Genomic DNA, 108,692 nt, shown 5'->3' on the forward strand with positions numbered 1-108,692 from the left:
AGTCTTCTTCCGAGAGCGACGGCGCGCCGAGGGCGACGGGCTTCGGCTCCGGCTTCCGCTTGACCGCTTCGAGCAGCATCTGCGCGACGTCGACGATCTCGACCTTCTCGCTCGCGCTGCCGTCGGCCTGCCGCGCGGTGAGGCCGTCGTTCAGCATCACCTTGCAGAACGGGCAGCCCGTCGCGATCTTCGACGGCGCGGTGCCGAGCGCCTCGTCGACGCGTTCGACGTTGATCCGCTTGCCGATCTTCTCTTCCATCCACATGCGAGCGCCGCCCGCGCCGCAGCACATCGACTTGTCGCCGTGCCGCGGCATCTCACGCAGCTGCGCCCCGGTCGCGCCGACCAGCTCGCGCGGCGCCTCGTACACCTTGTTGTGGCGGCCGAGGTAGCACGGGTCGTGGTAGGTGACGTCCTCGGCGACCGGCGCCACCGGCACCAGCTGCTTCTCGCGGACCAGGCGGTTCAGCAGCTGCGTGTGGTGCACGACGTCGAACTGGCCGCCCAGCTCCGGGTACTCGTTGGCGAGGGTGTTGAAGCAGTGCGCGCAGGTCACGACGACCTTGCGGGCCTTGCGCTCACGGCCCTCGAACACCGAGTTCAGGACCTCGACGTTCTGCTGTGCCAGCATCTGGAAGAGGAACTCGTTGCCGGCGCGGCGAGCCGGGTCACCGGTGCAGGACTCCTCCGAGCCGAGCACCGTGTACTTGACGTCGGCCATGTGCAGCAGCTCCGCGACGGCGCGCGTCGTCTTCTTCGCGCGGTCCTCGAACGCGCCGGCGCAGCCGACCCAGAAGAGGTACTCGGCGTCGCCGAGGTCGCCGTCGAACACCGGCACCTCGAAGTCGAGGTCCTCGGTCCAGGCCAGTCGGTCCTTGGCGTTCTGGCCCCACGGGTTGCCCTTGTTCTCCAGGTTCTTGAACATCCCGTTCAGCTCGCTCGGGAAGTTCGACTCGATCATCACCTGGTAGCGGCGCATGTCGACGATGTGGTCGACGTGCTCGATGTCCACCGGGCACTGCTCGACGCAGGCGCCGCAGCTGGTGCAGGACCACAGGACGTCGGGGTCGATGACGCCGCCGTCGTCCCCGATCAAGGCCTTCTGGGACTCGGCGATCGCGAGGACGTCGATCCCGGCGTACATGTTCTCGCCGGACAGGCCGACCTCGTCGCCCGCCATGTCGCGCTTGCCGCCGGCCAGCAGGTACGGCGCCTTCGCGTAGGCGTGGTCACGCAGCTGCGTGATGACCAGCTTCGGCGACAGCGGCTTGCCGGTGTTCCACGCGGGGCACTGCTCCTGGCAGCGGCCGCACTCGGTGCACGTCGAGAAGTCCAGCCAGCCCTTCCAGCTGAAGTCCTCGACCTTGCCGACGCCGAAGGTGTCCTCGTCCGGGTCGGCTTCCTCGAGGTCGAGGACCTTGCCGCCGCTCATCATGGGCTTGAGCGCGCCGAGGGCGACGCCGCCGTCGGCCTCGCGCTTGAAGTAGATGTTGAAGAACGCGCTGAAGCGGTGCCAGGCGATGCCCATGGTCATCGTGCGCGCGACGACGATCAGCCAGACGGTGGCGCTCATCAGCTTGACGAACGCGAACACCGTGACCAGGTTCGGGCTGGCCGGCAGCAGCTCGCCGACCGGGTTCGAGACGAAGGCGGCCCAGGTCGGCGTCTCGTGCGCGCCCAGCGCGGCCTTCGCGGCGCGGACGCCGAGGATGCCGATGCCCTCGATGAGCACGACGGCCTCGATGAAGTACGCCCACTTGAAGTTGGAGCCCTGGAAGCGGCTCTGGCGGTCGGCGCGGCGCGGGTGGTTGCGCTGGCGGATCGCCATCAGCACCAGGATGCCGACGATCGTGCCCACCCCGAGCAGCTCCATGAGCAGCTGGAACGGCGGGAAGTCGTCGAGGATCGGCCAGCCCCAGGTCGGGACGAAGACCTCGCCGTAGGCCTCGAACAGGGCGAGCGAGCCGAGCAGGAAGCCCCACATGACGAGCCAGTGGGCCGGGCCGACGCTGCGCTTGCGGTTCATCCGCGTGTGCGCGGCGAACTCCTTGACCAACGTCTTCATGCGGGGCATGAAGGGGCCGTTGCGCGTCGAGTCGGGCTGCCCGAGACGGATGACGCGCACGAAGCGCGCGATCGTCGCGGCGAACATTCCCCAGGCGACGACGCCGAGCAGGACCGAGATCCCGCCGAGCGTCAGTTGCAGAGCGCCCATCGTTCGGGTGCCTTTCGTCCGGATCGAGCTGTGGTGGTTCGGGCAGACTAATGCTTCTTACTGATGAGTAACCCGTTGAGTGGGGCTAAGTCCCACCGATGTGGTGTACGTCGCTCTTTGTTTCGGGACGATCGTTCAGGTAGTTTTCACCCTATGGGTGCGTACCTTCTCCTCGCGCTGGCGATCGCCGCCGAGGTGTCCGCGACGGTCTCGCTGAAGCTCTCCGAGGGCTTCTCGAAGCTCGGGCCGTCGATCGTCGTGGTGGCCGGGTACGCCGTCGCGTTCGTCGCGCTGTCGTACGTGCTCAAGATGGGGTTGCCGATCGGCGTCGCGTACGCGATCTGGGCCGCGGCCGGCGTCGCCCTGGTCGCGATCGTCGGCGTCGTGTTCCTCAAGGAGCCGGTCAACGCGGCCATGATCGCCGGGCTGGCGCTGGTCATCGGCGGCGTCGTGCTGATCGAAGTCGGGAGTGCGTCGACGTGAAACTGCAGGTGGACGGCCGCAAGGCACGCGGGGAGAAGCGGCGCGCGGAGATCATCGAGGCGACGCTGCGGGTCATCGAGCGCGACGGCGTCGCGGGCGTCACGCACCGGACGGTCGCGACCGAGGCCGGCGTGCCGACGACGTCCACGACGTACCACTTCTCGTCGCTGGACGACCTGCTGATCGCGACGCTCATCTCGTGCGCCCGCGACATGGCGACCGAGGTCTACTGGATGATCGACCGGGCCCGCTCGCGGGGCTCCCGCGGCGCCGAGGAGGTCGCGGGCCTGCTCGCCGAGGCACTGGGCCCGCGGCGCGGCCGCACGATGGCCGAGTACGAGCTGTACCTGCTGGCGGCGCGGAAGCCGGAGCTGCGCCCGGCCGCCCGCCGCTGGCTCGACGTCCTGACGTCGATGGTCCGCCACGACGACGAAGTGGCGTTCCGGGTGTTCCTCGCGGGCATCGACGGGCTGCTGATCCAGGGCCTGATCGACGACGAGCCACCGTCCGCCGACGAGCTGCGCCCGGTTGTCGACTACCTGCTGAAACCTCGCTGAAACACCCCGGCTCTAGCGTCGGGCGCATGACGACGAAGCAGGAAGCCGCCGAAGCCGTCCTCGCCGCGAAGGTCCGTCTCGGACTCAGCTGGGCCCAGCTCGCCGAAACCCTCGACGCGCCGCTCGCGTGGACGACGTCCGCGCTGCTGGGCCAGCACCCGGTGCCCGCCGAGCTGGCCGCGAAAGCCGCCCAGGTCCTGGAGCTGGACTCCGACGCCGAAGCCGCGTTGCGGCTGCAACCCACGCGCGGCGCCCTCGACGACGTGGTGCCGACCGACCCGACGATCTACCGCTTCTACGAGGTCCTGCAGGTCTACGGGCCGACGATCAAGGAGCTCATCCACGAGCAGTTCGGCGACGGGATCATGAGCGCGATCAACTTCAAGCTCGACGTCTCGCGGCGCGAAGACCCGGGCGGCGAGCGCGTGGTCGTCACCATGGACGGGAAGTTCCTGAAATATCAGTGGGGCTGATCCGGCCGCCTGGGTTAACTTCCGGGGTATGCGGATCTTCGGTGACCACGAACTCGACGACGACCGGGCCCGGCTGGACCTCGACGTGGTGTGGAAGTTCCTCTCCACCGAGGCCTACTGGGGCCGCTGGCGCACGCGCGAGCAGGTCGAAGCGGCCGTCGAGGGTTCGTGGCGAGTCGTCGGCGCCTACCGCGGCACCGAACAGGTCGGCTTCGCACGGGCTTTTTCGGACGGCGTCAGCTCGGCCTACCTCGCCGACGTGTTCGTCGTCGGCTCCGCGCGCGGAGCCGGCCTCGGCAAGGAGCTCGTGCGGGAGATGATCGACAACGGTCCGGGCGCCGGCTTCCGCTGGATGCTGCACACCGCCGACGCGCACGGCCTGTACCGGCAGTTCGGCTTCGGCGAGCACACCAAGGGCCGCTACCTGGAACGCGAGGGCGTGAACACCGAGTCGTTGCGCTGACACCGGCTTCTCAAGACTGTGCCCGGTGTTCCAGCCGGCCGTCGCCCGTGAACCCGAGCCGCCGGTAGAGGGCGAGAGCGGCGGTGTTGCCGTCGGCGACCCGCAGCGTCACCTTGCGCGGGGCCGCCCAGTCGACGACCGCGCGGACCAGCGCCTCGCCGACCCCGCGCCCGCGCGCGGGCGGCGCGACCCACATCGTGCCGAGTTCGACGGTGCCTTCGTCCGGGAAGCCGGTGGCCATTCCCACCGGTCCACCGGCGAAGTCGGCGATCACGTTGTGGGAGCCGCGGAGCCGCTCCCGCCAGCGTTCCTCGGGCGCGTCCAGCCAGTCGTCGAGCGTGGCACTGAACGCGTGCGGAGCGTCGCGAAGGACTTGGAGCCGGAGGTCGCGCCACTCCCGCCAGTCGTCCGGGGAGACGACCCGGACCGGCGGGAGTGGCCTTCCCACGTCAGCCCTTGTTCTCGTAGACCGCGGTGAGCACCGCGCGGGCCAGGGTGTGCCCGAACATGTTGAAGCCCAGGAAGGCGGGAGTCGCGTCCTCCGGCACGTCCAGCTTGTCGACGTCCAGCGCGTGCACCGCGAAGTAGTAGCGGTGCGGGCCGTGCCCGGGCGGCGGCGCCGCGCCGAGGAACTGCTTGACGCCGCCGTCGCCCTTGAGCGCGACCGCGCCTTCCGGCAGGCCCGAGCCGTCGCCCGCGCCCGAGGCCAGCTCCGTCACCGAGGGCGGGACGTTGAACACGGCCCAGTGCCAGAACCCGCTGCCCGTGGGGGCGTCCGGGTCGTAGCAGGTGATCGCGAAGCTCTTCGTCTCCGCGGGGAAGCCTTCCCAGGACAGGTGCGGCGAACGGTCCTCGCCACCGGCGCCGAAGATGCCGGAGAGGTGGGGCGTGGCCAGGGTTTCGCCGTCGGCCACGTCGGTGCTGCGCAGGGTGAAGGACGGCACGTCGGGCAGGGATTCGTACGGGCCGGGTGCTTGCGGCATGGATCCTCCTGATCACGGAACTGGAGTCTGGCGCCAGGTTAGGCCCCCGGCCCCGCCCCCGCGTGTCAGGGACGGATCTCAGGGTCTTTCGGGGGGTTACCCCCATGTGCCCGCCCTTCCCCCGGTCCTAACGTTTTCTCACGCAGAGGGAACAACACTGAGGGGACCAACGACCATGGCACGCCCGCTCCTGGCTCTTGGTGGCATCGTCCTGATCGGCGTCGGCCTGGCGACCGCGTTCGGCTGGGGCTGGGGCTCGGACTTCGAGAACACCCAGACCCTTTCGGAAACGATCCGCAGCGTGAAGCTGGAAGGCGACGCGGGGTCGGTGAAGATCCGCACCGGCACCGGACCGTCGACGGTGCACCAAAAAGTCGACTACCACTGGCGCAGCAAACCGGGTGACACCTTCTACCGCGTCGACGGCGACCAGCTCGTGCTCACCGACTGCGGGACCAACTGCTCGGTCGACTTCGAGGTCGTCGTCCCCGCGGGCGTGCCCGTCACCGGCCGGGTCGACTCCGGGGGGCTCGACATCGCCGGGGTGGCGAGCGTGGACGTCCAGGCCGACTCGGGGCACGCCCGGGTCGAGGATGTGCCCGGCCTGGTGAAACTGCGGATGGATAGCGGCGGGACCGACCTGCGGAACGTCGGCGAGGTCCAGCTGCACAGCGATTCCGGCGGCATCCGGGGCACCGGCGTCCGCGGTCCGGTCGACGTGACGTCGTCGAGCGGCGGCGTCGACTTTTCGCTGGTACAGGCGAACAACGTCACGATCAAGGCCGACAGCGGCAGCATCGACGTGCGGGTGCCGGGCGGGCCGTACCGCGTCGTCGGCGACAGCGACAGCGGGCACCGCAGCGTCGACGTCCCGACCGACGGCTCCGCGCCGAACACGCTCGACCTCACCACCGACAGCGGCAGCGTCACGGTCCGCGCGGCCTGACCTTTTCCTTACCACGGGGGCGTTTTCACCATGGGCAAGATCGAACGGCGCGTGCTGGCGGCCGCGCTGCTGGGGGCCGTCGCGATGTTCGGCGTCGTGGGCTTCACCCGCGGGGAGCAGGCCGCGGCGCCGGCGCTGGGGGTGCCGGTCGCCGCGGATTCCCACTACCGAGTGACTTCCGGGGTCGGCACTCCGGCGGAAGTCGTTGTGCAGCAGGGAAACCCCGATTTCTTCCGCTCCTCCTGGACCGGCCGCCGCTCCTGAACCGACCGGCGACGCGGCCAGGCGTGGTGGGCAGCCGCCTCGGCGCGGGCCTGGTGAGCGGCATCACACCCACTCAGGCCGGGCGATCCCGCGGAACCCGGGAACAAGAACCGGGAACGGCTCGTTAGGCTGGGTACGAAGGTTGAGCGCAGTCGACTCAAGTCCGGCTTGACGAGGTGCGTGAGGACCCGACTAAACTTGCCACGTACCCGCTCAAGGCGGGGACGAACGTGCAGGTCACGTACATAGCAGGCTTACACAGGAGGAAAGCACCATGGCGCGAGCGGTCGGCATCGACCTCGGCACGACCAACTCGGTCGTAGCCGTCCTTGAGGGCGGCGAGCCGACGGTCATCGCCAACTCGGAAGGCTCCCGGACCACCCCCTCGATCGTCGCCTTCGCCAAGAACGGTGAAGTGCTGACCGGTCAGCCGGCCAAGAACCAGGCCGTGACGAACGTCGACCGGACCATCCGGTCCGTGAAGCGGCACATCGGCACCGACTGGAAGACCGAGATCGACGGCAAGAACTACACGTCGCAGGAGATCAGCGCCCGGGTGCTGATGAAGCTCAAGCGTGACGCCGAGGCGTACCTGGGCGAGACCATCACCGACGCGGTGATCACCGTTCCGGCGTACTTCGAGGACGCGCAGCGGCAGGCCACCAAGGAGGCCGGGCAGATCGCCGGCCTGAACGTGCTCCGCATCGTCAACGAGCCGACCGCCGCCGCGCTGGCGTACGGCCTGGACAAGGGCGAGAAGGAGCAGACCATCCTGGTCTTCGACCTCGGTGGTGGCACCTTCGACGTCTCGCTGCTGGAAATCGGCGAGGGCGTCGTCGAGGTCCGCGCGACCTCCGGTGACAACCACCTCGGTGGTGACGACTGGGACGAGCGCATCGTCAAGTGGCTGGTCGACAAGTTCAAGGCCACGAACGGCATCGACCTGACCAAGGACAAGATGGCGCTGCAGCGCATCCGCGAGGCGGCGGAGAAGGCGAAGATCGAGCTGTCCAGCTCGAACTCGGCCGGCATCAACCTGCCCTACATCACCGTCGACGCGGACAAGAACCCGCTGTTCCTCGACGAGCAGCTCTCGCGCGCCGAGTTCCAGAAGATCACCTCGGACCTGCTCGACCGGACCAAGGCGCCGTTCAACAACGTCATCCGGGACGCGGGCATCTCCGTCGGCGACATCGACCACGTCGTGCTCGTCGGTGGGTCCACCCGCATGCCGGCCGTCGCCGAGCTGGTCAAGGAGCTGACCGGCGGCCGCGAGCCGAACAAGGGCGTGAACCCGGACGAGGTCGTCGCGGTCGGCGCGGCGCTGCAGGCCGGTGTGCTGAAGGGCGAGGTCAAGGACGTCCTGCTGCTGGACGTCACGCCGCTGTCGCTCGGCATCGAGACCAAGGGTGGCGTGTTCACCAAGCTCATCGAGCGCAACACCACGATCCCGACCAAGCGCTCGGAGATCTTCTCCACCGCGGACGACAACCAGCCGTCGGTGCAGATCCAGGTGTTCCAGGGTGAGCGCGAGATCGCCGCGCACAACAAGAAGCTCGGCATGTTCGAGCTGACCGGTCTCCCGCCCGCTCCGCGTGGCGTGCCGCAGATCGAGGTCACCTTCGACATCGACGCCAACGGCATCGTGCACGTGACCGCGAAGGACCTGGGCACGAACAAGGAGCAGTCGATGACGATCACCGGTGGCTCCGCGCTGCCGAAGGACGACATCGAGCGGATGGTCAAGGACGCCGAGGCGCACGCCGAGGAGGACAAGACCCGTCGCGAAGAGGCCGAGACGCGCAACCAGGCCGAGACGCTGGTCTACCAGACCGAGAAGTTCCTCAAGGACAACGACGACAAGCTGCCCGAGGACCTCAAGGGCAAGGTCAAGTCGGCGATCGACGAGTCGAACGAGGCCCTGAAGGGCACCGACTCGGCGAAGATCCGCGAGTCGATCGAGAAGCTGAACGCCGCTTCGCAGGAACTGGGCACCGCCCTGTACGCCAACGCGAACGCCGCTCAGCCGGGCGCCGAGGGTGCCGCGGGTGCGGCCGGGGACGCCGGTGCGGCCGGTGGCCAGGCCAAGGCCGATGACGTCGTTGACGCCGAGATCGTCGAAGAGGACGAGAAGAAGTGACCCACAGCTACGACGAATCCGAGAACCAGGGCCGCGGCCCCGAGGAGCCGGTGGTCGTACGCGATCGGCGGCGGGTGGACCCCCAGACCGGGCAGGTCCGCCCGCCCGGTCCGGCCCACGCCGCGCCGGAGCCGGAGGGCACGCCCGTGGAGCACGCGGGCCCCTCGCTCGGCGAGTCCATTGTGGACGAGTCGGTGACGGTCGTCTCCGACGTCGAGAAGGAGCTGGCCGAGCGCACCGCCGACCTGCAGCGCCTGCAGGCCGAGTACGCCAACTACCGCAAGCGCGTCGAGCGCGACCGCGAGGCGGTCGTCCTCGGCGCGAAGGCGACCGTGGTCAACGACCTGCTGCCGCTGCTCGACGACCTCGAGCGGGCCGAGCAGCACGGTGACCTCACCGGCGCGTTCAAGGCCGTCGGCGAAAAGCTGATCAGCGGCCTGCAGCGCGCGGGGCTCGAGTCGTTCGGCGTCGAGGGTGAGGCCTTCGACCCGAGCGTGCACGAGGCCGTGCAGCACAACACCTCGCCGGACGTGGCGGGACCGACGGTCACCGTGGTCATGCGCCGCGGCTACCGCTTCGGGGACCGCGTGCTGCGGGCGGCGCTGGTCGGCGTGACCGACCACGAGCCCGGCGCGGCCCCGGTGGACCCGTCCGTCGGTGGCGAGCTGCCACTCGACGGCGGACTCGATGACCGGCAGCAGTAACGGAAACCCAGTGGAAGGAGGAGACGCCCGATGAGCGCACGGGAATGGATCGGCAAGGACTTCTACCGTGAACTGGGCGTCTCCTCCGACGCCACAGCGGACGAGATCAAGAAGGCCTACCGCAAGCTGGCCAAGGAGAACCACCCGGACGCGAACGCCGGCAACGCGCAGGCGGAGCAGAAGTTCAAGGCGGTCTCCGAGGCCTACGGGGTGCTCTCCGACGCGAGCAAGCGCAAGGAGTACGACGAGGCGCGGCGGCTGTTCGGCGGCGGGGGCGGGTTCAACTTCCCCGGTGGCGGCGGCACCGGCAGCTTCGACATGGGCGACATCTTCGGCCAGGCCGGCGCCGGCGGTCAGCAGGGCGGTTTCGGCGGGCTCGGCGACATCCTCGGCGGGCTGTTCGGCCGCGGCCGGACGACGGCGGGCGCGACGGCCAACCGGCCGCAGCGCGGCGCCGACGTCGAGACGGACGTCCGGATCGACTTCGTCGAAGCGGTCAAGGGCGCGACCCTGCCGCTGCGGCTGTCGAGCCCGGCGACCTGTTCGACGTGCGGCGGCAACGGCGCGAAGCCGGGCACGTCGCCGCGGACCTGCCCGACCTGTTCCGGGTCGGGGCTGGTCAGCCGCAGCCAGGGTGCGTTCGCGTTCTCCGAGCCGTGCCGCGACTGCCGCGGCCGCGGGCAGATCATCGACGACCCGTGCCCCGAGTGCGGCGGCGAAGGCGTCAGCACGCGGACCCGCACGCTGACCGTCCGGATCCCGCCGGGCGTCGACGACGACCAGCGCATCCGGCTGGCCGGTCAGGGCGAGCCGGGCCGGGGTGGCGCGCAGGCGGGCGACCTGTACGTCCGGGTGCACGTGGCCCCGCACGCGCTGTTCGGGCGCAAGGGCCTCGACCTGACGATCACCGTGCCCGTGGACTTCACCGAGCTGGCGCTCGGCACGACGATCACGGTGCCGACGCTCGAGGGCAAGGTCTCGCTCAAGGTGCCGCCGGGCACGGCGAGCGGGCGGGTGCTGCGGGTGCGCGGCAAGGGCATCGCCAAGCGCGACGGTTCGCAAGGTGACCTGCTCGTCACCCTCCAGGCGGCGATTCCCGCCAAACTGGACGACAAGGCGCGCGAGGCACTGGAGGCGTACGCCGAGGCGATGGCCGGGCACGACCCCCGGCCCGAGATCACCGATCTGCTCGAAGGCAGGTGAGCGGGATGTTCGGCGGGATTCCGCAGGAAGGCGACGAAGAGACCCCGGTGTTCGTCATCTCGGTGGCGGCTCAGCTCGCCGGGATGCACGCGCAGACGTTGCGCACCTACGACCGGCAGGGCCTGGTGTCGCCGGGCCGCACCTCCGGTGGCGGGCGGCGCTACTCGATGCGGGACATCGCGCTGCTGCGCGAGGTCCAGCGCCTGTCGCAGGAGGACGGCGTCAACCTGGCCGGCATCAAGCGCATCATCGAGCTGGAGAACCAGGTCGACGCGCTGCGGGCGCGGCTCGCCGAGCTCACCGAAGAACTGGCCGCGGCGTACGCGGCCGGAGAACAGGCCGCGGCGGCGGCCCACGCGTCCTACCGCCGGGACCTGGTCCCGCTCAACCAGCAGACCGCGATGGTGGTCTGGCGGCCCAAGCGCCGCTGACGTTCCGACACGACGAAGGCCTCCCCGGCGAGTTCGGGGAGGCCTTCGTGCGTCAGAGGTCCAGCCGCGGCCAGGCCGCGAGGTCGGCCAGCAGCCGGCGGTCGTGCGTCGCGACGACGACCGCGGCCGGGGTGGCGAGCAGGGCCTCGGTCAGCTCCTCGACGAGCGCCGCCGACAGGTGGTTGGTCGGTTCGTCGAAGACCAGGACGTCCGGGCGCCCGGCCAGCCGCAGGGCCAGGTCGAGCCGCCGCTGCTGGCCCTGGGACAGCCGGCCGACCGGCGTGCGCACGGCTTCCGCGTCGAGCAGGCCCATGCCCGAGAACGGCACCCCGGCTTGCTCGAAGATCCGGCGGGCGGTCAGTTCCCCGGGCCACGCCGGGACTTCCTGGCCGATCAGGGCCACTTTCGCGCCGGGCAGGTGCCGCACCGCACCCGTCGTCGGCGGGAGTTCGCCGGCGAGCGCGGAGAGCAGCGTCGACTTGCCCGCGCCGTTCTCGCCCGTGACGAGCAGGCGGTCGCCGCGGTCGAGCGACAGCGTCACCGGACCCGCGAGGCGGCCGGCGACGCCGACGTCGTGCAGGCGGACCAGTGCCTGCGCGCCGGAGCCGAGATCGGGCCACCGCAACGACAACGGCGGCTCGGGCACGGTCACGCGGTGCGCTTCCAGCGCCGCCCGGTCCCGGTTGAGCGCCTGGACGACGCCCGGTGCGCGGGACTGGCGCTGGTGCCGTCCGGTGCCCTTGTCCGGCCGCCAGCCGGTGCTGAGCCGGTCGCGTGCCCGCGCCACCGCGAGCGTGAGCTGCCGGTGCGTGTCCTGCTGCTCCTCGTACTCCTGCACCCAGCGTTCGCGGTCGCGGCGGCGGCCGTCCTGCCAGGCCTGGTAGCCGCCGGCGTAGCGGCGCGGGCGGCCGTCCTGGCTGGGGTCGAGGTCGAGGAACTCGGTCGCGACGTCGGCGAGCAGCGCGCGGTCGTGGCTGACCAGCGCGACGCCGCCGTCGTGGCCGCGCAGGCGGTCGGTCAGGAACGCCAGGCCGGCGGCGTCGAGGTGGTTGCCGGGCTCGTCGAGCAGCAGGAAGTCGTGCCGCGCGCCGAGCAGGCAGGCCAGGCGCACGCGGTAGCGCTGCCCGACCGAGAGCGTGCTCAGCTCGCGGGCCCGGTCGGTGCACGCGCCGAGGGCTTCGAGGGCGATGTCGACGCGGCGTCCGGCGTCCCACGCATCGAGGCGCGTGGCCGCTTCGAGCGCGACGGCGTAGCGGTCTTCGGCGAAGTCCGAAACGGCCGCGTCGAGGGCCCGCAACGCGTCTTGGGCGGCACGCAGGGCTTCGGCGGTCAGCGTGCCGACGGTCTCGCCGGACCGGAACGGCAGCGCCTGCCGCGCGACGCCGACGGTGCCCGCGCGGTGGAGGGTGCCCTGGTCGGGCGCCCGCAGCCCGGCGAGGACGTGCAGCAGCGTGGTCTTGCCACGCCCGTTCTCGCCGACGATCGCCAGCCGCGACCGGGGTGAGACGGTGACGCTCACGTCGTGCAGCACGCGGCGTGAGCCGAGGGTGACGCCGACGTTTTCCGCGCGCAGGTGGACATGGTCTGTCGCAAGGGAATTCAAGGGATGCTCCGCAGCTCGGAAGGAGCCGGGCAGCACGAAAGGGGCCGCCCGGCGATGACCGGGACGGCGGGCAAGGACGAAGAGGTGCGCCGCCGTCAGCGGCGGGTGCGCAACCTCGCGAAGACCGCGTAGGAGTACATCATGATCGCGAGGCTAGCCGCCGGGAGCGCGGCGGCCAACCGGATTTCGGGCGGCCGCGCTCCCGGCGTCAGGCCTTGAAGTCGAGCAGTTGCCGGACTTCGGCGGTCCGGGATTCGATGACCCGCCGGGCCAGGTCACGCGCCGGGCCGTTGACGCCGCCGCTCGCGCCGTTCTCCGTCCGGGCCAGCTCGACCGCGCCCTGTTGCTGGCCGGTGAGCACGTCCAGGAACTTGCGGGTGAACTCGCGGTCCGATGCCGTCCGAAGGGCGCCGACGACGTCGGGCGCCGTCATCTGCATGCCGCCGTGGCCCGCGTGGGCCTGCGGGTTCAGGTCCATCGTCTCGGGCTGGGACCAGGCGCGCAGCCAGCCCTTCATGTCGTCGATCTCGGTCTGCTGGGTCGACTCGATCGCCGCGGCCAGCACTTTCAGCTCGCCGGGCAACTGCCGGTTCGCGGCCAGCCGGACGATCTCGATGCCCTGCTGGTTCTGCGGGATCAGCATCTGCAGGAACATCACGTCGGCCGCGTTGTAGGCGGGAGGAGCCGCCGTCGCGCTGCAGCCCGTCAGCAGCAGCGCGACGACGGCGAGCAGCACCCTCACAGACGCTGCCACAGCGCCGGGGTGTTCGGCGGTTCCCAGCCCGCGATCGCGGTGTGCGGCTGGATGCAGCGGTAGCTCGCGCCGCCGTAGGTGACGACGTCGCCGACCTGGTACGCCGTGCCGGGCGCCCACGTTCCGCTCTGCGGCGGGGTGGTGGTCGGGGGCGGGGTCGTGGTGGGCGGCGGAGTCGTGGTCGGGGGCGGGGTGGTCGTCGGCGGCGGGGTCGTCCCGCCACCGCCGATCTGGAGGTCGATGCAGCTGTAGAACGCGTTGGCCGTGTCGGAGATGTTCCAGATCGCGAGCACCTTCACCCGGCCCGAGTAGCCGGAAAGGTTCACCGTGTGCTGGACCGTCGCCGGTGGCTGCTGGCCGTTGCCGTTGAACGACGCCACGAGCGTGTTGCCGACGTAGTACTCGTAGCTCTTGGTGGCGTGCCGGGCGGTGAAGACCCAGTTGAACGTCACCGAGGTGCCGACCGACTTGGCCGGCCAGGGCTTCGATTCGTCGGCCAGCTCGGCGAACTGCGCCAGCCCGGCATTGCAGCTGCGCAGGCCCTTGGGACCTTCGACGCTCTGGGGTTCGTAGACGATCTGGCCGCAGTTCGGGACCTTCCCGGCCGCGCAGTTGGCCTGCCGGCTGGGCGGGTCCGAGACGTACCCGTGGGCACTCGCGGTCGTGGCGGGGAGGACGACGACCAGCACCGGGGCGAGCAGAGCGCCGGCTGTGGCCGCGAAGAGCTTGCGTTTCCAGGTCATTTCGGCTCCTCGAGGGGGAACAGCGGTGTTCCAGGGGAGGACGAACGAGCACATCCGGGGAAGATGTGGTCTAGACCATAAGGTGAATCGGGCACAACGGTCAACGAACTACGACCATTCGGCGAAACCGCTCGCCCGCTCGGCTCAGTGCGAAGGTGGGGCGGGTTGCCGCAGGTGTTCACCGAAGAACGTCGTCACCCGGTGCCACGCGTCTTCGGACGCTTCGTGGTGGTAGGTGAAGCCGACGACCTTGAGCAGGAGGTTCAGCGGCGGCGCGACCTCGACCTTGTTCGCGAACCCGTGGCTGGCCCCGTCGTACTCCTTGACGTCGTGCGGGATCTCACGCTCGGTGAGCGCCGTCTCGAGCTTGGCCGCGGCACCGCGCAGCGAGAAGTCCTTCTTGCCGAAGCTGGCGACGATCGGGCAGGCGTCGTCGAGCACCGAGAGGTTCTTCGGCAGCTGCCCGTAGTAGGGCGCGGACGCCTCGAACCCGCGGGACGCCGCGATGAGCGCGAAGCCGCCGCCCATGCAGAAGCCCGCGATGCCGATCCGGCCGGAACAGTCTTCGCGCGCGGCCAGCAGCGAACGGGCCGCCTCGATGTCGTCGAACGTCCGGCCCTGGTTCGCGAACATGTCCGAGAACACGCGACGCACGCAGCGCCGGAAGCCGCCACGCGAGTACATGTCGGGGCTGAGGGCGAGGTAACCCTCGGCGGCGAAGCGGTCCGTGATGTTCTTCGTGTCCTGGCTCAGCCCGAACGCGTCGTGGATGAGCACCACGCCCGGGTGCGGGCCCTCGCCGGCGGGCTCCGCCAGGTAGCCGCCGATCGTGCCGTCCGAAACCGGAATAGTCATCTCCATATCGGCGAAGATAGCGAGATTCCGGCCGGGCCGCCCGGCCCGCTGAGAGTTCCTCAGTCCATGGTGAACGGGTCGTAGGAGATGCGTTCGAGGTCGATGCCGCGGGCCAGGAGCTTCGCGATGGTCGCCTGGATCATCGGCGGCGAACCGGAGACGAGCACGTCGTGGTCCTTCCACGTGCCCCGCTGCGTCACGGCGTGGGCGAGCGTGCCGCGGTCGCCGCCGGCCAGCGCGCCCTCTTCGGTCACCGGGGTGACCGTCAGCCACTTGGCCGTCGCGGCGAACCGGCGCAGGTCGTCCAGCGCGTAGAGGTCGTCGGGTCTTCGGCCGCCGAAGAACAGGTGCACCGGCGGGTTGCGCTTCCAGCGCGCGAGGTCGTCGAGGATGGCCAGCAACGGCGTGACGCCGGTGCCGCCGCCGATCATCAGCAGCTTCCGCTTGGTGGTGGTCGGCCGCACGTTCAGCACGCCCATCGACGGCCCGAGGCGCCAGACGTCGCCCGGTTTCGTGTGGTTGACGATGCTGCCGCTGACCCAGCCACCGGGCACCGCGTGCACGTGGAAGGTGAGCTGGCCGTCGCCGCGGGGCGCGTTCGACGGTGAGAAGTAGCGCCAGAACCGCGGGCGCTGCGGCACCTCCACGCTGACGTACCCGCCCGCGCGGTACGGCAGCAGGCCCTCGGTGCGCACCTTGACCAGGGCGACGTCGCGCGCGAGCTTGCGGTGCTCGAGCACGGTCGCCGCCCACGACGCCGGCCCGGTCTCCGCCTGGGCGGCCTCCCGCATGATCTTCGAGATGAGCCCGTACGCGGTCGTCCAGGCCGATTCGACTTCGTGGGTCCACTTGTCCTTGAGAAACCGTTTCAGCGCGGCCAGCAGCGCGACCCCGACGGCGTCGTAGTGCCGGGACACGACGGCGAACTTCCGGTGGTCGCGCCCGAGCTGCCCGAGGAACGTCACCAGCTCGTCGGGCCGGTCGACCATCTGCACCACGTACACGAGCGCGCGCAGCAGCCGGCTGCGCTGGGTCGCCATGGTCACCGGGAACAGGTCGCGGCAATCCGGGGCCACCACGAACAACGCGCCGTAGAAGTACTGCGCGAGTTCGTCGGCTTTCGGTTCGATCAGGGCAAAGCTTTCACGGATCAGCCGGGCCAGTTCGCGACCTTCCACGGCGGAAACGGGAACGGTCGCCACGGGCGCGGAGATCTTCAGGGAATCGGCACTCATCGGGAACGGTTTTCTCCAGTCGTGCAAAGGCATTTCGCGCCGTGGTCGCGGCGTCGCTGTGGCGGTGCCGCCCCCGAGGGTTCTCGACAGTAGGCGCATTCCCGTGCAGATGCGCGTGATTACGCGCGTTCCCGCCCGAACGGACCAATTTCGCCACGGCGGGTCAACCCCGGCTGGCACAGCGTAAAAATGATCTCCCGCCCGATTCACCCGATGCCGGGTGTCTATTTAGCTGGAACTGCTCACCGGAAAAGCGGATTGCATTTGCCGGGAACGCGAACTAGTCGATCGTGAACGGGTCGTACTGGATCTGGTCCAGCGCGCTGCCCGCGACCAGCATGCGCGACACCGTCGCGCGGATCATCGCCGGCGAGCCGGAGACGAGAACGTCGTGCTGCGGCCAGGCGCCGTACCGCGTGATGGCTTCGGCGAGCGTGCCCTGCTCGAAGCCGGGGACGTCGCCGCCGCGCTCCACCACGGGTGTCACGGTCAGCCAGGGGTTGGTCGACGCGAGCGCGCGCAGTTCTTCGAGGTCGTAGAGGTCTTCGCGGGTGGGTCCGCCGTAGAACAGGTGGGTCTTCGGGTTGTCGCCCCACAGCGCGAGGTGGTCGAGGATCGCGCGCAGCGGCGCGACGCCCGTCCCGCCGGCGATCATCAGCACGCCTCGTGACGCTTCGCGGTCGACCGTCATCCGGCCGAGTGGCGGGCCGAGCCGCCAGACGTCGCCCGGCTGCGTGTGGCTGACTATCGCCCTGGACACCCAGCCGCCGTCGATCGCGCGGACGTGGAACTCGATGCCGCCGTCCTCGCGCGGCGCGTTCGCCGGCGAGAGGTAGCGCCACAGCCGCGGCCGCTGCGGGACTTCGACGCTGACGTACTGCCCCGGGTGGTAGGGCACGGGCTGGTCGGGCACCAGCCGCACCAGGGCGAGGTCCCAGGTCAGCCGCCGGTGCTCGACCACGGTCGCCGACCACGACGGCGGGTTCGTGTCGGACGCGGCCGCGTCCTGCATGGCCCGCGCGGCGATGGTGAACGCCTCGGCCCAGGCCCGTTCGACCTCGGGCGTCCACTCGGGGCCGAGGTGGTTCTTCAGCGACGCCAGCAGCGCCGTGCCGACGGCTTCGTAGTGGCGGGGCACCACGCCGAACTTGCGGTGGTCGCGCCCGAGCTGGCGCAGGAACGGCGCGAGGTCGTCGGGCCGGTCGACCATCTGCACGATGTGCACCAGGGCGCGGACCAGCCGGCCGCGCTGGATCTCCATGTTGATCGGGAAGAAGTCGCGCGTGGTCGGCGCGAGGGTGAACAGCATCCCGTAGAAGAACTGCGAGATCTCCGCGATGTACGGCTCGGACTTGGCCCAGCTGTCCCGGATGAGCCGGACCATCGCGACGACGGCGGCTGGGGCCTCACGCGGGGACGAAGACCGGGGAAGCGGGCTTACTGAGTCGGCTGTCATGGGTTGGTGTTCGCTGGTCGGGGACGGAAAAGCGACGGCACCCGGTCATGCACCGCCGGCCCGGGTGCGGGGACGGCCGCGTGTGATCGGACACCGCCGCTCACAGCCGCCTCCTCGGTCCATCGCCACTGCTGCCACCTCGTTACTCGTCCGCGCCGCGCGCGGTCCGTCCGCAGGGTAGCCGCCGGGCGGCCTTTTGCCCGCATTGTTGCTCCGACCGGGTGTATCGCTTCCGGTGACGGCGTGGGCGACCTCACCAGGACGATCCTTGCTCGCGCAAGCGATGCGCAATAAACTTGTATTACACAAGTAATGGCTGTGCGGGAGGGTCCGATGGGCTTCGACGACACCGACGACGACGTCCGGGTCGAGCTCATGCGCGAGCTGAAGACCGCGTCGCAGCTCCAGCACGCCTGGGTCATGCAGGCCTGGCAGGACCAGCCGGGGTTGCACCCCGCGGCCGCGATGCTGCTGTCGGATCTGGCGAAGAACGGCGAGGCGCGGCCGTCCGAGCTGGCGAAACGCCGGTTCGTCGACCTCTCGGTGGTCAGCAGGCAGATCACGCAGCTGTCCGCCGCGGGCCTGGTCGACCGCCGTCCCGCGCCCGAAGACGGCCGGGCGTCGCTGGTCAGCGTGTCCGAGAAGGGCCGGGCCGAGCTCGCCCGCTGGCGGGCCAACTACCTGGAGTTCATGGAGAAGGCGCTCGGCGGCTGGGACGACGAGCGCGTCACCGACCTCACCGGGCGGCTCGCCGAGATGAACGCCGACCTGCGCCGGGCGCTGGGCACTACCGCCTGGATGGCCGAGCAGGCGAAGTGATCACTCGGCCAGTTGACGCAGTTCCGCTGCGGTAACACTCGTAGTGGCATTTTGCACGTCGGAATGTGTCCGTTCGGGCCTGACTCGACGGCGTTTTCCGGGGCTACCTTCGCTATGTGACGCGTAGCCGGTTCGCGCTGCTGTGCGCGTTGGGAATCGACAACTTCGGCTCAGGTCTCTTCCTCCCGTTGGCGCTGGTCTACGTGACCCAGGTGGTCGGTGTGCCCCTGGCGATGGCCGGCACGGCCGTCACACTCGGCACGGTCGGCGGTCTGGTCGTGCCGCCGCTGGCCGGCCGGCTCGTGGACCGCGTCGGGCCGCGCGCCGTGGTGATCGGCGCCCAGGTGCTGCAGGCTGCCGGCGCGGGCGCCTACCTGCTCGCCGACGGCGCCGGCCCGGTCGTGGTCGCCGCCGTCCTGCTCGCCGCCGGGCAGCAGCTGTTCTACAGCTCCCTCTACGTGCTGATCGCCGACGTCGCCGGCGACGGCCCCAAGGACCGGCCGTTCGCCGAGGCCGGGATGGTGCGGGCCGGCTGCTTCGGGCTCGGCGGTCTGGTCGCGGGCGCGTTGCTGACCTGGCTCGACGCGACGGGCTACCGGATCGCGCTGGTCGTCGACGCCGCGACGTTCTTCGCGGCCGCGTCGATCCTCGCCGTCTTCGTCCGGCCGGCCCGGCCGCGTGAACCGCGCTGCGAACGGTCGGTCAAGGTGCTGCGCGACCGGCCCTACCTCGGCCTGATCCTCTTCAGCGGGCTCTTCGGGCTGTCGCTCGACTTCTTCCTGATCGGCACCCCGGTGTTCGTGCTCGACCGGCTGCACGGCCCCGCCTGGCTGCCCGGCGCGATCCTGGCGCTGCTGACCGTGCTGACGAGCGTCGGCGGCACCCTTGCGCTGCGGCTCACCGCGAACCTGACCCGGATCACGGCGATGCGGGCCGGCTCGGCGTTGTTCGCCGCGTGGTGCCTGGTCAGCCTGGGTGTGCTGCTCGTGCCCGCGGGCTGGCGGGTGGTGTACCTGCTGGTGTCGACGCTGGTGTTCGCCGCCGGCGACCTGGTTTTCGGCCCGCGTTCGGGGGCGCTGGCCGAAGCCGCGGCACCTCCGGTGGCCCGCGGTCGTTACCTGGCTGCGTACCAGTACGCGTTCACCGTGGCGCAGGTGCTCGCGCCGGCGGTCGTAGCGTTGTTCTCGGTCGCCGACTGGTTACCCTGGGTGCTGGTCGGGACGTGCGCCGGCGTCGCCGTGGCCGGGCTCGGGATGCTGGGCTCGCGGTTGCCGGCGAGCGCCGTCGCCCCCGGTCAGAGTTGAGCGGAACAGACTCAAGTTTTCGTGCGTTGTACTTGTCGACTGGCCTTGGTCAGGCCGGTCACCTGGACTTTTGAGTAACCGAGCATGAGGTGAGGGATGGACGCTTTCAACCCGACCACGAAGACCCAGCAGGCGATCTCGTCCGCGGCGCAGGCGGCCACCATGGCCGGCAACCCGCACGTGTCGGCCGCCCATCTGCTGGGCGCCCTGCTGGCGCAGGGTGAGGGGCTGACCGCACCGCTGCTGACCGCGGTCGGGGCCGACCCGGGGGTGGTGCACAAGGAGCTGGAGCCGCTGATCGCGGCGCTGCCGTCCGCGACCGGCGCGACGGTGTCGAGCCCGCAGTTCGACACCTTCGCCGTGAAGTCGCTGACGCGTGCCCAGAAGCTGGCCACCGAGCTGGGCGACGAGTACGTCTCGACCGAGCACCTGCTCGTCGGGCTCGCCACCGAGGGCGGGCAGGTCGCCGACCTGCTCAAGCGCCACGGCGCCACGCCGGACGCGCTGCAGGAGGCGTTCGTCAAGGTCCGCGGCTCCGCCCGGATCACCAGCGAAGACCCGGAGAGCACGTTCAAGGCGCTGGAGAAGTACGGCGTCGACCTCACCGAGCGCGCCCGCAACGGCGAGCTCGACCCGGTCATCGGGCGCGACACCGAGATCCGCCGCGTCGTGCAGGTGCTGTCGCGGCGCACCAAGAACAACCCGGTCCTGATCGGCGAGCCGGGCGTCGGCAAGACGGCCATCGTCGAAGGGCTGGCCCAGCGGATCGTCGCCGGGGACGTGCCGGAGTCGCTGCGCGGCAAGCGCGTCGTCGCCCTCGACCTCGGGTCGATGGTGGCCGGCGCGAAGTTCCGCGGCGAGTTCGAAGAGCGGCTGAAGGCCGTGCTCAAGGAGATCACCGACTCCGCGGGCGAGGTCATCACCTTCATCGACGAGCTGCACACGATCGTCGGCGCCGGCGCGACCGGCGAGGGCGCGATGGACGCGGGCAACATGATCAAGCCGATGCTCGCCCGCGGCGAGCTGCGGATGGTCGGCGCGACCACCCTCGACGAGTACCGCCAGCACATCGAGAAGGACGCCGCCCTGGAGCGGCGCTTCCAGCAGGTGCTCGTCGGCGAGCCGTCGCCGGAGGACACCATCGCGATCCTTCGCGGGCTGAAGGAGCGTTACGAGGTGCACCACGGTGTCCGGATCACGGACGCCGCGCTGGTGGCCGCCGCGACGCTGTCCGACCGCTACATCACCGCGCGCTTCCTGCCGGACAAGGCCATCGACCTGGTCGACGAGGCCGCGTCCAAGCTGCGCATGGAGATCGACTCGCGGCCGGTGGAGATCGACGAGGTCGAGCGGGCCGTCCGCCGGCTCGAGATCGAGGAGATGGCCCTCGCCAAGGAGAGCGACGACGCTTCGAAGGAGCGGCTCAACGCGTTGCGCGCCGAGCTGGCCGAGAAGCGCGAGACGCTGACCGCGCTCACCGCGCGCTGGCAGAACGAGAAGGGCTCGATCGAGCGCGTCCGCGAGCTCCAGGAACAGCTGGAGCAGCTGCGCGGCGAGTCCGAGCGCGCCGAGCGCGACGGCGACCTGGGCAAGGCCGCCGAGCTGCGCTACGGCCGGATCCCGGCGCTGGAGAAGGAGTTCCAGGCCGCGACCGAGGCGAGCGAGGCCAGCCAGCAGAACGTGATGCTGAAGGAAGAGGTCGGCGCGGACGACGTCGCCGACGTGGTCAGCGCGTGGACCGGCATCCCCGCCGGCCGGCTGCTGGAAGGCGAGACCGGCAAGCTGCTCCGGATGGAGGAGGAGCTGGGCCGCCGCGTCATCGGGCAGAAGGAGGCCGTGCAGGTCGTCTCGGACGCGGTGCGCCGCAGCCGGGCCGGCGTCGCCGACCCCGACCGCCCGACCGGCTCGTTCCTGTTCCTCGGCCCGACCGGCGTCGGCAAGACCGAGCTGGCCAAGGCGCTGGCCGAGTTCCTGTTCGACGACGAGCGCGCGATGCAGCGCATCGACATGAGCGAGTACGCCGAGAAGCACTCGGTGGCGCGCCTGGTCGGTGCCCCGCCGGGCTACGTCGGCTACGACCAGGGCGGCCAGCTCACCGAGGCCGTCCGGCGCCGGCCGTACTCGGTGGTGCTGCTCGACGAGGTGGAGAAGGCTCACCCGGACGTCTTCGACGTGCTGCTGCAGGTCCTCGACGACGGGCGGCTGACCGACGGCCAAGGGAGGACGGTGGACTTCCGCAACACCATCCTGATCCTGACGTCGAACCTCGGCTCGCAGGCCATCGCCGACCCGTCGCTCGACGAGCGGCAGCGCAACGACGCGGTGCTTTCGGTGGTCCAGCGGCAGTTCAAGCCGGAGTTCCTCAACCGGCTGGACGACATCGTCGTGTTCCACTCGCTCGGCACCGAGCAGCTGACGTCCATTGTGGACATCCAGGTGGCGCGGCTGGCCGCGCGGCTGGCCCAGCGCCGGCTGCACCTGGAGGTCACCGACGGCGCCCGCGAGTGGCTCGCCCTCAACGGCTTCGACCCGATCTACGGCGCCCGCCCGCTGCGGCGCCTGGTCCAGTCGGCGATCGGCGACAAGCTGGCGAAGGAGCTCCTGTCCGGCGAGATCCGCGACGGCGACACCGTCCGGGTCGACATCCCGGAGCTGGAAGCCGGGGACGCGCTGACCGTCGAGCGCGTCTGAGTTTCACCAGGCCGACCGGCGTCCGTCTGCACAGACGGCGCCGGTTGGCCCGTTTTCGTCCACAGTGGCCGGCCGGACGGCCGATCGCGCCACGTTCTTCGGGTGCCTTGAAGCGCTGACTGAATCCTGTGATTAGGCGATTTGTCGACTCGCGGGGTCGGAAATGGTCCGAACGGGCCCGGCGACACGGGGACCGGCGATCATCTCTTCGGCGTAGCAGGCGATACGCTGACGGCCGTGGGTATTCCGGCGTGGATCTGGTTCGTCATCGCGGCCGTCGCCCTGGTGGCGGGCCTCGGGCTGCTCGCTGCCGACCGGGCGAAGGAGGGGTCGCGCAACCGCGAGCGCATGCGCTGGGCCCAGTTGCGCGGCTGGCAGTTCGTCGAAGAGGACGAACGGCTGCCGCAGCAGTGGTCCGGCGGGGCGATCGGCTACTTCGGCGCGGACGCCGCCGTGAACGTCGTCGCGGGCTCGACCTTCACCTCCGACGGCCGCCGCCCGGTGTTCATCTTCGACATCGAGTCCGAGGGGCAGATCCCCGCGGTCGTCGTCGCCGTGCGCTGCAACAAGAAGCACCGGATCCCCATCGAGATGTGGCTGTCCAGCGTGCCGTTCCAGCGCGCCGACATGCCCGAGATGCTCGGCCCGATCGGCTCGCGCTACGCCTTCGCGGACGACGCCGACGGCGCCCGCGCGGTGATCACCCAGGAGCTCGTCGACGCCGCGGACCAGCTCGGTGGCGACGTCGGCGTGGCCTGGCTGGAGAACGAGTGGGTGCTGGCCAGCGTCGTCCCGACCGCCGGGCCGTCGCGGCTCGAGCGCCTGCTGCGCGACCTCGGGGAGATCGCGGACATCGTCGACCCGTTCGACGAGGACTACGACGCGGGCCGCCACCAGGCGAGCGCCCCGATCCCGACGCCGGGGCAGGCCCCGCCCACCCCGCCCACCGGGACGCCGGTCCAGCAGCCGCCGCCCGCCGAGCCGCCGCGGGACTAGAGGACCGGCTGGTCCAGGACGCTCGCCGTCAGGGCCGGGTGCTGGTCGAGCGTGCCGCGGGCGTGGACGACGTGGTCGACGCCGAGGTCGCCGCTGATCGAGCCCGACGAGAGGCTCTGCGACGTCCTGACCAGGCCGGACGCGGGTCCCAGCTGGCCGCCGGTTTCGTACTGCTGACCGACGTCGAGGACGCCGGAGAAATTGCCGATGAGGTGATGCTCGGACGTCGCGCCGACCGCGCCGAGCTGGCCCAGGTCGACGGCCTGCCCGGACGACCGGCGGGCGGCGACGCCACCGGTCAGGTCGCCGGTGAAGAGGCCCGCGTCGAGCTGCTCGGCGTGCTCGCTCAGGACGTCGCACCCGTTGCCCAGCCAGACGCCCTGGCTCCCGCGCTCGAGCAGGCCCGCGCGGTCGCCGCGCGTGGCGGCGGCTTCGGTGTGGTCGGACACGACCTGGACGTCGCCGAGCCGCTTGGCGACGACGTCGTGCCGCGTCACCGAGAAGGTGCCGTCGTCCTGGTCGAGCGTGGTGGTGTGCCGGTGGTCGAGCGGCAGCGTCAGGTCGGACGGGCTCGCGAGCGCGGTCGCGGGTGCCGCGAGCAGGAGGGCGACGGGCGCCGCGCCGGCGGCGACCATGGGCAGGTAGCCGCTCTTGCGCTTGCTGTGCTTACCCATGATCGGGACGATAACCCGGCGGCAAATCGGCTGCACCCGGAGGCCGTTAGCTGTGGGTATCGTTCACCCACATGACCACCACCAACTTCTCTGCCGGGGGTCCGGGTGGCGGAGCCCCCGGCCCGGGGCGAAGCCCCGGAACTCACACAGCCGTGATCACCGGAGCCACCGCGGGGATCGGCGCGCAGTTCGCGCGCACGCTCGCCGCCGAGAAGTACGACCTGGTGCTCGTCGCCCGGGACACCGCGCGGCTGGAGGCGTACGCCGCCGAGCTGCGGGAACGGCACGGGGTCGCGGTCGAGGTCCTGCCCGCCGACCTGTCCGAAGTGGACGGACGAGCGGCCGTCGAGGAGCGGCTCGCCGACGGCAAGGTCGACCTGCTCGTGAACAACGCCGGCTTCGGGCTGAACGGGGACTTCTGGACCATCCCGCCGGACGCATTGCAGCGCCAGCTCGACGTCAACGTCACCGCCGTGCTGCGGCTGACGCGGGCCGTGCTGCCGGGCATGATCCGGCGCGGGCGCGGCGACATCATCCAGGTCAGCAGCGTCGCGGGCTTCTTCAGCGGCCGCGGCTCGACCTACACGGCCAGCAAGAACTGGGTCACGTCGTTCACCGAAGGCATCGCCGCGTCGCTGCCGAAGGGCGTCCGGATGATGGCGCTGTGCCCCGGGTTCACCGCGACCGAGTTCCACCAGCGGGCCGGCATCGGCAAGCCCGGTCCGAAAATCGCCTGGCTGGGTGTCGAACAGGTGGTCGGCGAAGCGCTCGCGGACCTGCGCCGGGGCAAGGTGATCTCCGTGCCGAGCCTGCAGTACAAGGCCGTCGTCGCGATCGGCGGGCTGCTGCCGCGAGCGGTGCTGCGGCGGATCAGCGGCGGCTTCGGCGGCAAGGGCCGCACGTGAAGTAGGGCTGTCCCCACCGGCAAGACGCACGCGCGCACCAGGGTGGTTCCCCAGCGGGATCCCTAGCGTTTTCCGCATGACGAATGAGGCGGTTCGGCTCGAGGCCGTGCGCAAGGAGTACGGCGGTGTGGTGGCGCTGGACGGGGTTTCGATCTCGTTCCCGCGCGGCGGGTTCACGGCGGTGATGGGCCCGTCCGGTTCGGGCAAGAGCACGTTCCTGCACTGCGCGGCCGGGCTCGACCGGCCGACGTCGGGCCGGGTCGTGCTCGACGGCCAGGACCTCGACGGCAAGAGCGAGACCTACCTGACGAAGCTGCGGCGCGACCGCGTCGGCTTCGTCTTCCAGGCGTTCAACCTGCTCCCGGCGCTGACGGTCGAGCAGAACGTCGTGCTGCCGCTGCAGCTGGCCGGGAAGCGCCCGGACAAGCGGCTGGTCGCGCGGATCCTGGCGCACGTCGGCCTCGACGGGCGCCGCAAGCACCTGCCAGGGCAGCTCTCCGGCGGCCAGCAGCAGCGCGTCGCGATCGCGCGCGCCCTGGTCACCGACCCGGCCGTGCTCTTCGCCGACGAGCCGACCGGCGCGCTCGACACCCGTACCGCCGCCGACGTGCTCGGCCTGCTGCGCGACTCCGTCCGGGCGTCCGGCCAGACGGTGATCATGGTGACGCACGACCCGGTCGCCGCCTCCTACGCCGACCAGGTCGTCTTCCTGGCCGACGGCCGGATCGCCGGCCGCCTGGCCCGGCCGACCGCGGAAGCCGTCGCCGAGCGGATGACCCACCTGGGTGCCTGGGACCGGGTGGCGGCCTGATGTTCTCCCTCGCGATGCGGACGCTGCGCCTGCGCAAGGGCGGCTTCCTGGCGACGTTCGTCGCCGTGTTCTTCGGCGCGCTGATCGTCTCGGCGTGCGGTGGCCTGATGGAGACGGGCATCCGGTCCGAGACGCCGGTGCAGCGGCTGGTCGCGGCGCCGATCGTCGTCGGCGGGCAGCAAACGCTTGCGGTGCCCGAAACCGACCCGGCGGCACTCGACCCCGACGAGAAGCACAAGGACAAGCACAAGAACGCCACCCTGCCCGAGCGCGTGCGGGTCGACGCGGCCCTGGCCGACCGCCTGCACGCGGTTCCCGGCGTCACGAACGTGGTCGGCGAGGTCAGCTTCCCGGCGCAGGCCGGCGGGGCGAGCGCGCTCGGGCACGCGTGGGATTCCGCCGTGCTGACGCCGTACACGTTGACCGGCGAGGCGCCGAAGCCGGGTGAAGTGGTCGTTGACGCCGACATGGGGATCGCCGTCGGGACCACTCTGCCCGTCGCCGCGCACGGCACCATCGGTCAGTACCGCGTCTCGGGGGTTGCGAAGGCGCCTCAGGCCATGCGGGACTCGGCGCTGTTCTTCGCGGCGTCGGACGCGGTAAGGCTCTCGGGGCACCCCGGGCAGTTCGACACCATCGGCGTCTTCGGCGGTGACGTCGCCGCGGTGTCGGCCGTCGTCGGGGACGCGGGGATCGTCACCACCGGCACCGACCGCGGGGCCCTGGAGTTCCCCGAGGTCGGCAAGAGCGGCGAAGACCTGATCGTGCTCTCGGCCGTCTCCGGCGGCCTGTCGGCGATGGTCATGGTGTTCGTCGTCGCGGGCACGCTCACGCTGTCCACGCAGCAACGCCAGCGCGAACTCGCGTTGCTCCGGGCGATCGGCACCACCCCGCGGCAACTGCGGCGGATGGTCCTCGGCGAGGCGCTGGTCGTCGGGCTGCTCGCGGTCGCCGCCGCGGTCGTGCTCGGGCCGGTGCTCGGGAACTGGCTGTTCGGGCAGCTCGCGGCGAACCACGTCGTGCCGGACGTGCTGCGGTTCGAGCAGGGCTGGGTTCCGGCGATCGTCGCCGCGGGTGCGTCGCTGCTGGCGGTCTTCGCGGCGTCCTTCGTCGCCGGACGGCGGGCTTCCCGCGTCCGCCCGACCGAGGCGCTGGCCGAGGCGGCCGTCGAACGCCGCTGGCTGACGCCGATCCGGCTGATCACCGCGCTCCTGTGCTTCGCGGGCGGGACGGCGCTCGCCATCGTCACGGTCGCCGTGATGACCGGCCCGGTCGCGGCCAGCACGGCCGGCCCGGCGGTGATGCTGTGGGCGTTCGGCCTGGCGGCGATCAGCCCCGGCGTCACGAAGGTGATGGCGACGCTGCTGCGCTGGCCGGTGCAGGCCTTCACCGGCGTCAACGGCCGGGTCGCGCTGCTCAACACCCGGGTCGGCGCGGTGCGGGCGGCCGGCGCGGTCACCCCGATCATGCTCGCGGTCGGCATCGCGACCGCCAACATCTACCTGCAGACCACCCAGGAAGCCGTCTCGAACCAGGCGTACACGCAGGACCTGCGCGCGGACGCGGTCGTCGCCGGGCCCGGCGGGCTCGACCCGTCGGTGCTGGGGCGCGTGCGGTCGACGCCGGGGGTCGCCGGTGCCTCGGAGTACGTCACGAGCACGGTGTTCGTCGAGAAGCCGTTCGACTCGAACCAGGACAAGGACGGCTGGCCCGCCCTCGGGGTCAGCGAGCTCTCCGGGACCGCGATCGCGGTGCCGGACACGCTCGGCCGCCACGTCGGCGACACGCTGTCGCTGCGGCTCGGCGACGGCGCGCCGGTCGACGTGCGGGTGGCCGCCGTCGAGCACCAGCGCGCCGGGTTCGAACGGCTCGTCCTGCCCGCGTCGCTGCTCGCACCGCACACGACGGTCGGCCTCGCCCCGCAGGTACTGGTGCGGGCGGCCGAAGGTGTCGACAAGGCGACGCTGACTTCGCGCCTTCGCGAGGCGACCGCGGGGTTGCCGGTGGTCGTCGGCGACCGGGACGCGCTCATCGCGGCGCACGCGAAGGGCAACGAGGTCGGCGCGTGGGTCAACTACCTGCTCGTCGGGATGATCATCGCGTACACGGTGATTTCCGTGGTGAACACGCTGGTGATGGCGACCTCGAAACGGCGTCGCGAGTTCGGGCTGCAGCGGCTGAGCGGGTTCACGCGCGGCCAGGTGCTGCGGATGGCCGGCATCGAAGGCGGGCTGATCGCGGCCATCGCGGTGCTGCTCGGCACGGCGACCGCGGCGGGCGCGATCGTGCCGTTCTGCCTCGTGGTGAGCGGATCGGTGCTGCCGGCCGGGCCGCCGGCGATCTACCTGGTGGTGCTCGCGATCGCCGTCGTGCTCGCGCTCGTCGCGATCCTCGTCCCGGCCTGGGCGGCGACGCGCGGGCGTGCGGTCGACGCCACATCCATCGGGGAGTGAGCACGGCCGTGTGTAAGACTCTCGGCCGTGGCGAACCCCGGGTTGGATCAAGCGGCGAAACTCGAACTGGCCAGGCTGGTCACCGATCTTTCCGTGGTGCACGGAAAAGTGACCCTGGCGTCCGGCAAGGAAGCCGACTACTACATCGACCTCCGGCGCGCGACGCTGCACCACGCGGCCGCGCCGCTGATCGGCAAGCTGCTGCGCCAGCTCACCGCGGACTGGGACTACGTCGCCGCGGGCGGCCTGACGCTCGGCGCCGACCCGGTCGCGCTGGCGATGCTGCACTCGGCCGCGACCGACGGGGTCGTGCTCGACGCGTTCGTCGTCCGGAAGTCCGTCAAGGAACACGGCATGCAGCGCCGCATCGAGGGCATGGAGGTCCGGGGGCAGCGCGTGCTGGCGGTGGAGGACACGTCCACGACCGGCGGCAGCGTCCTCGAAGCGGTCGCCGCCCTGCGTGAAGCGGGCGCGAACGTGATCGGCGTGGTGACGGTGGTCGACCGCGACACCGGGGCGCGGGAAGCCATCGAGAAGGAAGGCCTGGAGTACCGGTACGTCCTGGGCAAGGACGACCTCGGCCTCGACTGATTCGCCCCGGTGACGCAGGTCACCGACAATCACCCCGTGACGTTTTCCGGCTTCCGGTGTCCTCCCTCCGAGGAGGTGCCGTGACGACCACCGCAACACCGCTCGACGACGCGACCCTCGTCGGTCGCGCGCGGGACGGCGATGTCCGGGCGTACGAGCAGCTCGTGCTGCGCTACCAGGGGCAGATGTTCCGGCTCGCGGTGAAGATGCTCGCCCACCGCGGCGACGCCGAGGACGTCGTGCAGGAGGTCTTCCTCAACGCCTGGCGCAAGCTCGACCAGCTCGGCGAGGACGCGGCGTTCGTCGGCTGGCTCTACCGGGCCACCACGAACCGCTGCCTCAACGTCATCCGCGCGCGCAAGCCCCAGGCCGACGTCGACCTGGACACCGCCGAGTCGCCGCGGGCGGACCTCCAGCCGGAGCGGGCCGCCCAGGTGAGCGGGCAGCTCGCGGCGTTGAACGCGGCGCTGGCGCAGCTGACGCCCGAACAGCGGGCGTGCTGGCTGCTGCGTGAGGTGCACGGCCGGTCCTACGAAGAGATCGGCGAAGTCGTCGGCGCGAACGCGACCGCGGTGCGCGGCCGGATCGCGCGGGCACGGGCCCAGCTGGCGGAGGTGATGAAGCCATGGCGATGACGGACTACGAGCTGCCCTGCGAACGCGATGTCGAGCAGGTGTGGGAGCGGCTCGACGCGGTCGGCGCCGGGCTGGCCGACGAGCACGAGCTGACCTGCCCGCACTGCCGGACCGCGCGGGAAAGCCTGCTGGCCCTGCGCGAGGCGACCGCGGAGCTGGTGGCCGAGGAGGAGGTGCCGCCGCCGGACCTGTTCGGCCGGATCATGTCCGCGGTCCGGGCCGAGGTGCGGCGCGGTTCGATGGTGCCGCTGCCGACGCCGGAACCCGGGCTCGTCGAGGTCAGCGAGCAGGCCGTGGCGGCCGTGCTGCGCTACGCGGCGGACACGGTCGACGGCGTCCGGGCGCGGCGCTGCCGGGTGCGGACCGTCGCCGGGGGCGTCGTCGAAGTGGACCTCACCCTCGCGGTGAGTCTGCGGAACGCTACGGGCGGTGAGGCGTTGTCGTTGGTGCGGGAGCGGGTGACCGCGGCGGCCGCGGCCCGGGTGGGCCTGACGCTGGCGAAGCTCGACCTGCTGGTCGACGACCTCTTCGAGGAAGACACGGTTTCGGAAGATGCTGTCGGGGAGTCAGGGGAATGAGCGTTGAGTACGTCATCGCCGATCCGGTGATCGCCAGCGTGGCGGCGAAGGCGGCGATCACCACGCCCGGCGTGGTGCGGCTCGAACCGGGCCTGCGCGGCCTGGTGACGGCGTGGACGCGGGCCGCCCGCCAGCGCTGGAAGGGCTTGGACCCGGCGCCGGCCGACGGCGTCCGGGTCCGCACCGCGGACAGCCGGGTGACGGTCGAGGTCGACCTGGTCACGGCGGCGGCCGACCAGGCCGCCGCCGTCGGCCGGGCGGTGCAGCGGTCGGTCGGCCGGTTCGTGGCCGAGCAGACCGGCCTGGCCGTCGACGAGGTTTCGGTGTCCATTCTGGACATCGAGCCGCGGTGACCGCCGAAGAAGCCGTCGAGAAGATCGTCGGCGCCCTCGAAGCGGTGGACGGCCTCCGGCCGGCGACGCCGGTTTCGCCCGGAACGACGTGGTTGCCGGTGGACTGGGCCGGCCTGGCCGTCGACCTGTCGCCGGAGCTGGTCCGGATCCGGCTGATCGCCACGCGGCTGCCGCTCCCGCCGCTGCTGGACCGCGCGGCCGAGGTCGTGCGGCCGGTGCTGGCGGACACGGAGTGGGCCGACGCCCGGCTGCAGCTGGTCGTCACGGACCTCGACGGTGCGGCGTTCGCGAGACCCACGTCACAGTGACGGTGGCCCGCCGCGGTTGTCCTCAGTGACGAAAGCCCTTGTGGCCCAGGACATCCAGGGAGGAACCGCCATGACCGCGACCGCCGAGAAGAAGACCGAGACCGGCGCCCTCGTCACGAAGCAGGGCACCACGACCATCGCCGACACCGTGGTCCGGAAGATCGCCGGGCTCGCGGCCCGCGAGATCAGCGGCGTCCACGACCTCGGCGGCGGCGCCGCGCGGGCGTTCGGCGCCCTGCGCGACCGCATCCCGGGTGCCTCGGCCAGCACCGGGCAGGGCGTCTCGGTCGAGGTCGGCGAGAAGCAGGCGGCCGTCGACCTGCAGATCCTCGTCGAGTACGGCATCTCGATCGCGGACCTCGCGCGGTCGGTGCGGCGCAACGTGATCACCTCGATCGAGCGGATGACCGGGCTGCAGGTCGTCGAGGTGAACATCAGCGTCGACGACGTCCACCTCCCCGAGGACGAGCCCGCGCCGAGCGACCGCGTGCGGTGATCCCCGGCGTACCGTCGAGGGCATGGACGAGCCGTCGAAGCCCGACGAGCCGGACCGGCCCGGGCTGCCGCCGTGGAAGAAGCCGCCGGAGCAGTACCCCCGTGAGGAGCCGACGAAGTACCCGGCGAAGCGCCCGCCGGAGTTTCCACCAGGCGTAACCCCGCCGTCACCGCCCAGGTGAATGGGTTGCTCCGCTGGGTTAAACATCACACAGCGGGGCACTCAGGAGGGCGATCAGGGCCCCGCAGCGGAGTAAAGTCGCTGGTAGGGGGTTCGGTGAAGGGGGCGTGTGATGGCGAAGTTCCTGGCCGACGTGACTGTCGCGGTGCACATCTTGGCGCTGCTCCTCATCGGCTTCGGCGGCTTTCTCGCCTGGCGCTGGCCGAAGCTGATCTTCGTCCACATGCTGGGGGTCGTCTGGGGCGTGCTGGTCAACGTGGCGCCGGTGCCGTGCCCGTTCACCGCGCTGGAGAACTACTTCCGGCACCAGCAGGGCCTCGGTGACCTGCCCGGCGGCTTCAACGCCTACTACCTGTACGACACGGTGTTCCCGCGGTCGTGGCTGCCGGCGATCGGCGTCGTCGCGATCGCGGTCGTCGTGTACTCCTACGTCGGCGTCTACCACCGCTGGCGCCACCGCGACCACAGTGAGGACGCCCGGACGCACCGGGTGCGCCTGGGCTAGGCGACAATCGTCCGGGTGAGCACTTCTCCCGACGCCGGACCCACCGAGTGGGTGAGCCGCGAAGAGGTCGGCGTCGGCCCGTGGCCGGGTGCCTGGCCGTCGGACGAGCGGTACGACCCGGAGCTGCTGCGCGAAGGCGACCGCCGCAACGTCGTCGACGCGTACCGCTACTGGCGCCGCGAGGCGATCGTGTCCGATGTGGACGCTCGACGGCACCCGTTCCACGTCGCCATCGAGAACTTCCAGCACGACCACAACATCGGCACGGTCGTCCGCACGGCGAACGCGTTCGCGGCGGCGGAGGTGCACATCGTCGGCCGCCGCCGCTGGAACCGCCGCGGCGCGATGGTGACCGACCGCTACCAGCACCTCCGCCACCACGACGACGTCACCGGGCTGGTCTCCTTCGCCGCATCGCAGGGCCTGGCCGTGGTGGCCGTCGACAACACACCGGGGTCCGAGCCCGTCGAGACGGCGACGCTGCCGCGCGAGTGCGTGCTGGTGTTCGGCCAGGAAGGGCCTGGGTTGTCCGAGGCGACGCGCGACGCGGCGGTGCTCACGGTGTCGATCGCCCAGTTCGGGACGACGCGGTCGATCAACGCGGGCGTCGCGGCCGGGATCGTCATGCACGCCTGGATCCGGCAGCACGCCGACCTTTCCCGGGCCTGGTAGCTAGGCCGGCGCGACCTCGACCGGGATCCCGTTCAGCACCGACGTCCCGGACGGCACGTCCAGCAGCGTCTCGTCCGCGACCAGGTTGGAGTTGACGCCCGGGTTGGCGCGCGCCACCCGCGTCCGGGCGCCGTCGACGTCGTGGCCCCAGCCGTGCGGGATGCTGACCACGCCCGGCCGGACCTCGTCGGTCACCTCCACCGGCACTTCCAGCTTCCCGGCGCGCGAGGTCACCGACGCCAGCGCGCCGTTGGTGAGGCCGAGGCGCGTCGCGTCGGCCGGGTGCACCAGGACCGTGCACCGGTTGCCGCCGCGGACCAGCGGTGCCAGGTTGTGCATCCACGAGTTGTTCGAGCTCAGGTGCCGCCGGCCGATCAGCACGAGCCCGTCGTCGACCGGCCGGTCCAGCTCCGCACGCAGCCGCGGGACGTCGGCGACGATCGTCTCCGGCGCCAGCTCGATCCGGCCGGACGCCGTGCACAGCACCTCGGGGATCCGCGGCTTCAGCGGCCCGAAGTCCATCCCGTGCGGCGCGGCTTCGAGGTCGGCGAGCGTGACGTCGTAGGGCCCGGCGCGCAGCATCAGGTCGACGAGCCGCGCGGGGCCGGTGCGGTCGTGGGTGACCTCGAGCCCGGCGCGGCGGGCGACGTCGGCCGCGACGAAGTCGTCGAGCGCCGCGACGTCCGCTTCGGGGCCCTGACCGGTGACGATGCCGGTGAGCCGCAGCATCGTCTCCCACTCCTGCGGCAGCTTCGACGGCAGCGTCGCGGGCGTCCAGTTGGCGACGTTGCGCACCGAAAGCTGGTAGAAGGCCAGGTCGAAGTGCGGGCGTTCGAGCGGGGACGGGCCGGGCAGGATGACGTCGGCCTGGCGGGACGTCTCGTTCAGGTAGACGTCGACCGAGATCATGAAGTCGAGGTTCTTCAGGGCTTCGGCGAGGCGCCCGGCGTTCGGCGTGCTCAGGCAGGGGTTGCCGCTGACCGTGATCAGCGCGCGGACCTGGCCCTCGCCCGGGGTTTCGATCTCGTCGGCGAGCGTCGCGACCGGCAGTTCGCCGACGACCTCGGGGTAGCCGCGCACGCGGCTGCGCCAGCGCCCGACGGCGAACGGCCGCCGGTTGCCGGTCGGCTGGCACGCGGCCAGCGGGAACATCGCGCCGCCGGGCTCGTCGAGGTTGCCGGTGAGCACGTTGAGGACGTCGACCAGCCAGCTCGCGACCGTGCCGAACGTCTGGGTCGTGGTGCCGATCCGGCCGTAGACGACGGCATTCTCGGCCTCGGCCAGCTCGAGTGCCATCCGCCGGATCTCGCCGGCTTCGATCCCGGTGCGCGGGGCGACGGCCTCGGGCGTGAACGGCCGGGCCAGTTCGCGGACCTCGTCGAGGCCGTCGAGGTGTGCTTCGAGGCGCCCGGGTGCGACGCGGTCCTCCGTGAACAGGACGTTGACCAGCGCGAACAGCAGCAGCGCGTCGGTGCCGGGCCGGATGGCGTGGTGCTCGTCGGCGAACGCGGCCGTGCGGGTGCGCCGCGGGTCGACGACGACGATCTTGCCGCCGCGCTCGCGGATCCCGCGCAGCCGGCCGCGGATGTCCGGCGCGGTCATCAGGCTGCCGTTGGAGACGAGCGGGTTCGCGCCGAGGACGAGCAGGTGCCGCGTGCGGTCGAGGTCGGGCACCGGGATGGCGAGCGGGTCGCCGAACATGGTGCCGGACGAGTAGTGCTTCGGCAGCTGGTCGACCGACGTCGCGCTGTAGAAGTTCTTGGTGCCCAAGGCTTTGTAGAGCACGCGGCCGTAGAGCGTCAGGGCGATGTTGTGCACGCCGGGGTTGCCGGCGTAGACCGCGACGGCGTCCCGGCCGTGCTCCTCGAGGATCGGCGGGAGCCGGCGGTCGATCTCGTCGTAGGCCTCCTGCCAGCTGACTTCGACGAACTCGCCGTCGCGCTTGAGCAGCGGCGCGGTCAGCCGGTCGGGGTCGTGGTGCAGAGCCCCGAGTGACGCGCCCTTCGGGCAGATGTAGCCCTTCGAGAAGACGTCCTTCTCGTCACCCTTGACCCGCGTGACCTGCTCGTTCGCGTCGAGCGTCACTTCGAGGCCGCAGGTGGCTTCGCACAGCGGGCAGGTGACGTGAGCTGTCGTCATGGCACCCCAACATACCGAGCGGTATGTCGATGGGCAAGGCACGATTGCGCCATGGACGTCTCGGCCGCCGAACGCGCGGTGACCTCACGGCACCTGCGCCGGGTGTGGGCCCTGCCCGGCACGGTGCTCGGCCGCAGCGGCTGGCCCCCGTCGCCCGGCCAGCGGCTGCACTGGCACTGGAACTACTGGTGGCAGGCCCACCTGCTGGACACGCTGGTCGACGCGCAGCTGCGTGCGCCGACGCCCGCGCGTCTGACGGTGATCCGGTCTTTCGTGCGTTCGGTGTGGCTGCGCAACTTCGGCCGCTGGACGAACGACTACTACGACGACATCGCGTGGCTCGGCCTTGCCCTGCAACGGGTCCAGGCCCTGGGCATCGACGTCGCCCCGGCGATCGCGGCGATCGACACGCAGCTGCTGTCGGGCTGGACACCGGCGGCGGGCGGCGGGATCTGGTGGCGCCGCGGCGACGACTTCAAGAACGCCCCGGCCAACGGCCCGGCGGCGATCTTCCACGCCCGGTCGGGAAACCTCTCCCGGGCCCGGGAGATGACCGACTGGATGTCGTCCACTTTGGTCGATCCCTCGTCGGGCCTGGTGTGGGACGGCATCCGCGCGGGCACGGGCGAGCTGGTCAAGCACATCTACACGTACTGCCAAGGCGTCTACCTCGGCGCGTGCCTCGAACTGTCCTTGATGGACAAAGCGGCGCGCACGGTCCGCGCGGTGTCCGAGCACTGCGCCCCAGGCGGTGTGATCCGCGGCCAAAGCGGCGGAGACGGCGGCCTGTTCGGCGCGATCTTGGCGCGCTACCTGGCTTTGGCGGCGAAGGCGCTGCCGGACCCGGAGGCCACGGTGGCACGGTCGTTGGTGCTCGCCTCCGCCGAGGCCTGCTGGTCGGGCGCGTCGCCAGGCCCGCTGTTCAGCGCATTCTGGGACCGCCCGGCACCTTCGCCGCCCCTGCCGGAGGACGCGCCGGAGCGGGATCTGTCGGTCCAGGTGGGTGGCTGGATGCTCCTGGAAGCCGCCGCGACGCTGTCGTGAGCCGAGGTCAGCACCCGCAGGACGCGCCGTGCACGAACCTCGGCGAAAGCAGCACCGACTCCGCCGGCCGGTCCGGGTCCGAGATCCGGGCCAGCAGCATCTGCACCGCGCGGCGGCCGATGTCCGCTGCCGGCTGGGCGAGCGTGGTCACCGCCGGGCTGACCCGGCGGGCCCAGTCCATGTCGCCGTAGCCGACCACGGCCAGCTCCGAGCCGATGCGGATGCCGCGGCGGTGGGCCTCGTACATGACCCCCACCAGCATCGCCTCGTCCGCCACCACCAGTGCCGTCGGGGACGGCCAGCCGTCCAGGAGCTTGGCCGTCGCGCGGGCCGCGCCGCCCGAGGTCGACAAGCCGCCCTCGACCAGTTCGCGGTTGAAGCGCAGCCCGGCCTGCTCGAGTCCCAGCCGGTAGCCGCGGACGCGCTCGCGGCTGATGTCGAGGCCGTCTTCGCCGGACACGAACCCGATCTTGCGGTGCCGGCGCTCGGTGAGGTGGCGGACCAGCGACGCCACCGCGTGCACGTTCTCCGTGCCCACCTGGTCGACGTCGTTGCGGGCGGCGACCCGGTCGACCAGGACCGTCGGCACGCCCATCCGCACCAGGCCGTTGACCACGGCTTCGTCGCCGACCGACGGCACCAGCAGCACGCCGTCCACGAGGTCCGCCCGCAGGGCGCGCACCACCGCGGCTTCCTCGCTGACGGTGTCCCCGGTTTCGGCCAGCGTGACGTCGCACCCGGCCTGGGCCGCCGCTGCCCTGATCGAGCGCAGCAGCTCACCCGAGTAGGGGTTCGCGTGCGTACCCATCGCGACGCCGATCCGGTAGGTGACCGGGGGGTCCCACAACCGGAGCTCCGGCGAAAGTGCCGTCATAACCAGCCCTCGCAAACGCTCAGCCGAAAGGTATCCGCTGAGCGGCCGCGCCGAGGCGTCAAAACACCAGAATCACTGATGTGAGTGAATCGGCGGGCAGCCGCACGACTCACGGTGACGCAGAGTAGGTGCCAGCCGGACCGTCTCGGCCGCCCGCGACGGGTCGTTGATCCGGGCCAGCAGCAGCCGCACCGCCTGCCGCCCGATCTCCTCGATCGGCTGCGCCATCGTCGTCAGCGGCGGGTCGACCAGGTCCGCCCACTCGACGTCGTCGTAGACCACCACGGGCAGGTCCTGCCCGATCTTCAGGCCACGCCGCCGCGCCTCGTGCAGCACGCCGACCATCATGCTGTCGTTGCCGACGACCAGCGCCGTCGGCGGCTCGGGCAGCGCCAGCAGCGTGCTCACCGCGAGTGCGCCGCCCTCCTGCGAAGAGTTTCCGCAGGCCACGAGGTCGGACGACCACGTCAGCCCGGACCGGCCCAGCCCCAGCCGGTAGCCCAGCACGCGCTCCTCGCTCGTCGACAGGCCGGGCGCGCCGCTGATCATCCCGATCCGGCGGTGCCCGAGCGTCGCGAGGTGCGCGGTGAGCGCCGACGTCGCCTGGATGTTCTCCGTGCCCACCTGGTCGACGTCGCCGCGGGTGGCCAGCCGGTCGATCAGCACCGTCGGCACGTCCAGCGACACGAGCTCGCCGATCACCGGTCCGTCGCCGGGGGCCGGGGTGATGAGCAGGCCGTCGACGCGCCGCGAGCGGAGCGCTCGCACGGTGTCACGCTCGGTGTCCGCCGTGTCGTGGGTGTCGGCCAGCAGGACCGTGTACCCGTGCGCCGACGCCTCCCGCTCGATCGCCTGCATCAGCGTCGCGAAGTACGGGTTGGCGACCAGCGAGATCGCCATCCCGATCGACCGCGTGCCGCCGGTGACGAGCGACCGGGCGATCGCGTCGCCCGTGTAGCCGGTGGTCTCGATCGCCCGCAGCACGGCCGCTTTGGTGTCCTCGGCGACCGCGCGCGTCCCGTTCACCACGTGGGAGACTGTCGTGATCGAGACGCCGGCGAGCTCGGCGATGTCTCGCTGGGTCGGCCGCGAAGATCTCGGCTGGGGCATTCCATCCTTCCCGGCAAGCGTTTGCGCAAACGCTTGCGTCCGGGCATCAGTCTGTCTACCTTCCCGACCATCGGCAAGCTTCGACACACATAAAGGGTGGGAACCCATGAGACAGCGAAGTCTCACCGCGCTCACGCTGGCCGCCGTCCTCGCCGCGACGACCGGGTGCACGGTCGAACGCCACTGGGGCGGGAACACCAACACCGGTGGCAGCGGCAAAGCGAAGGTCGGACTGGTCACCAAGACCGACACCAACCCCTACTTCGTCGAACTGCGCAACGCCGCGAGAGCGGCCGCGCAGGCCAACGGCGCCGACTTCAGCGCGCTCGCCGGCCAGTTCGACGGCGACAACGACGGCCAGGTCCGCGCCATCGAAAACCTCGTGCAGCAGGGCGCGAACACGATCCTCATCACGCCCAGCTCGTCGACCGGCGTGCTCAAGGCCATCAAGGACGCCCGCGACGCCGGGATCCTGGTCATCGCCCTCGACACCGCCACCGAACCGGCCGACGCCGTCGACGCCACCTTCGCCACCGACAACTTCGCGGCCGGCGAGCAGCAGGGCGCGTACGTCAAGGCGGCGCTCAAGGGCGTCCCGGCGAAGCTGCTGATGGTGGACGGGACGGCCGGCAGCTCGGTCGACACCCAGCGCCACGGCGGGTTCCTCAAGGGCATCGGGCTCACCGACAGCTCGCCGGAGATCAAGGGCCACACCGCGGCCAACGGCGACCAGAGCCTCGCCCAGCAGGGCATGGAGAACCTGCTGCAGCGCAGCACGGACATCAACGCCGTCTACTCGATGAACGAGCCGATGGGCCGCGGCGCCTACGCGGCCCTGAACGCGCGCGGGCTCACCAACCAGATCGTGATGGGCTCGATCGACGGCGGCTGCGAGGGCGTCCAGAACGTCAAGAACGGCCAGTTCGCCGCGACCGTCATGCAGTTCCCCAAGAAGATGGCCGAACAGGGCGTGCTCGCCGCCGTGAACTACGCCAAGACCGGCAAGAAGCCGAGCGGCTTCGTGAACACCGGGTCCGCCGTGATCACCGACAAACCCCTGCCCGGCATCGAAAGCCACGATTCGGCGTGGGGCCTGCAGAACTGCTGGGGAGGCCAGAAATGACAACCGCAGTGGCCACCAAGGAACGTGAGTCGCTCGGCGAATTCCTCCTCCGCGCCCCCGCGGTCGGCCCGGCGCTCGCGCTGGTCGTCGCGATCGTGGTGTTCTCCCTCGCCACGGACACGTTCTTCGACCTCGACAACCTGTCCACAGTGGTCCAGCAGTCGCTGGTCGTCGGGACGCTCGCGCTGGGACAGACGCTCGTCATCCTGATCGCGGGCATCGACCTCTCCAACGCGTCGTCGATGGTCGTCGCGACGCTGATCATGGCGAAGCTCGCCGCGGCCGGCACGAACGGCTTCGTCGCGCTGCTCGCCGGGGTCGTGCTGACGATCATCGTCGGCATCTTCATCGGCGGCCTCGCCACGCGGGTCAAGCTGCCCGCGTTCATCATCACGCTCGGCACGTTCACCATGCTGACCGCGGTGTCGAAGCTGATCGCCGGCGGCCAGGCCGTCCCGGTGACCGACGGGCTGCTGCAGTGGCTCGGCACCAAGCGCTACCTCTTCGGCGGCATCCCGATCACCTACGGCATGACGCTGGCGCTGCTGATGTACCTCGGCGTCTGGTACGCGCTGACGAAAACCGCGTGGGGCAAGCACGTCTACGCGGTCGGCAACGCGCCGGAATCCGCGCGGCTGTCCGGCATCAAGGTCAACCGCACGGTGCTGTCGGTGTACATCGTGGCCGGGCTGACCTTCGGCATCGCCGCCTGGCAGGCGCTCGGCCGGACGCCGAACGCCGACCCGAACCAGTTCCAGCTCGGCAACCTCGACTCGATCACCGCCGTCGTCCTCGGCGGGACGAGCCTCTTCGGCGGCCGCGGCTCGGTGCTCGGGACGCTGATGGGCGCGCTGGTCGTGGCCGTGCTGCGGTCGGGCCTCACGCAGATGAACGTCGACGGCAACTACCAGGACCTCGCCACCGGCGCCCTGCTCATCGCCGCCGTCGTGGTGGACCGGATCGCGAGGAGGCAGCAGCAGTCATGACCGAACCGATCCTCCAGGCCCGCGGGCTGGTGAAACGCTACGGCCGGGTGACCGCCATCGACGGCGCCGACTTCGACCTGCTGCCCGGCGAGGTGCTCGCCGTGGTCGGCGACAACGGCGCCGGCAAGTCGTCGCTCATCAAAGCCCTTTCGGGCGCGGTGATCCCCGACGAGGGAGAGATCAAAGTGGACGGCAGGACCGTCCACTTCAAGTCTCCTTTGGACGCTCGCCACTACGGCATCGAGACGGTGTACCAGGACCTCGCCGTCGCGCCCGCGCTCGACATCGCGTCGAACATGTTCCTGGGAAGGGAAAAACGGCTCAAGGGACCGTTCGGGCTGTTCCGCAAGCTCGACACCGGCACCATGCGGTCGGAGGCGCAGCGGATCCTCGACGAACTGGGCATCAACATCAAGTCCATCACCCAGCCCGTCGAGACGCTCTCGGGTGGCCAGCGGCAAGGTGTGGCCGTCGCGCGGGCCGCGGCGTTCGGCACCAAGGCCGTGATCATGGACGAGCCCACGGCCGCCTTGGGGGTCGCCGAGTCCGGCAAGGTGCTCGACCTCATCGGCCGGATCCGCGACCGCGGCCTGCCGGTGGTGCTGATCAGCCACAACATGCCGCACGTCTTCGACATCGCCGACCGCATCCACGTGCACCGCCTCGGCAAGCGCGTCGCGGTCGTCTCGCCGAAGACGCACTCGATGAACCAGGTCGTCGGCCTGCTCACGGGTGCGTTGCGGCTCAACGAAAACGGCGAAGTCGAAGAAGCCGCCGCCGCGACCCACGTGGCCGGCTTGAAATGAAGGTGCTGCTGGCGGGCTTGTGCACCGTGGACGTGATCCAGCGGGTCGACGAGCTTCCGGGGCCGGGCGAGAAGGTGCAGTCGCTGCGGGTGGACGTCGCGGCCGGGGGGCCCGCGACGAACGCCGCGGTGACGGCCGCCGCGCTCGGTGCCGAGGCGACCCTGCTGACCGTCCTCGGCGCACACCCGCTGGCGGCCCTCGCCCGCGCCGACCTCGAGGCGCACGGCGTCCGGCTGATCGACCTCGTGCCTTCGCTCGCGGACCCACCCCCGGTCAGCGCGGTAGCCGTCCGAGACCGCGACGGAGAGCGCACGGTCGTCGCCCGCAACGCCGCGGACCGGCCCTTTCACGAGAAAGTGCCGGTTCCCGAAGCGGACGTGGTGCTGCTCGACGGGCACTACCCGGAACTCGCGCTGGCCGTCGCGCGGGGGACAGCGGCGCCGGTCGTGCTCGACGCCGGGAGCTGGAAGCCCGTGCTCGACGAGCTGCTCCCGCTGGTCGACATCGCCGCGTGTTCCGCGCACTTCCGGGCGCCGGAGCCCGGCCTGCACGAGCGCGGCGTCCCCACCGTCATCACCACCGCGGGCCCCGGGCCGGTGCGGTGGTCCACTGCGGACGGACGCTCGGGTGAGGTGCCTGTCGCCGACGTCGAAGCGCGAGACACACTAGGTGCGGGCGACGTCTGGCACGGCGCGCTCGCCGTGGCCGTGCCGCGCGAACCGACGGTGACGGACCGGATCCGCTTCGCCAACGAGGTGGCCGCCGAACGGGTGCGGCAGGTGGGACCGCGGTCGTGGACGACCGCGATCGCAGGAAGGAACAGGACATGACGGCGTTCGACGACCTGCTGGCCCGGGCCGAGGGCCTGACCGTGCGGGGGCAGCGCAACGTGCTCGGCATCATCGGCGCGCCCGCGTCCGGCAAGACCACGCTGGCCTGGGCGATCGCCAACGCGCTCGGCTCGCGCGCCGCCGTGGTCGGGATGGACGGCTTCCACCTCGCGCAGGTCGAGCTGCGCCGGCTGGAGCGCACCGAGCGCAAGGGCGCCCCGGACACGTTCGACGCGGCCGGCTACTTCCACATGATCAAGCGGCTCGCCGAAGGCCGCGAGACGGTGTACGCGCCGGAGTTCCGCCGCGAGATCGAGGAGCCGATCGCCGGGGCCGTGGCGGTGCCGCCGGAGGTCCAGCTGGTGATCACCGAGGGCAACTACCTGCTGCTGCCCGACGACCCGTGGAGCGGTATCCGGCCGCTGCTCACCGAGGCCTGGTTCCTCGCGCCGGACGAGCCCGAGCGGATCGAACGCCTGGTGTCGCGCCACCGCCGCTACGGCCGTTCGCTGGTCGAGGCCCGCCGCCGCGCGCTCGGCTCGGACCAGCGCAACGCCGACCTCATCTCGCAGACGCGCGACCGCGCGGACCTGGTGCTGGAGAACCTGCCGCTGGCGAACTTCGCGATTTGACCCTCGTCGTCACGGGCGGCAGCCGCGGGATCGGCGCCGCCATCTGCACGCTGGCGGCTCAGCGCGGCCACGACGTCGTCGTGAACTACTCCGGTGATCCCGCGCCCGCGGAGGAGGTCGCTTCGCGGGTGCGTGCGTCGGGGCGCCAGGCGCTGGCGGTCCGCGCGGACGTCTCGGCCGAGGACGACGTCCGCGCGCTGTTCGACGCGGCCGCCGAGCTCGGGCCGGTGAACGCGCTGGTCAACAACGCCGCGATCGTCGGCAACACGCCGGGGCGGCTCGACTCCTACGACGTCGAGGTCGTCCGGCGCACGCTCGACGTGAACGTCACCGGGGTGTTCCTGTGCTGCCGCGAGGCGGTCCGCCGGATGTCGACGCGCTACGGCGGCGAGGGCGGCGCGATCGTCAACATCTCCTCGACGGCCGCGCGCACTGGCTCGGCCGGCGAGTGGGTGCACTACGCGGCGTCGAAGGCCGCCGTCGACACCATGACGTTCGGGCTCGCGCAGGAGGTCGCGGGCGAGGGCGTCCGGGTCAACGCCGTCGCGCCCGGGATGATCCACACCGGCCTGCACGCGGCCGCCGGCCTGCCGGACCGGATGGCGAAGTACGCGCCGCAGATCCCGATGGGCCGTGCCGGGCAGCCGGCCGAGATCGCCGAGGCGGTGTTGTTCCTGCTGTCGCCGGCGTCGTCGTTCACGACGGGCGCGGTGCTCGACGTCGGTGGCGGCCGGTGATCGGACGAGTACTCTCCGATAATCGCGCATGACCTTCGGTCACCGACGTCCGCCTGCTGGGACGCCCGGAGACGGCGAGATCACGATCGGACGGGGAACTTGGTCACCCTCGTTTCGGTGGGCGAACGCTGTGCAACTCTGGGAAGCCGCCACGAGAAAGGACGGCTTCGGAAGCCATGGCGAAACTCATGTCCGTGCACCACCTCGCGCTCACCGTGACCGACGTGGACCGCAGCGTGCCGTGGTACGCACGGGTCCTCGACCTCGAGGAGGTCATCCGGCGCGAAGAGCCGGACACGGGACTGCGCAAGGTCGTGCTCCGGTCCGCCGGGGACGAGTTCTCCGTGGTGCTGGTCCAGCACGCGGACACCGGCAGACGCGGGTTCGACGAGCGCCGCACCGGCCTCGACCACGTCGCCTTCCGGGTGGGCTCGGTCGCCGAGCTGGCCGAATGGGAGTGCCGCCTCGCCGAGTTCGGGGTCTCGTACCTGCCGGCCGCGCCGTCGCGCACCTTCGAAGGCTCGCAGGTGGTCGTGTTCCGCGACCCGGACGGCATCCAGCTGGAGATCTGGGCCGACCCGGAGCTGTGACTCAGGCCCGCGCGTCGTCGCGCTCGTCGACCGGGCGCCGCATTTCCTGGCGGTAGCGCACCACGCCGTAGCCCGTGCCGAAGACGAAGAACGCGATGCTGACCCACAGGGCCGCCGTCTTCAGCCACGGGAGCACGTCCAGCAGGCCCGCACCGTAGTAGCCGAGCAGCACCAGCGTCGGCACCCAGAGCACGCCGCCGAGGGCGGTCGCGGCCATGAAGCGGCGCGGGTCCATCCGGGCGGCGCCGGCGATCAGCGGCGCCAGCGTGCGGATCCACGGGATCCAGCGGGCCGCCACGATCGCGAAGAAGCCCTTGCGGTCCAGGAACCGCTGCGCGCGCTCGAGGTTGTGCCGGTTCAGCACCTTGCCGTCGCGGCGCGCGATGAGCTTGGTGCCGCTGCCCCGGCCGATGTAGTACCCGATCTGGTTGCCGAGCACGGCGACGACCAGCGCGGCGCCCGACAGCAGCCACGCGTTCAGGTCCGAGCCGTGCTGGGCCAGCACCACGCCGGCGCCGAACAGCAGCGAATCACCGGGCAGGAACAGCCCGATGATCAGCGCGCACTCGACCAGCACGAAGCTCAGCACGATCACCCAGACGAGCAGCGGGCCGGCGGTGTCCAGCCAGCTCACGCCGACGCCCGCGGCCTCCATGCTCACGACGTTCACACGGGGAGCCTACGTGGCCCAGGTGAACGCTCCGCGGCGAACGGTCAAAACGAGCTCTCCGGAAGATTCTTCTCTCACCAACGGTGAAGGCCCCCTCACCTGCGGTGAGAGGGCCTTCCCGAAGAGACGGCTCAGAACTGCGGCAGCGATTCGCCTTGGACCGCTTCGATGTCGAGCTCGACCTTCACGGTCGTGCCGACCGCCGCGACGCCGGCGCGGACCATCGCGCTGTAGTTGATCGCGAAGTCGTTCCGGTGCAGCGTCGTCTCGGCGTGGAACGCCGCGCGCACGCCGCCCCACGGGTCCGGGCCCCAGCCGCCGTACGTCAGCTCCAGCTCGATCTCGCGGCGCTCGCCGTGCAGCGTCAGCTCGCCCGCCAGCGTCCACGAGTCCGCGCCGCGCTGGTGCAGCCCGGTGCTGGTGAACGTGATCACCGGGTGCACGTCGACGTCGAGGAAGTCCGCCGAGCGCAGGTGGTCGTCCCGCATCCTGATGCCGGTGTCGATGGTCGCCGCCTTGATCTCGGCGTGCACCGACGAGCGTTCCGCCGGGCGGCCGATCTCGATCCGGCCGGACACGTCCGGGAACCGCGCCTTGATGCTCGCGATGCCCAGGTGCCGCGCGGTCGCGACGACCGACGAATGCATCGGGTCGATCACCCACGGCCCGGCGGGCGGCAGGTCGATCGCCTCGGCGACCGGGGCCAGCACGACGTCGCCGAGCGAACCGGAACCGTCCGAGGCGACCTGCGTCATCTTGGCGACCGGGGTGTACCCGGCCGCCGTGACGACGGCGGTGTAGGTGCCCGCCGGGAGGGCGTCGGTGACGACCTCCCCGCGGACGTCGGCCGCCTGCCGGGCGACCTGCCGCCCGGCAGGGTCGGTGACGGTGAGCACCGCGTGCTCCACCGCCCAGCCCTCGGCCGTGCGGAAGGTCGCGCGCAGCCCGGTCATGACCGGTCGACCAGCTCGTCGAGGGTCTGGTCGTAGCTCAGCTTGACGTCGTGGCCCGCTTCGCCGCCGGTCAGCTCCACCTGGCTGGTCGCCGGCGGGTAACCGCTCGCGACCACCGTGAAGGCGCCCGCGGGCAGGTCGCTGATGACGTACCGGCCTTCGGCGTCGGTCCGGGCGACGGCCGCGACGTTGCCTTCGGCGTCGAGCACGGTGATCCGCGCGTCCGGCACCACCCGGTCGCCCTCGGTCCGCGCGGTGCCGGTCAGCAGCACCGAGCTCGCGAGCTCGACGTCGTGGCGCAGCACGCCGCTGTCCGGCACGGTCAGCGTCACCGCGACGGGCCGGTGGCCCGGGCCGCTCGCGACCAGGGTGTACGCCCCGGCGCCGACCCCGACGAAGGCGTAGGTGCCGTCCGCGGTCGTGATGAACGCGCCGTTCACCTCGCCCCGGCCGTCGGTCAGGGTGACCGTCACGTTCGCCAGCGGGGAGCCGGTCGCGGCCGCCCGCACGGTGCCGGTCAGCTCGCCGGAGCCGGTGAGCGTGACGTCGACCGTCGCCGGGCCGTTGCTGATCACGACGCTGGAGGCCTGCGGCTGGTGGCCGTGGGCCGACACGATCAGGACGTACGCGCCCGGGCCCTGGCTGGGCACCGAGTAGCTGCCGTCGCCCGCCCCGGTGGCCCGCGCGACCTGGCGGCCGCGCTGGTCGATCAGGGTCAGCGCGGCACCCGGCACGTGGCTGCCGTCCTGGCGGCGGACGTGCCCGGTCACCGGCACGCCACCCGCGCCGACCGGGACGTCGAGCCCGGAGTCCGCGACGGAGTTCGTGATCGGCAGCGCACCCGACACGGCCTGGTAGTCACCGTGGCCGTTCGTGCTCAGCGCGTGCTTCCCGCCGCCGACCAGGGCCGGCTCGCGGTCGGCCGGCTTGACCGGCTCGACGATCTCGGTCGGCTCGTCCGCGTGGTCCTCCGCCTCGAGCAGCGCCTCGCCGCCCTCCATGGCCGCCGCGGCCGGGGCCGCGTTGGTCAGCGGGATCTCCTTCATGAACAGCAGCACGATCGTGGCCAGCAGGGCCACCGCGCCCGCGACGTAGAACACCGTCGTGATCGACTCGGTGAAGCCGACCAGCACCGGGGTCTTGATCGCCTCGGGCAGGCTCTGGATGGTGCTGGTGTTGCTCGACAGGTCGCCGATCCCGCCGCCCGCGCCGGCCGGCAGCTTGCCGCCGAACGCCTTGGTGATGTTGGGCAGCAGGGTGTTGAAGAGGATCGTCAGGAAGATCGCGACACCGGCGGTACCACCGATCTGGCGGAAGAACGTCGCCGACGCGGTCGAGACGCCCATGTCGCTGCGCGGGCCCGCGTTCTGCACCGCGATGATCAGCGTCTGCATGCACTGGCCGAGGCCGAGGCCGATGATGGCGGCCGCGACCAGCGGGTGCCACAGCGGCGAGTCGTACTTGACCTGCGCGAAGAAGAACGCGCCGGCGGCGATCAGGATGGTGCCGATGATCGGGAAGATCTTGTAGCGCCCGGTCTTCCCGGTGAGCCGGCCGGAGACGATCGAGCTGGTCATGATGCCCGCCATCAGCGGCAGCATCAGCAACCCGGACTCGGTCGGCGTGTAGCCCTGCACGACCTGCATGAACTGCGGGATCATCGTGATCGCGCCGAACATCGCGACACCGACGATGACACCGCCGATGATCGCCACGGTGAACGTCGAGTTCTTGAACAGCCGCAGCGGGATGAGCGCGGCTTCCTTCATCCACCGCTCGATCGCGATGAAGGCGATGATGCCGACGCCGCCGACGACGTAGCAGAGGATGGCCTTCTGGTCGCCCCAGCCCCACTTCTGGCCCTGCTCGGCGACGATCAGGAACGGCACGACCGCGACGACGAGGGCGAGCGCGCCCCACCAGTCGATCTTGTGGTCGTGGCGCTCGTGCGGCACGTTCAGCACCCGCGCGACGACGAACAGCGCGATGATGCCGATCGGGACGTTGATCAGGAAGACCCAGCGCCAGCCGTGGATGTCGTAGCCGAAGATGCTGCCGGCGTGCTCGATGCCGGCGAAGAAGCCGCCCAGCACCGGGCCGAGGACCGTGGACAGGCCGAACACGGCCAGGATGTAGCCCTGGTACTTGGCCCGCTCCCGCGGCGGCACGATGTCGCCGAGGATCGTCATGGCCAGCGACATCAGGCCGCCGGCGCCGAGGCCCTGCACCGCGCGGAACGCGGCCAGCTCGTACATCGACTGCGAGAAGGCCGAAGCCAGCGAACCGACCACGAAGATCGTGATCGCGGCGAGGTAGAACGGCTTGCGGCCGTAGATGTCGGAGAGCTTGCCGTAGATCGGCGTGACGATCGTCGAGGTGATCAGGTACGCCGTGGTCGCCCACGCCTGCAGGTCGAAGCCGTGCAGGTCGTTGGCGATCTTGACGATCGACGTACCGACGATCGTCTGGTCCAGCGCGGCGAGGAACATGCCGCACATCAGGCCGCTCAGGATCGTGACGATCTGGCGGTGGCTCAGCCGGGGTGGTTGCCCCACCTCGGGCAGAGCGGGTGCTTCGGTGGTGGAACTCATGCGTTGGCCCCCTTGGCCGGTGCACTGGCGGACGGGTGCGCGTCGGCCAGCTGTGGAGAGTGGTTTTCGATACCTGTGTTGAGCCGGCCGAAGAGCCGGTTGAGGGTCTGGATCTCCCCTTCGGTCCAGTCCCCGAGCACTTCGGCCAGCCACTGGTTGCGCTGCTTGCGGTTCTCTTCGAACACCCGCATGCCCTCGGCCGTCGGCGCGAGCAGGCAGGCCCGCCCGTCCTCCGGGTCGGCCTGGCGCTCGACCAGGCCGTGCTGGACGAGCGAGCTCGACTGCCTGCTGATCGTGGAGATCTCGGAGTGGAGCGACTCGGCGAGCCGGCTGGTGCGCTGCGGGCCCTCGTGGATGAGGGTGAAGAGGATCGCGTAGGCCGCCCGCTCGATCCCGTCCGGCCCCTGCTTGGACACCTGGGACTTCGCCTTGTTGATCAGGCGGACCAGACGGACGAGCTCGTGCCCGAGCTGGTCGGCGAGGTCCAGTTCGGCCGTGGGCCGGGTGGCGGAGCTGTTCGGTGCCATTGCTGAGTCCTTCACGCGGGCGAGGCGTTGGTTGGCGGCTGCAACTAGTTGCCTACGGCAAGAATGTGCCTTCACGGACCGTTGTGCAAGCCGTGGACCACCCGATGTGTCACAACACACTTTAGTTGTCCGATGCAAGCAGATTTCCGCGCCCTCGTTCGTCCCTTTTGTCGTCCTCTGCCGTGCTGATCAGCACTTATGGGTGACGCGGATACCCGGTGGAGGGCGGAACAAAGACGGCCACCGCGGGTTGAACCGGGTATGACCGACGACACAGCTCTGAAGGACTTCATCGCCACGCAGCGCCACGGCGTCCTGGCCACGATCCGCCGCGACGGCCGGCCCCAGCTGTCCACCATCACGCACCTCTACGACCCCGCGACCAACACGATCACCGCGTCGATCACCGAAACCCGGGCGAAGACGAAGAACATGCGCCGCGACCCGCGGGTGACGTACCACGTGGGCAGCGAAGACGGCTGGAGCTACGTCGTCGCCGAGGGCCGCGCCGAGCTGACGGCCCCGGCGGCCTCGCAGGACGACGCGACGGTGGAAGCGCTCGTCGACTACTATCGCCGGGCCGCGGGCGAACACCCCGACTGGGACGAGTACCGCGACGCGATGGTCAGCGACCAGCGGGTGCTGCTGCGGGTGCACGTCGACAAGCTGCTGGGCTTGGTCCGGTAGGGCCGTTTTGAAATAGAAGTTCCGCAGTGCGGACTATCCGGGCTTACGATGAGGCCATGGGCAACGAAGCTTTGGTCACCCGGCTGCGCGACCTCCTCGGCAAGAGCGCCGTGCTCACCGACTCCGACGTCACGGCGTCCTACGCGCGCGACATGATGCCGCTGGCGCCGGCCGGCAAGCCCCTCGCCGTCGTGCTGCCGGCGAACGTCGAGGAGGTGCAGGCCGTCGTCAAGGCGTGTGCCGAGGCCAAGGTGCCGATCGTGCCGCGCGGCGCGGGCAGCGGGCTCTCCGGCGCCGCGAACGCCATCGACGGCTGCGTCACGCTGTCGCTGACCAAGCTGAACGAGATCGTCGAGATCGACGCCGGGAACCGGCTCGCCGTGGTGCAGCCCGGCGTCGTCAACCTGGACTTCCGAAACGCCGCCGAGAAGGAAGGCCTGTTCTACCCGCCGGACCCGTCGAGCTACGACTGGTGCACGATCGGCGGCAACCTGTCGACCAACGCCGGCGGCCTGTGCTGCGTGAAGTACGGCGTCACCACCGACTCGGTGCTCGGCCTGGAGGTCGTCCTGGCCGACGGGTCGCTGCTCAAGACCGGCCGCCGCACGGTGAAGGGGGTCGCCGGCTACGACCTCGCCCGGCTGTTCGTCGGCAGCGAGGGCACGCTCGGCGTCATCACGCAGGCGACGGTGCAGCTCAAGCCGCTGCCCCAGGCCCCGGCGACGCTCGTCGCGGGCTTCACGACCACCGAAGCGGCCGGGGAAGCCGTGGCCCGCGTGGTCCGCGAAGGACTCGTGCCGTCGCTGCTGGAGATCATGGACGCGTCCTCGATCAAGGCGTCCGAGGCGTACCTGAAGACGGACCTCGGTGCGGGCTCGGACTGCAAGGCGCTGCTGCTCGGCCAGTCGGACGCGGGTGGCGAGGTCGCCCGCCGCGAGCTGGCGGCGCTGGAGCAGATCTGCGTCGACTGCGGCGCGGACCTCGCGTACACGACCGAAGACCTCGAAGAGGGCCGGATGCTCCTGCAGGCCCGCCGCGTGGTGCTGACGGCCCTGGAGACGTACGGCGTCTGGCTGACCGACGACGTGTGCGTCCCCCGCACGCGCATCGCGGAGCTGATCCACGGGTGCGAGAAGATCAGCGAAGAGGTCGGCCTGCGCATCGCGGTGGTGGGCCACGCCGGCGACGGCAACATGCACCCGACGATCGTCTACCAGCCGGACGACCCGGACGAGTTCGCCCGCGCCCGCCGCGCGTTCGACGAGATCCTCGAGGTGGGCCTGTCCCTCGGCGGCACGGTGACCGGCGAGCACGGCGTCGGCAAGATCAAGCGCGAGTGGCTGGAGCGCGAGATCGGGCCGGTGGGCATGCGCGTGCACCGGCAGATCAAGCAGGCCCTCGACCCGGAGAACCTGTTCAACCCGGGCTCGATGTTCTCGATGACCTAGTCGTGGCGCGTCCGCACGGACCGGTCCGCCGGTCGACGGCCCGGGGGCCGCCCTCAGTCCTTGATGCGCGGGATCCGCTGCGTGACGTCCGGGTCGGCGTTCGCCGCCGTCTTCTTCTCGCGGCGGGACTTCAGGTACTCCAGGCCGATCGGGACCACCGACACCAGCACGATCAGCACGAAGATCGCGTCGACGTTGTTCCGGATGAACGAGATGTTCCCCAGCAGCGAGCCGAGCACCGTGATGCCCGCGGCCCAGAGGATGCCGCCGATGATGGTGTACGTGAAGTAGCGCTTAGGGTCCATGCGGCCGATGCCCGCGATCCACGTGATGAACGTCCGCACGAACGGGACGAACCGGGCCAGCACGACCGCCTTGGGGCCGTGCTTCTCCAGGAACTCGTGGGTCTTGTCGACGTACTCGCGCTTGAAGAACTTCGAGTCCGGCCGGTTGAACAGCTTCGGCCCGGCGAAGTAGCCGATGTAATAGCCGACGACGTTGCCGAGCAGCGCCGCGACCGTCACCAGGACGCAGACCAGCCACAACGGTGCGTCGAGCGTGCCGTTCGCGATGAACAGGCCCGCGGTGAACAGCAAGGAGTCACCGGGCAGCACCGGGAAGACGCTGCTCTCGATGAAGATGATCAGGCACAGCACCGCGAGGACCGGCGTCGTCAGGCCGCTCAGCAGGTGCTGCGGGTCCAGCCATGACGGCAGCAGCGACATCGTGTTGACCGTGCTCTGGGCGAGAATCACCTGGAAAACGGTACAGGGTCACCCTGAGTCGCTGCTGAGACCCGTTCAGACCAGCGTGAGCAGGCCCACCACGGACCCCGCGGCCAGGCCCAGCAGGACCGCCAGCAGCAGGATCCAGTACGCGGGCAGCTGCGCCGACGGCCTCGGTGGCGGCGGCGGGGTGTACGCCGTCGGCGCCTCGGCGACCGGGTCCAGTGCCGCCCGCTCGCGCTCCAGCGAGTCCGCGCTCGCGCCGGACAGCAGCCCGTACGCCGACGGCAGCTCGTTGATCGCGCTGGTCGGGACGGCGTCAGTGGCCTGCTCGGGCTCGCGAGCCGACGCAGGCGACGCCGAAGGGGCGAAGACCGCTTGCGCGCGAAGGGCGTCCGCCAGCAGTTGCTCGGGGTCCTTCGGCTCGCTCATCTCCGCCCGTCTCCTCGTGCTCAGACCTAGGTGCTCAAGGTAGCCGTTCCCACCTCGGCGACCCATTCACCCCGGCGCAGCACCTTCGCGGGCCGCAGGTCCTGGTCGAGGACCACGATGTCGGCCGCGTAGCCCTGGCACAGCATGCCGGTGTGGCCGGCGATGCCGAGCAGCTCGGCGGGTCGTTGCGACGTCGCGTGCACCGCGTCGAGGATGCCGAGTTTCGCACCCCGGATGAGATTGCGGAAGGCGGTGTCCATCGTCAGGGTGCTGCCGGCCAGCGAGCCGTTGTCGGCGAGGGTCGCGACGCCGTCGTGGACGTCGACCTCGAGCCGGCCCAGCGTGTAGCGGCCGTCCGCCGCGTCGGTGGCCGACATCGCGTCCGTGATGAGCACCGTGCGGTTGCGGCCCGCGTGCTTCGCGGCCAGCCGCACGACCGTCGGGTGCAGGTGCACCAGGTCGCAGATGAGCTCGATCGTGATGCGCTCGTCGTCCAGCAGCGCCCCGACCGGGCCCGGCTCGCGGTGGTGCAGCGGCCGCATGCCGTTGAACAGGTGGGTCGCGACCGTCGCGCCCGCGTCGATGGCGGGCAGCAGCTGCTCCTCGACGCCGTCGGTGTGCCCGATGGCGGCGATGACGCCCGATTCGGCGAGCTGCCGGACGGCCTTGACGCCGCCGTGCAGCTCGGGGGCGATGGTGACCATCCGGATCGCGCCCTGGCCGGCCCTCAGGAGCTTGTCGACCGTGCCGGTGTCCGGCTCGAGCAGCGTCTCCGGGTCGTGCGCCCCGCAGCGGGCCTTCGAGATGAACGGCCCCTCCAGGTGGATGCCCGCGACCTCGCCGTCCTGGACGAGTTCACGCAGCGCCGCGACCTGCTCACGCAGGATGTCCACCGGGTCGGACACCAGGCTGGCGAGCATGGTCGTGGTGCCGTGACGGCGGTGCGCTCGCACCGCCGTCAGGAGCTCTTCGGGATCGAGGGAGGTGAACGAAGCACCTCCCCCGCCGTGGCAGTGGGTGTCGATGAACCCGGGCACGACCAGTGCCCCGCCGACGTCCACGTACTCGCCCGACGGCGGGGTCCCGGAACCCACGCCGGCGATCCGCCCGTCGGTGACGGCCACCCAGCCGTCGTCGAGTAGACGGTCCGGGGTTGCGACCCGGCCGCCCATGATCACGAAATCTCCGGCGCCTCTCACGCCCCCCAGCATATATTGGTCTGGACCAAGCATGGTGATACGACTCAGTGATCGGAATGGTCCACCCGGGTCACTGTGGGGCCTGCATGGCCTTCTGGAGTGCCTCGAGAGCCCGGCTGGCGGTCGATTTAACGGTACCCTTGGAAATGCCTGCGGCCTCAGAGATTTCGGCCTCGCTCAGCCCACCGTAGTAACGCAGCACCAGCACTTCGCGCTGGCGGGGCGGCAGCTTGGACAGCGCGCTGACCACGGCCTGGTGCTCGCTGGACAGCATCGCGAGGCTCTCGGCGGACCGCGCGTTGACCGCGTGCGGCGGCACGTACTCCCGCGCGGTCTTGCGGCGGCGCAGCACGCTGCGCGACCCGTTGACCACGGCGGTGCGCAGGTAGCCGACCGCGGCGGCGGCGTCGCGCAGGCGGCCCCAGTTGCGATGCAGGCCGGTGAAGGCCTCCTGGACGACGTCTTCCGCGGTCGCGGGCTCGTCGACCAGCAGGATCGCCAGCCGGACCAGCCGCATGCGGTGCTGGCGGTAGAGGTCTTCGAGGGTCAGCGGCGCGGCTGTCTGAGCCGGTGCCGGACCGTCCATGACCCGCAGGTGGCCGAGGGTCGCCTCGACACTGCGTTCCGCATTGCCCTCGAGCATGAACCCCTGCCTGTTCTCGACCCCGGTTTGCACGGTGTGCCGCGTCAGCAGGTTCACGGTATTCACAGCGCTCACACAGGTACTGACGCACGCCTAGCCTATCGGGTTGGCCCCGCGTCGCCAGAGTTCGGATGCTGGGACACAGGGTAGCGTCGGTCGCGTCCCGCCCGTCCGAGCACGGAGATCCGCATGGCCTGGTACCTCGTCGAAATCACCTACGTCCAGGAGAAGCTCCAGGAGGTGCGGCCGCGCCACCGCGAGTTCCTGGGCAAGCTGGCCGAGGAGGGCCGGGTCGCGGTCGCCGGGCCGCTCGGCGACGGCACCGGCGGCCTCACGCTCTACCAGGCCGACGACGAAGCGCACCTCAAGGAGACGATCGACCGGGACCCGTACTTCCTGGAGGGCGTCATCGCCGAGCGGAGCGTCCGCGAGTTCAAGCCGGTGATCGGCGCCTGGGTCCCCGAGGGGTCATAGGTCGAGCACCGTGGTGCCGCGGTCGACGCAGATCCGCATGGACCCGCCGCCGGCCGTCGGCACCGCGCACGTCCCGCAGAAGCCCTGGCGGCACGAGTACGCCGTACCCGGCCGCGCTTCGCGGAGGACGTCGAGGGCGGTCCGGTCGCCCGGAACCTCGAGCACCCGACCCGACCTGCGCAAAGTCAGCCGGAACGGCTCGCCTGCGACGATCGGCGGCGGTGCGAACCGCTCGAAGTGCACCGCGCCCGAGGTCAGCGCCAGGTCGACGCGGACACCGCTGATCATCGGCGCCGGGCCGCAGCAGTACACCGAGGCGCCCTCCGGCAGGCCGTCGAGCAGTTCGGCGCCCGACGCCGGGATGCCGTACTCGGTGTCCGGGCGGATCCGGACGCGGTCGTCGTCCGGCAGTTCGTCCAGGAACGGCATCGACGCGCGGCTGCGGCCGGCGTAGACCAGCCGCCAGTCCGCGCCGATGGCCTCCGCGCGGTGGACCATCGGCAGGATCGGGGTGATCCCGATGCCACCCGCGATGAACCAGAACGGTCCCGGGCCGACGAAGGGGAACGCCGTCCGCGGCCCGCGCACGGTGACCCGCGTGCCCGCCGTGAGGGCGTGGACCTCGGCCGACGCGACGCCGACCTTCCGCACCGCGATGCGGTAATGGTCCGTTTCGGACGGGTCGCCGCACAGCGAATACTGCCGCACCAGCCCGGACGGCAGCACGAGGTCGAGGTGCGCGCCCGGCCGCCAGCCCGGCAACGCCGACCCGTTCGCGAGGCGCAGGCCGACCACGCCCTCGGCCTCGGGTTCGACGGATTCGACCACCAGCGGCAGGTTCCGGTCCACCGCCCGCACCGGCGGACGGCGTTTCCCGCTGAAGCGCGACAGCCGGCGGTAAACGCCCACGACACCGACCAAAGTGGACATCAGGTGGTCGGTCCGGCCGCTGCCGTCCAGCCGGGCGGGCCGGCCGAGCGTCATCCCGCCGCCCGGGCGGCGGGTGAGCTCGCCAGGTAGGCCACGGCCTGTTCGGTGTTCCCGGTCTCCGCCGGGTGGTAGGACTTCCGGAAGTACGGCCGGATTTCGCGCAGCAGCTGACGTCCGGTCGGCAGCAGCCCCCGCTTCGCCGCCCGGCGGTACCCGCGCAGGGACGCGCGGCCCGGGCGGGTCGGGTCGTTGCGCACCAGGTAGCGCGTGCCGCGGGCGAAGACCCACGCCAGCACCGGCGTCACGGCCGCCATGCTGCGCACCCGGCGCGTGTACCGGCCGTCGAGGTGCACGAACAGGTCGAACGCGACCGACCGGTGCTCGACCTCTTCGGCGCCGTGCCAGCGCAGCAGGTCGAGCATCACCGGGTCGGCGCCGGCGTCCTCCAGCGGCGCGTCGAGCACCCACTGGCCGAGGAACGCCGTGTAGTGCTCGATCGCGGCGATGATGCCGAGCCGTTCGACCAGCCACTCCTCCGCGGCCCGCCCGGTCAGGTCGCGGTCGCCGAGCAGCTTCCGGAACAGCCACTCCATCTGCGCGACGAACGGCCGCACCGGCACGCCGGCGGCTTCGAGGTGCGCCGCGGCACCGTCGTGCGCCTCGGCGTGCACCGCCTCCTGCCCGATGAAGCCGAGGACGTCCTCCTTGAGCCGGTCGTCCCGGATCAGCGGCACCGCCTGCTTGAACACCTCGACGAACCAGCGCTCGCCCTCCGGCAGCGCCAGGTGCAGCACGTTGATGGTGTGCGTGGCCTGCGGCTCGCCGGGGATCCAGTGCATCGGCAGCGCCGCCCAGTCGAACTTCACGTCCCGCGCGTGCAGGACGATCTGCTCGTCCGGGGAAGTCATGACGAGCGCCCGGACAGCTCGTAGTCGGCCGGGTCGACCTTGCGCGTCTCGAGCCAGTAGCGCCAGGTGAAGCCGGGCCAGATCGTCCGGTTGACGCCCTTCGCGTCGAGGTACCAGCTCTTGCAGCCGCCCTGCGTCCAGACGCCCTTGACGAGCTTGTCCTGGATCTCCTGCTGGAACCTGTCCTGCACGCCGGGCCGGACGTCGAGCGCGGCCGCGTCGCGGGAGTCGGCGAGCTTGATCGCGTCGACGACGTACTTCGCCTGCGACTCGATCATGAACACCACGGAGTTGTGGCCCAGCGCGGTGTTCGGCCCGAGCAGGAAGAACAGGTTCGGGAAGCCGGACACGGTGATGCCCTTGTGCGTCCGCATGCCCTCGGCGGCCCACTCCTTGGCCAGGTCACGGCCGTCGACGCCGGTGATGTCGAGGTACTCCAGCGCGTCGGTCACCTTGAAGCCGGTGCCGTAGACGATCGCGTCGACCTCGTGCTCGGCGCCCGCCGCGTCGACGATCGAGTGCGCCTTGACCTCCTTGATGCCGGACGTGTTCACGTCGACGTTCGGCCGGTTCAGCGCCGGGTAGTAGTCGTTGGAGATCAGGACGCGCTTGCAGCCCATCGTGTAGTCCGGCGTGACCTTCTTGCGCAGCACGGGATCCTTGACGCCCTTGGCGATGTGCCGCTTCGCGATCAGCTCACCGGCCTTCATGATCGCCGGGTGGCCGTTGAAGCCGACGGCGCGGACCTCGAGGAACCAGTACAGCGCGTTGCGGTAGAGCCGCTGGGTGCCGGGCACGCGCTTGAACAGCTGCTGCGCCCACGACGGCATCGCGTGGTCGGGTTTCGGCATGATCCACGGCGGCGTCCGCTGGAAGAGCGTCAGCTCGGCGACGTCGGGGGCGATCTTCGGGACGAACTGGATCGCGCTGGCGCCGGTGCCGACCACGGCGATCTTCTTGCCGCGCAGGTCATACTCGTGGTTCCACTGCGCGGAGTGCCAGGTCTGGCCCTTGAACTTCGCGATCCCGGGCAGTTCGGGGACCTGCGGGATGTGCAGGCCCCCGACGCCGGAGACGAGGAACTGCGCGACGAACTCGCGGCCGTCCTTCGTCGTCGCCGTCCAGCGGCGCTCGCCTTCGTCCCAGTGGGCGCCGGTGAGCTCGACGCCGAACCGGATCTTCTCGCGCAGCCGGTACTTGTCCGCGACGCCCTTGAGGTACTCGAAGATCTCCGGCTGCGGCGAGAACGACCGCGACCAGTCCGGGTTCTGCTCGTAGGAGAACGAGTACATGTGCGACTGCACGTCGCACGCGCACCCGGGGTACGAGTTGTCGCGCCAGGTGCCGCCCACCTCGCCGGCCTTCTCCAGGATCACGTAGTCCCGGATGCCGGCCTTTTCGAGCTGGATCGCCTGGCCGAGCCCGGAGAACCCGGTGCCCACGATCACGACCTTGAACCGCTCGGTCATCTGTCGGCCTCCGCTGCGTCGAGTTGGCTGCCCAGATGACGTTACCTCAGGTAACAGTTACTTGGAAGTACTCCCTACTGGTTAGTACGTCCCACCGAGCTTGGTGTGGTCCCAGCTGACGATCTTCGTCGGGTGGAAGATCAGCCCGATGCGTTTCGGGGCCTGACCTGCGATGAAGGCACTCAGCTCATCGGGAACCGGGTCGCCGGGCTTGGCGCCGGCGTAGCGCTGCATGAGCGTGATCCCCATCCGGGTGACTTCCGCCGTGTCCTCGACGAGCTGGACGTCGGCCTCGAGGGAGACGCCGCGCAGCTTTTCGTAGCTGTCGCCGTCCTCGATGAGCACGGTCGCCTCGGGCAGCCGCCGGAGGTTCTTCGCCTTCTGCGACGTGCCGTACGTCCAGGTCGCGACGCCGTCTTCGTGCGGGAAGTACCAGAGCGGCGCGAGGTGCGGCCGGCCGTTCGGGCCGACGCTGGCGACGTTGATGACCTTCTGCTCGGCGAAGTACGCGCGCACTTCGTCCTCGGTCATCCGGATCTGGTCGCGACGGGACATGCTCACCCCTTGGTGGCGGCCCGGCCGCCGTGGCCGGTGACCGCCGACTCGAACGCGCCGCGGGCCTCGATGTCGGCCAGCGCGGCCCTGTCCGCCGAAGGTACCCGGCTGCGCGACCCGATCTCGATGATCGGCGGCAAGAACGCGCGGAGGAGCTTCAGCCCGCCGACCCAGCGCGGCACGTGGATGGTCCGGGCGCGCTTGAGGATGCCCGCTTCGAGGTCGTCGAGGGCGACGTCGAGCGGGTAGGTCTTGCCGATCAGGCCCGGCATCGACGCGCGGAGCTTGCCGAACACCGGGTGCGCGTCGGCGCTCTCGACGAGGTCGGTGCGGATCCACGTCGGGTGCGCGACGCCGACCTTGACGCCCAGGTGGGCGACCTCGGCGCGGAGGCTGTTGGAGAACGCTTCGACGCCCGCCTTCGCGGCGGCGTAGTTCGCCATGCCCGGCGCGTGCGTGATCGCGGCGAGGCTGGAGATGGCCAGCAGGTAGCCCTTGCGCTCGATGACGTGCGGGAGCGTGACGCGGAACGTGCGCCAGACGCCGAGCAGGTCGACTTCGATGACCTTCTCGAACGCGGCCCGGTCGACCGAGCGGACGAAGCCCGCGGTCGCGATGCCGGCGTTGGCGATCACGATGTCGATGCCGCCGAAGTGCTCGACCACGCCGGTCACTGCGTCATTGAGGGCGTCCCAGCTGGTGACGTCGGCTTCCCAGGCTTTCGCGTCGGGCCCGATCCGGTCAGCGACCTTCTGCTGCTCTTCGGCTTCGAGTCCGACGAGGGCGACCTTCGCGCCGCGCGCGGCCAGGCGTTCGGCCAGCCCGGCGCCGATGCCGCGGGCGGCGCCGGTGATCAGCACGACCTTGCCGTCGACCTTCTTGGTGCCGCTCAGCAGCGAAAACGGGTTGGCCACGGTGCCCTCCTAGATGTCACTTGAGGGCACCGTACCCCACCTTACCCGCAGTAAGCTACCCGACAGTAGGGTCACTTTCACGGGAAAGCGCCGCTAGTTCTTCCGGAGTCAGGTCGAGGGTCACCGACGCGATCAGGTCGGTGAGCTGCTCGGGCGTGCGGGCGCTGGCGATCGGGGCCGCGACGGTCGGCTGCTGCCGCAGCCAGGCGAGCGCCACCGTGGCGACGGACGCGCCGCGCGCCTCCGCCACCTCGTCCAGCGCCGCGAGCACGCGCTCGCCGTCGCCGTCCAAATAGGACTCCGCCCGGGTGGCGCGCGGGCTGTCGCTCCCGGCGCCCTTCGTGCGGTACTTCCCGGTGAGAAAGCCCTTGGCCAGCGCGAAGTACGGCAGGGTGGCGAGACCCTCGCGTGCGACGAGCGGGGCGAGGTCACGCTCGTAGTCGCGCTCGACGAGGTTGTAGTGCGGCTGCAGCACGGCGAACCGAGCGAGCCCGTTCCGGTCCGAAACGGACAGGGCTTCGGCGAGCCGTTCGGCGCTGTAGTTGGACGCGCCGAGGTGGCGCACCTTGCCCGCGCGGACCAGCGCGTCGAACGCTTGGAGCGTTTCCTCGAGCGGGGTGCCCGGGTCGTCGCGGTGGGCGTAGTAGAGGTCGATGTGGTCGGTCTTGAGGCGGCGCAGCGAGTCCTCCGCCGCGGCCTGGATGTTCTTCGCGGACAGCCCCGGCCGGCCGTCCCACATGCCGACCTTGGTCGCGACCACGACGTCGTCGCGGTTGCCGCGCGCGGCCAGCCAGTTGCCGAGGATCTCTTCGGAGCCGCCACCACCGCCGTAGAGGTCGGCGGTGTCGACGAAGTTGCCGCCGGCCGCGGTGTAGGCGTCCAGCACGGCGAAGGACTGCGGCTCGTCGGCCGTCCAGCCGAAGACGTTGCCGCCGAGGTTGAGGCCGTAGACGTCGAGATCGGTGTTGCCCAGCTTGGTCATGCCATCGACGTTAGTTTGTCGGTACCGGGAGGAAAATCGCCGTCTCACGCGTTGGAGTGTTCCATGGCTATCGAACTGGGCAAGCTCGGAATCTGGCGGTACCACGCGAACGTCGACGCGAAGTTCGCGACGGAAGCGGAGAAGCTCGGCTACGGCGCGATCTGGCTGGGCGGTTCGCCCGGCGCCGGCGACCTCGACTCCGTCGACGACCTGCTCGCGGCGACGGACTCGCTGGTCATCGCGACCGGCATCGTGAACATCTGGCAGGACGACCCGGCGTCGATCGCGAAGGTGTACGAGCGGATCGCGGGCAAGTACCCGGACCGCTTCCTGCTCGGCGTCGGCGCGGGCCACCGCGAAGCGACAAAGGAGTACAAGAAGCCGTACGCGGCCCTGGTCGACTACCTCGACGGGCTGGACAAGGCGGGCGTCCCCGTCGGCGGGCGGGCGTTGGCGGCGCTCGGGCCGAAGGTGGTGGCGTTGTCGGGCGAGCGCACGGCCGGCGCGCACCCGTACCTGACGACCCCGGAGCACACGCGCGACACCCGCGGGATCCTCGGCGCGGGCAAGCTGCTGGCCCCGGAGCACAAGGTGGTCCTGTCGACGGACGCCGCCGAGGCGCGGGCGATCGGCCGCACCACGGTCAAGTACTACCTCGGGCTGTCGAACTACGTCGCCAACCTGCGGAAACTCGGCTTCACCGACGCCGACCTGGAGGGCGAGGGCAGCGACCGCCTGATCGACGCGCTGGCGTTGCACGGCGACGCGGCAACGGTCGCGCGCGGGCTGTCGGCCCACCTCGACGCGGGCGCGGACCAGGTCGTCGTCCAGGTCCTGAACGAGGACCCGTGGCCCGGCTACCGGGCGCTGGCCGCCGAGCTGCTGTGATCCCCGTCCGGCCGCCGGCTCGCCCGGCGGCCGGACGTCCCCTTCTGAACCGATTCGACGTGCGGAGAAGTTTCCGTGCGGGGACCGGTGTGCGACGGCGGTACACCTCGTACGATGCGGTCGGGACCCATCCCTGCCAAGGAGGAATACCGATGCCCATCGCGACCCCCGAGGTCTACGCGGAGATGCTCGACCGGGCCAAGGCGAACGAGTTCGCGTACCCGGCCATCAACGTGACCTCGTCCGAGACCGTGAACGCCGCCATCCGCGGGTTCGCCGAGGCGGAGAGCGACGGGATCATCCAGTTCTCCACCGGTGGTGCGGAGTTCGCGTCCGGCCAGAAGGTCAAGGACATGGTGACCGGCGCGACCGCGCTCGCGGAGTTCGCCCAGGTCGTGGCCGCGAAGTACGACGTCAACGTCGCGCTGCACACCGACCACTGCCCGAAGGACAAGCTGGACGGCTTCGTCCGCCCGCTGCTGGAGATCTCGACCGAGCGCGTCAAGAACGGCCAGAACCCGCTGTTCCAGTCCCACATGTGGGACGGGTCGGCGATCGACCTCGACGAAAACCTCGAGATCGCGCAGGAGCTGCTCGCCAAGGCCGCGGCCGCGCACATCATCCTCGAGGTCGAGATCGGCGTCGTCGGCGGCGAGGAAGACGGCGTCGCGCACGACATCAACGAGAAGCTCTACACCGCCGAAGGCGACTTCCTGAAGACGATCGACGCGCTGGGCGCGGGCGAGAAGGGCCGCTACCTGCTGGCGGCGACCTTCGGCAACGTCCACGGCGTGTACAAGCCGGGCAACGTGAAGCTGCGCCCGGACGTCCTGAAGGGCGGCCAGGAGGCGGCGGCGAAGAAGCTGGGCCTGCCCGCGGGCTCGAAGCCGTTCGAGCTGGTCTTCCACGGCGGCTCGGGCTCGCTCCCGGAGGAGATCCGCGAGGCGGTGTCGTACGGCGTGGTGAAGATGAACGTCGACACGGACACGCAGTACGCGTTCACCCGCCCGATCGTCGACCACTTCTTCAAGAACTACGACGGCGTCCTGAAGATCGACGGCGAGGTCGGCAACAAGAAGGTCTACGACCCCCGGTCGTACCTGAAGGCCGCGGAGGCCGGCATGGCCCAGCGCGTGGTCGAGGCCTGCCAGGCCCTCGGCTCGGCGGGCACGAAGGTCAAGTAGGACACCACGAAGGGCCGCCACGGTGTTCCGTGGCGGCCCTTCGTCGTGTGCGGGACGTGTCGCCTCGTCGAGGCCCGGTTCAGACCTCGACGACTTCCAGCAGGGACTCCAAGCCCTTGAAGTCGCGGGCATTGCGTGTGTAGAGGGGAAGATTCCGCACCGAGGCGATCGCGGCGATCATCAGGTCCAGCCGTCGTGGCCGGGGCGAGCGGCCCGCGGCGATCGTCAAGGCGACCAGGGTTCCGTATCGCGCCGCGGCTTCTCCGTCGAAGGGCAACGGGGTGAACTCGACGATCGCCGCGCCCAGGTGCTCGTTGCGCACCGCACGCACCGCGGGGTCCGCCGTCGTGACGACGCCCTGGTGGAGTTCCGCCATCGTGACCGCGGTGATCTCCGGAAATTCCGGGAGCGCCTTCGGGTCCAGGGTGTCGAGGTCGATGTAGGTGCAGGTGTCGAGCACCCCGGCTGCGTGCCGCTCAGCCACGCTCGCGTTCCCACGGGTTGTCGTCGTCGCCGATCCGGTCCTCGCCGAACAGCTCGTCGGCTTCCCGTCGCAGCGCCCCCGCGTCCACCTTGGGCAGCCGCTTGTGCCGTTCGACCAGCTCTTCCGCGGTGAACCGCGGCAGGCGCGGCACCGGGCGCAGCTCGGCGATCTCCACGCCGTTGCGAGCGACGTGGAACGTCTCGCCCGCTTCGACCGCGTCCATGACCGCGGCCGAGTTGTTGCGGAACTCCCGCTGGCTGATCACCTTCACGAGTCGAGTGTAGCGCGTCGTGCTACGCGGTTACCCGCCTCGCGGACCACCGGCGCGTAGCCGGACCGGCCGCCGCCCACAGCACGAACACCCCGGCCAGCACCACCAAGGCCGTCCAGTACGCCACGGGCGGGGCCGACTCCGTGTGCGCGTCGCCGAGTACCCACGGCCGGAACTGCGCCTGCAGCCACAGCCCGCCGTAGCCGAACGCCGTCACCAGCAAGGCTCCCGCGCCCGCCTGCAGCACCCCCGTGCCCATCGTGAACGCCAAGTCCACCGCCAGCCCGACGAGCAGCAGGTAGAACGGCACCGTCGACACCGGGAAGCCCAGCCCGAGCAGCAGGGGCCACATCACGGACCGATAAGCGACATAAGCCAGGGCCACCAGGGAAGCCGACCAGCGGCGGCCCAGCGTGTGCCGGGCCAGGGCCAGGATCAGCGCCGAAACCCCGATGCCCCACAGCGGGTACACCCACTCCGGGATCGGCATCGTGAAGTGCAGGATCGCCGCGCGGTCGACCGGGTGGCCGATCTGGTTGGCCGCGAAGGTCAGCAGCGACGGCTCGGCCTCCGGGGCGCCGCGCTCCCAGGCGCGCAGGCCCAGGATGCCGTACTCCTGCTGGCCGTTCGGGAAGAACGTGTTCTCGAGGAAGAACGCCCACAGCGCCAGCAGCACGCCCGTCCGGAAGCGCCCCGGGGGCGACAGCCGGACCCAGCCCAGCAGCACGCCCGCCTGCATGATGCCCGTGCCCAGGTAGAGCATCATGTGGGACGGGCTCCACGCGGTCAGGTCGAGGCCGTTGACGCGGTGGTTGATGACGTCCAGCGGCGCCGCGACCAGGAACGTCAGCAGACCGACCTGCATCAGCCGCAGCGACGTCCGGTCGCAGCCCAGGCCCGTGTAGCTGTGGATCGCCACCAGCACGACGATGATCACCGTGCCGACGGTGTTGATCAGGTGCGGCGGCGCCAGGTCGTCGCGCAGCCACATGAAGTGCCACGACATGTCCCACGACGAGCCGAGCAGCTTGAACGCGAATGCCGCCAGCCACATCCCGTAGCAGAACCGCAGGACCCACTCCGGCGTCGGCTGCCCGGGGGCGCCGCGGTGCCAGTGCCGCGAGAAGAACAGCCGCGTCTTGCCGATCGGGCTGCGCGGGATCACGTCCGCCGGGACGTCGACTGCCTTGGCCATGCCGGACATCATGGCCGGTCATGGTCACGAGCGGGCCAAGACAGTGGCAAAGGACGCGAAAATGGGGTGTCACCCCTAAGGGTGGACGATTTGCCTTCACCGTGCGCGGCTTGGCATGGTGTGCCGCCATGATGCCGAAACGACTTGTGGCCGCTGTCCTGATCGGCGCGCTGGTGCTGGCCGGCGGCGGTGTGCTCGGGGCCCTGTTCCTCTGAAGGCAGAATGGGCGCCATGACGCACAACCTGCTCGGCCCCGAGCCGACGCTGCTGCCCGAGCACACCGCCGCCCAGGCCGCGCTCGACGCCGGGAGCGACCCGGCGACCGTCGCCGCCGAACACCCCGACTACAGCGAGGCGTGGGCCACGCTGGCCGAGAAGGCCCTGGACGCGGGCGAGACCGTCGCCGCCTACGCGTACGCCCGCACCGGCTACCACCGGGGTCTCGACCAGCTGCGCCGCGCCGGCTGGAAGGGCTTCGGCCCGGTGCCGTGGGCGCACCGCCCGAACCGGGGGTTCCTGCGCGCCCTCGCCGTCCTGGGCAAGGCCGCCGGGAAGATCGGCGAAACCGAGGAGTACGACCGCTGCCGCACGTTCCTCGCCGACTCCGACCCCGCCGCCGCGGAAGCCACCGGCCTGAAGTGAAACCCGGCGTCGCGAGTGTTCAGGGCGGATCTAACCCGCCCTGAACACTCACGACAAGCCGCGGCAGACCCTCAGAAGAGGCCGCAGTTGCTGACTGCCGGGAGGCCGGCGAAGCGGCCTTCGATCCAGGCGAACGCCTCCGGGTACGCGCGCACGGCGGTGAGCACGTGCGTGGGCACCAGGGACGTGCTGAACTGCACCTTCACGCCCTTGCCGCACCACGTCCGGCCCAGGTCGCGGTCCTGCGCGTAGGGCACGATGTCGTCGAGTGCGCTGTGGACGATCAGCACCGGCGCCGTCGGCTTGAGCGTCCCGATCTTCTGCTCGGCCACCCGGGACGCGTACGGCTCCTCACCGAGGTACGCGACGAGCGAGCGGCCGTCGGTGGTCAGCGTCGACGACTGCGTGAACGCGTGCGCGGCGATCGCCTCCACCGTGCACTCGGTCCGGACCTGCTCGAACAGCTGCTTGCCCCGTGCGTTGAGCAGGGCCGGGATGTTCAGCTCCGGGTACGCGTAGTTCATGCTCACCAGCGCGAACCCGAGGAAGCCGACCGCGTAGTGGCCGTCGAGGTTCTTCGCCACCGACGCCAGGTCGGCCGGCACCGCGCCGGCGTACGCGCCCTTCAGGTTCAACTCCGGCGCGTAGCTCGGCTGCAGCTCCGCCGCGGCGGCCGACGCGCCACCGCCCTGGGAGTAGCCCGCGATCGCGACCGGGCCGTCGGGCGGCAGACCCGCCTCCGGCAGCCGCTGCGCCGCGCGGATCGCGTCGAGCACGGCGTGGCCCTCCGACGCGCGGTTGACGTACGTGTGGTCTCCCGGCGTGCCGAGTCCTTCGTAGTCGGTCACGACGACGCCGTAGCCCCGCGCCAGGAGCCCGGCGATGAACGGGCCCTCGTACTCGAAGCCCGCGGCAAGCGCTTTCGACGGCGCGCAGTCGTCGCCTTCGCCCTGCGTGCCGACGGCGTAGGAGACGATCGGCCGCACGCCGGTGCCGTGCCAGGCCGAGCGCGGGGTCAGCACCGTGCCGGTGACGGCGATCGGCGAGCCGTGCGTGTCGGTGCTGCGGTACATGATCCGCTGCACGTCCGCGTCGGCCTTGATCAGCTGGACCGGGTCGATGTAGAACGTCGACGCCTCGTGCCGGATGACGTCGCCGTTGCTCCCGGCCGGGAGCGGTGACGGGGGGTCGTAGAAGGACGCCGCGGAGGCGCCGGGAGCCACCAGGGCCAGTACCGAAACCGTGGCGACCGCCGCGGAGAGGGCGCGGCGAGAGAAGATACGCATGCTTGCTCCTCGTTGAGCAGGACTAGTGCGCGGGGAACACCTTTTCAGACAGAGGTGTCGGAAAAAGAATCAGGTGAGGTGGGTCACCATGTCAAGCCCGGCGCCGCGCGGACGTCCGCGCAAGCTCCCGGTCGGGGAGCAGCGCGCCCGCGTGCTGCACGCGACCGCGAAGGTCGTCGCGCAGCACGGGATGCAGGGCGCGACGATCGAGCAGATCGCCCGCGAAGCCGGCGTCTCGCGCCAGGCGGTCTACGAGCAGTTCGGCGACCGCGCGACGCTGTTCGCCGAGGTCGTGGCCGAAACCGAGGAGCAGGCCTTCGCCGCCATCGCGAGCCCGGCCGTGACCGACCTCCAGCCCGGTCTCCGGGCCTGGGCGCGGGCCAACTACGCCAACATGGTCACGTTCGTCGCCGACAGCCCCGAGGCCTACGGCGTACTCCGGGCGGCGGAGCGCGCGGGCGACCCCGCTCTCACCCGGTTGAGGGAGAGACTGGCGGTCGTCTACGCCGACGCCGCCCGCAAGCGGTGGGCCGCGCACGGCATCGATTCGGGCCGCGCCGACCGCGCGCTCGTCACGCTCTTCTTCGCGATGACGGAGTCACTGGTGCAGGCGACTTGGGACGGCGAGCCGCCGGACCAGGAAGCCCTGATCGACCTGCTCACCGAATTCACGGTCGGCGGCGTCGCCCGCCTCCAGACGAAGGCGAGCGACGTCATCGACCGGCTGCGGTGAGGCGCTAAGCCGCGGCCATCAGCGCCGCGGACCCGACCACCCGGTTGCGGCCGCCGTGCTTGGCGGCGTAGACGGCCGCGTCGGCCGAGGCCATCACTTCCTCGATCGACGACCCGTCGAGCGGGTAGGAGGCGACGCCGATCGACGCGGTCTGGCGTTCGATGTCGACAGCCGCGCCTTCGTTGGTCTTCGTGCTGATGACCAGCTCGCTGACCCGCTGCCGGATCCGCTCCGCCGTGACGATGGCGTCCTCCTTGGAGGTCGCGGGCAGCAGGGCGACGAACTCCTCGCCGCCGAACCGGCCGACCAGGTCGTGGGCGCGCGTCTCCTGCTTGACCACGGCGGCGACCGCCTTGAGCACGTCGTCCCCCGCGAGGTGCCCGTAGGTGTCGTTGATCCGCTTGAAGTGGTCGAGGTCGATCATCATGGCGCCGAAGGTGCCGGCTTCCCGCTCGGCGCGCGAGATCTCCCGTTGTGCTCCGTCCTGCCAGGTCGTGGCGTTGAGCAGCTGGGTCTTCTGGTCGGTGGTCGCGAGCTCCTCGAGCCGCTTGATGAGCATGGACCGCTGCAGCACGTACAGCGGCAGGATGACCAGCACCGACAGCAGCGGCTCGTCGGTCAGCACCATCACCAGCAGCCCGCCGACGCACAGGGTGGCCAGCTCCAGCAGGTTGTCGTCCATGTTCCCCAGGCACCCCTCCACCGTGGCGTTCGCCTGGTTGGCCAGGTAGAGGCCGAGGCTGGTGAGGAGGGCGTTGACGACGAAGTAGATGGCCACCGCGAGGCACACGGTCGGCACGCTGATCTGCGGTGAGACGAGCACCGCGAGCCCGGCGGTGCACGCCGACAGGCTGGCGGTCGTGGCGTTGGCCGCGACGCGGTGGGGCTGCCCGGGGCGGGTGCCCGACCAGCTGCGCAGCGCCATGTTGACGTACAGCGACACGCTGAGCAGGGCGACCAGCTGCGCGGGCAGCAGCAGGCCGGCCGGGATGAGCCAGACCGACGTCATGTTGACGTGGGAGGTTTCGTTCAGGCTGCGCCGGGCACGCTCGATGCGGCGGCTGATCTCGTTCTGCGCGACGGCCAGCCCCAGCAGCAGGCCGAACATGCCGAACTGGTCAGGAGTGGCCGGAGTCGTGAAAGCCGCGGCGACCGCCCACGTGACCGCCGCGGTGATGGCGGTCAGGGTGAGCGCGATCCAGCGTGGCGGTCGCCGCCACAGCGCCCAGTCGGCAACACCAAAAATCAGGCCTTGTCCAGATCGTTCCCCCGATGTGACCATTTTTCCCCCAAGCTCTTGCGCTGTAGCGCGGTGACAACCCACTCACGGACAGTTTCAGCCCGTTTGCCTCCTGTCCACAAGGGCTTTCGGTGTGTACCTTTTTCCTGACGCCGGATGAAGGGTGACCAGCGATGCGAACCAGAGACCAGTAGCAGGGCGCACCGCAAGGTCGCGAGGTCTAGTACACCCGCGCGTGGAGCACGTGGTTCAGGCGTGCTCGGCGCGCGGGGCTTCGTCGTTCACGGGTTTGGAACGGTCCGCGTTCAGGGATCGGTACCACGCCAGGGCGAGCGGCGCCGTGAGTATCAATCCGGCAACGCCGAAGATGCCGACGGTCGTCTGCGCCCCCACGAGGTCGGTCAGGACCCCGCCGATGAGCGGGCTGATGCCGAGCATCGTCGTCAAGCCCGTGTTGGACAGCCCCATCGTCTGCGCGCGGTTCTCGTCCGGCACCGCTAGCGTGAGCGACGCCGTCGCCTGCAGCAGCGCGACCGAGCCGAACGCGCCGGACAGGACGAACAGGACGATCGACACCCACGGGTTCGGCTGCGCGAAGCCGACGAGCATCGGCACCGCGCACAGCGCCGACAGCGGGCCGATCAGCTTCGGCCGGGCGGCGGCCGGCACCCACCGCGTGAAGACGAACGTGCCGATCACACTGCCCACCGGGTCGGCCGCGAGCAGGAGCCCGACGAGCTCGGGTCCGCCGCCCGCCGAGGAGACGTACGGCGCGGCGATCCCCTCGTAGACCGGCAACAGGCCCATCAGCCAGGTGAACAGCACGAGGGCCCGCAGCGCGGGGTTGGCGAACGCCACCCGGCTGCCGGTGCCGACCATGGCGAAGAAGGACTTCCGCTTCTCGGCGTTCGCGGCCGGCGGCCGGGCCCGCACCCCGAACCGGACGAAGGCGGCGGAGAGCAGGAACGTGGCCGCGTCGAGCACCAGCGCGAGGTGCGGGTCGAGGGCCAGCAGCAGCGCGCCGCCGCCGGCGAACCCGAGCAGCTGCGCCGACTGCACGGTCATGCTGCGCACGCCCATGCCGACGACGAACCGGTCGCCCTCGAGGATCTGCGGCAGCAGCGCGAGCTGCGCGGCCTTGAACGGCGGGTTCAGCAGCGAGACGGCGGCGACCAGGACGCAGACCGCCCAGAACGGCAGCGCGGGGATGGCGACGAGCAGGATCAGGGCGGCCCGCAGCAGGTCGACCGTGACCATCACCGTGCGGCGCGAGAACCGGTCGGCGAGGCCGGTCAGGAAGATGCCGCCGATCAGCGACGGAGCGAACGTCAGCGCGTAGGTGAGGCCGGTCAGCGTGGCGGACCCGGTGACGGTGAAGACGAGGATGGACAGCGCGACCCGCGCCAGCTGGTCGCCGGCGATCGACAGCAGTTCCCCGAACCACAGCGCCCGGAACTCCGCGATCCCGAACACCTCGCGGAACGTGACGCGATCCCGCGGTGCTGCCATGCGCTATCTCCCGACCTCATCGTGCAGACCGTGACCCCCGGCGACGATACGTCCGGTCGGTCATGAGGCAGTCACGGTACGTGAGTTACCTCAGCCAGTGTCCCGTGACGGTTGGTAAATCTCTAGGTTCTTTCGCCGGTATCCAAGGTGTCACGGACGTGTCCTGAACGGGTCAGACGATAGCCCGCAGTGTCTGACCGGTCGCCCAGGAGTCACTAATGGATCATTCCGTACCCCTTGGCGGAGGACCAGAGGCAAAAGTAGCCACCTCGCGTTCGCGAGGTGGCTACCGGGAGAAGAGCGGGATCAGCCGTCGACGGCGAGGGCGTCCTCCGCGGGGGTCCGGGTGCGCCCGGCGGCCCGCTCGGCGTCGCGCTTGGCCACCTCTTCCCGCACGATCGGGATGACGTAGCGGCCGAAGTCGATCGTGTCGCCGAGCATGTCGTAGCCGCGGGCCGAGAGGATCTCGACGCCGAGGTCGTAGTAGTCCAGCAGGGCCTGCGCGACCGTTTCCGGCGTGCCGACCAGCGCGTTCGAGTTGCCGGCGCCGCCGGTCGCGGCCGCCGTCGGGGTCCACAGCGCGCGGTCGAACCGCTCGCCCTGGGCCGCCAGCGCCAGGAGCCGCTGCGAGCCGGTGTTTTCGGGCTCCGTGAGCTTGTGCCGCCGGGTCAGCGGCTGCCCGCCCTTCGTGCGGTCCTTGATCGCCCCGACGGTCGCGTACGCCTTCTCCCAGGCCAGCTCCTCGGTCGGCGCGATGATCGGCCGGAACGCGACCTGGATCCGCGGCACGTCCGTGCGGCCGGCCGCCGCCGCGGCCGCCTTGACGGACTCGATCTGCTCCGCGGTCTGGGCCAGCGGCTCGCCCCAGAGGCAGAAGATGTCCGCTTCGGCCCCTCCGGCGGCGTACGCGGCGGGCGAAGAGCCGCCGAAGGAGACGTCCGGACGCGGCTTCTGCACCGGCTTGACGTCGCTGACGTAGTCGGCGAAGCGGTAGTACTGGCCTTCGAAGTCGAACGGCTCGTCCGACGTCCAGGCCTTCTTGATGATCTGGATGGCCTCGCGCGTCCGGCCGTAGCGCTCGTCCTTCGTGAGGTAGTCGCCCTCGCGTTGCTGCTCGTGGTCGTTGCCGCCGGTGATGAAGTGCACCGTGAGGCGGCCGTCGGAGATCTGGTCGAGTGTCGCGAACGTCTTCGCCGCGAACGTCGGGTACGAGACGTTCGGGCGGTGCGCGAGCAGGATCTGCAGCTTGTCGAGCTTGGTGGCGACGTAGGCCGCGGCCTGCGCCGGGTCGGGCGAGCCGGAGCCGTAGGCGAACAGCACCCGGTCCCAGCCGAAGTCCTCGTGCGCGCGGGCCAGGCGCAGCGTGTACTCCTTGTCGAACACCCCGCCGGAGCGGGCGTGCGTCTCGGACCCGTCGTGCGTGCCCCCGATGCCCAGGAACTCGACCGGCATTCCGTCCTCCATCCATGCCCCCACCGCCGCCCTCAACGGAGGCGCTGCGCGCCGCTGGCCAAAACCTTCTCTCGCCTCGGTACTCCCAGAACTACGCCCGTGACGCGGGCGCGGCAACGAAGTCCGCAGGGTGGAACTCACCGCCGCCGGCGTTCGATCACCTCGATCGACGCGCGCACCTGGTCGAAGGTCGGCGGGGCGGCGCGGTTGAACACGACGGTCAGGGACCGGCGCGGGATGATGACGAACTCGACGTCGACCCCGGCCGCTTCCGCGGCCGCCTCGACGACGTCCCGCCAGTGCGCCGGGTCGATCCCCCCGGGGTCGGCCCATTCGTGTGCGAAGATCGCCCAGTTGCCCCTGAGCAGGGTGCCGACGACGTCCTGCGCGGTGTGGACGCGGTGCGGCGGGCCGATCTCAGCCGTCACGTCTTCGCAGTGCGAGTGGTGCCGAGAAGGCCCGGGCGCCTAGGTGGACGAAGGTCAAATCCGCTCCTCCCGCCGGTGTGCCGAAGGCATTCGGCGCCGCGCGGTGGACTGTTTGGTTTTATTCCCGGAATTCCGGAGTATGGGACGGACGCCCTGGTCGGGAGCCCCGGCGTAGCTTCGGCCGCATGGCCGAGCGCGCGCCGTTCACCCTCGCTGTCGTGGGCGCCGGACCCCGGGGGGTCGGCGTCCTCGAGCGGCTCGGCGCGAACGCGGACCTGCTGGGCGGCCGCCCGCTCGAGGTGCACCTGATCGACCCGTTCCCGCCGGGGCCCGGCCGGGTGTGGCGCTACGACCAGTCGCCGTTGCTGCGGATGAACTCCATGCCCGAGGACGTCACGATGTTCACCGACGAGTCGGTGAAGATGGCCGGCCCGGTGCGCCGCGGGCCGACACTGCTGGAGTGGGCGCGCCAGGTGCGTGGCGGCGAGCTCGACGCGGAAGTGCCGCCGGACGTCGTCGCCGAGCTGGCCGCGCTGGACAGCTTCGACTTCCCGACCCGGCGGCTGCAGAGCGCCTACCTGACGTGGGTCTACCGGAAGGTCCTCGGCGACCTGCCCGGGGACGTCGGCGTCGTCGAGCACGCGGCGCGCGCGACCGGGGTCGACGAATGCGTGGTGAGCCTGTCCGACGGTTCGTCGGTGCGCGCCGACGCCGTCGTGTTCACCGTCGGGCACCTCGACGCGGAACCGGACGACCGCGAGCGCGAGCTGGCGACGTTCGCCGCGCGGCACGGGCTCGCGCACTACCCGGCCGGGTACACCGCCGACGTCGACTACTCCGGCATCGCGCCGGGCGAAACCGTGCTGGTGCGCGGGTTCGGGCTGGCGTTCGTCGACCTGATGCTGCTGCTGACCGAGGGCCGCGGTGGCCGGTTCGAGGAGCTCGACGGCGGCGGCCTGCGCTACCACCCGAGCGGCGCCGAGCCGGTGCTGCACGTCGGCTCGCGGCGCGGAGTCCCGTACCACGCGAAGATTGGCTACCGGCTGCGCGGGAAACCGTTGCGGCTGCCCAGGTTCTTCGACGCCTACGCCATGGACGAGCTCGACGGCGCGGCCCTCGACTTCCGCGCGGACGTCTGGCCGCTGATCGCCAAGGAGCTGGCCTGGGGCTACTACAGCGAGCTGTTCACCGGCCACCCGGACCGGGTGCGCCTGGACTTCGCCGTGTTCGCCGACGCCTTCGCCGACCTGGCGTGGGACTCGCCGGGCATGCGCGACCTCGTCGCGCGGGCGGTGCCCGCCGACGCCGACCGCCTCGACCTCGACCGCCTGGACCGGCCCCTGCACGGCCGCGAGTTCGGCTCGGCGGAGGAGTTCGGCAAGGAGCTGCGGGAGTACGTCGAGGCCGACCTCGCGCGCCGGGCGGACCAGGGGTTCAGCGCCGACCTGGGCGCGTTCATGGCGTTGCTCTCGGTGTACGGCCAGCTGCCGACTTTGGTCCAAAAAGGACGATTGGACGCGGCGTCACAGGTGTCCGACATGGACGGCTGGTTCCACGGGTTCTTTTCCTACTACGCCAGCGGTCCGCCGCCGCGCCGCCTCGAAGAACTGCTGGCGCTGCACGAAGCCGGCGTGGTTTCCTTCGCCGGTGCGGACATGCGGGTGACGGCGGAGCACGGCGTCTTCGCGGCGTCCAGCGCGAGCTTCCCGGGCACGGTCACGGCACGGACGCTGGTCGAGGCGCGGCTGCCCGGGCCGAGCGTGACCCGCGCGGCCGACGGCTTGCTGCGGCAGCTGCGTGACGCGGGTCAGCTGGCCGAAGAAACGGTGGCCGACCCGGTGTCCGGCGCGCTGCTGCCGTCGGGCCGGATCCACACGCGGGTGTCGGACTCGCGCCTGCTGGACGGCGCGGGCCGCCCGCACCCGCGCCGCTTCGCCGTGGGACCGCACACGAGCGCCCGCTCGGCGGCGGCGTTCACGCGACCGCGGACGAACGCGTTGTCCTTCCGCCAGAACGACGCCGTGGCGCGGGAGATCCTGGCCCTGGTCAACCCGCCCGGCTGACGAGCTCGCGGGGATCCGGATTTCGTCGCCCACCACGGCTTTCGCGGCGCCGACCGCCGGTCAGCCCGTCACGACCGGGGCGATCTGCTGCGTCCACTGCTGCGGCGCCGACGTCCCGCCGGGCAGGGAGTTGAAGTACTCCCAGCCGTCGATCCCGCCGAAGTCGGCGTACTCGCCCTTGAGGCTGCGCACGGTCGACTGGAGGGTCGACATGGCGACGTAACCACTGCAGTTGGCCGGGTTGGTGACGGTCCCGGCGACGACCTTGCTCGCCGGCACGATCCCGCGGCGGATGATGCTGTCGTAGCCGGACGTGCTGGAGAGCGAGCCCCAGCCGCAGTAGAACTGGGTGTTGAACCAGGAGATCTGGCCGCCGCGGTCGCGGTAGAGCGCGTCGTAGTCGAGGCCCGAGAGCCCACCGCCGCCGCTCAGCTCGGTCGCCACCGGGGCGAGCGTGACCAGGAACGAGCTGCCGAAGTCGGCGCGCAGGGCGTCGATGACCTTGGTGAGGGCCGTGTTCGACATGTGCTCCTCGACGTCGAGGTCGATGCCGGAGAGCGAGTACGTCCGGATCAGGTTCCGCAGCAACGGGTAGTAGGTGTCGAACTGCGTTTCGAGCCGCTGGAAGCTGCCCGCGGCGGCCCCGCCGACGAAGGCGAGGACGTGCACGCCCTGGCCGCGCAGCGTGGCGAGGTCCTGCCACATCCTCGTGAACTTGCTCGCGTCCGGCGGATCGTCGTTGAGGTGCACGACGCTGTTGGCGTCGAGGTGAACGGCCCCGACGACGACATCCGTGGCCCCGGCGTCCCGCAGCGGCAGCGGCGAGACGTAGGCGGAGCCGTTGTAGATGGTCTGGTAGTAGACGACAACCCTGCGCCCGGCGGCGGCCGAAGCCGGCACCGCACCCGAAATCATCAGCACCAAGGCCACGAAGGCCACGCCGATCCTCCGCATGGTCCAGACCATACGTCGCGGAGGGTGGTGGGGAAAGCACGCACCGTCGATCCTGTCCGGTTTCTGTCCTAGCCGACGCCCTGCGCGGACCGTCCCGGGATCGCGTCCAGCAGCTCCTTCGTGTACTCCGACTCCGGCGCCTCCAGCACCCGCGCCGCCGGGCCCAGCTCCACCAGCGCGCCGTCGCGCATCACCCCGACCTGGTCCGCCAGCTGCCGGACCACCGCCAAGTCGTGGGAGATGAACAGGTACGACAGTCCCAGCGAGGCTTGCAGGTCCGCCAGCAGCCGCAGGATCTGGGCCTGCACGGAGACGTCCAGCGCCGACACCGGTTCGTCGCACACCACGAGGTCCGGCCGCAGGGCCAGGGCCCGGGCGATCGCCACCCGCTGGCGCTGGCCGCCCGACAGCTCCGCGGGCTTCCGGCGGGCCACCGACGCCGGCAGCGCCACCTGGTCCAGCAGCGACGGGACCCGTGAGCGTGGCAGCCCGAACGCCCGCAGCGGTTCCGCGACGACGTCTTCGATCGAGAACTTCGGGTTCAGCGACGCGTACGGGTTCTGGTAGACGATCTGCATCCGCCGCCGCAGCCGGCGCAGCTCCGGCCCCGCGAGCGACGTGATGTCGGCGCCGTCGAAGGAGACCGAGCCCGCCGACGGCGTTTCCAGCCGCAGGACCATGCGCGCCGTCGTCGACTTGCCTGAGCCGGACTCGCCGACCAGGGCCAGGGTTTGGCCGCGCGGGATGTCGAACGAGACGCCGTCGACCGCGCGGATGCCGCCGTCGAACGTCTTCGCCAGGTCCCGGACCGTGACCAGCGGCTCGGCGGCCGGTGCGGGTGGCCGTGAAGCGCTCGACATGCTCGGCGCCGCCGCGAGGAGCTGCTGGGTGTAGGGGTGCGTCGGCGCGCTGACGACCGACGAGCCCTCCTCGACGACCGAACCCTGTGAAAGCACCACGATCCGCGAAGCGCGATCAGCCGCGACGCCGAGGTCGTGCGTGATCAGCAGGATCGCCGTACCCGACTCGGCGGCCAGGGAAGTCAGGTGGTCGAGGATCCGCCGCTGCACGGTGACGTCGAGGGCCGACGTCGGCTCGTCGGCGATGATCAGTTTCGGCCGTCCGGCCAGCGCCGACGCGATCAGGACCCGCTGCCGGAGGCCGCCCGACAGCTGGTGCGGATACTGCTTCGCGCGCAGTTCCGGCGAGGAGACGCCGGCGCGTTCGAGCAGCTCGATGGCCTGTACGGAGGCGGTGCGCCGGTCCGCCAAGCCGTGGATCCGCAGCACCTCCGCGACCTGGTCGCCAACCCGGTGCACGGGGTTCAGCGACACCGCCGGGTCCTGCGGCACCAGCGCGATCTCGCGCCCGCGCACCGAGCGCCACTGCTTGTCGGACAGCGCCAGCAGGTCCCGGCCGTCGAAGGTGATCGCACCGCCGTCGACGCGGCCGCCGCGCGGGAGCAGGCCGATCGCCGCGTGCGCCGTCGTCGACTTGCCCGAGCCCGACTCGCCGACGACCGCGACGACTTCGCCCGCGCCGACGTCGAACCCGACGTCACGGACGGCCGGGACCCCCTGGTACGACACGGCCAGCTCGGAAATCCGCAGCAGGGTCATCGGTCTCCTCCGTCCAGTGCGCGGGACAGCCGGTTCGCGGCGAGGACCACCGCCGCGACCGTCAGGCCCGGGAACGTCGTCATCCACCAGTCCGTGGCCAGGAAGCTCCGCCCGCCCGCGACGAGCGAGCCCCACTCCGGCGTCGGCGGCGTCGCGCCGAAGCCCAGGAAACTGAGCGCCGACACCTCGAGCACGGCCGTGCCGAGGGTGAGCGTCGCCAGGGCGAGCACCGGGCCCGCCGCGTTCGGCAGGACGTGCCGCAGCAACACCCCCGACCAGCGCACCCCGGACGCCCGCGCGGCCTCGACGAACACGCCGTTTCGCACGCGAAGCACCTCCGCGCGCATGACCCGCGCGAAGGACGCCAGGTTCGCGATGCCGACGGCGATCGCGACGTTCGTCGTGCCGAAGCCCAGCGCCGTGACCAGGGCCAACGACAGCAGGATCGGCGGGATGGCCAGGAAGACGTCGACGACCCGCATGATCACCGTGTCGAGCCAGCCGCCGCGGAACCCGGCCAGCAGGCCGAGCGCCGAGCCCGCGACCAGCGCCACGAGCACGGCGATCGCGGTGGCCCGCAGCGAGAGCGACGCACCGTGGATCACGCGCGCGTAGACGTCCCGGCCGGTCTCGTCGGTGCCGAAGAGGTGGTGCAGCGAAGGGCCTTGGAGCCGCTCCACGGGGACGCCGGTGATCGGGTCGTACCCGGTCAGCAGGCCCGGCACGAAGGCCGCGAGCAGCACGAACGCCAGTACGGCCACCGCCAGCGTCAGTCCGGGCGCCACTTTCCGGTGCAAGCGGCGGTCGAGGTCAACCACGGGCCACCTCCGGCGTCCGGGCGATGCGCGGGTCGAGCAGCGGGTACAGCAGGTCGACGACCAGGTTGAGCACCACGAACACCAGCGCGGCCAGCACGATCACCGCCTGCACCACCGGGACGTCCTGCGCGGTGACGGCGGCCGCGGTGATCCGGCCGACGCCGTCGCGCGAGAACACCGTCTCGGTGATCACCGAACCCGCGACGAGGTTGCCCGCCACCACGCCGGCGACGGTCAGCGTCGGCACGGCCGCGTTCCGCAGCAGGTGTCCGAAGTGGACACGCCAGCGGCTCGCGCCCTTGGCCGCCGCGATCTCCGCGTACGGCTCCTCCTGCTGGGTCGCGAGGCTCTTCGCCAGCACCTGGCCGATGATCGCGCCGGTCGGCAGCGCGAGGGTGATCGCGGGCAGGATGATCGTCGCGAAGCCCTGCGTGCCCAGCGCCGGCAGCAGCCGCAGCCGGAACGAGAAGAACTGGATCAGCAGCAGCCCGACCCAGAACGGCGGCAGCGAGATCGCCAGCGACGGAAGCGACAGCAGGGCCTGCCGCAGCCAGCGGAACCGCGTGAACGTGCCGAGGAACGCCGAGCCGCCGCCGAAGACCACCGCGAACACGAGCGCCAGCCCGGTCACCGCGAGCGTCGGCGGCAACGCCGTGACGACCATGTGCGTCGCGTCGTCGCCGGTCGTGACACTCTTGCCGAAGTCGCCGTGCAACGCCGAGACCAGCCGTTTCCCGTACTGGACGGGCAACGGCGAGTCGAGGCCGTACTCCGCGCGGGCCGCGGCGAGCTGCTCCGGCGTCGCCGACGAACCCGCCTCCCCGCTGGCGAGCTTCGCCGAAACGGCGTCGCCCGGCAGCAGGTAGAGGATCAGGAACGACAGCGTGAACGCCGCCCACAGCACGAACACCGCCTGCCCGACGCGCCGGAGCAGATAGCGCCTCACGACAGCCACGCGTCGAAGAGCTGCAGCCGCGACGACGCCTCGAAGTCGACGGCGTGCGCCTGCGAGCTCAGCGCGACGACCTGCGTCAGCTCGAAGACCGGGATCGCGTAGGCGTGGTCGACGATCAGCTTCTGGACCTCGTCGGCCGACGGCTTGCGCTTGGCTTTGTCCACAGTGGACGACTGGGCGTCGAGCGCGACGTCCAGGGGGTTGCCCGGCGCGAGCTTGCTGCGGTTGCCGGCCTTGGTGGAGAACTGGCCGCGCAGGATGTCGGGGTCGGCGCGCGTGACGTTGTACCAGAGGAAGTCGTAGTTGCCGGACAGCTGGATCTGCGTGGTCTCGGCCGTCGTGTGCTGCTCGATCCGCAGGTCGAAACCGATCTTGCGGAGCTGCTGCTGGACCAGCTCCAGCACGCTGCGGTTCTGGTTGAACACCGGCGAGAACACGACGGACGCGCTGAGCTTCTGGCCGTTCTTGACGCGGATGCCGTCGGGGCCGGGCACCCAGCCGTCGCCGTCCAGGAGCGCGGCCGCGCCCTTCTGGTCGTACGCGAGCTGCTGCGAAAGGTTTTCGTAGAGCGGCGTCGCCGAGCCGAGGATGCTGGTGGCGGGCTGGTAGCTCGCCGTCAGCACGGTGTTCACGACCTCGCTGCGGTCGACGCCCTTGAGCACGGCCTGGCGGACCTTCTCGTCGGCGAGCACACCGCGGGTGGTGTTGGCGTGCAGGTTGAACACGACGCCGGGGTTCGGCCGGATGTTCTCGCTGAAGCCGTTGCCCTTGAACTGCGGCTCGTCGACCGGCTGGATGTCGGTGGCCGCGTCGAGCTGGCCGGAGGCGAGGCTGCCGGTGCGGACGCCGGGCTCGGGCACGATCTTGTAGTCGATCTTGTCGAGGTAGGCCTCGCCCTGGTGCTTGAACAGCGACGAGCCCCACGCGTAGCCCTTGCGCTTGGCCAGGACGATCTCCTGGTTCTGCTTCAGGCTCTCGAAGACGAACGGCCCGGAGCCGATCAGGCCGGTGCCCTGGCAGCGCTGCTCCGGCGTCTTCTCGAACGCGGCCGGCGCGAGCACGCCGAGTGACATCGTCGAGCTGGCCTGCAGGAACTGGGCGCTGGGCGCGGAGAACTCGAGGCGCACGGTCCGCGGGCCGACCACCGTCGACCCCTTGTACGCGGCGAGGTAGCCGTAGCCGAGCTGGGCCTTCGTGCCGAGGGCCTTGATGCCGTCGAAGCTGGTCTTGACGGCGGCGGCGTCGACCGGGCTGCCGTCGGAGAACGTCGCGCCCGGGCGGAGGTGGAAGGTGAACGCCGTCGAATCGGCGCTGATCTCCCACTTTTCGGCCAGCCACGGCTTGATCTCGCCGGTCTTCGGGTCCTGGTCGGTCAGCGAGTCGACGAGCTGGCGCGCGACGTTGATGGACGCGTTCGTAGCGGTCTGCTGCGGGTCGATGCAGTCGGGGGCGGACGAGATGCCCAGGCGCAGCGTGCCGCCGGGTTTCGGCGGGCCGGACGCGACCTGTTCGGTGCCCGCGGCGGCGCACGCGGTCAGCAGGATCGGCAGGGTGAGCAGGGCCGCGGCGTTGCGGGCGCGGGAAAGGGGGGACACCGGACGGCCTCCAGCGGGGAGCGGTTGCGTCTTCGACCAGCGACGCTAGTTCCGCGCTGAAGGCCGTCCCAGCAGGCGAACCGCGGTCCCAAACCGTGGCACCGCGGGGATTCGCCCTTGACAGCGATCAGCAGCGGCCGAGCATGTCCGTCAGAGCGCTCTTCTCGGCGGTGTTGATCGTCAGCTTGAACTTGTACTTCACCGCGACCCACATCTTCGCGTAGGTGCACCAGTAGCTGGTCAGCGGCGGCTTCCACTGGTCGGGCGACTTGTCGCCCTTCTCCTGGTTGACGTTGTCCGTCACGGCGATCAGCTGCGGGTCGGTGAGGTCGTTCGCGTACGCCTGGCGCTGCGCCGTCGTCCACGACGACGCCCCCGTGCGCCACGCGTCGGCGAGCGGGACGACGTGGTCGATGTCCACATCGGACGCGGCGGTCCAGGTCGCGCCGTCGTAGGGGCTCTTCCAGCTGCCGGACGTCGGCGCGCAGTCCGAGCCGGTCTGCACGTTCGTGCCGTCGCGCTTCAGCACCACTTCGCGGGTGTTGCAGCTGTTGCCCTGGTCGATCCAGTGCGGGAACTTGTCCCGGCTGTAGCCGGTCTGCGAACCGTCGGCCTTGACGGTCAGGGCCGCGAGCTCGGTCTTCGCCGTGGCGGCGGACGGGATTCCGGGCGGAGTCGCCTCGGCGACGCTGACCAGCGTCCCGGAGAGCACGGCCGTGGCCGCGAGGATCGTAAAGGAATGACGAACAGCACGCCTGGTTGGCATTTTGCTGCCTCCGTGTCAGGTGCGGGGACGACTAACCCTGATACACGAGAGTGGCGTATGCAACACGTATAGGTGACATGATGCCGCGACTGGGTTAACTCCCAGTGACTTCATTGTCGCGACTGGTCGCCGGAATACCCAAGTTTTCGGACGTGAGCTGGGAATTCGCCGCTGCGCCCCGCCCGTTTCGCGCTGACGACCGCTGAAGGTCTTTCACGTTAAAGTAGGTGTTTCCCTCGAACCGCGGGCCGGGCGGGTCGTGCACCCGCCCGGCCCGCGTCCGCCCAGGTCAGCCGATCCCCAGCACCGACTCGGCCGTCGTCCAGTCGGTGAGCATGGCGTGCTGCGCGGCCGCCAGGGTGGCCTGGTTCGCGCACACGGCCTTCTTCACCGCGTTTTCCACGCTGTCCTTCGAATAGGAGTTCTCGTTCCCCGAGTGCGGTTCCGGCCAAAGATTCTTCGGGTCCTTCGGCGCGCCACCCAGTTCGAGCGGAAGGAAATGGTCTTCTTCGTAGTCGGAAAGGCTCGTGTCCGAATACCCGTAGTCCGCGATTCCCTGGATCTTCAATTTGTTGGTGTAGGAAGTCGACGGCCGGATCGTCGCGGTCCAGCCCGAAACGCAAATGGTCGAGCCGATCGTCGACTGCGTGACGTCCGGGTTCAGCGCGCCGGGCGTGCAGGCCGGGTCCGGCAGCGGCAAGTCGGCCTGTGAGCAGGTCGCCTCCGTCGTCGCGGGGGCCGCGTCGGCCACGCCGACGAGGCCGCCGGACAGCACCGCGGCAAGGGTAAAAGAACAATAAAGAGCACGAATTGTGGGCATTCGACCGCCTCCGTGTCATTGATGGGGACCGAATAACCATCAAGCACGGAAGTGGCACTAGGCAACACTTGTGGGTGACACTCGGTTAACGCCGAGTGACACCCGCGCGGCAGCGCCCTGCCGACATCGCGAAAAAAGGCGTGAAAAAGGGCAATTCGCCGTCGAATTGCCCTGCGGTGCGGTGTATGGGGCTTGTCGTCCGGACCTCAGCGCGGCCGGCGATCTTTCATCCGAAAGTTCCGCGGACCAGGCGGAGGTCCTCGGTGTGCCGGTACCACGTCCACTTGTTCACGGCGCGCTCGTGGACCACGTCGTCGCTCACGGGCCGCGTCGGGATGCAGCCGATCTGGAACGCGCGCGCGTAGAGCGTGCTCGGCCGCTTGAAGATCGTCCCCTTCACGACGCGGACGGCGAGGCCGGGCCCGCCCGGGTCGGGGGTCACCTCGATCGACGACGCCGGCCCGCGCAACGCCACCTGTTCGTCGGCGTAGGCCACGCCGCGGACCAGCCGCAGCTGCCCGCGCCCGACGACCACGCCGCCGACGTCGTCGCGGATCAGCGGCACCGGGTCGACCTCGCCGCGCAGGCCCAGCGCGAGGGCCTGCAACGGCGTCTTCGGCAGCCCCCAGAGCGCGGCGACGGCCGAGTCCGGCGAAGACGGTACGAAACCGACCGACACGCCCGAGAGCGCGTCCTTGCGGAGCAGCCGCTGCACGACCGCCGCGAGGTCCGCGTCCGTGCCCGACACGACCAGGTGATCGTGTTCGCCCAGCAAGGGGTCGATTTCCGCCTTGCCGGGACGGCTCGGGACGCGGATCGATTCGACGTCGTCGACCTCTTCGAAGCCCGCCGCGCCGTCGCCGCAGGCCACCACCAGTCCGCGCACCCGCAGGTCCTCCGTTACAGTCATGCACCGGCATTTCGTCAGCGCCACCGGTGTCCGTCCGGGACACTTAACCTCAGTCGTCGAACACCTGGAGTGTCACATGCCGGCCATCGTGCTCATCGGTGCCCAATGGGGAGACGAAGGCAAGGGCAAGGCCACCGACCTGATGGGTGACCGGGTCCAGTGGGTCGTCCGCTACCAGGGTGGCAACAACGCCGGTCACACGGTCGTCCTGCCGAACGGCGAGAACTTCGCCCTGCACCTCATCCCGTCCGGCATCCTCACCCCCGGCGTGACGAACGTCATCGGCAACGGTGTCGTGGTCGACCCGGGCGTGCTGCTCGACGAGCTCTCCGGCCTCGAAGCGCGGGACGTCGACACGTCCAAGCTGCTGATCTCGGCCGACGCGCACTTGATCATGCCGTACCACGTGGCCATCGACAAAGTGACCGAGCGCTACCTCGGCAGCCGCAAGATCGGCACCACCGGCCGCGGCATCGGGCCGTGCTACCAGGACAAGATCGCCCGCGTCGGCGTCCGCGTGCAGGACCTGCTCGACGAGAAGATCTTCCGCCAGAAGGTCGAAGCCGCGCTGGAGTTCAAGAACCAGGTGCTGGTGAAGGTCTACAACCGCAAGGCGCTCGAGGCGAACCAGGTCGCCGACGAGGTGCTGGCCGCGGGCGAGAAGTTCGCGCACCGCATCGCCGACACCCGGCTGCAGCTCAACCAGGCCCTCGAGCGCGGCGAGACGGTGCTGCTCGAAGGCTCGCAGGGCACGCTGCTCGACGTCGACCACGGCACCTACCCGTTCGTGACGTCGTCGAACCCGACGTCCGGCGGCGCGAGCGCCGGCTCCGGCATCGGCCCGGGCCGGATCACCACGGTGCTCGGTATCCTCAAGGCGTACACCACGCGCGTCGGCTCGGGCCCGTTCCCGACCGAGCTGCACGACGAGTCCGGCGAGTACCTGCGCAAGCAGGGCGGCGAGTTCGGCGTCACGACGGGCCGGTCACGGCGCACGGGCTGGTTCGACGCGGTGATCGCGCGCTACGCCGTGCGCGTCAACGGCATCACGGACTACTTCCTCACCAAGCTGGACGTGCTGTCCGGGCTGGAGAAGGTGCCGGTGTGCGTCGGCTACGAGGTCGACGGCTTCCGCACGCCGGACATGCCGATGACGCAGACCGACGTCCACCACGCGATCCCGATCTACGAAGAGCACCCGGGGTGGTTCGAGGACATCTCGGGCTGCCGCACGTTCGAGGAGCTCCCGGCGAACGCGCGCGCGTACGTCGAGCGCCTGGAAGAGCTGTCCGGCGCCCGGATCTCGGCGATCGGCGTGGGCCCGGGCCGGGACCAGACGATCGTCCGCCATCAGTTCGTCTAGGTCAGCTTGGTGCTGACCGGCGTCTCGTTGCGGAACAGGTCGAGCACCGGGCAGTGCTCGTCGACCTCGCGCTTGAGGTCTTCGTAGCGCTCCCGGCTCGCCGGCCCTTCGAGCTCGACGGACACCCGCACGTCCCCGAAGCCGGGGCGCGTGTTGAAGGAGAAGCCGAAGAAGCCGTGCAGGTCGAGGTCGCCGTCGACGGTGACCTTGACGGAGTCGAGCGGAATCCCGCGCTTCGCCGCCCAGAACTGGTAGGTGATGACCTGGCAGGAGCCGAGGGCGGCCAGCGCGAACTCGACCGGGTTCGCGGCCTGGTCGGCCCCGCCGAGCGCGGGTGGCTCGTCCACGGTGAAGGTGTGCTCGCGGACGTTGACCTGGACTTCGGTCTTGGTGCCGGGCTTGAGGACGTTGGCCACGCTGAAGGAGACGGCGGCGTTGTGCGGGTCGGCGTCGACGGCCTTGCGGGTGCCTTCGATGACATCGGTCAGCGACATGGGCTCTCCTGAAGATCGCGAACGGATATCGCCACAGGGTGGGCGAATCTCACGGGCGCCGCTCGGGTTCTCAAGTCCTGGGAAGCCGGAAACCGATGGCGCCGCCCGTTAACTTGGGGGCATGACCATCGGAGTCACGCTCCCGTCGGGCGACACCGGCGCCGCGCCGAACCTCGTCGACGAGCTCGTCGCGCAGACCAGGCAAGCCGCGGACGCCGGGCTCAAGTCCGTCTGGTTTTCGCAGCTGCCCCTCAGCTAGGACGCCATCACGGTCGCCGCCGTTGCCGGGCGGGAAAACCCCGGCATCGAGGTCGGGACGTCCGTCGTGCCGACCTATCCGCGGCACCCGCTGCTCGTCGCCAGTGCCGCGCAGACCGCGCAAGCCGCGACCGGGGGCCGGTTCACGCTCGGGATCGGGCTCGGCTCGAAGGGCTTCCTCGGGCCCGTCTACGGCGTCGAATACCCGCCGCCCATCCGGCACCTGCGCGAGTACCTGACCGTCTTGAACCGGGTTTTCGCCGGGGAAGCCGTCGACTTCGAGGGCGAGACCGTCACGGCGAAGGTGCCCGGACCGTCCACTGTGGGCGGTGACGTCCCCGTCATCGTCGCCGCCATGGGGCCGCAGGCGCTGCGGGTCACGGCGGAGCTGGCCGACGGGACGCTGCCGTTCCTCGCCGGGCCGAGAGCGCTTTCCGAGCGGATCGTGCCGGTCATGGCCGGCAAGCGGATCCTCGCCGCCGTCCCGGCCATCGTCACGAACGATCCCGACGCCGTCCGGGCGAAAGCCGTCGAGCAGATGGGGTTCTACTCCCGGATCCCGTCGTACCGGCGGATCCTCGAAGCCGAAGGCGTCGACCACCCGGCGGACCTGGCGGTCATCGGTGACGAAACCACCGTGCTCAAGGGCCTGCGGCGCTACTACGACGCCGGCGCGACCGACGTCCTCGTCTCCCAGACCGGCATCCGGTCGAGCGAGGAACGCCGCCGGACCTGGGAGGTCATCAGCTCAATCGGTTCGTGAGGGTCGCCGTCACCGACATCTCCTCGAGGTCCAGTTCGCGCAGCACCTTCTGCAGCACGTCGTCGTCGAGGCGGCCGGCGCGGTTCTCCTCGATCATCGCCTTGCGCTGGACGATCAGCAGCTCCCGGCGGGCCTTCGCGAACTGGGCCTGCGGGGTGCCGGGGCGGTCCTCGCCCGACAGCTTGATCGTGGCTTCGGCGAACCGGTAGCGCGTCTCCACCAGGCGTTCCAGCCGTTCCTTGAGCCCCTGGACCTTCTCGGGCGGCAGGTCCAGCGACGCGAGCCGTTCGCGGCTGATCTCGCGCAGCCGGTCGTGCGCCGCCTTCTTCGCGACCTCCCGCGCGGCCAGCTCTTCGGCTTCGTCCCGGGAAGCCTCCGACGGGTCCTGCACCTTCAGCACCCGGATCAGCGGCGGCAACGTCAGCCCCTGGATCAGCACCGTCCCGATCGCCACGGCGAACGCGAACAGCTGGATCTCTTCGCGTCCCGGTGTGCCGGCGGGGACACCGGCCGCCGCGGCCAGCGTCACGACGCCGCGCATGCCCGTCCACGACAGCACCGCCAGCGACCGCCACGACGGCGCCGCCCGCCCGCGGCCGAACAGCCGCATCGCCCGCGGCAGGTACGCGAAGACGAACACCGCCGGGATCCGCACCAGCATCGTCACCAGCAGGACGACCACCGCGACGAGCGCGAGCGTCCCGTTGTCGCGGGCCGCGTGCTGGGCGCCGTCGAGCACGAACGGCAGCTGCAGCCCCATCAGCGCGAACACCAGTGCCTCGAGCATGACGTCGATGGAGGCCCACACGGACCTGTCCTGCATGCGCGTCGCGGGCGACGCGTACAGCGAGCGCGCCCCCAGGTAGAGGCCGGCCGCGACGACCGCCAGGACGCCCGACCCGCTGAACTCCTCGCCGAACGGGTGGAGGTGCTCCGCGGTGACGTACGCGCCGAACGGCACGATGATCCCGAACGCCGACTCCATCAGCGGGTCGTCGAGCAGGCGGCGGACCAGCACGACGGCCGCGCCGATCGCCAGGCCGACCGCGATGCCGAGCACGGTCGCGACGCCGAACACCGCGAACCCGTGCCCGGCCGACCCCGCGGTGCCCGCGACGGCGGCGAGCGCGACCTTGTAGAGCGTCAGCGCGGCGGCGTCGTTGACGAGGCTTTCCCCGGTCAGCACGGTCATCAGCCGCCGCGGCAGCCCGAGCTTGCGCCCGATCGCCACCGCCGTCACCGCGTCCGGCGGCGCCACCACCGCGCCGAGGACCAGCGCCGAGGCGAAGGGCACGTCCGGCAGCAGCAGGTGCACGACGACCGCGACGACCACCGCCGTCACCGCGACCAGCACCACGCCCAGCGCGACGATCGGCCGCAGGCTGTTCTTGAAGTGCGTCAGCGAGCTTTCCAGTGACGTCGAGTAGAGCAGCGGCGGCAGCACGACGGTGAGCACCAGTTCGGGTTCCAGCTCGAACCGAGGCACGCCGGGGATCAGCGCGACCCCGAGCGCGACAACCACCACCAGCAACGGCGCGGACAGGTTGTAGCGCCGGGCGACCGCCGTCAGCGCCAGCGAGCCGGCGAGCACGCCCATGAGCGTCAGGATCTCCACCCGCGCGATCTTTCCGCAGGTAGACGACACACGCTCGGCTTCCGCTGAGTGGAAGTGACCTGGATTACGTCGTACCCCCTGTGCATACTTGTGCGCAATACGCACACTTGTGCGGAAGACGTGCACCGACGCACATCCGGAGGTTCTCCCATGTCCCCTGGCACTCGCTCCTGGGTCGTGCCCCTGGCCTGGACCGCCGTCCTACTCGACGGGTTCGACCTGGTCGTGCTCGGCACCGTGCTGCCCGTGCTCCTGCGTGACCACGTCTGGGGCCTGACGCCCGGCACGGCGTCGGTCGTCTCGACGGTCGGGCTCGCCGGGATGATGCTGGGCGGGCTGGCGATCGGCACGATCACCGACGTCATCGGCCGCCGGAAGTCGCTGATCATCTCGGTCGCGTTGTTCTCGCTGTGCACGCTGTTGTGCGCGTTCTCGCCGTCGACGGTCGTCTTCGGCCTGCTGCGGTTCGTCGCCGGGCTCGGCCTCGGCGGCTGCCTGCCGACGGCGATCACGCTCGTCACGGAGTACGCGCGCAGCGGCAAGTCCGGCAGCGCGACGACGACCGTGATGACCGGCTACCACGTCGGCGCGGTGCTGACGGCGCTGCTCGGCATCGCGCTGATCGCGCCGCTGGGCTGGCGCGCGATGTTCGTCGCCGGGGCGATCCCGGCGGTGGTGCTGATCCCGCTGATGCTCAGGTTCCTGCCGGAGTCCGAGACGTTCGAGCGCGTCCGCGAGACCGAGCGCTCGGCCGGCCACGCGGTGGCGGGCCTGTTCCGCGGTGGCCTGCTGCGCGCGACGATCGCGTTCTGGGTGACGTCGTTCATGGGCCTGCTGCTGGTCTACGGGCTCAACACCTGGCTGCCGGAGATCATGCGGCAGGCCGGGTACCCACTCGGCGCGGCGCTGAGCCTGCTGCTGACGCTGAACGTCGGCGGCATCGCCGGCCTGCTGGTGGCGGGGCGCGTGGCCGACCGCGTCGGCATCCGGCCGTCGGCCATCGCCTGGTTCTGCGCGGGCGCGGTGTTCCTCGCGCTGCTGAGCGTCAAGCTGCCGGCCGTCGGGCTGTACGCGGCGGTGTTCCTGACCGGCTGCTTCGTGTTCAGCGCGCAGGTGCTGGTGTACGCGTACATCGGCCGCGTCTACCCGGACGCGATCCGCGCGACCGGCCTCGGCTGGTCCGCGGGCATCGGCCGGATCGGCGCGATCTCGGGCCCGCTCCTCGGCGGCGCCCTGCTGACGGCCGGAATCGCCTACCCCTGGGGTTTCTACGCGTTCGCCGGCGTCGGCGCGCTGGGCGCGGCGGCCGTGACGGTGGTCCGTCCCGGCCGCCGCTCCCCGGCGGCGCAGAGCACGCCGGACGTCAGCCGAGTTCCTTGAGCTCCTGCTCCACCGCGGCCAGCTCGGCGGCCGAGCCCTGGACCTTCGGGCCCGTGAACCACTTGCGGGCCGAAAGCACCCACCACAGGGCCGCGCCGCCGAGCACCACCAGGAACGCGATCGGCGTGTAGTTGAACGAATCCACCGTCACCGGCGACACCTGCGGCAGCATGAACAGGACGAAGATCAGCACGACCCACACCGTCGCGACGATGCCGACCGGCTTGCCCCAGCGGCCCAGCGTCCACGGCCCGGGCTCGAACGAGTCGCCGCGGCGGACGCGCAGGAACACCGGGATCACGTACGCCACGTAGAGCCCGACGACGGCGATCGACGTCACCGCCGCGTAGGCCGTAGCGCTCCACAGGTACGGCAGGGCCAGGATCAGCGCGCCGCCCGCCGCCAGCCACACGGCGTTGGTCGGGGTCTGCGTGCGCTTGTTGATCTTGTGCCAGATGCCCGACCCCGGGATGGCGCCGTCGCGGGCGAACGCGTAGATCATCCGCGAGTTCGCCGTCACCGAAGCCATGCCGCAGAACAGCTGCGCGCCGATGCAGATCAGCAGCAGGAACTTGCCGGTGACCGCGCCCGTCGCGTCGATGAAGATCTGCGCGGGCGGCACGCCGGTGGCGGAGTTGACGGCGCCGTCGTAGTCCTGGATGGCGAACGTCAGGCCGATCAGCAGGATCCAGCCCGCGACGAGCGAGACGACGATCGACATGACGATGCCGCGCGGGCCCGCCTTCGCCGCGCTCTTCGTCTCCTCGGTCATGTGCGCCGAAGCGTCGTAGCCGGTCAGCGTGTACTGGGCCACCAGCAGACCCAGGGCGAACACGTAGAACGTCGAGCCCCAGCCGGTCTGGTTCACGAAGCTGCCGAAGACGAACGACGCGTCCTGGTGCTTGGCCGGCACGAAGATCAGCACGCCGACGATCACCAGCACGCCGACGAGGTGCCACCACACGCTGACGTTGTTGAGGATCGCCACGATCCGGACGCCGAACGTGTTCAGCAGGCCGTGCACCACGAGGATGATCGCGAGCAGCAGGATCGTGTGCCCCGGTGTCGCGGCGAAGCCCCACTGCAGGTCGAGGAACGCGTTGAGGAACAGCGCCGCGCCGAAGTCGATGCCCGCGGTGACGGCGATCTGCCCGATCAGGTTGAACCAGCCGGTGAACCACGACCAGGCGGGGCCGGACCGGCCCGGCGCCAGCTTCGCCGCCCAGTAGTAGAGGCCGCCCGCGGTCGGGTAGCTCGAGCAGACCTCGGCCATGCCGAGGCCGACCAGGATGACGAACACCCCGACGAGCGGCCAGCCCCAGATCATCGCGGCCGGCCCGCCGGTCTTCATGCCGAAGCCGTAGAGCGTCAGGCAGCCGGAGAGGATCGAGATGATCGTGAACGAGACGGCGAAGTTGGAGAACGCCGACATCGTCCGTTTCAGCTCCTGCGCGTACCCCAGCTGGTGCAGGCGCGCGCTGTCGTCGTCGGCGTGGTCGGGGGTGGTCTGCTGGTCGGAAACGTCCATCGGGCACCTCTTGAAAGGTATGCGGCCAGACCATTGAATTCGCCGAAAGTAGCCCCGGTCCCCGAGGGTGTCAAGACCTCGTCAAATACTCGTCCAGCCGCCGGAGCAGGGGCCCGCCACCTCGGTGGTCGTTCGAGATGAGGGTCGCGGTCAGGCCGGTCGAGGGTTCGTGCGTGCTCCGGAACGCGACGCCGTGGTCGCCGCCCGCCAGCCGCACGACGCCCGGCCGGGGCAGCCAGAAGCCGAGGCCGTAACGCTCGCCGCGCAGCATCCGCGTGACCCACTCGCGCGGCACGATCCGGCCGTCGAACAGGGCGGGCCAGAACTTCCGGAAGTCCGGTGCCGTGCTGTAGATCCCGCCGTCGCCGTGGCCCACCACGGGCAGGCCGAACACGTTGGTGCGGCCGTCTTCCAGGTACCCGGTGGCGGTCCGGCCCGGCAGGGCGTCGGATCGGTGGAACGCCGTGTCGGTCATCCCCGCGGGCTCGGTCACGCGGGTCCGGACGAGGTCGGCGAAAGGTATGCCCGCGACCCGTTCGGCGATCAGGCCGAGGACGACGAACGCGCCGTTGTTGTAGTGGAACCGCTCGCCGGGCGGGAACCGCTGCGGGAACCCGTCGAGGGCGGCCAGGTAGTCGGCCGACGTGACGAGCCAAGGCGGGTTCTCGGGCGGGTTTTCGTCGTCGCAGTAGTCGCCGATGCCGGACGTGTGCGTCAGCAGGTGCTCGACGGTCACGCGGTCGTCGATCAGCGGCAGGTCGTCGCCGAGGACGTCACGCGCTCGGGTCGTCAGCCCGAGGTGCCCGTCGGCGATCAGCCCGACGACGACCAGCGCCGTGAACCCCTTGGTGCCGCTGGCGATCGCGAAGCGGGTGTCGAGCGTGTTCTCGACGCCGTAGCCGAGGTGCGCGTACCCGGACGCTTCGGCGAGCAGCGTCTCCTCGCCGCGGTTGACCAGCACCACACCGGAGAAATCCACGAGGGACGCCTTCATGGACCAAGCGTCCACGAAGGTGCCCCTCGTGACCAGCCGTTTTAGCGGCCCAGGAAGGCGTGCAGCGACTCCAGCGCGGTGTCGGCCTGGTCGGCGAAGAAGCCGTCGACGCCGGCCTTGAAGAACGCGGCCTCCTCGGTGAACACGTCACCGTAGGCGTCCGGCTCGGCGGACGAGCGCAGGTTGGCCGGCAGGAACGGGTTCTCGTTCCGGAACGTGTACGGCTGGACCTTCAGGCCCACCTTGTGCGCGTCGGCCACCAGCGCGGTCGGCGTGCCCAGGTTGTCGCTCGCGTCCCGCGGGATGACCTGGCCCTTGTCCGGCCCGAGGTACTTCGCGTACTTCGCCACGTCGCGAAGGCCCTTCGGCGAGACGATGTCCGCGTACGTCCGCGGGTCGCCCTTCGCGACGAAGTCCGCCGGAGCGCCCGAAGCCGACGTCAGCTGCAGCAGCGGCGTCCGGATCTGCTTGTGCAGGTCGATCAGGTTCGACACCTCGAACGACTGGATGATCGCCGGCGCGTCCGGCCGGTCGAGGCCGTTGCGCTTGAGGATCGACACCAGCTTCGGCTCGGTCGGGTTGCCGATCGACTGGAAGAACGTCGAGTGCTTGACCTCGGGGTAGGTGCCGAGCGTCCGGTGCAGCTCCTTGCCGAGCCGCTTGGTCAGGTCGAGCACCTCCTGGAAGGAGGCGATCTGGTAGCGGCCGTTGTACAGCGTGTTGTGCGGCCGGTTCGCCGGGATCCGCTCGACCGCGCGCAGCGTCTTCAGCTCCGCGAGCGTGAAGTCCTGGGTGAACCAGCCGGTCGTCGGGACGCCGTCGATCACCAGGGTCTTCTTGCGGTTCGCGAACTCGGGGTGCTTCGCGACGTCGGTGGTGCCGCCGATCTCCGGCTCGTGCCGGGCGACGAGCTGGCCGTCCTTGGTCGGCACGAGGTCGACGTCGACCCAGTCCACGCCCATCCGGTAGGCGAGTTCGTAGGAGGCGAGGGTGTGCTCCGGCCGGTACCCGGGCGCGCCGCGGTGTCCGATGATCACGGGGTCATCGTGGCCCCGCCCGTGCGCGGCCGCATCGGCGGACCCCCCGCTTTCGGCGGCGCTCGCGGACCCGACGGCCAGTCCGGTGACGCTCAGCAACGCCAGTCCGGCGAGTGCCAGCACGCCGACACGGTTGCGCTTCATCTGGTGACCTCTTTTCACACGGGGTGCCCCTGATCTACTCGCGCCACCCTCGATGTCGCAAGCGTCCGAAGTGCGTACCTGGACGAACCGGGCGGTAAACGCCGCGTGGACTCCTGCTCACCCGGGGTGCCGGGGGACGGCGGTGCCGGGCGGCGCGCGAGGGATCGCGCGACGGCCGACTGCGCCGCGACGCCGGGCCTTCCCGTCGGCGCCCCGCGGCGACCTGCCGCCGGTGCCGGCCCAGGACCGAGCCGCGCGCGTTTCGCTCCGCGCATCCCCCGCTCCGCCACCCTCCATCCCGGTGAACGCCGCGTGGACTCCTGCTCACCCGGGGTGCCGGGGGACGGCGAAATGTCCGGCGCGGATCCGTGCGGATACGCTGTGCGGCGTGCGCGTACTGGTAATCGGGTCCGGCGCCCGTGAGCATGCACTCGTCCTCGCGGCGTCCGGCGACCCCGCGGTCACCGCGCTGGCCTGCGCTCCCGGCAACGCCGGGACGGCCGCCGTGGCCGAGCAGCCCGGGGTGGACGCGGCCGATCCGGAAGCCGTCGCGGCTCTCGCGAAGAGCTGGCAGGCCGACCTGGTGGTGATCGGGCCCGAGGTCCCGCTCGTCGCCGGGGTCGCCGACGCCGTCCGCAAGACGGGCATCGCCTGCTTCGGCCCGTCGGCCGCGGCCGCCCGCATCGAAGGCTCGAAGGCGTTCGCCAAGGACGTCATGGCGGCGGCGAACGTGCCGACGGCGCGCAGCGAGGTGGTCGACAACCCGGCCCGTCTCGACGCCGCGCTCGGCCGCTTCGGCCCGACCTGGGTGGTCAAGGACGACGGCCTCGCCGCCGGCAAGGGCGTCGTCGTCACGACCGACTACGACGTCGCCCGCAAGCACGCGATCATGCTGCTCGACGGCGGTCACCCGGTCCTTCTGGAGTCCTTTTTGGACGGTCCGGAGGCGTCGCTGTTCTGCTTCGTCGACGGCAACACGGTCGTCCCCCTGCTGCCGGCCCAGGACTTCAAGCGCGTCGGCGACGACGACGCGGGCCCGAACACCGGCGGCATGGGCGCGTACGCGCCCATGCCCTGGGCCCCCGAAAACCTCGTCGACGAGCTGGTCGAGAAGGTCGTCCAGCCGGTCGCTGACGAGCTCGTGAACCGCGGCGCGTCGTTCTCAGGCCTGCTCTACGCCGGGCTCGCGCTGACGTCCGAAGGCCCGCAGGTCATCGAGTTCAACTGCCGCTTCGGCGACCCGGAGACGCAGGTCGTCCTGGCGCTGCTGCGCACCCCGATCGCCGGGCTGATGCACGCCACCGCCACCGGCAAGCTCGCCGAGCACCCGCCGCTGGAGTGGTCCGGCGGGGCCGCGGTCACCGTCGTGATCGCCGCCGACGGCTACCCGGGCAAGCCGCGCACCGGCGACGTCATCGGCGGTGCCGAGCTGGAGGGCGTCCTGCACGCCGGCACCCGCCGCCGCGACGACGGCGCGGTCGTCTCCTCCGGCGGCCGTGTGCTGTCGGTCGTCGGCACCGGCAAGACGCTCAAGTCGGCGCGCAAGCACGCGTACGAGACCGTCGAGAAGGTCCACCTCGCGGGCTCGCACCACCGCACGGACATCGCCCTGAAGGCGGCGAACGGCGAGATCAGCGCTCCGGGGGCGAAACAACGCGCCTGACCGGGAACCGGCGGGGGACGAAGTTCGTCCAATCTCAGCCTGCTGTCACACCCGGGTTGGTAGCCTTCGACGGGAGTCGGCCGGTCACTGTCCGTATGACGTCAGGGGAGAGCATGTCAGGACCTTCGTACGACCTGAGCTCGGCGGTTCCCGTGGCGCCGGCCGCCGCGGACGTCCTGGTCCACCCGGACAAGCTCCTCGACGTCGCCCGGATCGTCGAAGAGCAGGCCAACGCCCTCGAAGACCAGCTGCTGACGAAGCTCGGGCAGCTGCGGATCGACTCGCCGTCCGCCGACGTGATCAGCACCCAGTCGGTCGCCGCCTGGAACTCCCTCATCGCCGACGGCGACCGGTCCTACGCGGGCCAGGTCCGCGAGTACGTCGCCGGCCTGAAGCGCCTGGTCTCGCAGCTGCGGGACGCCGCCAAGGACTACAAGCTCAGCGACGAGGAGAAGGCGGCGGTGTTCGGTGACCGCGGCAAGCACGGTGCGTAGCCGGAGGCTGCGGATCACCGGGGGCGTGCTGGCGACGGCGGCGCTCGCCGGGTGCTCGCCGGGTACCGACGGCACCCCCTACCCGGTCGAGACGGCCGCGACGGCGGCGTCGCAGAGCGCCAAGGCGGCCCAGCTGCCGCAGCGCCCGGCCGAGCTGACCCTGCAGGGTGTCAACCTGTGCGAAGTGTTCCCGCAGGTGCAGCTCGACGCCCTGAAGATCACCAGCGCGCCGCGGGAGGCCCCGCCCGAAGACGGGCCGACGTGTGTGTTCGACGCCGACGGCGCGGAGCCGGTGCACGCCTACCACGTGCGCGCGGTTTCGGCGGACCTCGAGGAGTGGATCACCGGGGCCCGCAAGAAGAACAGCATGACCACCGAGCCGAAGACCATCGGCGGTTACCCGGCGCTGACGAACTACCGCGCGGCCGGCGATCCGGCCGACTGCGAAACGCTCGTCGGCGTCGCGAGGGGCCAGACGCTGGCCGTCCAGACCTTCGCCATCACCCGCGGCAAGCTCACGCAGCCGCAGCTGTGCGAGATGTCGGCGCACGCCGCCGACATCGCGGTGCAGACCCTGAAAGCACGCAACTAGGGAGGGCGCGTGGAATTCTCCGAGCTCGCGGCCGGGATCCAGAACCACCGCTTCGACGGCTGGACCAACACCGCGATCGCCGACCAGATCACCCGGATGATCAATGGCGACGGCACCGGCAGCATCGGCACGGCCGTCGACGCGCTGAAGGCCGTCGCGACCGCCCTCGCCCACACCGACCAGACGTTGCGCGCGCAGCTGCTGAAGCTCGGCGTCGAATGGCAGAGCCAGGCCGGCGGCGCGGCCGGCCAGGTGCTCACCGAGCAGGCCGGGTTCTCCCAGGACGCCACCACGAAGGTCGCGCACGCCGCCGAGATGGTGTTCGAGCAGGGCGAGTCCTTCAACCGCACCAAGTACAAGCTCCCGGACGCCGAGACGGTCCGGAAGGGCGCGGGCGGCTACACCCTCGGCGACGGCCTGCTGCTGAGCCTCATCGGCTTCGAGACCGACCACGCGCGTCAGGTCGAGGCCGCGAACAACGCCAAGGAGCAGGCGAAGCAGGCCCTGAACGAGTACGCGCAGGAGAGCGGCGGAAACCTGCTCTCGACGCAGTCGCTGTCCGACCCCGAGTCGCTGAAGCTGGCCGCCCCGGGCGTCACGCCGGGCGGGCTGGACGTCGCGGGCGCGGCCGTCGCGGTGACGCCGGACGGCAGCGTGCGGCCGGCGTCGGACAAGGTCCGCTCGGTGCACGTCGATCCGCCGGTGGTGCAGCCGGTCTCGCACACGGTCCACGCCGACCCGCCGACCCCGGTGTACGGCGTCGCGGCGCAGCAGCCGTCCCGGCCCGTCGCGCAGCCGCCGCGCCAGACCGGCGCGGGCACGGCGCCCACCCAGCAGACGACACCCAGCTCGTCGACCAGCCCGGCCGGTGTGCGCCCGCCGGCGGCCACCCCCGGCCCCGGCTGGGTCAACGCCCCGGGGCGCGGCACGTCCTCCGGCGACTCCACGCACTTCTCGCCCGGCTTGGCCGTCGGCGGGGGCGGTGAGCAGTTCGTCCCGCCGGGTGCCCCCGGCGCGCTGCCGCCGGGATCGTCGCCGGGCTCGTCGCCGTCGACGGCGCCGATCAAATCACTGGGCGGCGGGAGCACGTCCGGCGGCTCGACCGACGCTGCCCTGGGCCGCGGCCCGGACGGGCTGCTGGCGAAGGGCCGCACGGTCGGCTCGATCCCGCAGGCCCCGATCGCGCCCGGCCAGTTCAGCGGCGAACGCGCGTTCACGGCGAAGCCGGGCGTGACGCCGGGTGAGCTGGGTGCGGGCGCGGCCGCGGTCGGCGCGGGCGCGGCCGGCGGCGCGCTGAGCGGCGACAAGGACCGCCAGCGGCGGGAGAAGAGCCAGGCGAAGGGCCCGGTGCGGCCGCTGCCGGTCGGCGAGCTGCCCGAGGAAGAGGCGACCGCGCTGCGGAAGTCGGAGCAGATCAGCCCGAAGCAGGAGCGCGGCGCCACGAAGTTCCTGTCCGAGGCGGCGCCCCCGGAGGACGACGCCGAGCACATCCGCCGCTTCGGCGTCGACGACCAGGACCTGTTCGCCGACCAGCGGATGGTTTCGCCCGACGTGATCGGTGACCACGGCGGGGATGTGCGCTGACCGTGTCGCTGGTGCTGTCCGCGCTCGAGTTCGACGTGCTCTGGGAGTCGTTCGGACTGCCCCGCCGGCACGTCGCGCTCGACGTGCCGAGCGAGGGAATCACCCGGGCCGAGCGGTCGAAGCTGGTGGAGTCGGCCTGGGCGTCGCTGAGCGAGCGGCGCCTGGCCCGCAACCGCCGGGTCTCGGGCGAGGTGGCGGACCTGCTGCACCTGCTGGCCCGCCCGCAGTTCGGCATCGACGTGTGGGTGTGGGCGGAACGCGAGATCCGCGGCCGCGCGGTGAGCGTCCGCAGCCAGGCGGTGCTGGCGGTGGTGGACCACGGCGAAGTCTGGCTGATCCCGGCCACGGAAGACGGCCTCCCGGAGGCGGCGGTCTCGGTGGCGGGCGACCTGGGCCCGGGCATCGGCCAGACGGTGAGCATCCCGTACGACGTCTTGCGATCGGCCGACGAGTCCGCGCGCGGAGACGCGAAAGCCCTGGTCACGGCGCTGGAGGACCGGGGCGTGGAGCTGTTCCACGCCCAGGAGCTGTCGGGCATGCTGCTGGGCCAGGAGGCGCGCGGCCAGTTCGGCGCGGAGCGCGTCGGCCGCGACGGCGTGGTCCACCGCGCGGGCCGCGTGGTGGCGTTCTTCGACACGGACGCGGGCCGCTACCTGTTCCAGGTGATCCCCGACCGCGACGGCCGCGAGTGGGCCACGATCACCCCGGCGGACAACGCCCTGCTGGCGACGCGGATCCGCGAGCTGATGGCGGAGGCCTGAGCCCCGCCGGGTGGAAGTTGGCCGGGATCCGTACGCGCGGACCGCGTGAAGTCATAAAGTAAGCGCGGGAACCGTCCTGGTCATCGTGACGTCTGATCGGGCGGACGCAAGTTGGCGAAGGGGATGACGAACCGTGCCTGTCTACGACACCGACTCGATGGCCATCGCGGCCGGCCAGGTGGAGAAGCTGAAGGACGAGTTCGAAAAGTCCAAGCAGAAGGTCACCGGCATGGACCACGAGAAAGAAAGCCCTTTCGGCGGGATGGACGCCACCGGCGAGGCGCATGGTGCGGTCGGCAAGTTCAAGGACGGCGTGCACAGCCAGTTCGACGCCGCCGGCAAGCACATGGAGGCACTGGGGTTCGCCATGCGCAAGGCCGCCGGGCTGATCACCGAAACCGACCAGGTCGGTGCGAGCGACCTGACGCTGCACGTCGACAAGTGAACTGAGCAGGGGGCACCAGAGTGGGATTGAACCCGGGCGGCGCCGGAACGCCGGACAATTGGGAAGCCTTCATGCAGAAGGTGAACCAGGTCGAAAAGGTCGATCTGGCCAAAATCACCGCGGCGGCGAGGCAGTTCCACGAGGCGGGCAAGAACGCGGGTGATCACAACGCGTCGCTGAAGTCGTCGACGGAGGCGCTCAAGAGCGGCGTGTGGGCGGGTCCGGCCGCCGACCAGTTCTTCGCGTACGTCCAGCAGGTCGGGGACGCCGGGGCGAAGGTGCAGACCCACCTCGAGGACGTCGGCAAGGACCTCGACGACCTCGCGTCGACCCTCGAACAGATCAAGAAGAACGTCGGCGACAAGCAGCTGGCCGCCGAGAAGGCCGTCAACGACCGCAACCAGCAGGCCCAAGCCGCGATGGACGCGGCCAAGAACGCGGCAGCGGAGCACGAAAAGGATCCGAACAAGCCCGCGCCCAGTCCCACCGAGGCGGAGATCCTCGCCAAGGCGAAGACCGACATCCACGACATCACCGCGGGCTTCGACGGTGACGTGACGGGCCTGCAGACCCAGGCCGACACCGCGATCAAGGCGTCACAGACGCTGATGTCCCAGCAGATCGAGGGCGGCTACGACCAGGTGCCGCTCCCGAGCAGCTCCGCTTCCGCGCCGAAGAGCACCGGCGGCATCCACAGCAGCGGCGCCTCCCACCACGGCGGTGGTGGCGGAGGCGGCGGTGGTGGCGGCGGAGGCGGCGGCCTCGGCCCGAGCGGCGGCCCGCCCTCCTCGCCGCCCCCGGGGAACGTGCAGCAGTGGATCCAGGAGGCCATCAAGGAGCTCCAGGCCGCGGGCGTGCCGGTGACCGACGCCGACATCAAGAACATCTGGGCGATCATCCAGCACGAGTCCGGCGGCAACCCGAACGCCATCAACAACTGGGACTCGAACGCGGCCGCGGGGCACCCGTCCAAGGGGCTCATGCAGTGCATCGACTCGACGTTCAACGCCCACAAGCTGCCCGGGCACGACAACATCTACAACCCGGTCGACAACATCATCGCCGGGGTCCGGTACTCGATCGACCGGTACGGCGGCCTCGCCAACGTGCCCGGCATCAAGGCCATGGCCCACGGCGGTGCCTACCAGGGGTACTGAACCCCGGGGGCAACTAGCCTGGCCGCATGGTCGACCTCGGAGCCTTCGCCGGGCCCGCGCTGCGGGCCGGCGTGCCGCCCTTCCACGTCATGGACGTCCTCTCCGCTGCGGGCGCCCGGCAGCGCAGCCACGGCGATCTCGTGTCGCTCGCGGCCGGGCAGCCGTCCGCGCCCGCGCCCGAACCCGTGCTCGAGGCCGCCGCGAAGGCGCTTCGAGACGGCACGCTCGGCTACACCGAGCAGCTCGGCGTTCCCGAGCTGCGCGCGGCCGTCGCCGGGCACTACCAGCGGAAATACCGCCTCGACGTCGCCGCGCAGGACGTCGTCATGACCACCGGGTCCTCCGGCGGGTTCCTGCTCGCCTTCCTCAGCGCGTTCGACCCCGGCGCCAAGGTCGCGATGGCCCGGCCCGGCTACCCCGCCTACCGCAACCTGCTGTCCGTCCTCGGCTGCGAGGTCGTCGAGTTCGCCACCACCGCCGAGACGAACTTCCAGCCGACCGTCGCGCTGCTCGACGAGCTCGGCCCGATCGACGGCCTGATCGTCGCCAGCCCGAGCAACCCCACCGGCACCGTGCTGCCGCCCGGGGAGCTCGCCGCGATCACCGGCTGGTGCGCGTCGCACGGCGTGCAGCTGATCAGCGACGAGATCTACCACGGCATCTCCTACGGCGCCGAGCTCGACTGCGCGTGGCAGTACGGGCGCGAGCCCCTGGTCCTCGGCAGCTTCTCGAAGTACTTCGCGATGACCGGCTGGCGGCTCGGCTGGATGCTCGTGCCGCAGCGGCTGCACCGCGCGGTCGACGTCCTGACCGGCAACTTCACCATCTGCCCGCCCGCGGTCTCGCAGTACGCGGCGCTCGCCGCCTTCACGCCTGAGTCGTACGCGGAGGCCGACGCGCACGTCGAGCGGTACCGCGCCAACCGCGACCGGCTCTTCGCCGGGCTCAAGGGCATCGGGCTCGACAAGCTCGCCCCCGCCGACGGCGCCTTCTACGCGTACGCCGACGTCAGCGCGTACACCGAGGACAGCCTGAGCTGGTGCCAGCGGCTGCTCGCCGACACCGGGCTCGCCATCACACCCGGCGTCGACTTCGACCCGGTCGACGGCGGCAGGTACGTCCGGTTCTCCTTCGCCGGCAGCGCCGAGGACATCGACGAAGGCGTCCGCCGCCTGGGCTCCTGGCTCGGCCAGGGGGAACCCTGATTCATCCCTGAACGTTGGCTCGACGAGGGGAGTTTCCCCGGCGGAGGTGCCAGAGTGGAGGCATCGGCCGGAGAGGCCACGGGAGCAATCGGAGGAGCCATGTTCTGGAAGATCGTCGGCGGCCTGATCGTCGCCTGGGTGGCGTTCATGGTGCTGGGCGCCGTGATCGGCTTCGTGTTCAAGGCCGTCCTGTGGATCGCCATCATCGGCGGAATCGCGTTCCTCGGTGCGGCCGGCTACCGCGCGATCAGCGGCGGCCGGAAGGACCCGCGGCGCATCAACCGTTACTGAGCCCGGCCCGGGATCAGCGCCACGCCGCACAAGGACGTCCAGTTGACGGGCGTCAGCGGCGTCAGGCGCGGTCCGTCCGGCCACCACCGGTGCGGCACCGTCAACCCGGGCTCGAGCAGGTCGAGGCCGTCGAAGAACGACGCGATCTCGGCTCGCGTGCGGTAGCTCGTGTCGAGCCCGGTGCCGCTGAACCGTTCCTGCAACGACGTCGCGACGCCGGCGGCTTCGGAGCCGTCGGCCGGGTTGTGCTGGTGCAGCAGGACCAGGTACGAACCCGGCGCCATCGCGTCGACGTACGCCTTGACCACTTGCCGCGCCCGCTCGAGATCCGTGATGTGGTGGACGATCGCGCACAGCACGAGCCCGACCGGCCGCTCGAAGTCGAGGTACCGGCCCACGTCGGCCAGGGTTTCGGCCGGCTTCAGCAGGTCGTTGCCCGCGATGTGCGTGAAGTCGTTGTCGACCAGCACGGCCCGGCCGTGCGCCTGCACGACCGGGTCGTTGTCGACGTAGACGACGTGCGCCTCGGGGTTGTACTTCTGCGCCACCTGGTGGGTGTTCTCCACCGTCGGGAAGCCCGAGCCGAGGTCGAGGAACTGGTCGACGCCGAGCCGTTCGGTGAGGTACCGGACGGCCCGCACGAGCCACTGCCGCACTTCCCGCGTCATCGCCGGCGACTCCGGAGCGATCTCCAGGATCTCCCGCAGCACCGCCCGGTCGGCCTCGTAGTTGTCCTGTCCGCCCATCAGCGCGTCGAAGACGCGGGCGATGCTCGGCCGGTCGAAGTCGACGCGGGCCGACGGTCGTTCGCTCGTCGTCATGGCGGCCTACCGGGTGTCGGGTCCGTGCAGCCTAGGCCAAGCCGGATCACCACCGGTAGCCGGACGTGCGGTCCGGGTGAACTCAGCCCAGCCAGGCGCGGGCCGCGTCGGCGCCGTTCCACACCTGGGCCTTGAGCCCCACCGCGCGCGCTCCGTCTACATTGGACGGACGGTCGTCGAAGAACAGGCAGTCCGCCGGCTCCGCGCCCAGCTCGTCGAGCAGCAGGCGGAAGATCTTCGCGTCCGGCTTGACGCACCGGACGTCGCCGGAGAAGAGCGTCACGCGGAAGTGCCGCGCCCAGTCCTGCGCGCGGGCCCATTCGGCGAACGGGACCGGGGCGTTGGAGAGCAGCGCCAGCGACGCGCCCGCCTCGGAAAGGGCTTCGAGCAGGTCCAGTGAGGACGGCTCCAGGTGTCCCCAGCCGTCGATGTCGACCTGGGTCAGTCGAGCCGACAGCTCTTCGCCGACCGGCACGCCCAGCGCGTCGCCGAGCGTCTGCCAGTACTCGAGCGGGGTGCTGCCGGCGTCGTAGGAAAGCCGGTACTCCCAGTAGACCTTCTCGAACTCCGGCAGCGGCGCGCCCATCAGCGCGGCCATCTCCGGGCGGGCGAGGCTGGGCTTGCTCAGCACGTCGCCGTAGTCGAACACGATCCAGTTCACGGTGCCCCCAGTTGCGTTCACGCGCCGGTCTTGATCCGGCGCAAGGCTTCTTCGACGTCGGCCGCGCTCAGGTCCCGGTGCGTGACGAACCGGACCTGCCCGGCCATCGGCACGGCCTGGATCCCGAGCGAGCCGAGCCAGCGCAGGGCGGTCGGGATGTCGGGCACGGCGGCGAGCACGATGTTGGTGTCCGGGTCGTTCGTCGGCCAGCCGTGCTCGGTCAGGCCCTCGGCGAGCCGGCGCGCGTTCTCGTGCGACTCGGCCAGCTCGGGGACGCGGTCGAGCGCGACCAGGCAGGCCGCGGCGAGGATGCCGCCCTGCCGGACGCCGCCGCCGAGCATCTGCCGCATCCGGCGGGCCCGCTCGACGAACTCGGCGCTGCCCGCGACGACCGAGCCGACCGGTGCGCCGAGGCCCTTGCTGAAGCAGGCCGACACGCTGTCGACGCCGACGGTCAGCGCGGCCGGCGGCACCTCGAGGGCGACGGCGGCGTGCCAGAGCCGGGCGCCGTCGAGGTGCACGGTCAGGCCGGCCTCCTTCGCGACGGACAGCAGCTGGGCGTGCTCGTCGGGCGGGGTCACCGCGCCGCCGGCCGCGTTGTGCGTGTTCTCCAGGCACAGCAGCCGTGTCCGTAAAGTGAAGTATGGCCCGGGTTGTCCGATCGCGGCCGCGAGGGCGTCGGGAGACGGACGGCCCGGGCCGCCGTCGTGCTCGAGGGGGTCCGGCATGCCGCCGGCCAGCCACGCGGCCGAGCCCAGCTCGTTGACCAGCACGTGCGCGCCGCGCGGGGCGAGGAACCGGTCGCCGCGGCTCAGGTGCAGGCTCAGCGCGACGAGGTTGGCCATGGTCCCGCTCGGTACCCACAGCGCGGCCGGCATGCCCAGGACGTGCGCGGCGCGTTCCTCCAGGGCTTGGACCGTCGGGTCGCGCTCGAGGACGTTGTCCCCGACCTCCGCGGACGCCATCGCCGCGCGCATGACGTCGTCCGGACGGGTGACGGTGTCGGAGCGGAAGTCCAGCGGCGCCAGCGTGAAGGTCACGGGCCGATCACATCACACCCACCTCGCGGGGATCAATGAGCCCCGGAGTGGTGGGACCTGCTCGGTCCGTGCAACCGTGGACGCCCCTGATTCCGTCTTACCGGCCGGACGACAACAGAGCGGAGCACGACTGCGCGTGGACCAGCGCGACGAGGAGGAGTTCGCGGAGTACTTCGCCGCCAGGCGGGACGCCGTGCGCCGGACCGCGTACATGCTCTGCGGGGACTGGCACCGGGCGGACGACCTCGCGCAGACGGCGTTCGTCGCGCTGCACCGGAGGTGGAAGAAGATCAGGGATCCCGCGGCGACCGACGCGTACGTCCGCAAGACGCTCGTCCGGGCGTCGATCGACGAATCGCGGCGTCCGTGGCGGCGTGAATGGCAGACCGAGACGCTGCCCGAGCCGGTGAACGACTCGCCCGGCCTCGACGACCTCGTCGCGACCAGGGAAGACCTGCTCGCGGCGCTGAAGGAAGTGCCGCCGCGGCAGCGTGCGGTGCTGGTCCTGCGGTTCTTCGAAGGACTGGACGTGACCAGTGCGGCGAAGGAGCTGGGCTGCAGCGAAGGCAACGTGAAGAGCCAGACCGCGCGCGGGCTGGCGAACCTCAAGCAGGTGCTGGAACGGGAGGTGGAGACCAATGGATGAGCAGGAACTGCGCTCGTTGTTCTCCGCCGCGCCCGGCGACGCGCCCTCGCCGACCTTCACGCAGGACGACGTCGTCCGCGAATCCCGTCGCCAGACCGTGCGCCGGCGCAACCGGATCACCACCGGGGTGAGCGCCGCGGCCTTGGTGGTCGTCGGGTTCGGCGCTTACGGGCTGCTGTCCGGGGGTACTCCCGCATCGGTGACGTCCGCGAGCGACGGCGCCCTGTCGTCGCAATCCGGGCCGGGGTCGGGGCAACCCGGCATGACCCCGGCACGTCCTGAGATCGGTGGGGAGTCACCGAACTTCTCGTCCGAACCACCTCGGCAGGGAGGTGACCAGGGCGGGAAGACCGGCCCTCTGGCCGAAGGCGCCTCCGGGTGCGAACAGGTGGACGGGGAGCTCGCCATTGCCCTCGCTGGCGAGCTCCCCGCCCACGTCGCCGTTGCCCAGGCTGTCCCTGGCGGCGCCTGTTCGACGGCGGCGCGCTCCGCCGGGTTCCCGGTTCCGGGCGGCGACATCTCCGCGGCCGTGTACCCGAAGGGCATCCCCGTGGTCTTCAAGTCCCAGCCGGCCGGCACGGTCACGGCCCGGGTGGCCACCGCGTCCGGCGGCTCGTTGGTGCTGGTCAGCGTGCCCGCGGCCGGGGCGACGGCGCCGTATGCGGGTCAGGTCGAGCAGTTCGCGCACGATCTCGCGCCCCGCTTCTGAGCCCGGGTCCGCCCGGTTGGCAGAATGACCGGTCATGACCGCTGCGACCACCCCGAAAGGGGAACGACGGCGCGCCGCGCTCGTCGAGGCCGCCGCGGAACTGCTCGTCGAGGGCGGGTTCGACGCCGTTCGCCACCGCGCGGTGGCCGAGCGCGCGGGTCTGCCGCTCGCCTCGACGACGTACTACTTCGACTCCTTGGACGAGCTGGTCACCGCGGCCGTCGAGCACCACGGGCACGTGGAGCTGGAGACCGGCCGGCGCCGGCTGGAGGAGCTGGCGACCCGCAACCGCGGTGTCCAGGCGACCGTCGAGCTGGTGCTCGAGATGCTGCTGGGCCCGGAGACGGACGATCCGGAGGCCGACGCGGAGGCCGTGCTGCTGCGGTACGAACGGCTGGTCGCGACCGGCCGCCGGCCGTACCTGCGGCCGTTGATGCGGACGCTGTCGGCCCAGCTCAACGAGCTGCTGACGGAGATCTTCGCCCGCTCGGGCACGCCGGTGGCCGAGGCCGAGCTGGAACGGCTGGTGGCGCTGGTCGACGGCGCGGTCGTCAACGCCCTCATCGCGATCGACCCGGAACCGCGTGCGGCGGCGGCCCGGATGTTGCAGAACGCCCTCGACGGTTCCTAGCTACTGTCGCCGACGTGGACCTGAACCTGCTGACCGCGCTGGACGCGTTGCTGGAGGAGAACTCCGTGCAGGCGGCGGCCGACCGGCTGCACCTGACCCCGCCCGCGATGAGCCGCACGCTCGCGCGCATCCGGGCCACGACCGGCGACGACATCCTGGTGCGCACCGGCCGGACGATGACCCCGACCCCGCGGGCGCTGGCGATGCGCGACGAGGTCCGGACGCTGGTGGCGCGGGCCAACCGGGTCCTGGCGCCGGCCCGCACGGTCGACCCGGCCACGCTGCGGCGCACGTTCACGGTCCAGGGTCACGACGCGCTGCTCGCGGCGTTGTTCCCCGCCCTGCTGCGCACAGCGTCGGCCGAGGCGCCGGGCATCGGCCTGCGGTTGCTCGCCGAGGCCCCGGTGGACACGCCCGACCTGGCGCGCGGGCACGTCGACCTGGAGGTCGGGGCGACCGTGCCGGCCACCCCCGAGATCAGCCACGACGTCGTCGGCGAGGACCGCCTGGTGCTGGTGAGCCGCGCCGGACTCGAGCTGGCCGTCGAGGAGTTCGCCGCGGCCGAGCACGTGATCGTCTCGCGGCGCGGCCGGCTGCGCGACGGGGTCGACAAAGCGCTGGCCGAGCTGGGGTTGCGCCGCCGGGTCGTGGCGGCGCTCCCGACGGCGGCCTTGGCCCTGCAGGCGATCGCGCACAGCGACGTCGTGGGGGTGCTGCCGGAGCGGGCCACCGCCCAGGCCCGCGCCGACCTCGGGCTGGGCACGACGGAGGCGCCGCTCGACCTGCCGAGCCCGCAGGTGGTGCTGAGCTGGCACAGCCGCTACGACACCGACCCGGCGCACGCGTGGCTGCGCGACCACTGCCGGGCCGCGCTTTCCCAGGTCCTCGAGTCCGCCGCGACCTCGTCAGGGTAGGGCGACCAGCACTTCGCCGCGGGGGCCGTGCTCGGCGGCGTCCAGCATCGCCGCCGCGACCGTCGCGTGGCTGATCGTCGCCGGGAAGAGCCGGCGGGGCACCGCATCGATCGCGACTTCGCGCCGGGTCGGGCTGATCGGGCCGGCCTTCATCGGTCCCACGTGGACGACCGTCCCGCCCATGCCGAGGATCGCCGCGTCCGCGCCGACCTTGTCCGGCAGCTCGGCCTTGAGGAACCGCCCCAGCAGCGTCCGGGTCAGCCACCCGGCCGCCGGCGCCGACGGCCCGGTCCCGAGCGCCCCCACCGACACTGCGCGCGACGGCGCGGCGGCCACCACCGCGCGCGCACCGGCGGTCAGCACGCCAGGCGGATCACCCTTCCGCAGGCCCAAGGCGTCGAGCACGACTTCGCTGCCCCGCAACGCTTCCGCGATCCCCGCGGCGTCGTGGACGTCGGCGGCGATCGAGGTCAGCCGGTCCCCGGTGGCCGACGCGCGACGGCTGATGGCCACCACGTCGTGCCCGCGGGAAAGCGCTTGCCGGACCAGCTCGCTGCCGACCGCGCCCGACGCGCCGAGCACCGCCACCCGGCTCATCGCAGCACCTCGAGCGCCGCGGCGTGCAGACCCGGTGCGGCGACGAGGACGTCGGAAGCGTTGACGTCCCAGGACGCGCCCGCGAGGTCCGTGACGACCGCGCCCGCCTCCTCGGCCAAGAGCGAACCGGACGCGCTGCCCGGCAGGTCGGGTTCGTACTGCCAGAACACGTCGTACTGCCCGGCCGCGACGCCCAGCAGCGGGAACACCGTCGGAATCGTGTTGCGCACCAGCAACGCCCGCGAAGCCATCGCCACGAACGCCCTCGCGAACCGTTCGTACACCGGCTCGTCGTTGCCGCCCTGGCTCGCCGTGACGGCCGCGGCCGCGAGGTCCGTCTTCGCCGAGACGCGCAGCCGTCGCCCGTTGAGGAAGGCGCCCTGTCCCCGGGTGGCCGTGTACGTCAGGTCGCCGACCGGCTGGCGGACGACCGTCAGCTCCGGGCGCCCGTCCGTGATCAGCGTGATCGTCACGCCCCACTCCGGCAGGCCGTGCACGAGGTTGACCGCGCCTTCGGTGCCGTCGACCACCCACCACCGCCCGGGTGGCACGACCCGGCCGGCCTCGTCTTCGTCCCACCAGCCCACGCCGGGGACGTCGTCGAGCGCCTCCCGCACGATCGCCGTCGAGGTCGCTTCGAGGCGGGTGCCGAATTCGTACATCGCCGCGCGGTCCGCCGGGCGGCTCGCCGGGTCGTACTCGGCCAGCAGCGCCACTCCGGCCTTCTCGGCCGCCTGAACCATCACTGTCGTCAAGGTGTCCATGAAGCCATTACGGCACGGGAATCTCCCTGATTCAAATGCAATCTTGGCAATCGACGAGTTACTGCCGTGCACTTGTCAGGACTGGCGCTGGGCCTTCGCCAGGTCGTCGCGGGACTTGGTGACCAGGGCCAGCATCGCCTGCTCCGCCGCGGCCGGGTCGCCCGCGACGATCGCGTCGAAGACCTTCCGGTGACTCGGCACCGGGTCCTCCGCCGGCGAGGCCCCGTGCACCAGCTTGTCGCGCTCGGCCAGGCCGATCGCGATGACCCGCTCCATCCGCATCAGGAAGTTGTTGTGGGTGGCGGTCATCAGCCGCCGGTGGAAGGCCAGGTCGGCCTGGACGCTCGCCTCGGGGTCGCCGGCCGCCGCCATGTCCGACAGGGCCTCGCGCAGGGACTCGATGTCCTCTTCGGACGCTCGTTCGGCGGCGATCCGCGCCGCCGCCGGCTCGACGACCGCGCGGACCTCGGTGAGCTCGTCGAGCAGGCCGGGGTCGTCGGCGGCCGCGGTCTGCCAGCGCATGACGTCGGCGTCGAGCATGTTCCACTTCTCGCGCGGCTGGACGAACGTGCCGCGCTTCTGCCGCGCGTCGATCATCCCCTTCGCCGCCAGCACCTTCAGCGCCTCGCGCAGCGCGGTCAGGCTGATGTCGAGCTCCTCGCGCAGCGCGGGCAGGTCCAGGACGGTGCCCTCGCCCCACTCGTCGGAGAGGATCCGGCTGGCCAGTGCCTCCACGGTCTGGCCGTGCAACCCGCGTGGCCGGTGTTCGGTCAAGGGAGAGGCCTTTCAGCTGGCAGGTCGTGTCTGCGACATCCTACGCCGCTCCCGAAGTCGTCATAAATTATGAATACATCTTGACACCGGCGTCGCCCGGTTGCACTCTTTGGCAGCAGTCACGCCCGAGCGGGCGCCACCGACAAAGGGGTCACGACATGACGAGTGCAGGCCTGTCCCGCCGTCGTTTCCTGCGCAACGCGAGCCTGGCCGGGCTGGGCGCCATCGGCTCGTCCGGCTTCCTCGCCGCGTGCGCCACCTCCGCGAACTCCGGCCCGGTCAAGCAGGCCGCCGGCGCGGTCACCGTCCAGTCGAACCTGTCCTCACCCGAGGCGAAGAAGGCGATCGAGGCGCTGGCCCAGGCGTTCGGCGCCAAGGGCGGCGCGACGGCCACGGTCAACACCGTGGCCTCGGAAACCTTCCGCACCCAGCTGCCCAGCTACCTCACCGCGGCCAACCCGCCGGACACCTACACGTGGTACCCGGGCTCGCTGCTGTCCGGCTACGCCCGCAAGGGCCTGCTGCTCGACGTCGGCGACGTCTGGCAGACCATGGGCAACTACAGCGCCGCCTTCCGGAACCTCTCCGGCGACGGCGCCGGCCACCAGGTCTTCGTCCCGACGTCGTACTACTGGTGGGGCTTCTTCTACCGGAAGTCCAACTTCGCCAAGTGGGGCGTGCAGCCTCCGGCGAACTGGACCGAGTTCCTCGCGCTGTGCGAAACGTTGAAGGGCAAGGGAATCGCGCCGATCGGCCTCGGTGCGGGCGGCACCACGCCGTGGACCGCGTCCGCCTGGTTCGACTACCTCGACATCCGGATCAACGGCGCGCCCTTCCACCGTGAGCTGCTGGCCGGCAAGCAGCGCTTCGACGACGCGCGGGTCAAGAAGATCTTCGACCCGTGGCGTCAGGCCCTGCCGTACTTCGACCCGAACGGCACCGCGATCGCGTTCCAGGACGCCACGACCGTGCTGCTCCAGGGCCGCACCGGCATGGTACTGACCGGCACGTTCTTCGCCGACGCCGCGCCGAAGGACGCGCTCGGCGACCTCGACTTCTTCCAGTTCCCGATCCTCGACCCGGCCGTTCCGGTGGCGGAGGAAGGCCCGACCGACGGCTTCTTCGCCAGTGCGCGCACCCCGCACGTCGCCGAGGTCAAGGAGTGGTTCAAGTACGTCGCGACGGCCGAGGCGCAGGAGCTGTACATCAAGAACTCCTCCGGCACGGTGCTGCCGGCCAACCCGTCCGCGAAGGACGCCGGGACGCCGTTGGTCCAAAAGGGACGGAAGCTGCTGAGCGACGCCAAGGAGATCACGCAGTTCTTCAACCGCGACTCCTCCGACGCCCTGCAGCCGACGGCCGACGCCGCGTTGATCCGGTTCATCCAGAAGCCGAACGAGCTCGACTCGATCCTCAGCGACTGGCAGACCGCCGCGCAGAAGGTCTGGCAGTCCTGACATGGCGGTGCTGACCGCGGACCGGCCGAAGATAGCGGCGAAAGTGCGTAGAACCCGCTGCCGGCTCTCGCCCGTGCTGCTGGCTTTCGTCCTGGTGCCCCTGGTGGTCGAGGGGTTTTGGGTGTTCTGGCCGGCGCTGCAGGGCTTCTACCTGGCGCTGACGAACTGGGACGGCGTCTCGGCACCGGTCTTCGTCGGCCTCGGGAACTTCGCCGAGATGTTCTCCGACGACATCTTCAAGACCGCGGCCCTGGACACGGTGATCTGGCTCGTGCTCTTCGGCGGGCTCTCGGCGGTCGGCGGGCTCGCGCTGGCGACGTTGCTGCAGCGGGAACGGCGCGGCGTGGGGTTCTACCGGGCCGCGCTGTTCATGCCGGTGGTGTTTTCGCTGGTCGCGACGTCGCTGATCTGGCAGGTGATCTACCAGCCGGACGGCGTCTTCAACAAGGTGCTCGGCGCGGTCGGGCTCGGCAGCTGGCAGCATTCGTGGCTCGCCGACCCGAAGACCGCGCTGTACGCGGTGCTCGTCCCGGCGCTGTGGCGGCAGCTCGGCTACGTCATGGTGCTGTACCTGGCCGGGCTGAAGGGGATCGACCCGGTGCTGTACGAAGCGGCCAAACTGGACGGTGCCACGGCCTGGC

General features: G+C 70.9%; 114 protein-coding genes and 1 pseudogene (2 of these 115 running past the window's edge). 61 read left to right on the forward strand and 54 right to left on the reverse strand.

Going from position 1 to position 108,692, the window contains the following annotated elements; translation table 11 throughout:
- Window positions 1–2,215 carry the 5' portion of a (Fe-S)-binding protein gene (locus ACYVLJ_RS10460; RefSeq protein ID WP_460438458.1) on the reverse strand. The gene continues 2 nt to the left of window position 1, outside the view, so the window shows 2,215 of its 2,217 coding nt (coding positions 1–2,215); its start codon is at window positions 2,213–2,215; its stop codon straddles the left edge of the window (only 1 of its three bases is visible, at window position 1).
- A gap of 153 nt (window positions 2,216–2,368) precedes the next feature.
- Between ACYVLJ_RS10460 and ACYVLJ_RS10465 the strand changes: the two genes are divergently transcribed.
- Genes ACYVLJ_RS10465 through ACYVLJ_RS10480 form a run of 4 tightly spaced genes read left to right on the forward strand, consistent with a single transcriptional unit; the run spans window position 2,369 to window position 4,191 of the window.
- The gene (locus tag ACYVLJ_RS10465) at window positions 2,369–2,698 is read left to right on the forward strand and encodes a DMT family transporter (RefSeq protein WP_460438459.1); all 330 of its coding nucleotides are present in this window, start codon (window positions 2,369–2,371) and stop codon (window positions 2,696–2,698) included.
- The gene (locus tag ACYVLJ_RS10470) at window positions 2,695–3,255 is read left to right on the forward strand and encodes a TetR/AcrR family transcriptional regulator (protein WP_451970040.1); all 561 of its coding nucleotides are present in this window, start codon (window positions 2,695–2,697) and stop codon (window positions 3,253–3,255) included. The genes ACYVLJ_RS10465 and ACYVLJ_RS10470 overlap by 4 nt, the downstream gene beginning before the upstream one ends.
- Window positions 3,256–3,281: 26 nt before the next feature.
- Window positions 3,282–3,728 (forward strand): cyanase, encoded by a 447-nt coding sequence (cynS, locus tag ACYVLJ_RS10475; protein WP_323324900.1) that lies wholly within the window; start codon window positions 3,282–3,284, stop codon window positions 3,726–3,728.
- Window positions 3,729–3,756: 28 nt separating this feature from the next.
- On the forward strand, window positions 3,757–4,191 hold the full coding sequence (locus tag ACYVLJ_RS10480) for a GNAT family N-acetyltransferase (RefSeq protein WP_460438460.1): 435 nt from the start codon (window positions 3,757–3,759) through the stop codon (window positions 4,189–4,191).
- Window positions 4,192–4,201: 10 nt separating this feature from the next.
- Here the strand turns inward: ACYVLJ_RS10480 and ACYVLJ_RS10485 are convergent, their stop codons facing one another.
- Together ACYVLJ_RS10485 and ACYVLJ_RS10490 are read right to left on the reverse strand one after the other, a co-directional pair.
- Window positions 4,202–4,639, reverse strand: a complete 438-nt coding sequence (locus ACYVLJ_RS10485) for a GNAT family N-acetyltransferase (RefSeq protein WP_460438461.1) — start codon at window positions 4,637–4,639, stop codon at window positions 4,202–4,204.
- A gap of 1 nt (window position 4,640) precedes the next feature.
- The gene (locus tag ACYVLJ_RS10490) at window positions 4,641–5,174 is read right to left on the reverse strand and encodes a YbhB/YbcL family Raf kinase inhibitor-like protein (protein WP_451970032.1); all 534 of its coding nucleotides are present in this window, start codon (window positions 5,172–5,174) and stop codon (window positions 4,641–4,643) included.
- 175 nt (window positions 5,175–5,349) lie between these two features.
- Here ACYVLJ_RS10490 and ACYVLJ_RS10495 point away from each other — a divergent pair, with 175 nt between their 5' ends.
- The 6 genes from ACYVLJ_RS10495 (at window position 5,350) to ACYVLJ_RS10520 (ending at window position 10,862) form a co-directional block, all read left to right on the forward strand.
- Window positions 5,350–6,120 (forward strand): DUF4097 family beta strand repeat-containing protein, encoded by a 771-nt coding sequence (locus ACYVLJ_RS10495; RefSeq protein WP_451970030.1) that lies wholly within the window; start codon window positions 5,350–5,352, stop codon window positions 6,118–6,120.
- A gap of 30 nt (window positions 6,121–6,150) precedes the next feature.
- Window positions 6,151–6,384 (forward strand): hypothetical protein, encoded by a 234-nt coding sequence (locus ACYVLJ_RS10500; protein ID WP_460438462.1) that lies wholly within the window; start codon window positions 6,151–6,153, stop codon window positions 6,382–6,384.
- Between the two features lie 274 nt (window positions 6,385–6,658).
- A complete protein-coding gene (gene dnaK, locus ACYVLJ_RS10505) occupies window positions 6,659–8,524 on the forward strand; it encodes a molecular chaperone DnaK (protein WP_451970027.1) in 1,866 nt (621 codons plus the stop codon).
- Window positions 8,521–9,228 (forward strand): nucleotide exchange factor GrpE, encoded by a 708-nt coding sequence (gene grpE, locus ACYVLJ_RS10510; RefSeq protein ID WP_451970026.1) that lies wholly within the window; start codon window positions 8,521–8,523, stop codon window positions 9,226–9,228. The genes dnaK and grpE overlap by 4 nt, the downstream gene beginning before the upstream one ends.
- Before the next feature lie 30 nt (window positions 9,229–9,258).
- A complete protein-coding gene (dnaJ, locus tag ACYVLJ_RS10515) occupies window positions 9,259–10,431 on the forward strand; it encodes a molecular chaperone DnaJ (protein WP_451970025.1) in 1,173 nt (390 codons plus the stop codon).
- A 5-nt stretch (window positions 10,432–10,436) separates the two neighbouring features.
- Window positions 10,437–10,862, forward strand: coding sequence for a heat shock protein transcriptional repressor HspR (locus tag ACYVLJ_RS10520; RefSeq protein WP_364510460.1), 426 nt, complete (start codon window positions 10,437–10,439; stop codon window positions 10,860–10,862).
- A 52-nt stretch (window positions 10,863–10,914) separates the two neighbouring features.
- On the opposite strand, the gene ACYVLJ_RS10525 is transcribed toward ACYVLJ_RS10520, so the two are convergent.
- Complete coding sequence (locus ACYVLJ_RS10525) at window positions 10,915–12,465, reverse strand: ABC-F family ATP-binding cassette domain-containing protein (RefSeq protein WP_460438463.1); 1,551 nt, start codon at window positions 12,463–12,465, stop codon at window positions 10,915–10,917.
- Window positions 12,466–12,468: 3 nt separating this feature from the next.
- Between ACYVLJ_RS10525 and ACYVLJ_RS10530 the strand changes: the two genes are divergently transcribed.
- Window positions 12,469–12,597: a hypothetical protein gene (locus tag ACYVLJ_RS10530; RefSeq protein WP_451970021.1), complete on the forward strand. Its 129-nt coding sequence runs from the start codon at window positions 12,469–12,471 to the stop codon at window positions 12,595–12,597.
- A 76-nt stretch (window positions 12,598–12,673) separates the two neighbouring features.
- Here ACYVLJ_RS10530 and ACYVLJ_RS10535 read toward each other — a convergent pair whose 3' ends face one another.
- From ACYVLJ_RS10535 to ACYVLJ_RS10555, 5 genes are all read right to left on the reverse strand, one after another.
- Window positions 12,674–13,207 (reverse strand): DUF305 domain-containing protein, encoded by a 534-nt coding sequence (locus tag ACYVLJ_RS10535; RefSeq protein ID WP_460438464.1) that lies wholly within the window; start codon window positions 13,205–13,207, stop codon window positions 12,674–12,676.
- Window positions 13,204–13,962 carry a lytic polysaccharide monooxygenase gene (locus ACYVLJ_RS10540; protein WP_451970017.1) on the reverse strand — a complete coding sequence of 253 codons (759 nt, stop codon included), beginning with the start codon at window positions 13,960–13,962 and terminating at the stop codon, window positions 13,204–13,206. Before ACYVLJ_RS10540 ends, ACYVLJ_RS10535 begins: the two co-directional genes overlap by 4 nt.
- 144 nt (window positions 13,963–14,106) lie before the next feature.
- Entirely contained in the window at window positions 14,107–14,823 is a 717-nt protein-coding gene (locus ACYVLJ_RS10545) for a dienelactone hydrolase family protein (RefSeq protein WP_451970015.1), read from the reverse strand.
- A gap of 53 nt (window positions 14,824–14,876) precedes the next feature.
- Entirely contained in the window at window positions 14,877–15,980 is a 1,104-nt protein-coding gene (locus ACYVLJ_RS10550) for a globin domain-containing protein (RefSeq protein WP_460438635.1), read from the reverse strand.
- A 352-nt stretch (window positions 15,981–16,332) separates the two neighbouring features.
- A complete protein-coding gene (locus ACYVLJ_RS10555; protein WP_451970013.1) occupies window positions 16,333–17,508 on the reverse strand; it encodes a globin domain-containing protein in 1,176 nt (391 codons plus the stop codon).
- 333 nt (window positions 17,509–17,841) lie between these two features.
- Between ACYVLJ_RS10555 and ACYVLJ_RS10560 the strand changes: the two genes are divergently transcribed.
- The 4 genes from ACYVLJ_RS10560 (at window position 17,842) to ACYVLJ_RS10575 (ending at window position 23,318) form a co-directional block, all read left to right on the forward strand.
- The gene (locus ACYVLJ_RS10560; RefSeq protein ID WP_451970011.1) at window positions 17,842–18,327 is read left to right on the forward strand and encodes a MarR family winged helix-turn-helix transcriptional regulator; all 486 of its coding nucleotides are present in this window, start codon (window positions 17,842–17,844) and stop codon (window positions 18,325–18,327) included.
- Window positions 18,328–18,443: 116 nt separating this feature from the next.
- Window positions 18,444–19,631 (forward strand): MFS transporter, encoded by a 1,188-nt coding sequence (locus ACYVLJ_RS10565; RefSeq protein ID WP_451970009.1) that lies wholly within the window; start codon window positions 18,444–18,446, stop codon window positions 19,629–19,631.
- Window positions 19,632–19,727: 96 nt separating this feature from the next.
- A complete protein-coding gene (gene clpB, locus ACYVLJ_RS10570; protein ID WP_460438465.1) occupies window positions 19,728–22,322 on the forward strand; it encodes an ATP-dependent Clp protease ATP-binding subunit in 2,595 nt (864 codons plus the stop codon).
- A 237-nt stretch (window positions 22,323–22,559) separates the two neighbouring features.
- Window positions 22,560–23,318: a type III secretion system chaperone family protein gene (locus ACYVLJ_RS10575; protein WP_451970005.1), complete on the forward strand. Its 759-nt coding sequence runs from the start codon at window positions 22,560–22,562 to the stop codon at window positions 23,316–23,318.
- Here ACYVLJ_RS10575 and ACYVLJ_RS10580 read toward each other — a convergent pair.
- Window positions 23,315–23,992, reverse strand: coding sequence for a hypothetical protein (locus tag ACYVLJ_RS10580; protein WP_460438466.1), 678 nt, complete (start codon window positions 23,990–23,992; stop codon window positions 23,315–23,317). The genes ACYVLJ_RS10575 and ACYVLJ_RS10580 overlap by 4 nt on opposite strands.
- A 152-nt stretch (window positions 23,993–24,144) precedes the next feature.
- Here ACYVLJ_RS10580 and ACYVLJ_RS10585 point away from each other — a divergent pair, with 152 nt between their 5' ends.
- The 12 genes from ACYVLJ_RS10585 (at window position 24,145) to ACYVLJ_RS10640 (ending at window position 32,479) form a co-directional block, all read left to right on the forward strand.
- A complete protein-coding gene (locus ACYVLJ_RS10585) occupies window positions 24,145–24,897 on the forward strand; it encodes an SDR family NAD(P)-dependent oxidoreductase (RefSeq protein WP_460438467.1) in 753 nt (250 codons plus the stop codon).
- A gap of 76 nt (window positions 24,898–24,973) precedes the next feature.
- The gene (locus tag ACYVLJ_RS10590; RefSeq protein WP_451970000.1) at window positions 24,974–25,708 is read left to right on the forward strand and encodes an ABC transporter ATP-binding protein; all 735 of its coding nucleotides are present in this window, start codon (window positions 24,974–24,976) and stop codon (window positions 25,706–25,708) included.
- Entirely contained in the window at window positions 25,708–28,161 is a 2,454-nt protein-coding gene (locus ACYVLJ_RS10595) for an ABC transporter permease (RefSeq protein ID WP_460438468.1), read from the forward strand. Before ACYVLJ_RS10590 ends, ACYVLJ_RS10595 begins: the two co-directional genes overlap by 1 nt.
- Before the next feature lie 27 nt (window positions 28,162–28,188).
- On the forward strand, window positions 28,189–28,752 hold the full coding sequence (gene pyrE, locus ACYVLJ_RS10600) for an orotate phosphoribosyltransferase (RefSeq protein WP_086671745.1): 564 nt from the start codon (window positions 28,189–28,191) through the stop codon (window positions 28,750–28,752).
- A gap of 80 nt (window positions 28,753–28,832) precedes the next feature.
- The gene (locus ACYVLJ_RS10605; protein WP_451969996.1) at window positions 28,833–29,387 is read left to right on the forward strand and encodes an RNA polymerase sigma factor; all 555 of its coding nucleotides are present in this window, start codon (window positions 28,833–28,835) and stop codon (window positions 29,385–29,387) included.
- Window positions 29,378–29,965 carry an anti-sigma factor gene (locus ACYVLJ_RS10610; RefSeq protein ID WP_460438469.1) on the forward strand — a complete coding sequence of 196 codons (588 nt, stop codon included), beginning with the start codon at window positions 29,378–29,380 and terminating at the stop codon, window positions 29,963–29,965. Before ACYVLJ_RS10605 ends, ACYVLJ_RS10610 begins: the two co-directional genes overlap by 10 nt.
- Window positions 29,962–30,318: an Asp23/Gls24 family envelope stress response protein gene (locus tag ACYVLJ_RS10615; protein ID WP_451969992.1), complete on the forward strand. Its 357-nt coding sequence runs from the start codon at window positions 29,962–29,964 to the stop codon at window positions 30,316–30,318. Before ACYVLJ_RS10610 ends, ACYVLJ_RS10615 begins: the two co-directional genes overlap by 4 nt.
- Window positions 30,315–30,626 (forward strand): hypothetical protein, encoded by a 312-nt coding sequence (locus ACYVLJ_RS10620; protein WP_460438470.1) that lies wholly within the window; start codon window positions 30,315–30,317, stop codon window positions 30,624–30,626. Before ACYVLJ_RS10615 ends, ACYVLJ_RS10620 begins: the two co-directional genes overlap by 4 nt.
- 70 nt (window positions 30,627–30,696) lie before the next feature.
- Window positions 30,697–31,122 carry an Asp23/Gls24 family envelope stress response protein gene (locus tag ACYVLJ_RS10625; RefSeq protein ID WP_460438471.1) on the forward strand — a complete coding sequence of 142 codons (426 nt, stop codon included), beginning with the start codon at window positions 30,697–30,699 and terminating at the stop codon, window positions 31,120–31,122.
- Window positions 31,123–31,144: 22 nt separating this feature from the next.
- Complete coding sequence (locus ACYVLJ_RS10630) at window positions 31,145–31,303, forward strand: hypothetical protein (RefSeq protein WP_451969986.1); 159 nt, start codon at window positions 31,145–31,147, stop codon at window positions 31,301–31,303.
- A 111-nt stretch (window positions 31,304–31,414) separates the two neighbouring features.
- A complete protein-coding gene (locus tag ACYVLJ_RS10635; RefSeq protein WP_460438472.1) occupies window positions 31,415–31,807 on the forward strand; it encodes a DUF2784 domain-containing protein in 393 nt (130 codons plus the stop codon).
- Between the two features lie 15 nt (window positions 31,808–31,822).
- The gene (locus tag ACYVLJ_RS10640; protein WP_451969982.1) at window positions 31,823–32,479 is read left to right on the forward strand and encodes a TrmH family RNA methyltransferase; all 657 of its coding nucleotides are present in this window, start codon (window positions 31,823–31,825) and stop codon (window positions 32,477–32,479) included.
- On the opposite strand, the gene ACYVLJ_RS10645 is transcribed toward ACYVLJ_RS10640, so the two are convergent.
- On the reverse strand, window positions 32,480–34,618 hold the full coding sequence (locus tag ACYVLJ_RS10645; protein WP_460438473.1) for a molybdopterin-dependent oxidoreductase family protein: 2,139 nt from the start codon (window positions 34,616–34,618) through the stop codon (window positions 32,480–32,482).
- A gap of 51 nt (window positions 34,619–34,669) precedes the next feature.
- On the opposite strand from ACYVLJ_RS10645, the gene ACYVLJ_RS10650 reads away from it, so the two are divergent.
- Entirely contained in the window at window positions 34,670–35,662 is a 993-nt protein-coding gene (locus ACYVLJ_RS10650; protein ID WP_460438474.1) for a glycoside hydrolase family 76 protein, read from the forward strand.
- Window positions 35,663–35,669: 7 nt separating this feature from the next.
- Here ACYVLJ_RS10650 and ACYVLJ_RS10655 read toward each other — a convergent pair whose 3' ends face one another.
- The gene (locus ACYVLJ_RS10655; protein ID WP_460438475.1) at window positions 35,670–36,536 is read right to left on the reverse strand and encodes a LacI family DNA-binding transcriptional regulator; all 867 of its coding nucleotides are present in this window, start codon (window positions 36,534–36,536) and stop codon (window positions 35,670–35,672) included.
- 72 nt (window positions 36,537–36,608) lie between these two features.
- Window positions 36,609–37,646, reverse strand: a complete 1,038-nt coding sequence (locus ACYVLJ_RS10660) for a LacI family DNA-binding transcriptional regulator (RefSeq protein WP_460438476.1) — start codon at window positions 37,644–37,646, stop codon at window positions 36,609–36,611.
- Window positions 37,647–37,752: 106 nt separating this feature from the next.
- On the opposite strand from ACYVLJ_RS10660, the gene ACYVLJ_RS10665 reads away from it, so the two are divergent.
- The 7 genes from ACYVLJ_RS10665 (at window position 37,753) to ACYVLJ_RS10695 (ending at window position 43,350) form a co-directional block, all read left to right on the forward strand.
- Window positions 37,753–38,769 (forward strand): substrate-binding domain-containing protein, encoded by a 1,017-nt coding sequence (locus tag ACYVLJ_RS10665; RefSeq protein ID WP_451969973.1) that lies wholly within the window; start codon window positions 37,753–37,755, stop codon window positions 38,767–38,769.
- Entirely contained in the window at window positions 38,766–39,755 is a 990-nt protein-coding gene (locus ACYVLJ_RS10670; RefSeq protein WP_451969971.1) for an ABC transporter permease, read from the forward strand. Before ACYVLJ_RS10665 ends, ACYVLJ_RS10670 begins: the two co-directional genes overlap by 4 nt.
- The gene (locus tag ACYVLJ_RS10675) at window positions 39,752–40,561 is read left to right on the forward strand and encodes an ATP-binding cassette domain-containing protein (RefSeq protein WP_451969969.1); all 810 of its coding nucleotides are present in this window, start codon (window positions 39,752–39,754) and stop codon (window positions 40,559–40,561) included. Before ACYVLJ_RS10670 ends, ACYVLJ_RS10675 begins: the two co-directional genes overlap by 4 nt.
- Entirely contained in the window at window positions 40,558–41,391 is an 834-nt protein-coding gene (locus tag ACYVLJ_RS10680) for a carbohydrate kinase family protein (protein ID WP_460438477.1), read from the forward strand. Before ACYVLJ_RS10675 ends, ACYVLJ_RS10680 begins: the two co-directional genes overlap by 4 nt.
- Complete coding sequence (locus ACYVLJ_RS10685) at window positions 41,388–42,023, forward strand: nucleoside/nucleotide kinase family protein (protein ID WP_451969966.1); 636 nt, start codon at window positions 41,388–41,390, stop codon at window positions 42,021–42,023. The genes ACYVLJ_RS10680 and ACYVLJ_RS10685 overlap by 4 nt, the downstream gene beginning before the upstream one ends.
- The gene (locus tag ACYVLJ_RS10690; protein WP_460438478.1) at window positions 42,020–42,760 is read left to right on the forward strand and encodes a Rossmann-fold NAD(P)-binding domain-containing protein; all 741 of its coding nucleotides are present in this window, start codon (window positions 42,020–42,022) and stop codon (window positions 42,758–42,760) included. Before ACYVLJ_RS10685 ends, ACYVLJ_RS10690 begins: the two co-directional genes overlap by 4 nt.
- Before the next feature lie 176 nt (window positions 42,761–42,936).
- The gene (locus ACYVLJ_RS10695; protein ID WP_451969962.1) at window positions 42,937–43,350 is read left to right on the forward strand and encodes a VOC family protein; all 414 of its coding nucleotides are present in this window, start codon (window positions 42,937–42,939) and stop codon (window positions 43,348–43,350) included.
- Between the two features lies 1 nt (window position 43,351).
- On the opposite strand, the gene ACYVLJ_RS10700 is transcribed toward ACYVLJ_RS10695, so the two are convergent.
- From ACYVLJ_RS10700 to ACYVLJ_RS10715, 4 genes are all read right to left on the reverse strand, one after another.
- Complete coding sequence (locus ACYVLJ_RS10700; protein ID WP_451969960.1) at window positions 43,352–44,020, reverse strand: DedA family protein; 669 nt, start codon at window positions 44,018–44,020, stop codon at window positions 43,352–43,354.
- 131 nt (window positions 44,021–44,151) lie between these two features.
- Window positions 44,152–44,973, reverse strand: a complete 822-nt coding sequence (locus tag ACYVLJ_RS10705; RefSeq protein ID WP_460438479.1) for a YceI family protein — start codon at window positions 44,971–44,973, stop codon at window positions 44,152–44,154.
- Entirely contained in the window at window positions 44,970–47,564 is a 2,595-nt protein-coding gene (locus ACYVLJ_RS10710) for a DHA2 family efflux MFS transporter permease subunit (RefSeq protein ID WP_460438480.1), read from the reverse strand. The genes ACYVLJ_RS10705 and ACYVLJ_RS10710 overlap by 4 nt, the downstream gene beginning before the upstream one ends.
- Window positions 47,561–48,091 carry a MarR family winged helix-turn-helix transcriptional regulator gene (locus ACYVLJ_RS10715; RefSeq protein ID WP_451969954.1) on the reverse strand — a complete coding sequence of 177 codons (531 nt, stop codon included), beginning with the start codon at window positions 48,089–48,091 and terminating at the stop codon, window positions 47,561–47,563. Before ACYVLJ_RS10715 ends, ACYVLJ_RS10710 begins: the two co-directional genes overlap by 4 nt.
- A 261-nt stretch (window positions 48,092–48,352) precedes the next feature.
- Here ACYVLJ_RS10715 and ACYVLJ_RS10720 point away from each other — a divergent pair, with 261 nt between their 5' ends.
- Window positions 48,353–48,778: a PPOX class F420-dependent oxidoreductase gene (locus ACYVLJ_RS10720; protein WP_460438481.1), complete on the forward strand. Its 426-nt coding sequence runs from the start codon at window positions 48,353–48,355 to the stop codon at window positions 48,776–48,778.
- A gap of 56 nt (window positions 48,779–48,834) precedes the next feature.
- Window positions 48,835–50,226, forward strand: coding sequence for an FAD-binding oxidoreductase (locus tag ACYVLJ_RS10725; protein ID WP_460438482.1), 1,392 nt, complete (start codon window positions 48,835–48,837; stop codon window positions 50,224–50,226).
- A gap of 53 nt (window positions 50,227–50,279) precedes the next feature.
- Here the strand turns inward: ACYVLJ_RS10725 and ACYVLJ_RS10730 are convergent, their stop codons facing one another.
- The 4 genes from ACYVLJ_RS10730 to ACYVLJ_RS10745 all read right to left on the reverse strand — a co-directional run bounded on the left by ACYVLJ_RS10730 (window position 50,280) and on the right by ACYVLJ_RS10745 (window position 53,225).
- On the reverse strand, window positions 50,280–50,981 hold the full coding sequence (locus tag ACYVLJ_RS10730) for a DedA family protein (RefSeq protein WP_460438483.1): 702 nt from the start codon (window positions 50,979–50,981) through the stop codon (window positions 50,280–50,282).
- Window positions 50,982–51,026: 45 nt separating this feature from the next.
- Window positions 51,027–51,383, reverse strand: coding sequence for a hypothetical protein (locus tag ACYVLJ_RS10735; protein WP_451969946.1), 357 nt, complete (start codon window positions 51,381–51,383; stop codon window positions 51,027–51,029).
- Between the two features lie 26 nt (window positions 51,384–51,409).
- Window positions 51,410–52,561, reverse strand: coding sequence for an N-acetylglucosamine-6-phosphate deacetylase (gene nagA, locus ACYVLJ_RS10740; RefSeq protein WP_460438636.1), 1,152 nt, complete (start codon window positions 52,559–52,561; stop codon window positions 51,410–51,412).
- A gap of 91 nt (window positions 52,562–52,652) precedes the next feature.
- Window positions 52,653–53,225, reverse strand: coding sequence for an RNA polymerase sigma factor (locus ACYVLJ_RS10745; protein WP_163046624.1), 573 nt, complete (start codon window positions 53,223–53,225; stop codon window positions 52,653–52,655).
- 189 nt (window positions 53,226–53,414) lie between these two features.
- Here ACYVLJ_RS10745 and ACYVLJ_RS10750 point away from each other — a divergent pair, with 189 nt between their 5' ends.
- Window positions 53,415–53,699 carry a YciI family protein gene (locus ACYVLJ_RS10750; protein WP_451969945.1) on the forward strand — a complete coding sequence of 95 codons (285 nt, stop codon included), beginning with the start codon at window positions 53,415–53,417 and terminating at the stop codon, window positions 53,697–53,699.
- Here ACYVLJ_RS10750 and ACYVLJ_RS10755 read toward each other — a convergent pair.
- From ACYVLJ_RS10755 to ACYVLJ_RS10780, 6 genes are all read right to left on the reverse strand, one after another.
- On the reverse strand, window positions 53,694–54,683 hold the full coding sequence (locus ACYVLJ_RS10755) for a PDR/VanB family oxidoreductase (protein WP_460438484.1): 990 nt from the start codon (window positions 54,681–54,683) through the stop codon (window positions 53,694–53,696). The two genes, ACYVLJ_RS10750 and ACYVLJ_RS10755, sit on opposite strands and share 6 nt — an antisense overlap.
- Window positions 54,680–55,537, reverse strand: a complete 858-nt coding sequence (locus tag ACYVLJ_RS10760; RefSeq protein ID WP_451969941.1) for a metal-dependent hydrolase — start codon at window positions 55,535–55,537, stop codon at window positions 54,680–54,682. The genes ACYVLJ_RS10755 and ACYVLJ_RS10760 overlap by 4 nt, the downstream gene beginning before the upstream one ends.
- A complete protein-coding gene (locus ACYVLJ_RS10765) occupies window positions 55,534–57,006 on the reverse strand; it encodes a flavin-containing monooxygenase (protein WP_460438485.1) in 1,473 nt (490 codons plus the stop codon). Before ACYVLJ_RS10765 ends, ACYVLJ_RS10760 begins: the two co-directional genes overlap by 4 nt.
- A gap of 81 nt (window positions 57,007–57,087) precedes the next feature.
- Window positions 57,088–57,561, reverse strand: a complete 474-nt coding sequence (locus ACYVLJ_RS10770) for a pyridoxamine 5'-phosphate oxidase family protein (protein WP_451969938.1) — start codon at window positions 57,559–57,561, stop codon at window positions 57,088–57,090.
- Window positions 57,562–57,563: 2 nt separating this feature from the next.
- On the reverse strand, window positions 57,564–58,475 hold the full coding sequence (locus tag ACYVLJ_RS10775; protein ID WP_460438486.1) for an SDR family oxidoreductase: 912 nt from the start codon (window positions 58,473–58,475) through the stop codon (window positions 57,564–57,566).
- A gap of 55 nt (window positions 58,476–58,530) precedes the next feature.
- Window positions 58,531–59,457: an aldo/keto reductase gene (locus ACYVLJ_RS10780; protein ID WP_460438487.1), complete on the reverse strand. Its 927-nt coding sequence runs from the start codon at window positions 59,455–59,457 to the stop codon at window positions 58,531–58,533.
- Between the two features lie 63 nt (window positions 59,458–59,520).
- On the opposite strand from ACYVLJ_RS10780, the gene ACYVLJ_RS10785 reads away from it, so the two are divergent.
- Window positions 59,521–60,345 (forward strand): LLM class F420-dependent oxidoreductase, encoded by an 825-nt coding sequence (locus ACYVLJ_RS10785; protein WP_451969933.1) that lies wholly within the window; start codon window positions 59,521–59,523, stop codon window positions 60,343–60,345.
- A 152-nt stretch (window positions 60,346–60,497) separates the two neighbouring features.
- Window positions 60,498–61,529: a class II fructose-bisphosphate aldolase gene (gene fbaA, locus ACYVLJ_RS10790; RefSeq protein WP_451969932.1), complete on the forward strand. Its 1,032-nt coding sequence runs from the start codon at window positions 60,498–60,500 to the stop codon at window positions 61,527–61,529.
- A gap of 79 nt (window positions 61,530–61,608) precedes the next feature.
- On the opposite strand, the gene ACYVLJ_RS10795 is transcribed toward fbaA, so the two are convergent.
- From ACYVLJ_RS10795 to ACYVLJ_RS10805, 3 genes are read right to left on the reverse strand one after another with little or no spacing between them, the layout of a single operon-like run.
- A complete protein-coding gene (locus tag ACYVLJ_RS10795) occupies window positions 61,609–62,013 on the reverse strand; it encodes a type II toxin-antitoxin system VapC family toxin (RefSeq protein WP_451969930.1) in 405 nt (134 codons plus the stop codon).
- Entirely contained in the window at window positions 62,006–62,284 is a 279-nt protein-coding gene (locus tag ACYVLJ_RS10800; RefSeq protein WP_460438488.1) for a type II toxin-antitoxin system Phd/YefM family antitoxin, read from the reverse strand. Before ACYVLJ_RS10800 ends, ACYVLJ_RS10795 begins: the two co-directional genes overlap by 8 nt.
- A gap of 22 nt (window positions 62,285–62,306) precedes the next feature.
- Window positions 62,307–63,479, reverse strand: a complete 1,173-nt coding sequence (locus ACYVLJ_RS10805; RefSeq protein WP_460438489.1) for a hypothetical protein — start codon at window positions 63,477–63,479, stop codon at window positions 62,307–62,309.
- Between the two features lie 231 nt (window positions 63,480–63,710).
- On the opposite strand from ACYVLJ_RS10805, the gene ACYVLJ_RS10810 reads away from it, so the two are divergent.
- Window positions 63,711–64,121 carry a DUF3151 domain-containing protein gene (locus tag ACYVLJ_RS10810; protein ID WP_460438490.1) on the forward strand — a complete coding sequence of 137 codons (411 nt, stop codon included), beginning with the start codon at window positions 63,711–63,713 and terminating at the stop codon, window positions 64,119–64,121.
- A gap of 71 nt (window positions 64,122–64,192) precedes the next feature.
- Here the strand turns inward: ACYVLJ_RS10810 and ACYVLJ_RS10815 are convergent, their stop codons facing one another.
- Entirely contained in the window at window positions 64,193–65,407 is a 1,215-nt protein-coding gene (locus tag ACYVLJ_RS10815; protein WP_460438491.1) for an alpha/beta hydrolase family protein, read from the reverse strand.
- Window positions 65,408–65,495: 88 nt separating this feature from the next.
- On the opposite strand from ACYVLJ_RS10815, the gene ACYVLJ_RS10820 reads away from it, so the two are divergent.
- Complete coding sequence (locus ACYVLJ_RS10820; RefSeq protein WP_451969923.1) at window positions 65,496–66,140, forward strand: TetR/AcrR family transcriptional regulator; 645 nt, start codon at window positions 65,496–65,498, stop codon at window positions 66,138–66,140.
- A 4-nt stretch (window positions 66,141–66,144) separates the two neighbouring features.
- Here the strand turns inward: ACYVLJ_RS10820 and ACYVLJ_RS10825 are convergent, their stop codons facing one another.
- From ACYVLJ_RS10825 to ACYVLJ_RS10840, 4 genes are all read right to left on the reverse strand, one after another.
- The gene (locus ACYVLJ_RS10825) at window positions 66,145–67,248 is read right to left on the reverse strand and encodes a GGDEF domain-containing protein (RefSeq protein WP_451971932.1); all 1,104 of its coding nucleotides are present in this window, start codon (window positions 67,246–67,248) and stop codon (window positions 66,145–66,147) included.
- A gap of 381 nt (window positions 67,249–67,629) precedes the next feature.
- On the reverse strand, window positions 67,630–68,889 hold the full coding sequence (locus ACYVLJ_RS10830) for an MFS transporter (protein ID WP_460438492.1): 1,260 nt from the start codon (window positions 68,887–68,889) through the stop codon (window positions 67,630–67,632).
- Window positions 68,890–69,195: 306 nt separating this feature from the next.
- Window positions 69,196–70,341, reverse strand: a complete 1,146-nt coding sequence (locus ACYVLJ_RS10835; RefSeq protein WP_451969921.1) for an LLM class flavin-dependent oxidoreductase — start codon at window positions 70,339–70,341, stop codon at window positions 69,196–69,198.
- A gap of 137 nt (window positions 70,342–70,478) precedes the next feature.
- Window positions 70,479–70,769 (reverse strand): hypothetical protein, encoded by a 291-nt coding sequence (locus tag ACYVLJ_RS10840; RefSeq protein WP_451969919.1) that lies wholly within the window; start codon window positions 70,767–70,769, stop codon window positions 70,479–70,481.
- Window positions 70,770–70,954: 185 nt separating this feature from the next.
- On the opposite strand from ACYVLJ_RS10840, the gene ACYVLJ_RS10845 reads away from it, so the two are divergent.
- Window positions 70,955–72,832: an FAD/NAD(P)-binding protein gene (locus ACYVLJ_RS10845; RefSeq protein WP_460438493.1), complete on the forward strand. Its 1,878-nt coding sequence runs from the start codon at window positions 70,955–70,957 to the stop codon at window positions 72,830–72,832.
- Between the two features lie 60 nt (window positions 72,833–72,892).
- Here ACYVLJ_RS10845 and ACYVLJ_RS10850 read toward each other — a convergent pair whose 3' ends face one another.
- The 8 genes from ACYVLJ_RS10850 to ACYVLJ_RS10885 form a co-directional block, all read right to left on the reverse strand.
- Window positions 72,893–73,786 (reverse strand): glycosyl hydrolase family 18 protein, encoded by an 894-nt coding sequence (locus tag ACYVLJ_RS10850; RefSeq protein WP_460438494.1) that lies wholly within the window; start codon window positions 73,784–73,786, stop codon window positions 72,893–72,895.
- Between the two features lie 68 nt (window positions 73,787–73,854).
- On the reverse strand, window positions 73,855–75,405 hold the full coding sequence (locus tag ACYVLJ_RS10855; protein WP_460438495.1) for an ABC transporter ATP-binding protein: 1,551 nt from the start codon (window positions 75,403–75,405) through the stop codon (window positions 73,855–73,857).
- Window positions 75,402–76,223 carry an ABC transporter permease gene (locus tag ACYVLJ_RS10860; RefSeq protein ID WP_460438496.1) on the reverse strand — a complete coding sequence of 274 codons (822 nt, stop codon included), beginning with the start codon at window positions 76,221–76,223 and terminating at the stop codon, window positions 75,402–75,404. Before ACYVLJ_RS10860 ends, ACYVLJ_RS10855 begins: the two co-directional genes overlap by 4 nt.
- Window positions 76,216–77,169 (reverse strand): ABC transporter permease, encoded by a 954-nt coding sequence (locus tag ACYVLJ_RS10865; RefSeq protein WP_460438637.1) that lies wholly within the window; start codon window positions 77,167–77,169, stop codon window positions 76,216–76,218. Before ACYVLJ_RS10865 ends, ACYVLJ_RS10860 begins: the two co-directional genes overlap by 8 nt.
- Entirely contained in the window at window positions 77,166–78,773 is a 1,608-nt protein-coding gene (locus ACYVLJ_RS10870) for an ABC transporter substrate-binding protein (protein WP_460438497.1), read from the reverse strand. The genes ACYVLJ_RS10865 and ACYVLJ_RS10870 overlap by 4 nt, the downstream gene beginning before the upstream one ends.
- A 127-nt stretch (window positions 78,774–78,900) precedes the next feature.
- On the reverse strand, window positions 78,901–79,539 hold the full coding sequence (locus tag ACYVLJ_RS10875) for an HNH endonuclease family protein (RefSeq protein ID WP_451969775.1): 639 nt from the start codon (window positions 79,537–79,539) through the stop codon (window positions 78,901–78,903).
- A 289-nt stretch (window positions 79,540–79,828) separates the two neighbouring features.
- Window positions 79,829–80,359, reverse strand: coding sequence for a hypothetical protein (locus tag ACYVLJ_RS10880; protein WP_451969774.1), 531 nt, complete (start codon window positions 80,357–80,359; stop codon window positions 79,829–79,831).
- A gap of 226 nt (window positions 80,360–80,585) precedes the next feature.
- Window positions 80,586–81,269: a hypothetical protein gene (locus ACYVLJ_RS10885; RefSeq protein ID WP_460438498.1), complete on the reverse strand. Its 684-nt coding sequence runs from the start codon at window positions 81,267–81,269 to the stop codon at window positions 80,586–80,588.
- A 76-nt stretch (window positions 81,270–81,345) separates the two neighbouring features.
- Between ACYVLJ_RS10885 and ACYVLJ_RS10890 the strand changes: the two genes are divergently transcribed.
- Window positions 81,346–82,632 (forward strand): adenylosuccinate synthase, encoded by a 1,287-nt coding sequence (locus ACYVLJ_RS10890; RefSeq protein WP_451969770.1) that lies wholly within the window; start codon window positions 81,346–81,348, stop codon window positions 82,630–82,632.
- On the opposite strand, the gene ACYVLJ_RS10895 is transcribed toward ACYVLJ_RS10890, so the two are convergent.
- A complete protein-coding gene (locus ACYVLJ_RS10895) occupies window positions 82,629–83,126 on the reverse strand; it encodes an OsmC family protein (protein WP_451969768.1) in 498 nt (165 codons plus the stop codon). The genes ACYVLJ_RS10890 and ACYVLJ_RS10895 overlap by 4 nt on opposite strands.
- A gap of 121 nt (window positions 83,127–83,247) precedes the next feature.
- Between ACYVLJ_RS10895 and ACYVLJ_RS10900 the strand changes: the two are divergent.
- Window positions 83,248–84,147, forward strand: a pseudogene (locus ACYVLJ_RS10900) (TIGR03564 family F420-dependent LLM class oxidoreductase).
- Here the strand turns inward: ACYVLJ_RS10900 and ACYVLJ_RS10905 are convergent.
- On the reverse strand, window positions 84,128–85,762 hold the full coding sequence (locus ACYVLJ_RS10905; protein WP_451969764.1) for a cation:proton antiporter: 1,635 nt from the start codon (window positions 85,760–85,762) through the stop codon (window positions 84,128–84,130). The pseudogene ACYVLJ_RS10900 and the gene ACYVLJ_RS10905 overlap by 20 nt on opposite strands.
- Before the next feature lie 150 nt (window positions 85,763–85,912).
- Here ACYVLJ_RS10905 and ACYVLJ_RS10910 point away from each other — a divergent pair, with 150 nt between their 5' ends.
- Window positions 85,913–87,142, forward strand: coding sequence for an MFS transporter (locus tag ACYVLJ_RS10910; protein WP_460438499.1), 1,230 nt, complete (start codon window positions 85,913–85,915; stop codon window positions 87,140–87,142).
- Here the strand turns inward: ACYVLJ_RS10910 and ACYVLJ_RS10915 are convergent.
- The 3 genes from ACYVLJ_RS10915 to ACYVLJ_RS10925 all read right to left on the reverse strand — a co-directional run bounded on the left by ACYVLJ_RS10915 (window position 87,126) and on the right by ACYVLJ_RS10925 (window position 90,845).
- Window positions 87,126–88,670, reverse strand: coding sequence for an APC family permease (locus tag ACYVLJ_RS10915; protein WP_460438500.1), 1,545 nt, complete (start codon window positions 88,668–88,670; stop codon window positions 87,126–87,128). The genes ACYVLJ_RS10910 and ACYVLJ_RS10915 overlap by 17 nt on opposite strands.
- Before the next feature lie 70 nt (window positions 88,671–88,740).
- Entirely contained in the window at window positions 88,741–89,664 is a 924-nt protein-coding gene (locus ACYVLJ_RS10920) for a serine hydrolase domain-containing protein (RefSeq protein ID WP_460438501.1), read from the reverse strand.
- A 41-nt stretch (window positions 89,665–89,705) separates the two neighbouring features.
- A complete protein-coding gene (locus tag ACYVLJ_RS10925) occupies window positions 89,706–90,845 on the reverse strand; it encodes a glycerophosphodiester phosphodiesterase (RefSeq protein ID WP_460438502.1) in 1,140 nt (379 codons plus the stop codon).
- A 388-nt stretch (window positions 90,846–91,233) separates the two neighbouring features.
- On the opposite strand from ACYVLJ_RS10925, the gene purD reads away from it, so the two are divergent.
- From purD to ACYVLJ_RS10970, 9 genes are all read left to right on the forward strand, one after another.
- Window positions 91,234–92,508 carry a phosphoribosylamine--glycine ligase gene (purD, locus tag ACYVLJ_RS10930; RefSeq protein WP_460438503.1) on the forward strand — a complete coding sequence of 425 codons (1,275 nt, stop codon included), beginning with the start codon at window positions 91,234–91,236 and terminating at the stop codon, window positions 92,506–92,508.
- A gap of 113 nt (window positions 92,509–92,621) precedes the next feature.
- Complete coding sequence (locus ACYVLJ_RS10935; RefSeq protein ID WP_460438504.1) at window positions 92,622–93,002, forward strand: hypothetical protein; 381 nt, start codon at window positions 92,622–92,624, stop codon at window positions 93,000–93,002.
- Between the two features lie 25 nt (window positions 93,003–93,027).
- Window positions 93,028–93,594: a DUF3558 domain-containing protein gene (locus ACYVLJ_RS10940; RefSeq protein WP_460438638.1), complete on the forward strand. Its 567-nt coding sequence runs from the start codon at window positions 93,028–93,030 to the stop codon at window positions 93,592–93,594.
- 9 nt (window positions 93,595–93,603) lie between these two features.
- Window positions 93,604–95,178 carry a hypothetical protein gene (locus ACYVLJ_RS10945; RefSeq protein WP_460438505.1) on the forward strand — a complete coding sequence of 525 codons (1,575 nt, stop codon included), beginning with the start codon at window positions 93,604–93,606 and terminating at the stop codon, window positions 95,176–95,178.
- 2 nt (window positions 95,179–95,180) lie between these two features.
- Window positions 95,181–95,939, forward strand: a complete 759-nt coding sequence (locus ACYVLJ_RS10950) for an ESX secretion-associated protein EspG (RefSeq protein ID WP_460438506.1) — start codon at window positions 95,181–95,183, stop codon at window positions 95,937–95,939.
- 133 nt (window positions 95,940–96,072) lie between these two features.
- Window positions 96,073–96,384 carry a hypothetical protein gene (locus ACYVLJ_RS10955; RefSeq protein ID WP_451969749.1) on the forward strand — a complete coding sequence of 104 codons (312 nt, stop codon included), beginning with the start codon at window positions 96,073–96,075 and terminating at the stop codon, window positions 96,382–96,384.
- A gap of 71 nt (window positions 96,385–96,455) precedes the next feature.
- Entirely contained in the window at window positions 96,456–97,541 is a 1,086-nt protein-coding gene (locus ACYVLJ_RS10960) for a transglycosylase SLT domain-containing protein (RefSeq protein ID WP_460438507.1), read from the forward strand.
- Window positions 97,542–97,567: 26 nt separating this feature from the next.
- Complete coding sequence (locus ACYVLJ_RS10965) at window positions 97,568–98,746, forward strand: pyridoxal phosphate-dependent aminotransferase (RefSeq protein ID WP_460438508.1); 1,179 nt, start codon at window positions 97,568–97,570, stop codon at window positions 98,744–98,746.
- Between the two features lie 99 nt (window positions 98,747–98,845).
- Entirely contained in the window at window positions 98,846–99,037 is a 192-nt protein-coding gene (locus ACYVLJ_RS10970; RefSeq protein ID WP_451969744.1) for a hypothetical protein, read from the forward strand.
- Here ACYVLJ_RS10970 and ACYVLJ_RS10975 read toward each other — a convergent pair.
- From ACYVLJ_RS10975 to ACYVLJ_RS10985, 3 genes are all read right to left on the reverse strand, one after another.
- On the reverse strand, window positions 99,031–99,858 hold the full coding sequence (locus ACYVLJ_RS10975) for a class I SAM-dependent methyltransferase (RefSeq protein ID WP_460438509.1): 828 nt from the start codon (window positions 99,856–99,858) through the stop codon (window positions 99,031–99,033). The two genes, ACYVLJ_RS10970 and ACYVLJ_RS10975, sit on opposite strands and share 7 nt — an antisense overlap.
- A gap of 82 nt (window positions 99,859–99,940) precedes the next feature.
- Window positions 99,941–100,519, reverse strand: a complete 579-nt coding sequence (locus ACYVLJ_RS10980) for an HAD family hydrolase (RefSeq protein ID WP_460438639.1) — start codon at window positions 100,517–100,519, stop codon at window positions 99,941–99,943.
- Window positions 100,520–100,536: 17 nt separating this feature from the next.
- Window positions 100,537–101,559, reverse strand: a complete 1,023-nt coding sequence (locus ACYVLJ_RS10985; RefSeq protein ID WP_451969741.1) for a threonine aldolase family protein — start codon at window positions 101,557–101,559, stop codon at window positions 100,537–100,539.
- Window positions 101,560–101,695: 136 nt separating this feature from the next.
- Here ACYVLJ_RS10985 and ACYVLJ_RS10990 point away from each other — a divergent pair, with 136 nt between their 5' ends.
- Genes ACYVLJ_RS10990 through ACYVLJ_RS11005 form a run of 4 tightly spaced genes read left to right on the forward strand, consistent with a single transcriptional unit; the run spans window position 101,696 to window position 104,459 of the window.
- Complete coding sequence (locus ACYVLJ_RS10990) at window positions 101,696–102,205, forward strand: SigE family RNA polymerase sigma factor (protein ID WP_451969740.1); 510 nt, start codon at window positions 101,696–101,698, stop codon at window positions 102,203–102,205.
- Entirely contained in the window at window positions 102,198–102,914 is a 717-nt protein-coding gene (locus tag ACYVLJ_RS10995) for a hypothetical protein (protein WP_460438510.1), read from the forward strand. Before ACYVLJ_RS10990 ends, ACYVLJ_RS10995 begins: the two co-directional genes overlap by 8 nt.
- A 34-nt stretch (window positions 102,915–102,948) precedes the next feature.
- Window positions 102,949–103,545 carry a TetR/AcrR family transcriptional regulator gene (locus tag ACYVLJ_RS11000; RefSeq protein ID WP_451969737.1) on the forward strand — a complete coding sequence of 199 codons (597 nt, stop codon included), beginning with the start codon at window positions 102,949–102,951 and terminating at the stop codon, window positions 103,543–103,545.
- Between the two features lie 14 nt (window positions 103,546–103,559).
- On the forward strand, window positions 103,560–104,459 hold the full coding sequence (locus tag ACYVLJ_RS11005; RefSeq protein WP_451969736.1) for a LysR family transcriptional regulator: 900 nt from the start codon (window positions 103,560–103,562) through the stop codon (window positions 104,457–104,459).
- On the opposite strand, the gene ACYVLJ_RS11010 is transcribed toward ACYVLJ_RS11005, so the two are convergent.
- The 3 genes from ACYVLJ_RS11010 to ACYVLJ_RS11020 all read right to left on the reverse strand — a co-directional run bounded on the left by ACYVLJ_RS11010 (window position 104,451) and on the right by ACYVLJ_RS11020 (window position 106,594).
- Window positions 104,451–105,056 (reverse strand): NAD(P)-dependent oxidoreductase, encoded by a 606-nt coding sequence (locus tag ACYVLJ_RS11010; RefSeq protein WP_460438511.1) that lies wholly within the window; start codon window positions 105,054–105,056, stop codon window positions 104,451–104,453. The genes ACYVLJ_RS11005 and ACYVLJ_RS11010 overlap by 9 nt on opposite strands.
- The gene (locus ACYVLJ_RS11015) at window positions 105,053–105,820 is read right to left on the reverse strand and encodes an inositol monophosphatase family protein (RefSeq protein ID WP_460438512.1); all 768 of its coding nucleotides are present in this window, start codon (window positions 105,818–105,820) and stop codon (window positions 105,053–105,055) included. Before ACYVLJ_RS11015 ends, ACYVLJ_RS11010 begins: the two co-directional genes overlap by 4 nt.
- A 75-nt stretch (window positions 105,821–105,895) precedes the next feature.
- A complete protein-coding gene (locus ACYVLJ_RS11020) occupies window positions 105,896–106,594 on the reverse strand; it encodes a FadR/GntR family transcriptional regulator (RefSeq protein WP_451969730.1) in 699 nt (232 codons plus the stop codon).
- Between the two features lie 158 nt (window positions 106,595–106,752).
- On the opposite strand from ACYVLJ_RS11020, the gene ACYVLJ_RS11025 reads away from it, so the two are divergent.
- Complete coding sequence (locus ACYVLJ_RS11025) at window positions 106,753–108,051, forward strand: ABC transporter substrate-binding protein (RefSeq protein WP_460438513.1); 1,299 nt, start codon at window positions 106,753–106,755, stop codon at window positions 108,049–108,051.
- A 1-nt stretch (window position 108,052) separates the two neighbouring features.
- Window positions 108,053–108,692, forward strand: partial view of a carbohydrate ABC transporter permease gene (locus ACYVLJ_RS11030; RefSeq protein ID WP_460438514.1) — the 5' portion only. 278 nt of this gene lie beyond the right edge of the window; 640 of the gene's 918 nt are visible here — the first part of the coding sequence; it begins with the start codon at window positions 108,053–108,055; its stop codon lies off the right edge, out of view.

It is taken from the genome of Amycolatopsis stemonae (genome assembly GCF_054781455.1).

Excerpts from the sequence above, each read along its gene's own strand:
- ACYVLJ_RS10765 (WP_460438485.1), bottom strand. The coding sequence starts at position 57,006 with ATGACCGAGCGGTTCAAGGTCGTGATCGTGGGCACCGGGTTCTCCGGG.
- ACYVLJ_RS10595 (WP_460438468.1), top strand. The coding sequence starts at position 25,708 with ATGTTCTCCCTCGCGATGCGGACGCTGCGCCTGCGCAAGGGCGGCTTC.
- ACYVLJ_RS10560 (WP_451970011.1), top strand. The coding sequence starts at position 17,842 with ATGGGCTTCGACGACACCGACGACGACGTCCGGGTCGAGCTCATGCGC.
- ACYVLJ_RS10465 (WP_460438459.1), top strand. The coding sequence starts at position 2,369 with ATGGGTGCGTACCTTCTCCTCGCGCTGGCGATCGCCGCCGAGGTGTCC.
- ACYVLJ_RS10815 (WP_460438491.1), bottom strand. The coding sequence starts at position 65,407 with ATGCGTATCTTCTCTCGCCGCGCCCTCTCCGCGGCGGTCGCCACGGTT.
- ACYVLJ_RS10810 (WP_460438490.1), top strand. The coding sequence starts at position 63,711 with ATGACGCACAACCTGCTCGGCCCCGAGCCGACGCTGCTGCCCGAGCAC.
- dnaJ (WP_451970025.1), top strand. The coding sequence starts at position 9,259 with ATGAGCGCACGGGAATGGATCGGCAAGGACTTCTACCGTGAACTGGGC.
- ACYVLJ_RS10910 (WP_460438499.1), top strand. The coding sequence starts at position 85,913 with ATGTCCCCTGGCACTCGCTCCTGGGTCGTGCCCCTGGCCTGGACCGCC.
- ACYVLJ_RS10960 (WP_460438507.1), top strand. The coding sequence starts at position 96,456 with ATGCAGAAGGTGAACCAGGTCGAAAAGGTCGATCTGGCCAAAATCACC.
- clpB (WP_460438465.1), top strand. The coding sequence starts at position 19,728 with ATGGACGCTTTCAACCCGACCACGAAGACCCAGCAGGCGATCTCGTCC.
- ACYVLJ_RS10935 (WP_460438504.1), top strand. The coding sequence starts at position 92,622 with ATGTCAGGACCTTCGTACGACCTGAGCTCGGCGGTTCCCGTGGCGCCG.
- ACYVLJ_RS10720 (WP_460438481.1), top strand. The coding sequence starts at position 48,353 with ATGACCGACGACACAGCTCTGAAGGACTTCATCGCCACGCAGCGCCAC.
- ACYVLJ_RS10885 (WP_460438498.1), bottom strand. The coding sequence starts at position 81,269 with ATGACTGTAACGGAGGACCTGCGGGTGCGCGGACTGGTGGTGGCCTGC.
- ACYVLJ_RS10970 (WP_451969744.1), top strand. The coding sequence starts at position 98,846 with ATGTTCTGGAAGATCGTCGGCGGCCTGATCGTCGCCTGGGTGGCGTTC.
- ACYVLJ_RS10875 (WP_451969775.1), bottom strand. The coding sequence starts at position 79,539 with ATGCCAACCAGGCGTGCTGTTCGTCATTCCTTTACGATCCTCGCGGCC.
- ACYVLJ_RS10695 (WP_451969962.1), top strand. The coding sequence starts at position 42,937 with ATGGCGAAACTCATGTCCGTGCACCACCTCGCGCTCACCGTGACCGAC.
- ACYVLJ_RS11015 (WP_460438512.1), bottom strand. The coding sequence starts at position 105,820 with ATGGACACCTTGACGACAGTGATGGTTCAGGCGGCCGAGAAGGCCGGA.
- ACYVLJ_RS10850 (WP_460438494.1), bottom strand. The coding sequence starts at position 73,786 with ATGCGGAGGATCGGCGTGGCCTTCGTGGCCTTGGTGCTGATGATTTCG.
- ACYVLJ_RS10710 (WP_460438480.1), bottom strand. The coding sequence starts at position 47,564 with ATGAGTTCCACCACCGAAGCACCCGCTCTGCCCGAGGTGGGGCAACCA.
- ACYVLJ_RS10500 (WP_460438462.1), top strand. The coding sequence starts at position 6,151 with ATGGGCAAGATCGAACGGCGCGTGCTGGCGGCCGCGCTGCTGGGGGCC.
- ACYVLJ_RS11025 (WP_460438513.1), top strand. The coding sequence starts at position 106,753 with ATGACGAGTGCAGGCCTGTCCCGCCGTCGTTTCCTGCGCAACGCGAGC.
- ACYVLJ_RS10890 (WP_451969770.1), top strand. The coding sequence starts at position 81,346 with ATGCCGGCCATCGTGCTCATCGGTGCCCAATGGGGAGACGAAGGCAAG.
- ACYVLJ_RS10555 (WP_451970013.1), bottom strand. The coding sequence starts at position 17,508 with ATGACAGCCGACTCAGTAAGCCCGCTTCCCCGGTCTTCGTCCCCGCGT.
- ACYVLJ_RS10705 (WP_460438479.1), bottom strand. The coding sequence starts at position 44,973 with ATGACCGGGCTGCGCGCGACCTTCCGCACGGCCGAGGGCTGGGCGGTG.
- ACYVLJ_RS10580 (WP_460438466.1), bottom strand. The coding sequence starts at position 23,992 with ATGGGTAAGCACAGCAAGCGCAAGAGCGGCTACCTGCCCATGGTCGCC.
- ACYVLJ_RS10755 (WP_460438484.1), bottom strand. The coding sequence starts at position 54,683 with ATGACGCTCGGCCGGCCCGCCCGGCTGGACGGCAGCGGCCGGACCGAC.
- ACYVLJ_RS10610 (WP_460438469.1), top strand. The coding sequence starts at position 29,378 with ATGGCGATGACGGACTACGAGCTGCCCTGCGAACGCGATGTCGAGCAG.
- ACYVLJ_RS10590 (WP_451970000.1), top strand. The coding sequence starts at position 24,974 with ATGACGAATGAGGCGGTTCGGCTCGAGGCCGTGCGCAAGGAGTACGGC.
- ACYVLJ_RS10995 (WP_460438510.1), top strand. The coding sequence starts at position 102,198 with ATGGATGAGCAGGAACTGCGCTCGTTGTTCTCCGCCGCGCCCGGCGAC.
- ACYVLJ_RS10880 (WP_451969774.1), bottom strand. The coding sequence starts at position 80,359 with ATGCCCACAATTCGTGCTCTTTATTGTTCTTTTACCCTTGCCGCGGTG.
- fbaA (WP_451969932.1), top strand. The coding sequence starts at position 60,498 with ATGCCCATCGCGACCCCCGAGGTCTACGCGGAGATGCTCGACCGGGCC.
- ACYVLJ_RS10975 (WP_460438509.1), bottom strand. The coding sequence starts at position 99,858 with ATGACGACGAGCGAACGACCGTCGGCCCGCGTCGACTTCGACCGGCCG.
- ACYVLJ_RS10670 (WP_451969971.1), top strand. The coding sequence starts at position 38,766 with ATGACAACCGCAGTGGCCACCAAGGAACGTGAGTCGCTCGGCGAATTC.
- ACYVLJ_RS10650 (WP_460438474.1), top strand. The coding sequence starts at position 34,670 with ATGGACGTCTCGGCCGCCGAACGCGCGGTGACCTCACGGCACCTGCGC.
- ACYVLJ_RS10915 (WP_460438500.1), bottom strand. The coding sequence starts at position 88,670 with ATGGACGTTTCCGACCAGCAGACCACCCCCGACCACGCCGACGACGAC.
- ACYVLJ_RS10780 (WP_460438487.1), bottom strand. The coding sequence starts at position 59,457 with ATGACCAAGCTGGGCAACACCGATCTCGACGTCTACGGCCTCAACCTC.
- ACYVLJ_RS10615 (WP_451969992.1), top strand. The coding sequence starts at position 29,962 with ATGAGCGTTGAGTACGTCATCGCCGATCCGGTGATCGCCAGCGTGGCG.
- ACYVLJ_RS10725 (WP_460438482.1), top strand. The coding sequence starts at position 48,835 with ATGGGCAACGAAGCTTTGGTCACCCGGCTGCGCGACCTCCTCGGCAAG.
- ACYVLJ_RS10805 (WP_460438489.1), bottom strand. The coding sequence starts at position 63,479 with ATGGCCAAGGCAGTCGACGTCCCGGCGGACGTGATCCCGCGCAGCCCG.
- ACYVLJ_RS10715 (WP_451969954.1), bottom strand. The coding sequence starts at position 48,091 with ATGGCACCGAACAGCTCCGCCACCCGGCCCACGGCCGAACTGGACCTC.
- ACYVLJ_RS10745 (WP_163046624.1), bottom strand. The coding sequence starts at position 53,225 with ATGCTCGAGGGCAATGCGGAACGCAGTGTCGAGGCGACCCTCGGCCAC.
- ACYVLJ_RS10645 (WP_460438473.1), bottom strand. The coding sequence starts at position 34,618 with ATGACGACAGCTCACGTCACCTGCCCGCTGTGCGAAGCCACCTGCGGC.
- ACYVLJ_RS10545 (WP_451970015.1), bottom strand. The coding sequence starts at position 14,823 with ATGGAGATGACTATTCCGGTTTCGGACGGCACGATCGGCGGCTACCTG.
- ACYVLJ_RS10735 (WP_451969946.1), bottom strand. The coding sequence starts at position 51,383 with ATGAGCGAGCCGAAGGACCCCGAGCAACTGCTGGCGGACGCCCTTCGC.
- ACYVLJ_RS10635 (WP_460438472.1), top strand. The coding sequence starts at position 31,415 with ATGGCGAAGTTCCTGGCCGACGTGACTGTCGCGGTGCACATCTTGGCG.
- ACYVLJ_RS10830 (WP_460438492.1), bottom strand. The coding sequence starts at position 68,889 with ATGGCAGCACCGCGGGATCGCGTCACGTTCCGCGAGGTGTTCGGGATC.
- ACYVLJ_RS10665 (WP_451969973.1), top strand. The coding sequence starts at position 37,753 with ATGAGACAGCGAAGTCTCACCGCGCTCACGCTGGCCGCCGTCCTCGCC.
- ACYVLJ_RS10835 (WP_451969921.1), bottom strand. The coding sequence starts at position 70,341 with ATGCCGGTCGAGTTCCTGGGCATCGGGGGCACGCACGACGGGTCCGAG.
- ACYVLJ_RS10540 (WP_451970017.1), bottom strand. The coding sequence starts at position 13,962 with ATGACCTGGAAACGCAAGCTCTTCGCGGCCACAGCCGGCGCTCTGCTC.
- ACYVLJ_RS10750 (WP_451969945.1), top strand. The coding sequence starts at position 53,415 with ATGGCCTGGTACCTCGTCGAAATCACCTACGTCCAGGAGAAGCTCCAG.
- ACYVLJ_RS10520 (WP_364510460.1), top strand. The coding sequence starts at position 10,437 with ATGTTCGGCGGGATTCCGCAGGAAGGCGACGAAGAGACCCCGGTGTTC.
- ACYVLJ_RS10925 (WP_460438502.1), bottom strand. The coding sequence starts at position 90,845 with ATGAAGCGCAACCGTGTCGGCGTGCTGGCACTCGCCGGACTGGCGTTG.
- ACYVLJ_RS10855 (WP_460438495.1), bottom strand. The coding sequence starts at position 75,405 with ATGACCCTGCTGCGGATTTCCGAGCTGGCCGTGTCGTACCAGGGGGTC.
- ACYVLJ_RS10845 (WP_460438493.1), top strand. The coding sequence starts at position 70,955 with ATGGCCGAGCGCGCGCCGTTCACCCTCGCTGTCGTGGGCGCCGGACCC.
- ACYVLJ_RS11010 (WP_460438511.1), bottom strand. The coding sequence starts at position 105,056 with ATGAGCCGGGTGGCGGTGCTCGGCGCGTCGGGCGCGGTCGGCAGCGAG.
- ACYVLJ_RS10770 (WP_451969938.1), bottom strand. The coding sequence starts at position 57,561 with ATGTCCCGTCGCGACCAGATCCGGATGACCGAGGACGAAGTGCGCGCG.
- dnaK (WP_451970027.1), top strand. The coding sequence starts at position 6,659 with ATGGCGCGAGCGGTCGGCATCGACCTCGGCACGACCAACTCGGTCGTA.
- ACYVLJ_RS10660 (WP_460438476.1), bottom strand. The coding sequence starts at position 37,646 with ATGCCCCAGCCGAGATCTTCGCGGCCGACCCAGCGAGACATCGCCGAG.
- ACYVLJ_RS10820 (WP_451969923.1), top strand. The coding sequence starts at position 65,496 with ATGTCAAGCCCGGCGCCGCGCGGACGTCCGCGCAAGCTCCCGGTCGGG.
- ACYVLJ_RS10630 (WP_451969986.1), top strand. The coding sequence starts at position 31,145 with ATGGACGAGCCGTCGAAGCCCGACGAGCCGGACCGGCCCGGGCTGCCG.
- ACYVLJ_RS10655 (WP_460438475.1), bottom strand. The coding sequence starts at position 36,536 with ATGACGGCACTTTCGCCGGAGCTCCGGTTGTGGGACCCCCCGGTCACC.
- ACYVLJ_RS10495 (WP_451970030.1), top strand. The coding sequence starts at position 5,350 with ATGGCACGCCCGCTCCTGGCTCTTGGTGGCATCGTCCTGATCGGCGTC.
- ACYVLJ_RS10785 (WP_451969933.1), top strand. The coding sequence starts at position 59,521 with ATGGCTATCGAACTGGGCAAGCTCGGAATCTGGCGGTACCACGCGAAC.
- ACYVLJ_RS10675 (WP_451969969.1), top strand. The coding sequence starts at position 39,752 with ATGACCGAACCGATCCTCCAGGCCCGCGGGCTGGTGAAACGCTACGGC.
- ACYVLJ_RS10490 (WP_451970032.1), bottom strand. The coding sequence starts at position 5,174 with ATGCCGCAAGCACCCGGCCCGTACGAATCCCTGCCCGACGTGCCGTCC.
- ACYVLJ_RS10680 (WP_460438477.1), top strand. The coding sequence starts at position 40,558 with ATGAAGGTGCTGCTGGCGGGCTTGTGCACCGTGGACGTGATCCAGCGG.
- ACYVLJ_RS10965 (WP_460438508.1), top strand. The coding sequence starts at position 97,568 with ATGGTCGACCTCGGAGCCTTCGCCGGGCCCGCGCTGCGGGCCGGCGTG.
- ACYVLJ_RS10625 (WP_460438471.1), top strand. The coding sequence starts at position 30,697 with ATGACCGCGACCGCCGAGAAGAAGACCGAGACCGGCGCCCTCGTCACG.
- ACYVLJ_RS10825 (WP_451971932.1), bottom strand. The coding sequence starts at position 67,248 with ATGTTCGGCCTGCTGCTGGGGCTGGCCGTCGCGCAGAACGAGATCAGC.
- ACYVLJ_RS10480 (WP_460438460.1), top strand. The coding sequence starts at position 3,757 with ATGCGGATCTTCGGTGACCACGAACTCGACGACGACCGGGCCCGGCTG.
- ACYVLJ_RS10685 (WP_451969966.1), top strand. The coding sequence starts at position 41,388 with ATGACGGCGTTCGACGACCTGCTGGCCCGGGCCGAGGGCCTGACCGTG.
- cynS (WP_323324900.1), top strand. The coding sequence starts at position 3,282 with ATGACGACGAAGCAGGAAGCCGCCGAAGCCGTCCTCGCCGCGAAGGTC.
- ACYVLJ_RS11000 (WP_451969737.1), top strand. The coding sequence starts at position 102,949 with ATGACCGCTGCGACCACCCCGAAAGGGGAACGACGGCGCGCCGCGCTC.
- ACYVLJ_RS10920 (WP_460438501.1), bottom strand. The coding sequence starts at position 89,664 with ATGAAGGCGTCCCTCGTGGATTTCTCCGGTGTGGTGCTGGTCAACCGC.
- ACYVLJ_RS10895 (WP_451969768.1), bottom strand. The coding sequence starts at position 83,126 with ATGTCGCTGACCGATGTCATCGAAGGCACCCGCAAGGCCGTCGACGCC.
- ACYVLJ_RS10760 (WP_451969941.1), bottom strand. The coding sequence starts at position 55,537 with ATGACTTCCCCGGACGAGCAGATCGTCCTGCACGCGCGGGACGTGAAG.
- ACYVLJ_RS10530 (WP_451970021.1), top strand. The coding sequence starts at position 12,469 with ATGCTCCGCAGCTCGGAAGGAGCCGGGCAGCACGAAAGGGGCCGCCCG.